Origin of the sequence: Levilactobacillus humaensis (assembly GCF_024345185.1) — a bacterium.
Classification (GTDB): Bacteria; Bacillota; Bacilli; order Lactobacillales; family Lactobacillaceae; genus Levilactobacillus; species Levilactobacillus humaensis.
The window spans coordinates 1-83,489 of the sequence record NZ_BROB01000008.1 but is presented as its reverse complement, the minus strand read 5'-3'; the positions used below and the strand labels follow the sequence as shown (position 1 = coordinate 83,489).

At 49.9% G+C, this 83,489-nt stretch carries 78 protein-coding genes; 35 read left to right on the top strand and 43 right to left on the bottom strand.

All coding sequences use genetic code 11. The features are described from left to right. Positions 1–63 precede the first annotated feature (63 nt). Genes OCU14_RS03950 through OCU14_RS03940 form a run of 3 tightly spaced genes read left to right on the top strand, consistent with a single transcriptional unit; the run spans position 64 to position 1,519 of the window. The gene (locus OCU14_RS03950) at positions 64–483 is read left to right on the top strand and encodes a hypothetical protein (protein WP_261809894.1); all 420 of its coding nucleotides are present in this window, start codon (positions 64–66) and stop codon (positions 481–483) included. Next, positions 480–890 (top strand): peptide deformylase, encoded by a 411-nt coding sequence (locus OCU14_RS03945; protein ID WP_261809893.1) that lies wholly within the window; start codon positions 480–482, stop codon positions 888–890. Before OCU14_RS03950 ends, OCU14_RS03945 begins: the two co-directional genes overlap by 4 nt. Positions 891–901: 11 nt before the next feature. Beyond that, a complete protein-coding gene (locus OCU14_RS03940; protein ID WP_261809892.1) occupies positions 902–1,519 on the top strand; it encodes a sugar O-acetyltransferase in 618 nt (205 codons plus the stop codon). 525 nt (positions 1,520–2,044) lie between these two features. On the opposite strand, the gene OCU14_RS03935 is transcribed toward OCU14_RS03940, so the two are convergent. The 3 genes from OCU14_RS03935 to OCU14_RS03925 all read right to left on the bottom strand — a co-directional run bounded on the left by OCU14_RS03935 (position 2,045) and on the right by OCU14_RS03925 (position 4,414). Beyond that, positions 2,045–2,413 carry a hypothetical protein gene (locus tag OCU14_RS03935; protein ID WP_261809891.1) on the bottom strand — a complete coding sequence of 123 codons (369 nt, stop codon included), beginning with the start codon at positions 2,411–2,413 and terminating at the stop codon, positions 2,045–2,047. Between the two features lie 127 nt (positions 2,414–2,540). Further along, positions 2,541–2,861 (bottom strand): thioredoxin family protein, encoded by a 321-nt coding sequence (locus tag OCU14_RS03930; RefSeq protein WP_261809890.1) that lies wholly within the window; start codon positions 2,859–2,861, stop codon positions 2,541–2,543. Between the two features lie 158 nt (positions 2,862–3,019). After that, positions 3,020–4,414, bottom strand: a complete 1,395-nt coding sequence (locus OCU14_RS03925; RefSeq protein WP_261809889.1) for a subtype B tannase — start codon at positions 4,412–4,414, stop codon at positions 3,020–3,022. Positions 4,415–4,655: 241 nt separating this feature from the next. Here OCU14_RS03925 and OCU14_RS03920 point away from each other — a divergent pair, with 241 nt between their 5' ends. After that, entirely contained in the window at positions 4,656–6,101 is a 1,446-nt protein-coding gene (locus tag OCU14_RS03920; protein WP_261809888.1) for an APC family permease, read from the top strand. Between the two features lie 335 nt (positions 6,102–6,436). On the opposite strand, the gene OCU14_RS03915 is transcribed toward OCU14_RS03920, so the two are convergent. Then, positions 6,437–7,714, bottom strand: coding sequence for a type II restriction enzyme (locus tag OCU14_RS03915; protein WP_261809887.1), 1,278 nt, complete (start codon positions 7,712–7,714; stop codon positions 6,437–6,439). 154 nt (positions 7,715–7,868) lie between these two features. Here OCU14_RS03915 and OCU14_RS03910 point away from each other — a divergent pair, with 154 nt between their 5' ends. Then, positions 7,869–8,816, top strand: coding sequence for a DNA adenine methylase (locus OCU14_RS03910; protein WP_261809886.1), 948 nt, complete (start codon positions 7,869–7,871; stop codon positions 8,814–8,816). A 16-nt stretch (positions 8,817–8,832) separates the two neighbouring features. Beyond that, positions 8,833–9,174: an iron chaperone gene (locus tag OCU14_RS03905; RefSeq protein WP_261809885.1), complete on the top strand. Its 342-nt coding sequence runs from the start codon at positions 8,833–8,835 to the stop codon at positions 9,172–9,174. 585 nt (positions 9,175–9,759) lie between these two features. On the opposite strand, the gene OCU14_RS03900 is transcribed toward OCU14_RS03905, so the two are convergent. Together OCU14_RS03900 and pcp are read right to left on the bottom strand one after the other, a co-directional pair. Further along, a complete protein-coding gene (locus OCU14_RS03900; protein WP_125544561.1) occupies positions 9,760–10,410 on the bottom strand; it encodes an MIP/aquaporin family protein in 651 nt (216 codons plus the stop codon). 193 nt (positions 10,411–10,603) lie between these two features. Further along, on the bottom strand, positions 10,604–11,221 hold the full coding sequence (gene pcp / locus OCU14_RS03895; RefSeq protein WP_261809884.1) for a pyroglutamyl-peptidase I: 618 nt from the start codon (positions 11,219–11,221) through the stop codon (positions 10,604–10,606). 226 nt (positions 11,222–11,447) lie between these two features. Here pcp and OCU14_RS03890 point away from each other — a divergent pair, with 226 nt between their 5' ends. Continuing rightward, a complete protein-coding gene (locus OCU14_RS03890; protein ID WP_261809883.1) occupies positions 11,448–11,762 on the top strand; it encodes a winged helix-turn-helix transcriptional regulator in 315 nt (104 codons plus the stop codon). A 229-nt stretch (positions 11,763–11,991) separates the two neighbouring features. Further along, complete coding sequence (locus OCU14_RS03885; RefSeq protein WP_261809882.1) at positions 11,992–13,749, top strand: phosphatase PAP2 family protein; 1,758 nt, start codon at positions 11,992–11,994, stop codon at positions 13,747–13,749. A gap of 373 nt (positions 13,750–14,122) precedes the next feature. Here the strand turns inward: OCU14_RS03885 and OCU14_RS03880 are convergent, their stop codons facing one another. The 7 genes from OCU14_RS03880 to OCU14_RS03850 form a co-directional block, all read right to left on the bottom strand. Then, a complete protein-coding gene (locus OCU14_RS03880; RefSeq protein ID WP_261809881.1) occupies positions 14,123–15,892 on the bottom strand; it encodes an ABC transporter ATP-binding protein in 1,770 nt (589 codons plus the stop codon). A gap of 25 nt (positions 15,893–15,917) precedes the next feature. Further along, positions 15,918–16,436 carry a MarR family winged helix-turn-helix transcriptional regulator gene (locus tag OCU14_RS03875; protein WP_261809880.1) on the bottom strand — a complete coding sequence of 173 codons (519 nt, stop codon included), beginning with the start codon at positions 16,434–16,436 and terminating at the stop codon, positions 15,918–15,920. Between the two features lie 401 nt (positions 16,437–16,837). After that, positions 16,838–17,089 carry a hypothetical protein gene (locus tag OCU14_RS03870; protein WP_261809879.1) on the bottom strand — a complete coding sequence of 84 codons (252 nt, stop codon included), beginning with the start codon at positions 17,087–17,089 and terminating at the stop codon, positions 16,838–16,840. 112 nt (positions 17,090–17,201) lie between these two features. Then, positions 17,202–17,558, bottom strand: a complete 357-nt coding sequence (locus OCU14_RS03865; protein ID WP_261809878.1) for a VOC family protein — start codon at positions 17,556–17,558, stop codon at positions 17,202–17,204. A gap of 268 nt (positions 17,559–17,826) precedes the next feature. Further along, entirely contained in the window at positions 17,827–18,612 is a 786-nt protein-coding gene (locus OCU14_RS03860) for a hypothetical protein (protein WP_261809877.1), read from the bottom strand. Next, entirely contained in the window at positions 18,605–19,315 is a 711-nt protein-coding gene (locus OCU14_RS03855; RefSeq protein ID WP_261809876.1) for an ATP-binding cassette domain-containing protein, read from the bottom strand. Before OCU14_RS03855 ends, OCU14_RS03860 begins: the two co-directional genes overlap by 8 nt. Continuing rightward, positions 19,312–19,683, bottom strand: coding sequence for a GntR family transcriptional regulator (locus tag OCU14_RS03850; protein WP_261809875.1), 372 nt, complete (start codon positions 19,681–19,683; stop codon positions 19,312–19,314). Before OCU14_RS03850 ends, OCU14_RS03855 begins: the two co-directional genes overlap by 4 nt. Before the next feature lie 137 nt (positions 19,684–19,820). Here OCU14_RS03850 and OCU14_RS03845 point away from each other — a divergent pair, with 137 nt between their 5' ends. Continuing rightward, the gene (locus tag OCU14_RS03845; RefSeq protein WP_261809874.1) at positions 19,821–20,537 is read left to right on the top strand and encodes a sulfite exporter TauE/SafE family protein; all 717 of its coding nucleotides are present in this window, start codon (positions 19,821–19,823) and stop codon (positions 20,535–20,537) included. A gap of 189 nt (positions 20,538–20,726) precedes the next feature. Here the strand turns inward: OCU14_RS03845 and OCU14_RS03840 are convergent, their stop codons facing one another. Together OCU14_RS03840 and OCU14_RS03835 are read right to left on the bottom strand one after the other, a co-directional pair. Then, entirely contained in the window at positions 20,727–21,395 is a 669-nt protein-coding gene (locus tag OCU14_RS03840) for a hypothetical protein (RefSeq protein WP_261809873.1), read from the bottom strand. Between the two features lie 149 nt (positions 21,396–21,544). Continuing rightward, on the bottom strand, positions 21,545–22,027 hold the full coding sequence (locus OCU14_RS03835; RefSeq protein ID WP_261809872.1) for a glutathione peroxidase: 483 nt from the start codon (positions 22,025–22,027) through the stop codon (positions 21,545–21,547). 295 nt (positions 22,028–22,322) lie between these two features. Here OCU14_RS03835 and OCU14_RS03830 point away from each other — a divergent pair, with 295 nt between their 5' ends. Next, on the top strand, positions 22,323–24,743 hold the full coding sequence (locus OCU14_RS03830; protein WP_261809871.1) for an immunoglobulin-like domain-containing protein: 2,421 nt from the start codon (positions 22,323–22,325) through the stop codon (positions 24,741–24,743). Positions 24,744–24,826: 83 nt separating this feature from the next. Here the strand turns inward: OCU14_RS03830 and OCU14_RS03825 are convergent, their stop codons facing one another. Together OCU14_RS03825 and OCU14_RS03820 are read right to left on the bottom strand one after the other, a co-directional pair. Further along, positions 24,827–25,033 carry a hypothetical protein gene (locus OCU14_RS03825; protein ID WP_261809870.1) on the bottom strand — a complete coding sequence of 69 codons (207 nt, stop codon included), beginning with the start codon at positions 25,031–25,033 and terminating at the stop codon, positions 24,827–24,829. 26 nt (positions 25,034–25,059) lie between these two features. Beyond that, entirely contained in the window at positions 25,060–26,517 is a 1,458-nt protein-coding gene (locus tag OCU14_RS03820; RefSeq protein WP_261809869.1) for an MDR family MFS transporter, read from the bottom strand. 101 nt (positions 26,518–26,618) lie between these two features. Between OCU14_RS03820 and OCU14_RS03815 the strand changes: the two genes are divergently transcribed. Further along, complete coding sequence (locus OCU14_RS03815; RefSeq protein WP_261809868.1) at positions 26,619–27,074, top strand: MarR family winged helix-turn-helix transcriptional regulator; 456 nt, start codon at positions 26,619–26,621, stop codon at positions 27,072–27,074. Positions 27,075–27,105: 31 nt separating this feature from the next. Here the strand turns inward: OCU14_RS03815 and OCU14_RS03810 are convergent, their stop codons facing one another. After that, positions 27,106–28,563 carry an NCS2 family permease gene (locus OCU14_RS03810; RefSeq protein ID WP_261809867.1) on the bottom strand — a complete coding sequence of 486 codons (1,458 nt, stop codon included), beginning with the start codon at positions 28,561–28,563 and terminating at the stop codon, positions 27,106–27,108. A 503-nt stretch (positions 28,564–29,066) separates the two neighbouring features. Here OCU14_RS03810 and OCU14_RS03805 point away from each other — a divergent pair. From OCU14_RS03805 to OCU14_RS03780, 6 genes are read left to right on the top strand one after another with little or no spacing between them, the layout of a single operon-like run. After that, positions 29,067–30,149 (top strand): ABC transporter substrate-binding protein, encoded by a 1,083-nt coding sequence (locus OCU14_RS03805; RefSeq protein ID WP_261809866.1) that lies wholly within the window; start codon positions 29,067–29,069, stop codon positions 30,147–30,149. Positions 30,150–30,154: 5 nt separating this feature from the next. After that, complete coding sequence (locus OCU14_RS03800; RefSeq protein WP_261809865.1) at positions 30,155–30,979, top strand: ABC transporter permease; 825 nt, start codon at positions 30,155–30,157, stop codon at positions 30,977–30,979. Then, positions 30,979–31,794, top strand: coding sequence for an ABC transporter permease (locus tag OCU14_RS03795; protein ID WP_261809864.1), 816 nt, complete (start codon positions 30,979–30,981; stop codon positions 31,792–31,794). Before OCU14_RS03800 ends, OCU14_RS03795 begins: the two co-directional genes overlap by 1 nt. Next, a complete protein-coding gene (locus OCU14_RS03790) occupies positions 31,794–32,831 on the top strand; it encodes an ABC transporter ATP-binding protein (protein ID WP_261809863.1) in 1,038 nt (345 codons plus the stop codon). Before OCU14_RS03795 ends, OCU14_RS03790 begins: the two co-directional genes overlap by 1 nt. Next, positions 32,821–33,693, top strand: coding sequence for a histidinol-phosphatase HisJ (gene hisJ, locus OCU14_RS03785; protein ID WP_261809862.1), 873 nt, complete (start codon positions 32,821–32,823; stop codon positions 33,691–33,693). The genes OCU14_RS03790 and hisJ overlap by 11 nt, the downstream gene beginning before the upstream one ends. A 15-nt stretch (positions 33,694–33,708) precedes the next feature. After that, on the top strand, positions 33,709–34,560 hold the full coding sequence (locus tag OCU14_RS03780) for a metallophosphoesterase (protein ID WP_261809861.1): 852 nt from the start codon (positions 33,709–33,711) through the stop codon (positions 34,558–34,560). Between the two features lie 142 nt (positions 34,561–34,702). Here OCU14_RS03780 and OCU14_RS03775 read toward each other — a convergent pair whose 3' ends face one another. Beyond that, positions 34,703–34,978, bottom strand: a complete 276-nt coding sequence (locus OCU14_RS03775; RefSeq protein WP_261809860.1) for a type II toxin-antitoxin system RelE family toxin — start codon at positions 34,976–34,978, stop codon at positions 34,703–34,705. Continuing rightward, complete coding sequence (gene relB / locus OCU14_RS03770; protein ID WP_125547506.1) at positions 34,975–35,208, bottom strand: type II toxin-antitoxin system RelB family antitoxin; 234 nt, start codon at positions 35,206–35,208, stop codon at positions 34,975–34,977. Before relB ends, OCU14_RS03775 begins: the two co-directional genes overlap by 4 nt. Positions 35,209–35,508: 300 nt before the next feature. On the opposite strand from relB, the gene OCU14_RS03765 reads away from it, so the two are divergent. Then, positions 35,509–36,273: a glucose 1-dehydrogenase gene (locus OCU14_RS03765; protein WP_261809859.1), complete on the top strand. Its 765-nt coding sequence runs from the start codon at positions 35,509–35,511 to the stop codon at positions 36,271–36,273. Positions 36,274–36,490: 217 nt separating this feature from the next. On the opposite strand, the gene OCU14_RS03760 is transcribed toward OCU14_RS03765, so the two are convergent. From OCU14_RS03760 to map, 5 genes are all read right to left on the bottom strand, one after another. Then, positions 36,491–36,973 (bottom strand): DUF2798 domain-containing protein, encoded by a 483-nt coding sequence (locus tag OCU14_RS03760; RefSeq protein ID WP_261809858.1) that lies wholly within the window; start codon positions 36,971–36,973, stop codon positions 36,491–36,493. Positions 36,974–37,119: 146 nt separating this feature from the next. Further along, the gene (locus tag OCU14_RS03755) at positions 37,120–39,300 is read right to left on the bottom strand and encodes a MucBP domain-containing protein (protein WP_261809857.1); all 2,181 of its coding nucleotides are present in this window, start codon (positions 39,298–39,300) and stop codon (positions 37,120–37,122) included. Positions 39,301–39,789: 489 nt separating this feature from the next. Next, positions 39,790–41,949, bottom strand: a complete 2,160-nt coding sequence (locus tag OCU14_RS03750; RefSeq protein ID WP_261809856.1) for a MucBP domain-containing protein — start codon at positions 41,947–41,949, stop codon at positions 39,790–39,792. Positions 41,950–42,396: 447 nt separating this feature from the next. Then, complete coding sequence (locus OCU14_RS03745) at positions 42,397–43,266, bottom strand: hypothetical protein (protein WP_261809855.1); 870 nt, start codon at positions 43,264–43,266, stop codon at positions 42,397–42,399. Between the two features lie 28 nt (positions 43,267–43,294). Beyond that, entirely contained in the window at positions 43,295–44,083 is a 789-nt protein-coding gene (gene map, locus OCU14_RS03740) for a type I methionyl aminopeptidase (RefSeq protein ID WP_261809854.1), read from the bottom strand. Between the two features lie 450 nt (positions 44,084–44,533). Between map and OCU14_RS03735 the strand changes: the two genes are divergently transcribed. From OCU14_RS03735 to asnA, 3 genes are all read left to right on the top strand, one after another. Continuing rightward, a complete protein-coding gene (locus tag OCU14_RS03735) occupies positions 44,534–44,866 on the top strand; it encodes a nuclear transport factor 2 family protein (RefSeq protein ID WP_261809853.1) in 333 nt (110 codons plus the stop codon). A 375-nt stretch (positions 44,867–45,241) separates the two neighbouring features. Next, complete coding sequence (locus OCU14_RS03730; RefSeq protein ID WP_261809852.1) at positions 45,242–47,914, top strand: KxYKxGKxW signal peptide domain-containing protein; 2,673 nt, start codon at positions 45,242–45,244, stop codon at positions 47,912–47,914. A gap of 585 nt (positions 47,915–48,499) precedes the next feature. Then, on the top strand, positions 48,500–49,507 hold the full coding sequence (asnA, locus tag OCU14_RS03725) for an aspartate--ammonia ligase (RefSeq protein ID WP_261809851.1): 1,008 nt from the start codon (positions 48,500–48,502) through the stop codon (positions 49,505–49,507). A 316-nt stretch (positions 49,508–49,823) separates the two neighbouring features. Here asnA and OCU14_RS03720 read toward each other — a convergent pair whose 3' ends face one another. Continuing rightward, positions 49,824–49,994: a hypothetical protein gene (locus OCU14_RS03720; RefSeq protein ID WP_261809850.1), complete on the bottom strand. Its 171-nt coding sequence runs from the start codon at positions 49,992–49,994 to the stop codon at positions 49,824–49,826. A gap of 231 nt (positions 49,995–50,225) precedes the next feature. Here OCU14_RS03720 and OCU14_RS03715 point away from each other — a divergent pair, with 231 nt between their 5' ends. The 3 genes from OCU14_RS03715 (at position 50,226) to OCU14_RS03705 (ending at position 52,431) form a co-directional block, all read left to right on the top strand. Further along, on the top strand, positions 50,226–51,053 hold the full coding sequence (locus OCU14_RS03715; RefSeq protein ID WP_261809849.1) for an undecaprenyl-diphosphate phosphatase: 828 nt from the start codon (positions 50,226–50,228) through the stop codon (positions 51,051–51,053). A 270-nt stretch (positions 51,054–51,323) separates the two neighbouring features. Further along, complete coding sequence (locus OCU14_RS03710) at positions 51,324–51,725, top strand: aggregation-promoting factor C-terminal-like domain-containing protein (protein WP_261809848.1); 402 nt, start codon at positions 51,324–51,326, stop codon at positions 51,723–51,725. 181 nt (positions 51,726–51,906) lie between these two features. Beyond that, positions 51,907–52,431: a hypothetical protein gene (locus OCU14_RS03705; RefSeq protein ID WP_261809847.1), complete on the top strand. Its 525-nt coding sequence runs from the start codon at positions 51,907–51,909 to the stop codon at positions 52,429–52,431. A 47-nt stretch (positions 52,432–52,478) separates the two neighbouring features. On the opposite strand, the gene OCU14_RS03700 is transcribed toward OCU14_RS03705, so the two are convergent. Together OCU14_RS03700 and OCU14_RS03695 are read right to left on the bottom strand one after the other, a co-directional pair. Continuing rightward, entirely contained in the window at positions 52,479–52,886 is a 408-nt protein-coding gene (locus tag OCU14_RS03700; RefSeq protein ID WP_261809846.1) for an SRPBCC family protein, read from the bottom strand. A gap of 74 nt (positions 52,887–52,960) precedes the next feature. Beyond that, the gene (locus OCU14_RS03695) at positions 52,961–53,776 is read right to left on the bottom strand and encodes a helix-turn-helix domain-containing protein (protein ID WP_261809845.1); all 816 of its coding nucleotides are present in this window, start codon (positions 53,774–53,776) and stop codon (positions 52,961–52,963) included. Positions 53,777–53,991: 215 nt separating this feature from the next. Here OCU14_RS03695 and OCU14_RS03690 point away from each other — a divergent pair, with 215 nt between their 5' ends. Further along, on the top strand, positions 53,992–54,801 hold the full coding sequence (locus OCU14_RS03690; RefSeq protein ID WP_261809844.1) for a chitosanase: 810 nt from the start codon (positions 53,992–53,994) through the stop codon (positions 54,799–54,801). A 72-nt stretch (positions 54,802–54,873) separates the two neighbouring features. On the opposite strand, the gene OCU14_RS03685 is transcribed toward OCU14_RS03690, so the two are convergent. From OCU14_RS03685 to OCU14_RS03670, 4 genes are all read right to left on the bottom strand, one after another. Further along, entirely contained in the window at positions 54,874–57,276 is a 2,403-nt protein-coding gene (locus OCU14_RS03685) for a BspA family leucine-rich repeat surface protein (RefSeq protein WP_261809843.1), read from the bottom strand. Between the two features lie 364 nt (positions 57,277–57,640). Continuing rightward, positions 57,641–58,813 (bottom strand): DUF998 domain-containing protein, encoded by a 1,173-nt coding sequence (locus OCU14_RS03680; protein WP_261809842.1) that lies wholly within the window; start codon positions 58,811–58,813, stop codon positions 57,641–57,643. A gap of 276 nt (positions 58,814–59,089) precedes the next feature. Then, positions 59,090–59,953 (bottom strand): aldo/keto reductase, encoded by an 864-nt coding sequence (locus OCU14_RS03675; RefSeq protein ID WP_261809841.1) that lies wholly within the window; start codon positions 59,951–59,953, stop codon positions 59,090–59,092. Beyond that, entirely contained in the window at positions 59,953–60,831 is an 879-nt protein-coding gene (locus tag OCU14_RS03670) for an aldo/keto reductase (protein WP_261809840.1), read from the bottom strand. The genes OCU14_RS03675 and OCU14_RS03670 overlap by 1 nt, the downstream gene beginning before the upstream one ends. A gap of 115 nt (positions 60,832–60,946) precedes the next feature. Here OCU14_RS03670 and OCU14_RS03665 point away from each other — a divergent pair, with 115 nt between their 5' ends. Together OCU14_RS03665 and OCU14_RS03660 are read left to right on the top strand one after the other, a co-directional pair. Beyond that, positions 60,947–61,822, top strand: a complete 876-nt coding sequence (locus tag OCU14_RS03665; protein WP_261809839.1) for a LysR family transcriptional regulator — start codon at positions 60,947–60,949, stop codon at positions 61,820–61,822. An 88-nt stretch (positions 61,823–61,910) separates the two neighbouring features. Beyond that, complete coding sequence (locus OCU14_RS03660; protein ID WP_261809838.1) at positions 61,911–62,951, top strand: zinc-binding dehydrogenase; 1,041 nt, start codon at positions 61,911–61,913, stop codon at positions 62,949–62,951. A 105-nt stretch (positions 62,952–63,056) separates the two neighbouring features. On the opposite strand, the gene OCU14_RS03655 is transcribed toward OCU14_RS03660, so the two are convergent. After that, entirely contained in the window at positions 63,057–64,235 is a 1,179-nt protein-coding gene (locus OCU14_RS03655) for an Ig-like domain-containing protein (protein WP_261809837.1), read from the bottom strand. A gap of 248 nt (positions 64,236–64,483) precedes the next feature. Then, the gene (locus OCU14_RS03650; RefSeq protein WP_261809836.1) at positions 64,484–65,059 is read right to left on the bottom strand and encodes an NADPH-dependent F420 reductase; all 576 of its coding nucleotides are present in this window, start codon (positions 65,057–65,059) and stop codon (positions 64,484–64,486) included. A gap of 358 nt (positions 65,060–65,417) precedes the next feature. Between OCU14_RS03650 and OCU14_RS03645 the strand changes: the two genes are divergently transcribed. The 5 genes from OCU14_RS03645 (at position 65,418) to OCU14_RS03625 (ending at position 70,751) form a co-directional block, all read left to right on the top strand. Next, positions 65,418–65,846, top strand: coding sequence for an Rrf2 family transcriptional regulator (locus OCU14_RS03645; RefSeq protein WP_261809835.1), 429 nt, complete (start codon positions 65,418–65,420; stop codon positions 65,844–65,846). 588 nt (positions 65,847–66,434) lie between these two features. Then, positions 66,435–67,163: a WxL domain-containing protein gene (locus OCU14_RS03640; protein WP_261809834.1), complete on the top strand. Its 729-nt coding sequence runs from the start codon at positions 66,435–66,437 to the stop codon at positions 67,161–67,163. Positions 67,164–67,200: 37 nt separating this feature from the next. Continuing rightward, positions 67,201–68,232, top strand: a complete 1,032-nt coding sequence (locus tag OCU14_RS03635) for a WxLIP family cell surface protein (RefSeq protein WP_261809833.1) — start codon at positions 67,201–67,203, stop codon at positions 68,230–68,232. 18 nt (positions 68,233–68,250) lie between these two features. Beyond that, positions 68,251–69,711 (top strand): Ig-like domain-containing protein, encoded by a 1,461-nt coding sequence (locus tag OCU14_RS03630; protein ID WP_261809832.1) that lies wholly within the window; start codon positions 68,251–68,253, stop codon positions 69,709–69,711. A 173-nt stretch (positions 69,712–69,884) separates the two neighbouring features. Continuing rightward, entirely contained in the window at positions 69,885–70,751 is an 867-nt protein-coding gene (locus OCU14_RS03625) for an alpha/beta hydrolase (RefSeq protein ID WP_261809831.1), read from the top strand. 61 nt (positions 70,752–70,812) lie between these two features. Here the strand turns inward: OCU14_RS03625 and OCU14_RS03620 are convergent, their stop codons facing one another. The 3 genes from OCU14_RS03620 to OCU14_RS03610 all read right to left on the bottom strand — a co-directional run bounded on the left by OCU14_RS03620 (position 70,813) and on the right by OCU14_RS03610 (position 73,477). Further along, complete coding sequence (locus tag OCU14_RS03620; RefSeq protein ID WP_261809830.1) at positions 70,813–71,943, bottom strand: GGDEF domain-containing protein; 1,131 nt, start codon at positions 71,941–71,943, stop codon at positions 70,813–70,815. 211 nt (positions 71,944–72,154) lie between these two features. Next, a complete protein-coding gene (locus OCU14_RS03615; protein WP_261809829.1) occupies positions 72,155–72,316 on the bottom strand; it encodes a hypothetical protein in 162 nt (53 codons plus the stop codon). Between the two features lie 153 nt (positions 72,317–72,469). Next, positions 72,470–73,477, bottom strand: a complete 1,008-nt coding sequence (locus OCU14_RS03610; RefSeq protein WP_261809828.1) for an NADP-dependent oxidoreductase — start codon at positions 73,475–73,477, stop codon at positions 72,470–72,472. Positions 73,478–73,609: 132 nt separating this feature from the next. On the opposite strand from OCU14_RS03610, the gene OCU14_RS03605 reads away from it, so the two are divergent. Then, positions 73,610–74,152 carry a TetR/AcrR family transcriptional regulator gene (locus OCU14_RS03605; RefSeq protein ID WP_261809827.1) on the top strand — a complete coding sequence of 181 codons (543 nt, stop codon included), beginning with the start codon at positions 73,610–73,612 and terminating at the stop codon, positions 74,150–74,152. A gap of 106 nt (positions 74,153–74,258) precedes the next feature. Here OCU14_RS03605 and OCU14_RS03600 read toward each other — a convergent pair whose 3' ends face one another. Together OCU14_RS03600 and OCU14_RS03595 are read right to left on the bottom strand one after the other, a co-directional pair. Then, positions 74,259–76,718, bottom strand: coding sequence for a phosphoketolase family protein (locus OCU14_RS03600; protein ID WP_261809826.1), 2,460 nt, complete (start codon positions 76,716–76,718; stop codon positions 74,259–74,261). A 615-nt stretch (positions 76,719–77,333) separates the two neighbouring features. After that, positions 77,334–77,636: a hypothetical protein gene (locus tag OCU14_RS03595; protein ID WP_261809825.1), complete on the bottom strand. Its 303-nt coding sequence runs from the start codon at positions 77,634–77,636 to the stop codon at positions 77,334–77,336. Positions 77,637–77,848: 212 nt separating this feature from the next. Between OCU14_RS03595 and OCU14_RS03590 the strand changes: the two genes are divergently transcribed. After that, positions 77,849–78,493: a glutathione binding-like protein gene (locus tag OCU14_RS03590; RefSeq protein WP_261809824.1), complete on the top strand. Its 645-nt coding sequence runs from the start codon at positions 77,849–77,851 to the stop codon at positions 78,491–78,493. A gap of 127 nt (positions 78,494–78,620) precedes the next feature. Here the strand turns inward: OCU14_RS03590 and OCU14_RS03585 are convergent, their stop codons facing one another. The 3 genes from OCU14_RS03585 to OCU14_RS03575 all read right to left on the bottom strand — a co-directional run bounded on the left by OCU14_RS03585 (position 78,621) and on the right by OCU14_RS03575 (position 80,103). Continuing rightward, the gene (locus OCU14_RS03585) at positions 78,621–78,887 is read right to left on the bottom strand and encodes a type II toxin-antitoxin system Phd/YefM family antitoxin (RefSeq protein WP_261809823.1); all 267 of its coding nucleotides are present in this window, start codon (positions 78,885–78,887) and stop codon (positions 78,621–78,623) included. A gap of 104 nt (positions 78,888–78,991) precedes the next feature. After that, positions 78,992–79,597, bottom strand: a complete 606-nt coding sequence (locus OCU14_RS03580; RefSeq protein ID WP_261809822.1) for a DJ-1/PfpI family protein — start codon at positions 79,595–79,597, stop codon at positions 78,992–78,994. Between the two features lie 41 nt (positions 79,598–79,638). Then, entirely contained in the window at positions 79,639–80,103 is a 465-nt protein-coding gene (locus OCU14_RS03575; protein WP_261809821.1) for a VOC family protein, read from the bottom strand. Positions 80,104–80,325: 222 nt separating this feature from the next. On the opposite strand from OCU14_RS03575, the gene OCU14_RS03570 reads away from it, so the two are divergent. After that, complete coding sequence (locus tag OCU14_RS03570) at positions 80,326–81,255, top strand: tyrosine-protein phosphatase (protein ID WP_261809820.1); 930 nt, start codon at positions 80,326–80,328, stop codon at positions 81,253–81,255. Positions 81,256–81,359: 104 nt separating this feature from the next. Here OCU14_RS03570 and OCU14_RS03565 read toward each other — a convergent pair. Further along, on the bottom strand, positions 81,360–83,489 hold a 2,130-nt coding region (locus tag OCU14_RS03565; RefSeq protein WP_261809819.1), incomplete at its 5' end, for an LPXTG cell wall anchor domain-containing protein.

Genomic DNA, 83,489 nt, shown 5'->3' with positions numbered 1-83,489 from the left:
GAGAAAGGTTCTAGACTACTGTACCCCTGAAGAAGTTTTATTTGATAAAGTGTTGCACTTGGTTTGACAATTCGTCCCAGTGCGGAAACCTTTGCCCAATGTGAACGGCTTGTTCAGACCTTGCTGACCACCGAATTCGATTTTCCTATCGACTTTCGCTTAATCAGCCGGCCGGAATTTCTGGCCGATCTGGCCTTGGCTCCGGACTGGTGGGGCGCTGATCCCACGCTACGTCACAATGCCTTGTTCAAGCTCAATACTTACGAACCTAGCAACGACAGCTGGCTAACCGAACACGTTACCAGCGACTACGACCGGATTCTCATTACACCGAACCTGATCTTCTGGACATCCACCCTCAAGGTTCATTTCAGCCGGTCATTTTATAGCAAGATTCTCGGGACACCTCTGTATCGCCAGACCAGTGCCCGTAACTTCAACACCACCACGAAACTTAAAAAAATTTTGGAGGAATTCTCATGATTAGAAATTTAGTTCACGATCCAGCTCTGTTACAAACGCAGTCTACCCCCGCTACCGAACTCGACGGCCCAGTGGTGACTGACCTACTCGATACCCTGAAGGCCCACAGTGTCAATGGCATTGGTATGGCTGCCAACATGATTGGTGTCAACAAGCGCATCATCGTGATTAACCTGGGGATGATTCCAATCGCCATGCTCAACCCGCAGATCGTCAAAATTTCCGGCGAATTCAAGACTGAAGAAGGTTGCCTGTCACTCAAGGGGACTCGGCCAACAACGCGGTACAAAGCCATTACCGTTCGCTTCCTGGACCAGAACTTCAAGCCTCACGAACAGGTCTTCGCCGGTCTGGTCGCCCAAGCCATTCAACATGAAGTTGACCATTGTAATGGGATTTTGATCTAGGAGACCTGGCCATGACTGAAGAAGAAAAGATGTTGGCCGGCAAGCTCTACGACCCGACTGACGCCAAACTAACCGCGCGGCTTCACTACGCGCACCACTTATCCCAGGAGTACAGCCAAACCTTTGATGACGAATCCGATAAACGGGAAGCCATTTTGGAAAAACTACTCCCTAATCGGAAACCCGGCATGTACTTGCAAGGACCCATTTTCTTTGACTACGGCTGTTACACGACTTTTGGTGAGAACTTCTATGCTAACGCCAACTTTACGGTGCTAGACTGTGGCCCCGTCACTATCGGTAATAGCTGCTGGTTCGGTCCCAACGTCACACTGGTTACCCCGATGCATCCCCTCCGCTACCAAGATCGTAACGCTCGTTACCGGGCAGACGGCAGCAAGTACAACCTTGAGTACGATCGGCCAATCACCATTGGCGACAACTGCTGGTTTGGCAGTAACGTGACCGTGATCGGCGGCGTGACCATCGGGAGTGGCTGTGTCATCGGTGCCGGCAGTGTCGTCACCAAGGACATCCCCGACAACTCACTTGCCGTGGGGAATCCGTGCCACGTCTTGCGGCCAATTACTGAGGAAGACGCAATCAATTTCCATCAGGAACTTCTCTAAGGACGACTGATCCAACAAGGGAAATCGACAACAATGTGTTGTGTTATCATAAGATCCTCGGGCAAGTAGATGAAGTAACATGACTCGTCATTCTAAAAAATGGCTGAAATGGTTTTTGCCAACGCTCGTCTTGCTTCTATTGCTTCTCACATTTACGCCATTTGTTCCCAGTAATGCCGTTAGACTGTGCATTCTGAAAAATGGTCATCCGTTTGCGGCGCTTTTGTCCGGCCCCAGTAAGCTTCCTAAATCGGAAATTAAGTATTACAGTGGGAGTAAGCGGCAACAGCACTATCAAATCAATGTGCCTTTCCCTACAGAAAGCGCGAACATTGATGTGTTAGTCGTCCGTAAGGTTGCTAAGAACCATTTCTATAATAAGTATCTTGCGACGCCTTCCTATGCGGTTGGACCATAAAACCAATTTTTTTAAAACTAAGTCATTACGTTTCATTAATTGAACCCTCAAAGTTGGATTTTCTGTCCAACCTTGAGGGTTCAATTTTTCCTATAAAGTCAGTTAGGCTAACGATGCCGCCACCAAAGCCGATAGCCACCCCAAACAATCAGTCCTAAATCTAGCATCATCAAAATCGCCCACAGCCAAAGAAAATCCGCCATCAACGGTGAACGCTGCGTCTGCCAAAGGTCGATGGCCATCCCAATCACGAGGCAGCCATTGATGACTAGGCCCCACTCCTTGGACCGACGTTGTTTAGCCAAAGCCGTGAACCCAATCACCACCAGGATGGCAGCGACAAGCCACAGGTATCGTGGTCGCCACGTCAATTCCAAATCAAGCTCTGTGGTGGTTGGTATCATCGACATCAGCCACAGAAAATACAGACTCGTGAGCGCGCTTAACATCGGCACATAGCGATAGAGCTTCTGCATGGCCCTCACCTCCCGTTTTGACTTCACCCGTACTGTAGGCTGGTTAGAACTGAAAGGTAAACAAAAGCGGCTCGATTTACCCCCAATGGTAATTCGAGCCGCTTTACTGTCTTCGTATTGATTGTATTTAAGCCAAGGCTTCCTTCAAAGCCGCCTCAAATAGTGGCTTTGGCCGGGCACCGACCAAGCGGTTGATGACCTGGCCATCCTTCTTGATTAAGAACGTTGGAATGCCTTGAACCTGGAACTGACTGGCGATTTGCTTGTCATGGTCGATGTTGATCGACGTAAACGTCACCTTGTCCTTGAAGTCTTCACTCTCGGAAAGCTTCTGTAAAATGGGATCCATCATCTTACAAGGTGGACACCAGTCGGCGCGGAAGTCGACCACGGTGACCCCGGTATTTGTTTCTTTTTCAAAGTCCTGGTCGTGAATTTCCTTAATCATGCTCATTCTCCTCTAGACTCCCCATAGGGATTATTTAGGGTCGCCACCCTCGGCTAAGAGCGAATCCAACCCTGTGTTGGATTCATAAAAAATTTCAGTGGCGGCCTTTGATGTTCTCAATATACCCCCATAGGTATAATAAAGCAACCTTTTTGCTCTTATTGGCAAATGTGATCGATCCAATCGAAGAGTTCTGGCAGGTCGTAATCGCCGTCGTGTGGTCGTCCCCAAGGGAATGCCAGGTCAACATCTCGACCATGATTCTTAAGTAACGTTGCTAAGATGAAGGGAACAGCAAATGAGGTATCTCGGTCGGAGGCCCCATGCCGAATCCGCCAATGTTGGGCAACCTGACTTCGGTTTGTCTCTAAGTAACTCGCCGGGTTGATCGCGGCAACGAGAACTGGATCGGTCTGTTGTGCCCGTACGGTAGTGTGTTTCTGAGCAAACGACGTAAAGTGTCTAGCCGCAAGTAGGCGGCTCCCAAACAGACTGGTCTCCGGACTACTGAGGTCCAAAGCGTCAAACGCCGGAACCGGTTTTTGCCGCGTAAGCCCCCTGAGGTATTGTGGCCAATCTAACTGCGTCACATGACCGGCCTGAATCGTCAGCCCTCGTTGGGCAGTCACGTCATCTCCGGTATCTAATGCCTGCTGAGCCGACCACTTAAGTTCATTGATAATCGCCTGTTGGAACGGCCCCTGTCCCTGCTCATTTAACGTCAACCGGGCCTTCTGGTCATTCTGCAAATGCAGTGAATTAACATAAGCTGGAAAGGTAGCCTTCAACTGGGCCGATAACGCCTGTTCCTTGGTGGTAAGCTTGCCAGCCACCGGCGTCACCTGCATGCGATCCCCGACTCGCGTGAACTGCTGGCTATGCCAGGTGTTCAGACCGTTGAACTGCCATTCATAAGCCGCATCAGCGTGTTCCAAATCAGAAATTGGGCAGTAGGTCGATACGGCAAAAACATCATCGGTAGCCGGGGCCGCACCTAGTTCCGCTAAGGGGGTCGCAAAGAAATCCGCATTGCCGCTGGCCCCCGCCAACGCCGAGGCAGCCCCACCGGCACTGGTTCCGTTGGTGATAATCTTTTCGGTATCACCGGGGATCCAGCCGGCATTGAATTTCACGTAACGAATGGCGGCCTTCAGATCTACGATAAAGGCCGGGGCCTTGCCAACAAATTCGCCCCCGTTCTGCGTTGTCCGCCCACGAACGCCGGCGGAAACCACGACATACCCACGTGCTAGCGCCTGGAGAATCGTTGCTCCGCGACTAAATGGCGCCGAGTTTCCTGGAAAATCTCGGGGTCCAGGCAAGTAACCCCCCACGGTATTGGGCATGAAGATGGGAGCCGTGACCCGACTGTAGCCGTTAACCCGACCTTGATTAAAGTAAGGCTCCGGCACAAAGACATTGAGTCGCTGCTCCTCCGCGACCGGCATCATCAGATAGTCCAGGTCTAAGAAAGCCCGGTACGTGACGCGTCGGCCACTCATAACCACCGTTTGGCGTTCAAATTTCTTCTCGTTAAACCGCAAAGGTGTCATTGCCACTCCTCCATTTCACAACTCTTTTCCCTAACCATAGTGGAAATACTGAGCCGGGGCAATCATTTTGATGGGGCATCTTCGCCCACTGTTGGTGATGTTGCCCCTGAATGGTTCGCTCCCTAATCGCTTGTGAACTTTCAGAGTCACTTTCGTTGTTGCAAACGCTATCATTCAGTAGAATGAGAACCATAATTTCACAAGTCTTCGAAAATCTGTTCAATGAAAGTGAGCCATCACCATGCAGAATTTAACCCGCCATATTTCATTTCCGCGGCTCCTGATTCTGGGGGCCTCAAGTGTCATTGGAAGTAGCTGGATTTATACCAATGGCATCTTCTTCTCTAAATACGGGGCTGGGGGCGAAATCTTTGGCTTCGTTCTGGCCATGACAATCACCGTCCTGGCCTCGCTAGCCTTCGCCGAGCTCTCCTCAATCTTTCCTCGAAGTGGCGGACCCGTCGTCTACAGCTACCTGGCCTTTGGTAAACGCTGGGGCTTCGCAACCGGTTGGGCCATTCTCGGGGCCTACCTGAGTGCCCTGTCATTCTACGTCACCGCTAGTAGCATGCTCCTGGCCACCATCTGGCCGCAAATCAGCCAAGGTCCAGGCTACACGATCGCCGGGGCCCATGTCTCGCTGATGGAACTCGCGATTGGCGTTGCCTTCACCCTGTTTATCTTCGCCCTCAACATCCGGGGAACCCGCCTCACCGCTGGCGTTCAGGCCGTGTTGTTTGGTGGTCTCGTCATCTTAGGTGGGGCCCTCATCGTGACCGGATTCTCTCAGGGCAGTCCGAAAAATTTCTGGCCGGCCTTCGCCACCGGAAGTGACCCCCTGTTGAACATTGTGCGGTTCGTCCTCCCCGCCATGACCTTCTTAACTGGTTGGGAAGTCGTTACCATCCTGGCGGAAGAGGCCGACATGCCACCGGCTAAGATTGGGAAGGCCGTGGTTGGCGCCATCGTCCTGGCCGCCAGCTACTACATCATCGTCCTCCTTGCCAGCGCCTGGGTTTACCCGTGGCAGAAGACAGCAACCTTCGATATGGGGTCGATTACCGCCTTTACCAAGGCCGGTTTCCCACTGCTAGGGCAAGCCGCCTTCCTCATTGCCTTTCTGGGACTCTTTACCAGCTTCATCGGCCTCTTCACCGCGGCGCCCCGGCTGATTCTGTCGTTGGCCCGGGCCGGCCTCTTACCACCGCGCTTCGCCCGATTAAGTGAGAAACACGGAACACCCCTCAATGCCACGGTTCTCGTGCTCCTCTTTGCCATCGGTTTCGGGTGGTTGGGCAAAGGGGCTATGACCTACTTTCTTGACCTTGGCGGCTTCTTCGTAGCGATGGCTTGGGCCATCACGGCGATGTCACTGTGGCGTATTCGTCGTGACTATCCGAACCTCAACGGTGGCTTTCGTCTGCGCCGCCTGTGGCCCAGCATGCTCGGCGGCTTTCTCGCGGTGGTCATTGCCATTGGTACCCTGTATCCCAAGTCCCCAGTTGCTCTGGCCTGGCCGACGGAATACATCATGTTGGCCGTCTGGATCGGTCTTGGCTTACTCTTCTATTGGCTAGGTCGATCGGAACATCAGGACAACGACACCGCCTTGCATCACCTACTGGGTGACAAGGAGTATGAGCGATTGGCTAAGGTTAAACGACAAGATGAAGAGAAAGATGCCTAAGTTTTGTCCCCATAACAAGTGATCTTAAACCTCGCGAACGAGAATTTTAGTAAGCGACACAAAAATCGGTAACCTCTATCTGATAATTAACAGATAATGGCTACCGATTTTTGTGCTGAATACTTAAAACAGATTAACCCGAGCCGGAGGAGGCCAAGGCTGGAGCCGGCCGTGGTGAGAATGTTAGACCGAGTGGTTTATCTCGGCCTTACATTCTGGGCGACTTTGAAGAGTCGCGATTTTTGCGAGGCTTCAAATCGAGCGAGAAGCCCGAGGGGCTGAAGCGTCCCCCACAGCAGGCGTAATCCTTGGCAGCCGCAGGCGAACAAGTTAATCTACTGTAAAATGCTTAGCACCCATTCCATCCAAGCCCGCACGGTACTGACTCGCCGATTGATCGTGGTGGCATTGAGATCGGGAATATTAGCTTGCATCACCCGACGAATCTCGTCCAGATCCAGCCGTTGGTCATTGGCCATCGTGACGTCAAAGATCAGTTTAAACGTACGATGCGCCAACAATTGTTTCAAAAGCAACTGGTTTCGCTGATCGCCATTGGGCAACGTCCGAACGTGCTGACCGAGCTCGGTTAACGTGAACTGATGCGTAACCTTCGTGGCCAATCCCAGGTAAACGAGGGCGTTCCCATAGTAATCCCCCTGCCGTGCATTTAATCCTAGTTCAGTGGCCAGCTCCGGGCCAGTCAGGGGCGCTTGCAGGCTCTCCAGGCTGCCTAAGACGCGACTAAAACTGTTGGCTTGCGGATAAATGCCTTGCTCGGGATCGTTGGGACTCTGTGCCGCAATCTCCCGTGCCACGGCTACCGGCGTCCCCCAGGTTGTATTCAGAACAAAGTTCACCTGGCGCACTTCGTAAATACTCGAGTAGTTCATGGGATCCGTGAATTCATAAATATGAAAGGCGTAGACCTGATCCACATAAGTGAAGTAGATCGGAACGACCGTCTTGCCTGTTTGTAAGCTCTGATAGAGCCGGTAGGGATAATATAACTGGCGAATCATGAAGTCCTGTGGCAACTTACGTTTGGCCTCAATGACCGCTAATTTATCCCGATTCTCGTAACCGGCATCAATTTCTACCTGACTGTTGGCGACCGCAAAATCGAACTGCTGGCCCTTAGTTGTCGCAATCTGGTAGGTCAAATGGCCACTTTTAACCCGTCCTGTCAGGGTGTCCACCGCCGCCGGATCACCTGGCTGACGGCCTAGAACGTCATCGATCATCCCCGATGCTTGCGCCACATTCAACGCCATACTCTCCGAGGTGATCGGAAAGTGGTCAAACGAATGAACGAAGTCCGGCAGCTGTTTCAGAATTGGCCGCAACTCCCGATGAACCAGGGGTTGGTAGGCCTTGAACGGGCCAATCTTGTAAGTTCCCCGACTGTCTGGCAGAATGGCCAGCTTATGGGCCTGAAAGATTTGAGGTAAACTACTCGACCAATCATATTTGGTGACCAACCGTGGTTCATAGAATTCCTTGATCTGATTGGCCGTAATTTCAAAGATACCATCGCGTTCGATGGCCGCTAAAATAGCGTACTTGGCAAATAATTGTTCCCAGACACGGTCGCGAATGTTTTCCTTGGCCATTGTGGTCCTTCCCCTCCGAAGTTAAGTTAATATCATTGTACCAAAGGTTCCCGGTTCTACGCTCTTTTTGGAGAAATAGTATTGGTCTTTTGGACTCGTTTTCTTTATACTTGAGACAATATGCTTCAAGACAGTTATGGAAGGACCTGACTGCATGGCCGAAAAAATCGAAAATCCAATTCAAATCACGCCAATCATCAAGTGGGCGGGCGGTAAGAAACGTCTAGCACCCACTATCGAGGCCCTCACCACCCAACAGGTCGCCTTCGAAAATATCGATACTTACGTCGAACCCTTTGCCGGGGGGGCCGCCTTCTTTCTCTACTTGGCCACGCGCTATCGTTTCAAGCATCAGGTGATCATGGACGTCAACGCGGAACTCATCAACCTCTATACGCAGGTCAGAGACCACCTGGCGGACCTCATTACCGAACTTGGAAAGCTAGAGGTTGCCTACAACGCCCTCTCCGAAGATGATGACTTCGTTGCCAAGAAGGCCTACTTCTACGACATGCGGACCACCTTCAACAACGGGATTACCCAGTCGGTAACAGACGAGACTGTCACCGAGATCCCCACGCCGGTTCGTCAAGCCGCCCTGTTCGTCTTTCTCAATAAGACCGACTTTAACGGTCTCTACCGGGTCAACGCCAAGGGAACCTTCAACGTGCCCTTCGGCCGCCGGAAAACCGTCTCCCTAGTCGACCAAACCAACCTACAAAACTTCAGCGATCTCTTACAGAATACGACAATTTTACAAGGTGACTACCATCAATCCCAGCAATTTGCCGGCAACCGCACCTTCTTCTACTTTGATCCCCCCTATCGGCCCCTCACGGATTCGGCTAGTTTCACCAGCTACACCAAATCCAGCTTCAACGATGATGCCCAGGTAGCCCTAGCCGACTACACCCACGTGTTAGCCGCAGCCGGCGCGCACTTTGCCCTCAGTAATTCGGATCCCCATCAGAGTGATCCGACCGATGACTTCTTCGATACCCTTTATCAAGATTTCACGATCAATCGTCTCACGGCGGCTCGCATGATTTCGGCGCGGAGTAAGGGCCGCGGTAATGTTTCCGAACTGCTGATCGTTCACTAAGACTGGAGGACTACGTATGACCCTCATCACAGATTATATTGACCAGGCACCAGCAGAGACCCAACCACAACTCACAGCGATGTATCACTTGTTGAAAGATCTCTTGCCAGATGCCACTGAAAAATTCAGTTATGGCATGCCGGCATTTGCGCTGGACAAGCCCGTCGTTTACTTTGCGGCCATGAAACACCACCTGGGATTCTATCCCACATCTGGCCCCATTGAAGCGTCCGAAGACGATCTGTTGGGCTACTACAAGTACTCCAAAGGCGCGGTCCAGTTTGCCTACGACCAGCCGCTTCCAGTCGACCTCATTACGAAAATGGTGAAATTCCGATTGAGTGAAATTAACGCTTAAATTTGTCGCCTACGGCTGTCAGGGATTCCGCCTGCTGTGGGGACGCTTCAGCCCTTGGGGCTTCTCGCTCGATTTGAAGCCTCGCCAAGAACGCGAGTCTTCAAAGTCGCCCAGACTGTAAGGCCGAGATAGACCACTCGGTCTAACAGTCTCACCACGGCCGGCTCCACCCCTGACCTCCTCCGGCTAAGACTGGCGGTTCAATGCAACAAAAACGCAACCATTCTCAAAACATAAAAAAGGTGTCGAACAATTATCCCTGAGGTAATTGTCCGACACTTTTGGTTTTTCACCTAAATTTCAAATTGATAATGATTGCGAAAACCAATAACTGAATGACACCAATCTAAAACTGAACGCAAATGTTAGCCGGAGGGCTGGTGAAAATGAGCCCAGCCGTGGGAGTTCCCTTAGTGACGGTCTGTGTCGCTTAGGGAACTGCTAGGTTTGAGACTCGTCAGAGGCTCGAACCTAAGCGTGGAGACCGCTCTTCGGCTCCGCGCGTGCGCCCACAGCGTTCCGGCCTCATTTTCACCAGCCCGGAGGCGCTGCTAACGCCCAATTTAATCAGCATTTCAAAGCAGTCTAATCTTCGCTACCCATTAACCGAGCCGCAAAGGCTGCCAGAATAGCCCCAACTTCAGGTGCGACAATGTAAAGCCACAGGTGTGACAAGGCACTCCCACCAGCAAAGATGGCTGGACCAAATGACCGTGCTGGGTTCAAGGAACCACCGGTCAGGTTCAAAGCCACAATAATCAGGAAGGCCAAGGTAATCCCAATCGTCAAGCCGGCAAAGTCGCCGTTACCATGACGGTCGCTGGTAACATTTAAGATGACCATCAAGAAGAGGAACGTGACCAAAGTCTCAACAACAAAGGCTAAACCAGTCGAGATCTTTGGAAAGTCCGTCTGACCTAACTGCGTCGTTGCTAAGCCCAAGCCGCCTACAAAGAGTCGAATGCAAGCCGAAGCCACCGTCGCCCCTAAGAACTGAGCGACGATGTAACCCGCGGCATCACGGCCATCAATCCGGCGATTAATCAACATGGCTGTCGTGACGGCCGGGTTGAAGTGACCACCCGAGATGCCACCGAAGGCGTAGGCCGAAATCGTAATCGCTAACCCGAAGGCTAACCCAATCGTCAGGGTATTCCCGGCGGCTACTGTCACGGCCCCGGTTCCCAAGAACACCAACATGAAGGTGCCCATAAATTCTGCTGCATATTTTTGCATCATAAGTCCTCCCATCAATTTCACTATTATACAAATCCTATTATAGAATAATCCGACACGTATGGGACTAATTATGATGAAATTTATAAACAGGCCGTGATGCCTTTTTTAGTAAGATGCCCGTCAAATCAGGATTTGTTACCCCTTGCTAATTTCGATAAAGTTCACTCACCGTCTAAGCAGGAGCGTCTGACTAGCTCTCAGTGGGCGCAGTGACAATCGCGGTAATCGCTGCCGTAATCCCTTTGACGTCGTCGGCCAAGGACAGTGACGGCTGACCAGGCTTACTTACCACCTGACTTGGTAGAAAGGGAATATGTAGAAAGCCAGCCCGCAACTCTGGAAATTCCGTCGCCCGCAGATACTGGACACGATACATGAGATCATTGCAGACGTAGGTTCCTGCCGTCGTGGAGAGCTGAGACGGAATCCCCACCGCTCGAATGGCTTGAACCATCGCCTTCACTGGCAATTGCGTGAAATAGGCCGCTACCCCCGCCGGTTCAATCGGTTCGTCTGTCGGCTGGTAACCCGCATTGTCTGCGATGCGGCCATCGGCGAGATTAATCGCCACCCGTTCCGGTGTGAGGCCGAATCGGCCGCCAGCCTGACCAATACTGAGCACCACATCGGGATGCTCGGTTTCGATAGCCGATCGTACAACCGTCGCACAACGTTCAAACTCGGTTGGCACCACCAAAGGTACGACCCGAGCACCGGCGATCGTGGCCGGTAGCCGTTTGACCGCTTCCATCGCTGGATTAGTGGTCTCCCCACCAAAGGGATCAAAGCCTGTCACTAAAATTTTCATAATCCCAGCCTCCTCGACTTTAAAATTAGGTTTATTATACGCCAATTTCAGGCTAATCTGACGTTATCATCTGCTTAGCCGCCACTCACTGGCGTTACTAAAAAAAGAACGTATCTGGACAGCGTGCCCACCACGTGATATGATAAATCTCTTTGAATGTCGACTGCACACGTCTCACTTCATAACATTTAATCACTCTAACCGATAGAAAGGCGGCAATTAACTAATGCCCTTAACGCAACTCAATCTTGGCTCCGAACTCGGCGTCGAAATTTTACATCACCGTTGGTACGCCCTGGTCCTCTACCAACTCACCGAAGACCCCACTGAATTCATGGACCTGCGCCAAGCAATCCGCGGGATCTCCACGTTTAACCTCTTCACAACCCTTCACAAACTGGAAGACTGGGGTCTCGTCGATGCCTTCGAGGACGACGATTACAGCTACCAGCTCACCGTCAATGGGGCCATGTTTCACCGTATTCTCCACGACTTCGAGTCCTGGGGAAATCATGAACTGACTAACAATTTAGCTATCTAATCATTTGGAGCCTTCTTGAGAAAGCTCTTTTTTATTACAATTATCATGAAAACGACGTCCTTATTAGCTTTTCAATGATGAATATTGAGAAATAAAACGGAACGTAATAGTTTCGTATGGTTTCCGTATCGCTTTGCCTAAGCCTGCTGACAAGGGGATCAAACTCCCTTATGATAGTCATGTAACAGCTATGAAAACGCACCTCAACTTCGAAAGGTAGGTTATTTTCATGAAAAACAGACATCGTCATTGGGCCCGTAAAGCGGCTACGGCACTTTCTTTAGTTGCTGTCACCTTACCCCTGGTTACGACCGTAACCACGGCTCACGCCAGCCACAAGGCTAAGCAACCCGACCTCGCCAAGCTCCTGGCCCCACATAAGGCTGGCTACGGCTACTTTGTCGACACGTACCAACAGAACACCGACAAGTTCACCACGCCCACGACTAACCCCGTAATCGGCCTGGTTGACGAGTTCTCTACATATTGGACCCACAATCAAGAACCACTCGACAAGCCCTTGCTCGACCTCAACATCGAGAAGTCCGCTGCGATTACCCGTAACCGGACTGCCGTTGATGCCGAACGGTCATTTCTGACCGACCAACGGGATAACCGTTACGCCGTCATCCAAGCCCTCGGACCTTACGCCCCAGCATTCATCCGCAATGCTAACGCGCAAACCGAAACGGACTCGATGCCAAGCGAGCCGCTTCCCGTTGGCTTTAAAAAGAAACATGTTGAATGGGCTTCCGCAACATCCACATTAGGTCCTGTTGTTCAATTAATGAACCTCACCAAGCAAATGCCTTACTCCGGGACCAACACCGTGAAGCACTACTACGACTTCGTCCGGCCATACCGGATCAGTCCTTCCGTCTTACCATTACCTGCTTTAAAGAACAGCATGGCAACCGCTGCTAAGGACTCCTACGACTTCCCTAGTGGCCATACCACTGGTGGCTTTGAGAGTGGCTTGTCCTTGGCCTACGCCTTCCCAGAACGGTTCCAAGAACTCGCAACGCGTTCTTCTGAAGTAGGTTACGACCGCGTTATTGCTGGCCGTCACTCACCACTCGCTGTCATGGGTGGCCGTATGGTTGGTTCAGCCATGACCGCCGCAACACTTTATGACCACAATAACCAATCTCTCATGAAGGATGCCTTAGAAGCCGCTCATTCCAGCGCCTTATTAGGGAGCAAAGACACCTCCGCTCATGACGATTACGGTGACTACGAAACCAACCGTGCCGCCTACCGTTACCGGATGACTTACGGCTTTAGCCAAACGGGTGACACCAACCAAGAAATGCGCGTTCCTAAGGGTGCTGAGACGCTCCTGGGTAGCCGTCTGCCTTACCTGAGTGCTAACCAACGTCGGGCAGTCATCTTCACGACTGGGATGCCTTCTGGCTACCCTGTGATGGACGACGCCGAAGGTGGGGGTCGGATCGACCTCTTCTCCGCAGCCAATGGTTACGGGGCCTTCCTCACCAACACCAAGGTCACCATGGATGCCAAGAAGGGTGGCTTCAACGCCAAAGACAACTGGCGTAACAAGATCACCGGTACCGGTAAATTCACCAAGGCCGGAACTGGGGCCCTCACGCTGAGTGGTGCCAACCGTTACACCGGTGGGACTGTCGTTCAAGGCGGGACGCTTCAACTCGCTAACAAGTCTGCCTTCGGAACTGGTAACGTACAACTCAAGAAGGGAACCATTACCCTTTCTGCCAAGACGGTTGCGGTCAAAGGTCTATTCGAAACTGCCAAGGCTGGTAAGCTGACGATGAGTCGTGCCGGTCATCTGACGGTTAAGAAAAACGCCAAATTCAACGGTACCCTGAAGTTAACTAAGGGTGACTTGAAGAAGGGCGCCAAATTAATCACCTACAAGAAGCACAGTGGCAAGTTCCGTCACGTTTCCGGCCTGCCTAAGGGTTGGCATGTCGTTTACACGAAGCATGCACTTAAATTAGCTAAGTAACCACAACACCCAGAAAGGGCTGGAATCAATTACTGATTCCAGCCCTTTTCGTGTTCTGATTAGCTTGTGAAAGTGGTTATTCACCATAGAGATCCCTCTTATCCACTTGTATTGTTCACTAAAGAACCACAAGAAGACAGGATCTCTCTTTCAATTTTTTGAATGACTAATATTAAGATTCTTACTCAGTGTGAGCCGTGAGGCCGACAGATATGGGCTCAGGCGCGTCGTTCACCTTAGTCGACGGGCGATTTTCTCCCGCCGGCTTAGGTGAAAACCAATCTTGTAGACTCGTGGTCTTCGAGGCTTCAAATTGTGTTCGCACCGTTCCAGCCCATATCTGTCGGCTGGTAAGGCGGCCCACCGGACCGTGTTATTCCTTGAACTGAATTTTGACGTAGTCCCGGTACAACGGCAGTTTGTCCATCAATTCTTGATGGTTCCCGTTACCACTAACGTGACCATTTTCGATGAAGTAAATGTTGTCGGCATCCACAATGGTACTCAGGCGATGCGCGATAATAAGCGTTGTCCGCCCCTTCATCAACTCGCCGAGCGCCTGTTGAACCATGGCTTCGGACTCGGATTCCAAGCTGGCCGTGGCTTCATCCAAGAGAAGGATCTTAGGGTCGCGGAGGAAGGCCCGAGCAATCGCTAAACGTTGGCGTTGACCCCCACTGACCTTGACCCCACGTTCACCAACCTGGGTGTCCAGGCCAGCTGACATGTTGTGAACAAACTCATCGGCTGACGCCAATTTCAAGACGTGCCACAGCTCCTCATCTGAATAGCTACGGTCGGCCCCATAGGTCAAGTTGTGCCGAATGGTTCCCGCCATAATTGCGGAATCCTGGCTGACATAACCAATCTGTGATCGCCAATCGCTGAGGTTAAAGTCGTTAACATCTTCGCCACCAATCGTTACCCGGCCATTTTGTGGGCGATAGTAACGTTCGATAAGGCCGAAGATCGTGGATTTACCCCCGCCGGAAGGTCCAGCAAAGGCTACTACCGTATTCGGTTCTGCGGTGAAGTTCACGTCGTGCAGGACCGGTTGCCCGTCATCCTCATAGGCAAAGTCCACGTGTTCCATGGCTAAAGCCTGATCGGTGACGGATTGAGTTGGCCCTTGTGCCAATAATTCTTCCGGTTCTGCCAACAACTCGCGAACGCGGGCCGTTGAGCCACTAGCCTTCGCCGTATCGGTAAAGAACCGAGCCAACGTCCCAGCGGGTCCAATGATTTGGAACAGATACATCAGAAATGAGAACATCATGCCTGGACTCATGGTACCAGCGGAAACCCGCACTGCGGCGTAGGCCAAGACACCCACGAAGACGGCCAACATGCTCGCAGTCATGGCTGGACCGGCAATTGAATCGTAGATGGCCTCCTTGAGCCCAATCTGATAGAGGTCCTGGATCTGAGCTGAACCCGTTTGCGTCTCGTAATGTTCGGCGTTAGACGACTTCACCAAGCGAATCTCACTCAATGTTTCGTCGGTCTGGCCGCTGAAGGTGGCCATGGCATCTTGCCGTTGCCGACCAATCTTCCGGGACTTAATCATGATTGGGAACATGACTAACATCACCAGTGGTACCGCGACAAACATGATCATCGTCATTCGCCAGTCCATCAGGAGCATGATGACCAACGCCCCCACTAACTGGAGCAGTGAGGTGACCATTTGTGGGAACGAATTCGCCAAAAGATCCTTGATCTGCATGGTGTCGTTGACCAGCCGAGAAGTCATCTCACCGGTCTTCACGTTGTCAAAATAACTCACGCGTAGCCGGATTAACTTCTGCCACAGCGTTTCTCGTAAACGGGCCACCACATTTTCACCGAAGAATCCCAGCAAGGCCCCTGATCCGGCGCTGACTAGGGCACTCACAATGAATAACGCGATAACCGTAATCAATAGCGGCTGGTTCATCGCATGTCCCAGACCGTTAATCAGGGACTGAGCTAACTTCGGCACGGCCAGTTGCGCACCAGTCGCCAGCATCCCTAGGAATAGACCTACCCACAGTTGCCAATACTTCGGCTTGGTTTGGCGAATCAACGCTAAGAAGCCCTTAAAATCAAATTTTTCTGCGCGCCGTTTCCCAGCGGTCCGCGGTGTTGCTAATCTGTGTTCCATCTCTTATGCCTCCGGTGAGTCAAAATTAGAAGCGGGGACGGCCCATCCCATGGTGGGGCCAGCCGTGTCCGCGTTGCATGAAGTCATCCCAATCCAGATCAGCGATCTGATGATTTAACTTCGTTAATAGCTCTTCAAGTTGTGTCTGTTCGGCCGCCGTTAAGCCACCAAATAATTGATCAGCGACCTCACTGCTTCGTTGGTCGTACTGGGCAAATAAATCCCGTCCGTGGTCACTCAAGCGAACGATCACGGCTCGCTTATCCGTGGCACTCGGCACCCGTTCAACAAATCCGGCGTCCACCAACCGACTGATTGTGGCACTGACTGAACTGGGACGAATGTCCAAAATTTCGGCAATCTCCGCGTTAGTCAAACCATCTGGCGATTGCGCCAAAATCTTTAACAGGCGTCCTTGCCCCCGGTGACCTCCCCGGCCACCAGGTCCACCCATCCCAGGATGTGGGCCCACCGCCATTAGGAACATGCGATTTGTCATCAATTTTCCAAAGCTCTGAAGTAAGTCACGACTCTCGTCTGTCATATCAAATTCCTCCTGTTTTCTTGATGGGATAAGATTAGCACCTTGGTTAGCTTTTGTAAACTAAAACTAACTAAAAACTAACTAATTGTTTTATTTCAGATGGCGAATACTCGTGTAAATCCCTTTGTTGACACGGCTTTTCCACGTTAAAATTATTTTTAAAAAAGAACAACTTAGATGCCTATTTAACCATTCCGAAGCTCCCAAAGCCCGTAAAGTCTCACCAACCTAAAATCCCTGATACTCTTACTAACGAAATTCGCCCGGTTTTTTTTGCATAAAATCATCAATTAGACAAAAAAATCGACTAGACCCTCTAAAAGGATCTAGCCGATACCTATTTTCAAAAATTTAATCTAAGCTGCTTGGGATACAACGCCAGTCGCCAAACTCTTAGTCAGTCAGCCATGCGTTCTGCGCCACTTGAGATTATCATGCTGTTCCGTAGCGGCGACTTGTGTCGTCGCTTGCGAAGCACTATTCGAGACCGATTGGGAACGTTTAGAGGCACCGTCCCAGCCATCCAATTGTGTCATCACACACTTTGCAGAACCATTCTTGGTAAATACGAGCGGTTGACCATCCATTAACGTATTGATCATCCGTTGAAACCGATCGTGTAGACTCATTGTGGGTCTCGAAATTCTCATCATGTTGCATCGCCACCTTTTGGGTCACTATACCACAGACCACCGCCGATGGAAAGCGAATTCAGGAATTTTTTAACACCCAATTTAGATTGGGTTACTGAGCCGCGTAACGCCGCTATTTTGCTTGACCCACCGCGAAATAATTTCCTTCGGGATCACGGAAATTAAAGGTACGCGTGCCACTGTTAGCCACGATGTCACCGGCCGTTGTCAGGCGATCATGCAACGCATCAAAGTCCGCGGCAAAAAACATGAGGGAGGGCGTACTCCCCAACACTTCTGGTGAGTATTGCCGAACGTAAGCCTTGCTGAAAAATGACAACTCCGCCCCCGGTGCAATAGTGATAACGATGTTATTGGACTCGTCAGGCAGGACATTCACTTCAATCACCGTCGCTCCGAGGTTATCTTGCCACCATTGGGCGGTCTCTTCCACGTCATCGACATACAACATTGTCCGCATCTTTTCCATTGTCGTCACCTCATTAATTAGTTGTTACCCACATCCTACCACGCCCCTTAATTAAAGCAATTCAAAATTTAGCTGGCTATTCTGTTAAATGTCGCGTATGATAGGCAATGCAGGTTTGCACCTGCCCAGTTGCTCTGTACATTCCAGATGCATCCTATGGATCAACTGGTTGCTCTCATCTCGGATTGATGAGGGCATTTTTTTGTGCCTAAATTTATCAGCAAATAAAAACGGGAGTTGACCAAGCGGCCAACTCCCGTTTTTTAATTTAATTTGGTACCGTTTCAACCCACTTTTTTAGCAGGAAGACACTGGCAGCCGATTCGATGACAATCACCAAAACCATGCCACCAATGGGCAACCAGAGATTCATCAGGCCACTGCCAATCGAAAACGAACTCGTGACCTTCGAGAACAAGACAATCAGGAAGGCTGCGACCCGAACAACGAGGAAGATAACCACGATGTAGAGGACGAAGTTAACCAACCGTTTGCTAGCACTTGGTAAAAAGTTCGAGGTTGCACTGACAACCAGGTGAACAAACGTAATTGTCGTCCACATCAGGATAAGTACAACCAACAGGAGCAAGGCAATAATCATGGCCACTTTGGCGATGTCCCAAGGGCTATTGGGTCCCAGGTCTACCGGATGGGCACTGAAGATACTACCCATGTCCTTCCGTAAGACATTCCAGCCAATGCCAATACCGGCCAGATGCAAGAGAACTTCAACCCCTACTATGTAAAAGAACATCACAAATGATGATAGTAGGTTGCCCAGGTACAAGCGGGTCTCCTCCACTGGAATCAGCCGAAAGGTATCTTGCGTGTAGGCCTGTTCCGAACGTCGGGCGATCAGGTAAAACCCAACCACGTAGGTTACGCCGGCCCAACTGCTGACGGCCTGAAGTAAGCTGGTGGTGGATAGCGTCCCCGTGATCAGAATCCACACCAGACTTACCGCAATGGCAATCAGTTGAATTAAAAGTAGTAAATTTGCCTCACGGAATTTACTCCGTGTCAGGACTTTGAAAATCCGCCCAAAGCTAGTCATAGTCGTTCCCCTTTTCGTATAAACTCTCGTAGTAGGCTTCAATCCCCACATCATACTTCTCCCGAATCGTATCCGTCGCTTCATGGGTAAAGATCGTTTGGTCCTTGACGACTACGATTTCATCCAAAATGGCCGCAACCTCCGAGACGTAGTGGTCACTGATGACCATGATGGCATCGTCCGGCTTCCACTGGAGAATACTGTTAATAATCCGCTTACGACTCATGCTGTCGATCCCACTGAAGGGTTCGTCCAACAAGTAGAGGTCCGTCCGGCGTGAGAGGGTCAACGCGATGATCAGCTTCTCCTTCATCCCCTTGGAGAGGCTCGTCAACTTCAGCGAGCCATCAATCTGTAAGAAAGTTTCCATATCTTGGTAACGCTGAAAATCAAAGTCCCCGTACACGTCACGATAGAAGTTCACGACCTGATCAACGCGGGTTTCACGAGCAAATCCCCGTAATTGTTCCGTGAAGCTCACGTGTTGTTTCCGTTCGCCAACCACTGTGGCATCATTAATAGCGATCGTGCCTTTCCCCTTGGCACTCCCCGTAATGAGCCGCATCAGAGTCGTCTTACCGGCCCCATTTTCCCCTAACAAACCAATGATCTTGCCTGGCGTGATGGTCAGGTCAACGTCGTGAAGAATTGTCTTCATGCCGTGTCGGTACTGCACGCCCTGTAAAGTTAATCCTGCAGTCATTCCACGTTCCCCCTCTGTGTCATGTAGTGCTTAAGACTGTTTAGAATCTCTTCGTCACTCAAATTCAAGGCGTGAAGCTGTTGATAAGCCCGTGCCACCTGTTCCGTAATCAATTGGGTTTTTAAATCTGTAATCTTGGTTTCATCCATCGTCACAAAATTCCCCTTACCTCGTTTAGAGTCAATTATCCCCGCTGCAATCATCTCGCTCAACGCGCGTTGAACCGTATTAACGTTGGCCGTCACGTCCAGCGCCAGCTGTCGAACTGATGGCAACTTCTCGCCCGGCTGTAACGTCCCCATGATGATCTCGTGATAAATGTGGGTCTTAATCTGATAATAGATTGGAATCTTATCGTCGAAATGCATATCGTCCCACCTCACTAGTGTTCTATTTCCCTATTACACTATTACCATAACATCATCCTGGGGTATTAGCAACCCCCGTTGACTTCTTTTTCGGAATCCGGCAAACTTAACTTAACTTGAACAAGGGAGACGTTTTGATGACCTGGTTACTGATTCTTGTTTTCGGCCTCTTGGCCGGACTCGTCCAAGGCCTGACTGGTTTTGGATCCGCGATTATTATGATGATTGTGTTACCATCGGTGATGCCCATTGCTCAGGGGGCCGGGGTCGCCACTCTGATCATGGCGGCCAGTGTGGTCACCTTGACCATTCGCTATCGTCACGACATTCATTTACGACGCGTCATCCTGCCCTTCGTGGTCTACGCCGCCATGGCCACCTGGTCGGTGCATCTGGGCCAACATCTGGACCTCCAACTCCTCCGCCACCTGTTAGGGGTGCTGCTGGTCGCGTTGGCCCTCTACTTCACCCTGGCACCCAAGGCTGGTAGCCATCCCTATCCCCTGATCATAGCGATTGGGTTCATGCTCATCTCTGGCTTCTTCAATGGTCTCTTCGGGATCGGCGGACCACTGATGGCACTGTACTTCTTAACCCTCTCCTCAACGACGGGGGAATACGTGGCCACGGTCCAGACCTTCTTCCTGATTGATATTATCTACATCACAACCCTACGTGTCAGTCAGGGAATTCTCACTGTCAGCAACGTTCCCGCCATTCTAATCGGAATGATTGGCGCATTCGTCGGCACGGTCATTGCCGCTCACTTACTCAATCGCCTAAATATGGCCGCCGTGAAACGCTTGATTTACCTGTTCATCGGGTTGAGCGGATTGTACTATCTCTTTTTATAAGGAGTGGGACACCGGGCGGTTAACTAGTGAGCATTAACGTCGTTTATTGAAAAATCTCGGGCTTGGAGTATTCAACAAACGGGGTTAAGCGGAGCTGGTTGCCTGGTGACGCACGTTTCAGCTAGATGGCCTGATACGAAAAAAAGTTTGGAACAAATTGAGCTAGCTCTCAATTTGTTCCAAACTTTTTTAACTCAACCAGCTGTCCATCCAAAACTTTTTGGCCTGAATCACCTCGCCAACTGTCGCTGCCAGTTGCTGTGTCGTCCTGAGAGCCGGACTGGCCGCTAACCGATCCGCGAAAGCTGCCTTCAAGTCAGGAAGATCATGGTCACTGATAAGCCAACGTAACGCGTCCTGCTGAGCCAAGATCAGCCAGAGGTCGACCAAACCTGAGTTGTCCCGCCGTTCCCGAATCGTCGCAACCAACTCATCGCGTACCCGTTGTCGGCTAGCCGGTTGGGGCACTGCAATCACGTGCGGCTTCAGATTATTTTGAAAGACCTGTGGGGTGACGTCACCCTGTTTCTGGAGCTGCGCCATGATGCCATCATAGAGATCATTGGCAATTGTCCAGCTCGTCACCAATTTTAGCGAATCTTCTGGTGTCTCGGCCTTGGGTAAATCCGTCAGTAGCCGATCACAGAGTGATTTCAGAAATTCGGGTTGGGTCGTCAAAACAGTCGCCTTTCCCAAAGCCAATCGGCCATCCGCAATCTGTAAGCCACCCTGTCGGATCAGGTCGAGGACTGCGCCAAAAACAAAGTAGGCCTGCGTCGTGAATCGCGTTCGCAGGACCGGCTTCTGTCCAATATGTTCGGTAACTAATAAGTAATCTTCCGCTGTGATTAATGCCATCCAATCGTCCCCCATTCAAGTGTTAATTGTGGGTCAGTATACCACCGGGGACAAAATCATAACAGGTGCGTCAGTGGCACTCAAAAAGCGATTGGCCATGACTAACTCCTGGCCAATCGCTTCATAAAAATCGGTTAATTTATCAGTTTTTAGTCTTCCGCGACATTACCCAACGCGGCAATAATCGTTGGTTCCAGACTTTCTGGCGGCGTCCCTGGTGCGAAACGACCCAAGACTTCACCGTCACGCCCCACGAGGAACTTAGTGAAGTTCCATTCGATTGGACCGTGGCCAGCTTGAGACTTCAGGTATGTGTACAAGCCATCTTCACCCTCACCGTTGACCTGAACGTGCTTGGTCATTGGGAAGGTCACGCCAAAGTGCATTTGACAGAAGTTATGGGTCGCTTCGTCGGAATCGAGTTCTTGATTGAATTGATTGGAAGGCAGACCCAAGACTTCAAATCCCTTGTCCTTGTACTGCTTGTAAAGGGCTTCCAGGCCGGTTAATTGGGGTGTGAACCCACACTTGCTGGCGGTGTTCACAATCAGAACAACCTTCCCCTTGTAATCGTTAAAATCAATGGACTGGTTACTCATTTCGGTTTCTGTGAAATCGTAAACTGTCGTCATTTTCTCCCATCCTTTCGGTAATTTCGCTGGTGTTCAGCGGTGGGGGTAGTCAAAATCGGTTAACAACTGACACTATCATACAACAGTTGCCGAAATTCCGCCTTCAATCTGCTTGCTCGAAAAGAAACAACGGGGCTAGTGATCGCGCCAGTAAGTTTGTATAGTCAACCAATATATATTTAAATCATTTTGTGTTACTATCAATAGTATAGTAAACGTGACCTTCGATTGGTAAGCATACTAGGACTAGGATACTAGGTTCCACCCAATCGATGGTCTGACAGGAGCAACTCACATGTTTAGACATGGAAACCAGCTTCACCAAACCACCCCTAAAACACACTACAAGCTTTACAAGGCTGGCAAGCTCTGGCTGACGGCCGCCATCACCACCGTTGCCATTACGGGTGGCGCCATCGTCACCGCACAAGCCGCAACAACTACGAGTGATGACACAACGCCACAGACCACAGAAACAGCGGATAAATCGCAATCCGATCAACCCGTCACAACTGACATAACCGATACCGATTTCTCAAAAACCGATACTAACTCTGAGTCGACCCCACCAGATGAAGCGACTGGTGATGACACGCAATCTAATACTGACGAAGACTCGTCTTCTCAAGACCAGCCGGCAAGCGACCCAACTGAAGATATTAATTCAAACAACTTGTTGAAAGACGACGATGAGGATGATCAGCCAGACGACCCGGTAGAGACTACCTCTGAGAGTGACGAGACGTCTGTTTCAAATGGCTCAAAAATCGACACCGATAAGATAAGTGCCTTATCGGTGACAGCGCCGCGTCAAGCACGTGAAGTTGCGGTAACCGCACCAACCGCAGTACCCCTGACCACGGTGCCCAAAGTCTCTAACTTCTATGTTGATATTACGAACGGTATGGTGACAACTTATGGCGCCTATGCGCCAATCTTACTGATGCCCTACTTTTTCGGTGGATCAAATGGATTGGCCGTCAATGATCCCCTCTATGGCTTTTACGTTGTGATGCCTGCAGGTACTTCCGCCACGCTTGATGATTTTAAAAAGGGCGCCTCAGAATATGCCACGGCAATTCAAAAATACGCTGACATCCAATCACTCGATGTCTTCCAATTGGGGAACACAACAGACGGACGACAGGCCTTCTACTTCCGGCCCAATGATGGCGCCAAAGTCACCTATGTGGACCCAGCAGCAAAGTACAAGGACCAGACTAAGATGATCTTGCCTATTAAGACAACCACAGACCGTTCCTATACGAGTGTCTCCGCTAATGCCGGAAATCTCGCCGAAGTGTCGGAAACGGGGGTCCTTTTTGCCGGTATCGGTGATTTAACCAAGTCGCTATCCGGTGGTTATGTGTCTATTCCTGTTTCTTCACTGGGAGACAACATTGGCGCACCCGATGCCAATATCGAAGGCATCGCCTTAACTTCTGGTGGAACCAGTATGAAACGGGTCGTGAACTACGTTGAGTCCAACGTCACCGACACCTACACCGTTTATGACGCATCCAACGGAAATCAACTGCTCACTTCAACACCAGTTTCAGTAACTGGAAACTCGGGAACTTCCTATAAGGTCACCCTTGCCGATCTTGGTCTGAGCACTACCGACTACTGGGAACCATCCCTTAAATTAGCGGACGGCACGCCCGTTGGCACTATCACGCGAACGGCCTCGCAGATTGAATACAAAGCCCCGGCTGCCGGTGCCACGCTAAACGCAACTGGTGGTCAGGCCTATACGGTCTATGTCACCCGCATTCAAACGGCCCTAGCGCCGAAAGACAGCACTTTGGTCGCGGGGCCCAAGGCCAAGTGGGATTCCAGCACGAACTTGGAAAGTGCGATCGGTCCCGATGGCACGCCCCTGCAGATCAGTGACCTCACCGTTAATGGTAAAGTCGACACCACACAAACTGGAAAATATACGGTCACCTTCAGCTATCTCGATGCTCAAGGAAACACAACGACTAGTGCGCCAGCCACCATTAACGTGACTACCAGTCCACTAGCGATTCAAACGGACACATCCCCCGTAACCTTACCTTCCGGGTCCTCCTGGACGACAGGAACGGGTATCACTGGCTTAACCGGTAGTGATGGACAACCCGTTTCAGTTGCCGACGCCCTCAGCAGTCAGGCGCTAACTGAAACGATTCAGGATGCCGGTGGGCAAACCGTAACCGCGATCGATTCCGCCAAAGCGGGAACCTACACCGTCACCTATACGTATACCGATGATCTTGGAAATACGGTAACCGCAACAGTTCCTGTAACCGTTTCTGCCCCAGCAACGACTGACCCCGGGGATGGGTCCGGGACCACAACGCCTGGTAATGGGACTGGAACGACAAATCCAACCGAGCCTAATCCTGGGACTGATCCGACAGATCCCACGACACCACCGACCGTTCCAACCGATCCCCAACCTGGCAAAACACCACGACCGGTCACCAAACCGACAACTGGTCAAAGACCAGGTATAGTGAGTCAAAAGCCACATTATCGTGCGGCAACTCGGGCTAAAGCGCCGCGCCATTTGGCGTCTGGTTATGTGAAGACGTCATCGTCAACACAGACTTCGACAACGACCAAATCTACAAATACTCTTCCGCAAACCAACGAACAGTCAACCTGGTGGGCAGCACTGGGGGCACTCCTCCTATCAATCACGAGTGTTCTCGGATTCCGACGTCGGTGGTAATTCCAATCTGACTAATCAAGCTTAAAACAAGTGACCCCCTAACCAGAGACGATAATTATCTTTGTTTAGGAGGCCACTTGTTTTCATTTTTTATGTAAACGATCAACTTTCTTTTGATAATCCGCCCTTAACGTCGCTAATGAAGCGTCATCCACGAAAAAGGTCACTTGCCCCGTCTCAAGATCGACGTCGGCGTTCACCGTGACCAGGTTGCCAAGGAACATATTAGATGCCTTACGGCGGATTCGGAGTGGCCCATTATAGGCCACTGTTCGATATTTCTCATGCATGGCTAGTCCTCCCCAGGATAGTCGTTTTATTTGAAATGACTGGTCAGGCCACGCACCCCTGGCGTGACCTTTTTTTCTGATGGATCAGGTGTGGCGTAGTGTTCCGTCACAATCGGCTCCGCGTAGCTTTTATGTAGCTGAAGGCCCAAGATGACACAGATGCCCACCATCAATGTCGATGACAGGTAACTGAACTTAATCCCCACCAGCTGGCTGTTCATTGACCAATGAAATTGGCCACTCGCCGTGATGCTGATGATCGCCACCAGCAGCGCCGTCCCAAAGGAAGCCGCCACCTGACGTAGCGTGTTGTACACCGCAACCCCATCCGGAATCATCGGGGTTGGCAACATGGACCAGGCATGAGTCTGAATCGGGATCAGAACCAAAACGAGTCCTAATTGTCGAATCGTCTGACCCAGAATGACAAACCCAATTGACGCCCCCGGTCCGGTCGAGCTAAGTAGCAGAGACCCCGTCATGTCGATACACAGCCCACTAATTACCATTCGCCGGAAGTTATACCGGTCATAGAACCGACCGCTTAGCGGTGAAATGATGGCCGTTAGCACGGACCCTGGCAGTAGCGTCAAGCCAGAAATCACGGCACTGCGATGAAACACATTCTGGACGAGAACCGGGATGATGACGGAATTCCCATACATCGTCACCATTAGTAGCATGTTGATAATCAGTGGCAGATTGAACTGCCGGTAACGAAAGACGTGAAGGTTCAGTAGCGGATAGTCACGCGTCCACTGGCACTTGACGAACCAGGCCAACAGCACCGCGCCAACAACCAAGGGAACAATCCCCTTCAAGGACAGAAATGCCGTCTCGCCAACGTTTGAGAAGCTATAGAGCGCCAGCGCTAATCCTAGACCAGATAGGACCAATCCCTTGCGATCCAGGGGTTGTTGATGCTGTTCGCCGACGTCCTTTAGGAAGCGCCAAGCGAGCAAGGCGTCTAATAACATCAATGGTAACGTTAACCCAAACAGGTAACGCCAACTCAACTTAACCAGGATCACGCCAGATACGGTTGGCCCCAGGACCGGCGCTAAGTTTAACGCCAGACCCACGACCCCCATGGCTGCCCCGCGTTCGGTGGGCTTGGTGGACATCATGACAACCACATTAACCAGTGGAATCACGATACCGGCGCCCAAGGCTTGAATCATCCGCCCAACAATCAGAACGGGATAGACGGTGGCGATGGCGCCAATCAGCGACCCCACGATGAAGATTAGACTCGCCGTTAGATACAATTGACGCGTCGTAAACCGCTTGATCAGGTACGCCGTAGTGGGAATCATTAGCGCATTAATCAACAGGTACCCGTTATTAAGCCACTGTCCCTGAGCGGTGGTGATGTGAAACGCCCGCATAATGCCGGGTAAGGCCGTTGACATCAACGTCTGGTTTAAAACGCTGAGGAAAGCCCCCACCATGATGAGGGCAAAGGAAAAACGATTTTTATTCATGACAGGCAAACGACCCTCAATATGTATTTTAGTTGACAAAAGCAACTGTAATTAGCATAATAGCGATAGTTGCTTTTGTCAACAATAGAAGGAGCATTCCCATGAATAGTCAAGATATCCATCAAATTAGAGCATTCGATCGTTTCTACACCCAAACCCTGCACCTCACCGATAAATATCACCTGCAAACGACATTGACCCTAGTCGAGGCTCGCCTCCTACTAGAGATTGGCGAAAACGGCCGCAATACGGCCATCCAATTAGTTCAAGAACTCCGTTTAGACAAAGGTTACCTCAGCCGGCTCATCACGCGCCTAGAAACTAACGGACTCCTGCAACGGACCCCTGACGAACGAGACAAACGGGCCAAGGTTCTCTCACTCACCGCCGCCGGTCGCGACCAATTGGCCCTCATCAACCAGCGAGCGGACGACCAGATTCGACGGCTCTTCGTCGATCTGACACCAGAAGAAACCCAACGCGTCATCACCGCCATGCAGGTCATTGAAAACCACGTAGCCATTGACCCCCAACTCAAAACACCCAACCAGCAATAATAACTGGTTGGGTGTTTTTTGTCAGAAAGTTTTAAACGAAAGCCAACACGGCGAAGTTAATCACGAACAGTAACGAGACAATCCAGATCAACGGATGAACCTCGCGACCCTTGCCCGCAACCGTCTTGACGATGCAGTAAAAGATAAACCCAGCGGCAATCCCGTAGGTAATGTTATAGGCGAAGGCCATGATAAAGGACGTCATGAATGCCGGAATGGCTTCGTCCAGATCGTGCCAGGGAATCTGACTGAAGGAACTCATCATCATAATCCCAACCAGAATCAAGGAAGGCGCAATCGCGGCCGTGGGAATAATCGACAGCAAGGGTGATGCCAAAGCGCTCAGTGCAAAGAGCACAGCCACAACCACACTGGTTAACCCGGTCCGACCACCGGCCCCGATCCCCGCAGAACTTTCCACGTAGGTGGTCAAGTTGGAGGTTCCAAAGATGGACCCCACCCCGGTTGCGATGGAATCGGCGAACAGGGCTTTATCCAATTTGGACTTGAAGCCTGGTTCCTGTTCTAAGGCCAATTCCTTTTCCCCAGCGAAAATTCCGGTTTGACGCCCAGTTCCGATGAAGGTTCCCAGTGAATCGAAGGTGTCGGAGAGACTGAAGGACAGAATCGTCATCAACACCAAGATAATCCGATTATGTTCGGAGAAGAGTGACCCCATCCCCTGCGCAGAGAAGGCCGCGAGGAAGGTCGTGCCTAACTGATGAACCGAGGATCCAATCGAGTAGTCACTGGCCAAATGTAGGTTGGTGACCCCCATAGGAATCCCAATAATCGTGGTCAGTAAGATCCCGATCAACAGGGCTCCAGGAATCTTACGAACCTTCAGGATGACCGTGACGACCAGGCCGATCAGAGCTAATACCAAGGCTGGCGAGTTGAATACGGCTAGGGCTGGTGTAATTCCCCCGCCAGTCATCACGGTGCCAATCCCGTGTTTAAAGGTTTCCTGAGTGGCGTTAAAGACCTTGCCATTCACTGACAGAATGTTGCCGGCACTACTCGTGAATTCGAGGAAGTTGGCATTCTTCAACCCGACGTAGGCAATGAAGGCCCCAATCCCCCCACTAATGGCGAGTTGCAGGTTCATTGGAATTGCAGAAATTAACATTTTACGAATCTTAGTTGCGGTAATGATGATATTAATAATGCCACAGAAGAACACGAGAGCCAGCGCCTCTTGCCAGCTAAAGCCCAGCCCCAAGACAACGGTGTACGTGAAGAAGGCGTTCAATCCCATCCCTGGTGCCAAGGCATACGGCACATTAGCGAAGAGTCCCATGACCAAAGTCCCAGCAACGGAAGCAATGATGGTGGCCAAGAAGACAGCCTGTTGGGGCATCCCCGTCTGCCCTAAAATTTGCGGGTTGACGAAGAGAATATAAGACATGGCGAAGAAGGTCGTGATGCCGGCACCGATTTCGGTACCCACGGTGGTTCCTGATTCCTTTAGCTTGAAAAATCGATCCACGGTTAAGCCCTCCTATTCAAAATACGAACATTATAAGTCGAATTATAATTAATCGTTAACTGTTTCAACATGACTATAACAGATCATCATCCGTAATGGAAGAATAAAGATAATAAACGAACATCACGCGATTATGCCTTTATATGAAGAACCCTAATTTTGGGTCAATGATAATCACAATTACCCGTCGGTTTTATCATTTTGCGGCGGTTCGTTAACTAACTGGTCGATGACCCGCCATCAATTTTTTAATAGCCAATTGGCCTTTAAGCCAAAAAATCAGTCGTCAGATGATCAACGGCTGAAATTACTTTTATCCGGTACTCGTGGCCAACAATCGATTCAACTATTAGCCCAACCCCAGTCTGGGCTTGCTTTCATCAAAACGTTTACATAATTAAATAAATCCAATCTTTACACGATCTATATACCTTTTTTGCGAGCGATTTACATGAGTCGGCTAATATACACCTCGTAACTAAAACAGAAGGAGTGTTGATTTGATGTTTAACAAACGTAATTTGGTGATTGCGGCTGCGGCCCTCACGATGGTTTCAACTTTAGCAGGATGTTCAACTAAGAAGGCGGAAGGAACTTCCGACGACTGGAAGACCATCGAAAAGCAAGCCAAGAAGGAAGGCAAGGTTGCTTCCGTGGGGATGCCTGACACCTGGGCCAACTGGATTGGTAGCTGGCAAGACATTAAGTCCAAGTATGGCATCTCACATACGGATACAGACATGTCTAGTGCCCAAGAACTCCAAAAGTTCAAGACAGCCAAAGGCGCCGACGCTCCTGACATCGGTGACGTTGGTCTGAACGTTGCCCCAACCGCCGTTCAACAGAACCTGCTGACTTCTTACAAGACCAAGTACTGGAACGAAATTCCTAGCTGGGCTAAGGATAAGAAGGGTTACTACTCTGCTGGTTACTCTGGTTCTATGGTCTTCATCACCGACACCAAGAACGTTAAAGCCGCTGACGCTCCTAAGTCTTGGGCTGACTTGGCAAAGGGTAACTACAAGATTTCCCTGGGTGACGTTGCCATTGCGGCTCAACCACAATACGCGGTTCTGAACGCTGCCTACGTTAACGGCGGAAGTGAAGACAACCTGGAACCCGGTTTGAAGTACTTTGCTAAATTACAAAAGCAAAAACGGATTTCTACGGTTGACCCATCCGTTCAAAACCTGCAAAAGGGTGAAATTCAAGTTTCAATTATGTGGGACTTCAACGCCCTCAACTATGCTCACCAAGTTGACGCCAAGCGTTTCAAGGTGACGGTTCCAACTGATGGGACGGTAACTAGTGGTTACGCCGAACTCATCAACAAGAACGCCGCTCATCCAAATGCTGCCAAATTGGCTCGTGACTTCATCCTTTCCGACCAAGGTCAAATCAACCTGGCAAAGGGTTATGCTCGTCCAATCCGTAGCAGTGTGAAGTTACCAGCAGATGTGAAGAAGAAGTTATTGCCACAAAGTGACTACAAGAAGGTCTTCCACGTGAAGAGCAATGATGTTTGGAACAAGGCAACCGTTAAGTTAGGCCAACAATGGCAAAATGAAGTTCTTGGAGCTAAGTAACAGCCATGAAAACGCGACTGAAAGTATTTTTTCCACTTGGCTTGCTAGTCGTCTTAGTCCTCTTGTTGCCAATTACGGTTATGATTATCGCGAGTTTCCAATCGGCGGATGGTAGCTTCAGTCTTGAAAATTATCATCAAGTCGTCTCGACGCGCTATTACACCGAAGCCATTCGCAACAGTTTGGCAATTTCACTGGTAGCCTCGGTTATCTCATTAATCATCGCGATTATTGGCGCCTGGGCCTTAACTCGTCTGGCTCCCAAGACCAAGAATATCCTGATCTCTCTGTTCAATATGTCCTCTAGCTTCGCTGGGGTTCCCCTGGCTTTCTCGTTAATCATCTTATTCGGAAATGCTGGTATCTGGCAGGCCCTGATGACGGCCCTGCACCTGCCCCGCACGTTTGAGATTTATTCTCTGAGCGGGACTACCCTGGCCTACACCTTCTTCGAAGTCCCACTGGGTATCATGTTTCTTTTCCCAGTCTTCGAGGAATTGAATCCGGAATGGAAGGAAATTTCTTCCGTCCTCGGGGCAAAACCCATGTTTTTCTTTAAGAAAGTCATCTTTCCGGTCGTGTTACCCAACATCGTCGAAGTCTTTACCTTACTCTTCGCCAATGCTATGGGGACCTACGAAACGACCTTTGCCTTGACGGGAAACAGTTTGGTAACCATTCCAACCCTGATTGGAACCCTGATTGATGGCGGATTAACCGCAAACGTCCCACTGGCCTGTACCTTCGCCACCCTGTTTGCCCTCTTTATGACAGCCATTGTTTGGCTGGGTAACCGGGTCACGCGTAGTAAACGGGAGGTGAAAGCCTAATGAGTCCAAAAGCTAGCACCCGCGTTGCTCGCGGTATCATTACCTTTCTCTTTATCTACCTGGCAACGCCCATCGTTGTCACTATGATTTACTCATTCTCAACTTCTTGGGTGAAGACCATTTTGCCTAACGGCCTGACCCTGAAATGGTATAGCGAATTAGTGGCTAGTCCCGAATTCATGGCGGTTCTCTTACGGTCATTTAGTCTCGGCTTGCTGACTACGTTGATTGCCATGGCTTGCTTCCTACCTGTTGTGTTCTACGCCAACGTCTACAATCCCCAAGTGAAGTCGCACCTGCGTTTCATCACGGTACTTCCCTTCACGATTCCTGGGATCATCCTGGTGACAGGTCTGATTCAGTTATACGCAGAATTGCCAATTCCTAAGATTATCATCTTAGTGCTGGCCATCTCGTTGCTAAGTCTCCCTCTCACCTACCAAGCGCTAGACAACGCGTTCATCGGTCGCGACTTCCGGGCCATGTTCGAACAAGCATTAGTTTTAGGCGACTCGCCCTTCAAGGCCTTCGTTAAGGTGATCATCCCCAACATTCGTGCCGGTGTCCTGGTCGCCATGCTCCTGACCTTCACCAGTGCCTTTGGGGAATACGTCCTGACGAACCTCCTTTTAGGGGGAAACTTCGAGACCCTCAAGATCTACATGTACCGATTGATGCGTAGTAACGGTCAGGCCAGCAGCGTGCTGACGACCATCTACTTCATCTTCCTCGCGTTCATCTCGCTGATCTTGATTCTCATCATGCAACACTACTCGGCACCACACAAATCCACCAAGGAGGGCGCAAAGAAATAATGCAGTCAGACTTCTTACAGATTCAAGGCTTAGGGATTACCCTTTCCGGCAACAACATCATCAAGGACATGTCCTTCAAGGTGCGCCGGAACACCCTGACAACCTTTCTCGGCCCTAGCGGGAGCGGGAAGACCACCGTCTTGCGAGCAATTGCCGGACTTAATACCGAAGTTAGTGGCAAGATTTTACTGGACGGCGAAGAGATTCAAAGCCGTTCCGCTAACCAACGAAACATCGGTATGGTCTTCCAGTCCTACGCGCTCTTTCCCAACATGTCCATCTTTGACAACGTGGCCTACGGGTTACGGGTTCAAAAGAAGAGTAACGACGTCATCAACAAGGAAGTCATGGCGATGCTCCAAACGGTCAGCCTGACTAACAAAAAGGACGCCTACCCAGACCAACTCTCTGGGGGTCAAAAGCAACGGGTAGCCATTGCACGAGCCATGGTACTCAAACCTAAACTCCTGTTGCTTGATGAACCACTGAGTGCCCTGGATGCCAAGATTCGAGTTAGCTTGCGCGAACAGATTCGCGAGTATCAACAAAAGCTCGGCATCACCATGCTCTTTGTCACCCATGATCAAGGCGAAGCCATGGCAATTTCCGATGACATTGTGGTCATGAATGAAGGTAAGGTACAACAACAAGGCTCACCAATGGCCATCTACGCCCAACCTGAGAACGTCTTCATGGCGCAGTTCATCGGGAATCACAACCTTCTGACAGGCACGCAACTTCAACAATTGGGACTGACCACGGCCAGTGGCCAATCCCTGGTTGCCGACACCCACTACGTCGTTCGTCCGGAGCTCTTCTCGCCAGAAGCCACGCCGGAAGCCACGGCGATTGCCGGTCAAATGACGACTTGCAGCATGTTGGGTGACCGGGTGCAATATCACTTCATGAGTGACGCCAAGTTACCCCTCAAGGTTGAGCTATTGAACCACTCGGAACCGCTGAAAATTGGCGTTCCCCTCACGCTCTACCTTGACCCCGCCGCCGTGCATCCAGTAGGTCCCGCCAATGCTGAGTAAGACGAGCCTTGGTGCCATTGACCGCCACACCTGGAGTGGCCATAACCACACGGAGTTTTGCCCCCACGGTTCCGGTGAGGACGTCGAGGCATTCATCCGTCAGGCCATCCTGAGTGGTTTCAAGACCTACTCCATCACGGAACATTTTCCCCTACCACCGGCCTTCTACGACCGGCCAGCGGGGTCACGACACGCCGTCTACACCGCCTCATTCGGCCTGATCGAATTACCAGCCTATCTGGAAAAGATGGAACGGCTCAAATACAAGTACCGTGACCAAATCCGGATCCTCGTGGGATTCGAGGTTGATTTCTTCCCGGAATACGCCGACTGGACTGCCGCTCAACTGGCTCACTACGGTGACCAAATTGACGACGCCCTCCTCTCCGTGCACTTCCTGCCGACGAAGACGGGTTTGCGAGCCATCGACGACACAGCGGCCGACTTCAAGGACGGCGTGGTGGCGGCTTATGGATCACCTTTGACGGTTGCCAACGCCTACCTTGAACGCGTCCAAGCAGCCATCGATTGGGAGACCCCCAACAAACCTGCGCGTTACGGCCACATCATGTTGTACCGCAAGTGGCGCAACACCTTCCCCGCAATTACCGCTTGGGAAGATGCCACTACCCGGACACTCTTAACCCACATTCTGGATACGGTGGCCGATCGTGGCGACCTCCTAGACTGCAACATGGCGGGACTCTTCCGCCCAACTCAAACGGAGTTCACCCCCACCTTACCGTGGATTCAGGCCGCGCAACAGCGCCAGATTCCGTTGGTCTTTGGCGCTGACGCCCACAGTGTCGCCGCCGTTGACCAAGGATACAACACGTATCTTGAAAACCACTTCGATGCCTAGAAAGGAGTCCGCGTCATGCGTCTCGAAACTACCGGCCAAAAGGCCTTTAAGATTTGCCAGTTAACGGATATTCATTTGAGTGACACACCCCTAAACGAGGCTAGTCAGAAATCCTTAACGGCTATTGATACGATGCTTCAAACCAATGACTTCGACCTCATCATGATTACCGGGGATCTTCTTTGGGGCAAACAAGCCTCAAAGCCAGCGGAAACGCTCGGTGCTCTGTACGACGTCTTGAACCGCTACCCGGTTCCAGTGGCTATCACGTATGGTAATCACGATGCCGAAGGTGCCCTCAACAGAGCCGGTTTACGTCAGTTAGAAGCTGGCTTAGCCCACCCTGCCGACAAACACCACGCAGCCGTCGTTGACGACCGTGAAAGCTACACGTTAGAGGTAACGCGAGATGGTGAACTCGCCCACGTTCTGTACGTTTGGGACAGCGGTGACTATTCTCACTGGCCAGCCGACGAACAATACGCGGCTATTGAACCAGAACAAATTGAGTGGTTTACCCGCTTGCCTTACGCCCGGACCCAGGCGCAAACTGACCTCGGATTCCTGCACATTCCCTTACCGGAATACACGCAAGCTGGTCAAGCCATTCTCACCGGTGAACAAGGTGAGGCCGTCTGCTCACCCGTCACCAACTCAGGGTTGTTCTACACCTTGTTGAAGTCGCAAAACGTCAAGGCCCTCTTTGCCGGCCACGACCACGACAATAACTTCACGGCCAACTACCGTGGTATTGGCCTGAACTACGGTAACCCGACCGGATACAACAGCTATGGGACACTCCCTCGTGGTGCCCGCGTCATTTCCCTGTTGCCCGACGGTTACGAAACAGAAATTCTCAACTTCTAGGTCACTCCTGGCCGCCACACCTTCATTACTGAAGATGTGGCGGCTTTTCTTATGCACCTAGCTGTTTAAATTATGTAAATCTTGCATGCAGAAAAATGAGCTCTAGACCTTCTACATCAGGTCTAGAGCTCATCCCTATTTTCTAGAGTCTATCCAAATAAATATCACGACGATGACCCACGGTTAACACTAGAACCAGTAACTGGTCATCCTGAATTTGACAAATCACTCTAAAGTTACCAATTCGATATCGCCAAAGTCCCCTCAAATTTGCCGACAGCGCCTTTCCTTTACTGCGCGGATCCGCTAGTCCATCGATATTAGCATACAACCAATTCACAAGTAATTGGGCCTGATGCCGGTCCATCTTTTTCAACTGTCTCCAGGCACCTTGACTGAAACGTAAATGAAAGCTCATCGGTCAGAACCGCCAAATTCTTCCAGGATCTGATCCATTGACAAGCTCTTCTGTCCGCTTTCTTGATACCGCTTATAGGCAACCTTGGCTACCAATTGGTCGTATTCATCTTCCAACTCCGTCATTGAATAATCTTTAACTAATTCTGATAAAGAAACCCCATAAAAATCGGCCATATAGGTCAACCATTCTTTTTCCGCATCGCTAACCCGAATCGAAATCATTGCCATTGGTATTGCCTCCCTTGCTGTATTACATTGTATGACATATCTTCCTATTCGGCAATCATTGTGCCTCTGATTTTCTACCATCCGATACACACGATTCGCAAATCTATGCCATGACTAGCCTGTGCTAGGTCACTCCTGGCCGCCCCACCTTCATTACTGAAGATGTGGCGGCCTTTTCTTATCCAAATACCCATTTCTGCCGAATCCGACCAGTGAATGGCAGGCATTCCAGCTGACGTTCAGGTATAATGAAAGCGGATACAGAAAGAACACAACTACCCAGAAAAGGATGTGTTTGCGATGAGTGATCGTTTACAAGGAAAGGTTGCCATTATTACGGGGGCCGGGTCTGGTATGGGGGCCGAAATGGCCAAGCTCTTTGCGGCTGAGGGGGCGCGCGTCGTGGGCGCGGATATCAACTTAGATCGTCTCCAAACAGTCGTGAGCGCCATTGTAGACGCCGGTGAGGAGGCATTGGCCGTTAAGACCGATGTTTCAAATCTAGCCGACATCGAAGCCCTCTTTGCGGCTGCCAAGGCCAAATTCGGTCAGGTCGATATTCTTGTCAATAATGCTGGAATCATGGATGACATGGCCCCAATTGGTGAACTCACAGATGAGATGTGGCAACGTAATTTCGCCATCAATACCAATAGTGTGATGTATGCCACCCGCGAAGCCGTCAAGGAATTTCTACCACGGCATACCGGCGTTATCCTAAACATCGCCTCAGTTGGTGGCACCAATGGCGGGCGCGCTGGCGTGGCATACACGGCCGCTAAGCACGCTGTAGTTGGTCTCACCAAGAACACCGCCTTCATGTATGAAAACGAAGGTTTGCGGATTAATGCCATCGCACCTGGTGGCATCAATACCAACATTACCGAATCCATGACTGGCGTCAGTCAATTTGGCATGGGCCGCCAGCAACAAGGCCAGGGTCTGATGCCGCAGATTGGGACGTCAGAAGCCATTGCGACCGCCGCCCTCTTCCTGGTTTCCGATGACGCCGCCTACGTTAACGGGGCGATCGTCCCCGTCGATGGTGGTTGGACCACTTACTAATTAATCTGATGGCAATACCAAAATGAGCTTCAGACCTTCTGTGATACGGGTCTGGGGCTCATTTCCTATTTTCTAGAACTTATCCAAATAACTATCACGACGCTGCCCCCGGCTAACACCAAAACCTCTCAGATTAGCCGACAAAGCTTTGCAATTGCGACGCAGATCTGTAAATCCGGCAACCTTGACTATTCTGCAATCATTGTCCCTATATTCTCTATCCCAACACGCGAGCGCCATGAATTCGAGCCATAACTAATCGAGCCAACGGTTGGACCACAAAGGCCTCGACGATAAAAGCGATGGTAAAGTTCCGCGGCCACTTCAGGAAGAAGTGTTGTAGTGACGCCAAGGTGACCTGTCCCGTTCCAATCCAGGTCCCCACAACCGTCAGAACCAACGACATCAGAAAAACGTTACATAGAGCCGTAATCAGCATGGTTGATCGAAAGTTAGCCGCTTCCCCCAGAAAGTAACTTGCGAGTTTTGTGGCCGGCTGTTGCGTCAGAATCACTAAGATGATGACGGCGGCCCACAGCAAAGGCATCTGGCGTAGCACCATAACCCAGTGCTCGAGCGAGAAACCAATCTCCATCCCCGTAATGACTGGTGCAATGATATTCACTGAAAGAACTGAGATGACAGTCATGAAGAGTGCGGTTTCCCGCAGATTTTGTGGTAAGCGTTGTTGAAATTCCAAATGACACACTCCTTTTAATTTTAGCCGCAAAAGAAAACAGCACGCCCCCAAAAAGAATTGGGAAGCGTGCTGATCAATTATACGCACTATTTAATTGGACTTAGTTTAGCATTTATTTTCTGGAAAAAGCAACCACAACTTTCAAATTAATTGTGACGCTTGCTCCGGAAACCAGCTAATCCTAAGGTAGCCACTAAGATCGCCATGCCTGCGGCAATCCAACTAGCAGAAGAAGCTTCATTGGTTTGTGGCAAAGTGGTCTTGGCCGTCTGTTGAGCAGCAGCCGTGTTCTCATGGCTAGCTAACATCGTGGCATGACCAGCCTGAGCTTTCGCAGCTTGACCACCCTTGTTGGCAACAGTGTTAACAACCTTATCACCGTCACCACCGTTAACAATCTCACCATGTCCCGTTTCAGGCTTTGCACCTGGTTCTTCAATCGTCGCGCCATCCCCGCCGTTAGCTAATGAGCTGTAAGTGAAGGTGACCGTTGAACCAGCCGTAGTGTAAGTCCCAGTGACGGAACTTGGACTCGTCAATTGATAGCCATCTATTTCGGGTGCGGTGACCGTGTAGCTGTCCCCGACCGTCCCAGTTTCAACGTGTTGACTGATAACATTCCCATTTTCATCGACGTTAACCACCGTAACCGTCCCGGTAGTCACACCTGGGGTTGGGTCAACTGGCGTGACAGGATCGATGGGATCCTCACCATTGACGATGTTGAAGGTCAGGTAACCAAAGTAACAGTTATCACTCGTGTTGTAGTTAGCATTTTCCAGGAAGAGGGTGTAAGACCCATCTGGCACATCGCCAACAGCTGTCATGGTAAAACCTAATGGATTGTCTGCATCGGCACTGAACTTGAAGAGTGAAGAGGCATCGGTCTGTGTCCGCGCCCAAGCATCAACAGCAGCACCTTTCATGCCAGCGGTTGGGGCCCCAGAAACGACCGTCGCGCCGGAAGAGAAGCGCAGTGGCACAATTGCATCAGTCTGGTCAAGCTTACCATCGGAACCTTGGATCCCGACCACGACATCCGTCAGAGGATCAAAACTTTGGACCTTTGGCGTCAGTTTGTAGGTCTTGCCAGTAACAGTTTCATAATAAACCGCCACATAGCTTAAGCCACTACCAAAGTGATTTTCCATTCCCCAGAACTTTCCATTGTAACCACTGAAGTCTGGCAGAATACCACTCAACTGGTTATCCTGAACATCGAGCTGAGTTAATCCAGCCCAGGTACTTGGGGCGGGTAATTCCCCAGTCAATTGGTTATCAGAGACACGTAGAACCGTTAACTTCGACAGCTTTGTCGCTGGCGTCAAATCCCCCGTCAGTTGATTGCTAATCAGGTGTAACCCAGTCAATTCCTGGTAGGCTTCAATTCCATCCAAGGTTCCAGTGAGACCGGCATGACTAACCACTAACTCTTGTAACTTAAGATTCTGTTTTAAGTACGTGTTTAAGAAAGTTGCCAGATTCATATTGAGATTCATACTCTTACCTGAACCATCAAGCTGATAATCTACCAAGTTAGGAGCAAAGCTCATATCAATTAAGCCATTGTCAGGTAAGGCATTGTCCCAGTGAAAAGAGTTCATGTTGGTGAAGTACTGAAGTCCTGTGAGATCTTGAATCTTACCGTAACCAGCCGAATCGGTACTCAGATAGGCGAAGTTAATGCCATCCGAAACATACTGATAGAGATTAGCAGGGGTCACAAAAGCATAAGCATTGTGATTAACATTTGCTTCAAACTGTTTAACCGCAGAAATTACCCAGTTCTGCGTCGCTTTGTCTGGCATCCATTCATCAGCGCTTTGACCCACAATGGATGGGGCTTCCTTAACCAAGTTTGCCCGACTCTTCATCCGTGACTGTTGTAAAGTTTGTGCTGGTTGTTCATCTTGAGTCGTTTCACCTGGTGTCTTGACGTCAGAAACAATAGTCTTTTTTCCAGATTGAACAACGTCTTGACCTGGTTCATTATCCTGCTGAACATCTTTTTCGGGAGCGGGTTCATCGGACTCAGAAGCTTCAGGCTTCTGAGTCTGGTCAGGATCACTTAACTTATCTGACTGAACGTCATTTTTATTAGCTTCTGGTTTAACGTCGTCCTTAACTTCAGGCTGTTCACTGGAGTCATCCTTAGCAACCTCAGTCGTTGCGGGATCGGCTGCTGGTGCGACATCCGCCTGTGCTGTCGTGATTCCCGTCAAGCCTAAGCCCAACGCAATAACCGTAATGCTAGCGTAAACCCAGCGCTTGCCAGCCTTGTAACTCTTGTAGTGTTCCTTGGCTTGTCCCATCATTGGCGTTCTCATGATTGCTTCCTCCTCGTGAAGTAAACCTGCCCTAGTCATTCTTTTATGTATTCGTTTTCAATTTTGCCTAAATAAAAAACAAATCTCGTTGTTGTTTCCTCACACATTTTCCAATGTGAGTAGTTTTCCTTACAAATCTATTATAGCTGAATAAGAAAGCTTTTCAAGGACTAATCGTCAATTACGTTGACTAATTTTAAGTTGAACGTTTTACTTTAAAGAATCCTTTTATCTCGGGCAATAAGTTATCATTTCTAGATACCGATAGAAGCGTGTACTATCCACATTTGTGGCGATGGGTAAGGACATCCTAAAAACGGATGTCAGCTAGTTATGACACTTTACTTTCTCTTTTAAGACACCCCTTTCACCTTTTATCCGGGTATGAGTGAGATCTAATTCTGCCAAAAAATAAAAGGGACGATGCCCAACGGTATCGTCCCTAACAACTATGTCATTTTAATTCAGCCTATCGGTGAGTTTTCTCGCCTAATTATGACGCTTGTTTCGAAAAACAGCTAACCCCAAGGTGGCAACCAAGACAGCCATCCCCGCAACAAACCAACTCGTAGAAGAAACTTCATCAGTTTGCGGTAAAGTCGTCTGGATAGACTGTTGGCTAACTGCCGAATTCTCATGGCCGGCTAAGGTTGCGACGTGCCCAGTTTGTGCCTTTGCAGTCTGACCGCCATGATTGACAACCTTATCGGCATTCCCATCGTTAGTGATCAAACCATGCCCTGTTTCGGGCTTTGCGACAGGCTCTCCAATTGCCGCACTATCCCCATCCTGGTCTGACGTTTTGTACGTAAAGGTAACGGTCGAGCCAGCTGTCGTATAAGTTCCAGTCACTGAACTTGGGCTCGTTAATTCATAACCATCCAACTCGGGTGCGGTAACCGTGTAGCTGTCCCCGACTGTCCCGGTCTCGACGTGTTGGCTAATGACATTGCCATTCTCATCAACGTTAACCACCGTCACGGTCCCAGTCGTGATACCCGGTGTTGGATCCACTGGCGTAACGGGATCGACTGGGTCTTGGCCATTAACGATGTTGAACGTCACGTAACCCAGGTAAGTGTGCCCAGCACCATACTTGGAACTGTAAACGTAAATACTGTAAGTGCCATCTGGGACATCCCCATTGGCTGTCAGCTTGAAACCTAAGGCGTTGTCTGGGTCGGCACTAACCGTGAACAATGATGAGGCATCCTGCTGGGTCTGTGCCCATGCATCGAAGGTGGAGCCCTTCACGTCAGCCGTTGGCGTTCCCGAAACAATGGTCCAGCCATTACCAAAGCGAGATAGTGCCAAGGTATTGTCCGGGTCAATCTGACCGGTGGCATCCTGAACCCCATTGACAACATCCGTGATGGGGTCAAAACTCGTCTGGGTTGGCGTCAACGTGTAAGTCTTGCCACCAACTGTCTGATAGTAAACCGATTGGGTACTGTAGGTCCCCGTACTGAAGTGATTATCATCCGCCCAGAAACTCCCGGTGAACCCGGTAAAGTCTGGCAAATCGCCACTCAGTTGATTATTTTGAACGTTGACTTGTGCTAAATTAGTCCAATTTGCTGGTGCCGGTAACTTACCCGTTAACTGATTACCATCCACAAACAATTGCGTCAAATTTGGTAATTGAGTCAGTGTAGAAAGCTCTCCCGTCAGCTGGTTGTTAGAGAGCCGCAGCTGAGTCAAATCCTGGTAAGCCGCCAAGCCGTCCACAGAACCGGTCAGTCCGGTATCGGTTAAGTCTAATTGTGTCAGTTTGGTGTTTTGACTCAGATACGTGTTCATGAAAGTCTTGGGACTCATTTGCATATTAATCTTCACGGTCCCCGAAAAATCACTCCCAATCAACATGTAAGTCTCGAGGTCTGGGGCAAAGCTCATATCGATTAGACCATTGGTGGGAACGTTGTAGGCCCACTCAAAGGCGGTCATCTTGGTAAAATACTGTAGCCCTGTCAGATCATGAATTTCACCGAAAGTTTTAACGTTGGTCTTTTGATAACTCAAGAACAGGGGTGCACTGACATATTGGTAGAGATTAGAGGCGTCAATTGTTAGAAATTGATTGTGTTCCGCCTGTTTAACCGCGGCAATCACCCAACCCTGAGTTGCCTTATCTGGCATCCACTCATCGGCATTCTTGCCTACGATGGATGGGGCTTCCTTGACCAATGTGTTGGGGCCCATCATCCGTGAACTTCTTAGCTTCTGTGATGCCGGTTGTTCGTCGTGGGTCGACTTGTCTTGTGACTCAACATCCGGAATGACATCAGACTTTTCTACAGATTGGTCGGGTGCTTGACCCGGTTGTTTATCCGGCGTGACATCCTGCACAGGATCTGGCGTCTCGGCTGGTTGCTGAAGCTTGTCAGCATCATCTAGCTTGCCTGCCTGGTCATCATCCTTTGTGGCCTCCGGTTTAACGTCATCCTTAACTTCCGGCTGATCAGGTTGGTCCTTCGCAACCTCCGTCGTGGTGGGGTCGGCAGCCGGCGTGACATCTGCTTGTGCCGTCGTGATTCCCGTTAGACCTAAGCCCAACGCAATAATGGTTATGCTGGCGTAAACCCAGCGCTTGCCAGCCTTGTAACTCTTGTAGTGTTCCTTGGCTTGTCCCATCATCGGTGTTCTCATGATTGCTTCCTCCTCATGAAGTGAAATCTGCCCTAGTCAGTTTGCTCATGTATGCGCTTTCAATTTTATTTAAATTATCGAGCAGCCTGCATTATTAATTCATTTATTCGCCACATATTTTAAAATATGGATAATTGTCTCTACAACTGTATTATAACTGAACCAGAAGGCATTTCAAGGATTAATCGTTAATTAGATTGACTAGTCTCCAGGTTAAACGTTTTATCACGAATAAGGGCTGTCATCATTGCCATCACGCGATTCCATCAATCTCAATTCAGACTGTGATTTGAGCCGATCGGACTATTTGCCGACGACGATCGGTCTGTCCTAGTTATCTCAATTTACTTTCTATCAGCCAAACTTTCGAACCGGGTATGAACGAGATCAACCTTCTATCTACAAAAAGGGCGACACCCGCAGGCATCGTCCCATACAATTCTTCAATTAAGGTCGTTGATCAACAATCTCACTGCCAGTAACCCGATAAACCAGCTGATCGTCGATGGTCCGAACTAGCGGATCAATCATCTCAGCCCACAGCGGATTGGTTGTGCCATCCGCCAAGATCCGTTCGGTCCGCCGGAAGTAGACGCGAGCCCCCTTGGCTGGCTGAAGGGCCACTAATTCTGGCAAATCCAGAACAGCGGCGCGGTTACGTTTGTTAATTTGGATATAGTTTATCAAGGCCTTGGCCAGATCACCCTGAATATCCACGATGTGCTTGTCTTCACCCAATGGCAGGAAAGAGTTCTCCGGATCCCCCACCAACGTCACGTAACTCTGCCAGTCGTTGTGCACCGGCCAATCATGCCCGGGATTCTTGCTCAACAATCGACGCGTTGGCGTGTCAATATAGGGCAGATGATTTTCAATGGCCTGCCCGTCACCCAAGTAGGCCGGGGTCGCCTGAAATTGTTGCTGGAGGGCCGCCAACGTCAATGGCGGATTATCCAACTGCCATTTCACCTGTGCCTGAACCGTCATCACGGTATCAATCTGCACATGAGTGGCATTCTTCCATGACGGCCGTCCCTTCTCTGGAGCTGGCAGTGCCAGAAAGATAATTACCGATCCCACCGGAACATCCTCCAGTAGGGATCCCTGATAGCGATTGCCATGGGCATGACAGAACGTGTAGAGAAAGTTCGGCGCCCAGACATAGGGATCTTCATTGTCGCCGCCGACAGCGTCCACCCCAATGGTCAGATCGGTCTCGGCCACGTGCACCGGGACTTCCTGGCGGACATTGTGCGGGACTAGGAACACCCGTGGGGCATCCGCCAGCAGCTCCGTTAAAGTCTTCTGTTGTTTCATCTTTCTTAACCCAACTTTCTTGACTGACCTATGGTAACAAATATTTAGCGTCGCGTTCGTGGTCAAATGACGTTAAAATCTTTGGCCCATCTTCGGTCACCACTAAGGTGTGCTCGTACTGACAGCTCAGGCTGCCATCGACCGTGTGAATCGTCCAGCCATCGTCATCCGGGCCGGAACATTCGTAGGAACCTACGTTAATCATGGGTTCAATGGTAATGGTCATCCCCGCCTTAAGGCGTTTGCCGTGACCGGCCTTGCCATAGTGTGGCACGTCAGGACGTTCGTGCATCGTCGGTCCAATACCGTGGCCGATGTAATCACGAACCACGCCGTAACCTAGCTGATTTTCCGCATAGTCTTGAATGGCAAAACCGATATCCCCGATACGGTTACCTACAACCGCCTGGTCAATTCCTAAGTAAAGCGCCTTGCGCGTCACGTCCATCAACTTTTGAACCTCGGGCGACGCCTTACCCACCACGATGGCGTGGCAAGCGTCGCTCAGGTAACCTTTGTAATCGATCACCGTGTCGAGCTTGATGAGATCGCCATTTTTAACGATGATATCCTTGCTGGGACAACCGTGACAGATGACATCGTTGACACTGATACACGTCGAGTACTTGTACCCTTCGAAGTTCAGTTCACCAGGTGTTGCCCCGTGACCCACGATGTAATTGTAAGAAAAATGGTCGATGTCCCAGGTGCTCATCCCCGGCTTAATGTAGTCCTCTAGTTCGTGAAACAGGCCCGCTAAAATGTCGCCCGCCGCCTGCATCCCCGCGATTTCGCGGTCTGATTTTAATGTAATCATGTGTCCTCCTGTGAATTAAAAATGATTACCTCTCAGTATACGCTTGCGATCGCCTGGCGCCAAAGGAAAAATGGACTGAATGACTACCGGAAAGTTTTGACAAACGCCTTACGCCACGCCGATACCACTAATAGTTTCAACACGAGCGATGATGAGTTAACAACCATACTTAGTCGAAGGGGGCCAGGGATGAAACCAGCCGTGAAGGTGTTGTTAGACCGAGTGTTGTTTCTCGGCCTTACAACACGGGCGAATTTGAAGACGCCGACCCTGGCGGCTTCAAATCGAGCGAGAAGCCCACAGGGCTGAACCGCCCCCCACAGCAGGTGGAATCCCTGGCGGCCGCAGACGACCAATTTAGGTGGCCCATAGTTAACGCCTCAATTCGTTGACTTTTCAAGGATGAGATGGTTTGATAAGACTATCTTGAACCACTAAGGAGTCTTACTGATGGATGATTTAACGTTACCCGCTGCGATTACGGCCTTCATCAACACCACGAATGCCAGCGATTCCGCCGGCTTTGTCGCCTTATTTACCGCCGATGCCGTGTTAAATGACTGGGGCACCGAGTACCATGGCACAGATGGGATTGCTTCCTGGAACCAGACCGACAATATTGGCAAACAATCGCACTTCGAACTCGCCGACTTTCGTCAAACTGATCCCCAGACTTGGATCGTCGACCTAGTGGTCACCGGAAATGGTTTCAACGGCACGAGTCCGTTCCAGTTCACGATTAGCGAAGACCACCTCCAAGAAGTTAAAATCCTACCAGATTAATCCTGAAGTTTGGGCGAGCACGCGATGCTCGTCTTTTTATTTGCTGGTAACAGCCGTAAAGACCTGTGATATGGGCTAGTTTACGAACTTTTAGTCAGTAAATAACGCCATATAGGCAAGATATTTTTAGCCCGTTCGAGCCTGTTTTCTCGCGGTATAAAAGGCCTCGTCATTAGGCTAAATTGTCGCTATGTGCCTGACAGTTTGACAATCACTACGCCTGTAAACCGTGGGATTGCTTTTACGGTTTAATCAATGTGTAAATAAATAGTTTTGTGGTAACATTACCTCTATAAGAAACCATTCGACCGCAGCGTTCTCCTCGGATTTTTCAACCGTCAGCTGCACGGCTAAAATGAGTGAGGAGAAATCACGATGAACATCCGCAAAATTGAGGACCATTCACAAACCACTAAGCTTCATTTCAAACTTTATAAAGCAGGAAAATTATGGCTGGTGGGCGCCATTGCATCCGGCGTTCTCGTTGCGGGATTAAGTGTCTCAACCACTGCCAACGCCGCTACAAATGACGACAATGACAATACCGCTGAAGTCGCTGATTCAAGGACAGTCACCCCTAAATCGGTAAAGCTAACAACATCATCCGCTGCTCCGGCTACATCTACTGCTGAGCCAGCTCATTCTGTGGCTAGTCTGGCTTCGTCTACTGCTGAACCAACCAATTCTGTCGCTAGCCAAGCTTCGTCTGCCACTGAACCAGCGCATTCTGTCGCTAGCCAGGCTTCGTCTACTGCTGAACCAGTTCATTCTGTCGCTAGTCTGGCTTCGTCTACCGCTAATCCAACGCATTCTGTCGCTAATTCAGCTCTGTCTGCTGCTGAACCAGCCTCCTATTTTCACACTAATCGAATGCTTAAGATGTTGTCTCCTGTCGCCGAAGATACCCCCGTTGTAAAAACCGGTAAGGACATCAATGGCGTACCGGTAACCGGAACCCTCGTCACGACGCAGCCCCGTTTAGGTAATTTTTATGTGAGTCTTGGTGGTAGCAAATATGTTCCCTACGATTCGATGGCCTTAGTTGGGTTAGTCCCCTATGACACGGAAAACTTTCCTCCCGCTGATTTCCCCGAAAGTGTCTATGCCTTTTACGTTATACTCCCTGTTTCGATCACAGCGACGTTAAACCATGTTCAAGATGCTGCCGACGCTTATGTCAAAAAGCTTCAAGCCGATGTCAATCCCACGACCGGCATCCCCTACGTCAACGTCTCGAGCCTCACTGTCTCTCAACTCAGTAACACCAGTGACGGACGTCAGGTCTTCTACTTCAAACCGAACGCTGGAGCCCAATTCACTGGCAAGGATGGTGTCCAAGGATTTTCTAGTCAAATTCACATGGAGACCCTAGTTTCCACGGCACCTTCAACCGATTCTCAAACATACACTTCTTTGACGGTTAATAACCCTAGCGACCCTAATGACACTGCCCATCCTAGTGGAACACCAATTGAGTCGACGACTACCGATGTGCTTTACATGGGTATTGGTGATCAAACCTATGCCGACACCAGTAGCGGCTATATGAGCCTCAACGCAATCAACCTTTTTGGACCTAATGCGGCTGACTGGCCGGATACTAATTTAGTCGGTATTTGGAAAAATAACGGTGCTGATGTCTACGCCAATTACGGAAAACTCGATTATGTCGCGATTAAAGTACAGAGTAGGTTCCAAGTTAGCTTGACCACTACCCCTACAAAAACACAATATAGCGGCGTCGTCTATCAAGGTGACCCTGGAACCCAATTTAACCCTGCCGAAATGATGAGTACGACGGTCGATAAAGCGTACACTAGTCGTTATTGGCGGCCACAATACATGGGAACCGACCCCAACAATCCCGTTGCACAGGCACGTCCAACTACTGCCCTGTTAGAGCCAACCAAGATTGACTTGAAATCCATCAGCGATACAACGCCAGTTCCCGGTCAAACTTATTATTTCTACACAAATTATATTCAAACTAAGCTAAATTCTAGTGATAAAACCTATTATGCTGGAAATACCAATACTTGGGATCCTGCTGAGACCTTGAGTGGACTTGCCCCTGATGGTAGCATTCTGACGGTAGACCAAGCCATTGCTGGTGACACACCTGATTTGGGAAAAATCATTATGACGATTAAAGATAGTGATGGGAAAGTTATCACACAAGCAGATCTGCAAAAAGATATACAGAAGCCTGGAACCTATACTGTGACCTACGAGTATGACGACGCCCAAGGCAATAACAACCATTACGCTTCAGGAAATCAAGTAATTTCGACGATCGCCACATCGACAATCACGGTCAAACCAGCAGAAAGTACCTTAACCGTAGCGGACCAAACCATCACAGCCGGAACCAAGTGGACGCCAACTGACGCCATCACTGGCCAAACAGCTGTCGACGGGACTGCCATTACGACACCATCGATGGGCAGCGCAGCCGATGGTTCCACGCTTGCGGTTACTATCACGGATAGTGATAACAACACGATCGATCCAGCCACCTTTGACGCTAGCACGCCAGGGACTTATACCCTGACCTTCACGTACACGGATGCCAACGGTAATGTCGTGACCCCTGATGCGGTTACGCTGACTGTCAATGCGCCAACCATTCCCGATAACGGTGGCAATACCACGACCGGAAACACTAATACAGGTAGCACCACAACCAATCCTGGTACGCCGGGTACTGGCACGACAACGCCAAGTAAGCCAACGACGCCTTCTAAACCAACGACACCCACAAAGCCAACCACACCAGCCAAACCAATATTGAAGACCGTTCACGCACCTCAGGTTACACCTGTACCCAAACACCCCGTTGAACACCCAATGGCCATGGGTACCGCACCCGCAAAGGGCGTTCAAACGACCGGTGGTCATGCGATGACGACCTCAACGAATGCTGGTCAATCAGCTAACAACGACACGCTGCCACAAACCAGTGAGCAGAACACACCGTGGTTAGCCGAATTGGGGCTCGTGCTCTTGGCTTTAAGTCAAACTCTCGTGGTTCGACGGAAACAAGATTAACTGAACAGAATTTCTAACGCGTTGCGGTCATCAGGCTGTGACGCGTTTTTCTTGAACTGGGATTTTCTGACAACTACTGTGACAGCTTCCCCTACAAGTACTAACGAAATCCGCCGCCAGTTTTTCGCATATTTTCAAAAACTTTTTTTAAAACTGTGAAAACTCTTAGAACAACAAGGTTTTGGTCACGATTTCATAAGAAAATTACTCATTTCTTTTTAATTTTTCTGTTTACAAATCAAAAAAAGATGCTAGTATAGGTTTCACAAGATAAAAGACGGAGGAAAGACAAGTACGATTCGTCAACCTGCCAGTGAGTTGGGAGCTAGTGAAAACCCAATCAGCGTTGACCTATCCGAATAACACTTTCTTAGTTGCTGACCGAACCAACTTAGGTTGAAGTAAGTTAAGCCGTGACCGATACGTTACCATCGGTGGAGTATGATTGTACTCCAATTGAGCTGGTCTATTTTAGATAGACAACTTGGGTGGTACCGCGAAAGTAGCCTTTCGTCCCTTGATTTTCTGAGGGGACGGAAGGCTTTTTCTTTTGTCTTAATCCAACACGTAAAGGAGAAATGGACCATGCATTTAATTATTCCAGAATCATACGAACCAAAGCTGTCGGTTAAAGAAACGCAAAAGGCTATCCGGTACATCCGTGAAACCTTCCAAGACGAATTCGGTGACCAATTAAATCTGTCACGGCTGTCCGCACCCATGTTTGTCGACAAGGCCACTGGGCTGAACGATAACTTGAACGGGGTTGAAAAGCCGGTCTCCTTTACCATGGCTGACATGGGCGATGCTCAAATTGAAATCGTCCACTCTTTAGCGAAATGGAAACGGGTCGCCTTAAAGCGTTACGGCTTTGACCTGCACGAAGGCCTCTACACCAACATGAACGCCATTCGTAAGGACGAAGACCTGGACAACTACCACTCCGCTTACGTTGACCAATGGGATTGGGAAAAGGTGATTACCAAGGAAGAACGGACGCTCGACACATTGAAACAAACCGTTCGGACCATCTTCAAAGTAATCAAGCACATGGAACACGAAGTTTGGTACAAGTTCCCTCAAGCGGTTCACCACTTGCCCGATGAAATTCACTTCATCACGACTCAAGAATTGGAAGACCGTTACCCTAAGTTCACGCCTAAAGAACGGGAAAACGCCATTACTAAAGAACTCGGCTGTGTCTTCTTAATGAAGATCGGTGGGGAATTAAAGAGTGGCAAACGTCATGATGGCCGGGCCCCTGACTACGATGACTGGGAGTTAAACGGGGACATCCTCTTCTGGTACGAACCTTTGAACCAGGCCATGGAAATCTCCAGCATGGGGATTCGGGTCGATGCCGACTCACTGCGTAAGCAACTTAAGTTAGCTGACGCCGAGGACCGTCTGACCTTGCCATATCACCAAATGGTCTTAAATGAAGAAGTCCCATTCACCATCGGTGGTGGGATTGGCCAATCCCGGCTGTGCATGTTGTTACTGGGTAAGGCTCACGTGGGCGAAGTGCAAGCTTCCCTCTGGCCACAAGAAATGATCGACAAATGCGAAGCTGCTAACATTCATTTACTGTAAACAAATAGCCATGATTCGCCTTTAATTGGCGGATCGTGGCTTTTATTTTGTGCTAAATAAATGAATGGAAGGCCGCCTGCGGCTGCCAGGGATTACGCCTGCTGTGGGGACGCTTCAGCCTGAAAACCAGGCTTCTCGCTCGATTTGAAGCCACGAAGACCACGTGTCTTCAAAGTCGCCCGTAGCGTAAGGCCGAGCAGAACACTCGGTCTAACGCTACCTCCACGGCTGGGGCCATCCCTGACCTCCTCCGGTTACATTGGCCTTTGCCAAATAAACAGCCATTACACAATTTCGTGCCTTCATCACCAATACATTATTCTTTACTCTCATTTGAATTCGTCAACTTTGATAGACTATCTTTCCAGCTTGAAAAGGACTCAAAGGTTTCTCCAGTGCCATTTTTACTTTCCTGAATTGCCTTCCTAGTTTCTTCTTTTAGTTTCCGTTTCCCTTTTTCTTCAGAAATATCTCGTTTTCTATCCACCTAATACCTCCTTAGCGGCCTAAGTTTCTTCAATATAAGTAGTATATCGCTAACACATATCGATGTATTTCAATTGGACTTACACAAATGCTTCTTTCTATCACACTGAATCGTCCCATTTACCAACATTTTACACAACCGCAATCTCACCTTTACACCAATTCGATACGATGAACCCTAACCGCTGTCACCTTGTGGCAGACTTATTCGTTCTAGAAAGAAGGACCTTGCGTGTTAGAAATCATTAAAGTGGTCATCTTGGGTATTATCGAAGGGATTACGGAATTCCTACCGATTAGTTCCACTGGCCACCTGTACTTAGCCGACGCCTTCGTGAAGCTCAACGAACCCACGGCCTTTATCAATATGTTTATGGTGGTTATCCAGCTGGGCGCCATCTTTGCGGTGGTCGTAATCTACTTCAATAAACTCAATCCCTGGGCCCCGCGGAAATCCAATCTGGAGCGGCACCAAACCTGGGTACTCTGGTTCAAGGTCATCATTGCCGTTCTGCCAGCGATCATCGTGGGCTTGCCGTTAAACGACTGGATGGATGCGCACCTCACAAGCTGGCAGGTCATTGCGGGCACCCTGATTGTCTACGGCATCCTGTTTATCGTGATCGAAGCCTACAATAAAACCAAGCGGCCCCGTTACACTGATCTCAACCAACTCCCAATCACGATGGCCGTCCTGATCGGTCTGTGCCAAGTGCTGGCCATGGTCCCCGGAACCTCACGCTCCGGTGCCACCATCTTGGGTGCCATCTTATTGGGAACCTCACGTTACGTAGCTACCGAATTTTCCTTTTTCCTGGCCATCCCCACCATGCTGGGGGCCTCCAGCCTGAAAGTCTTGAAGTACCTCATCCACGGCAACCATTTCACTGGCATGCAACTGGCAGTGCTCACGACTGGAACCGTGGTGTCCTTTCTCGTAGCCTATCTGGCCATCAAGTTCCTTCTCAGCTACATTCGTAACAATGACTTCAAGGTCTTCGGGTGGTATCGAATCGCCCTTGGAACCTTGGTAATTGCTTATTTTGGGTTGCTCAACTAATTATCTGACCCCAATATTGCCAGTTTGTTACAAGTTATGTGACAGCCGTTTGTAATATTTGAACGGCTGTTTTTTGATTTCTTAAGAACTTCTTAAGCCCGGTATCATAGGATCCTCAAGGAATTGAAGGCCCCACACCAATCAGGGCCAACCCTAACTCCCCAGATGTTGTGAAGTCCTTTTAACTGCCTGGTAACCGGCTGTTAACATGTTTGCAACATTTCTCCGGTATACTGCAATTAGCAATTAAGGGATGAGGAAGTTATCGAAATGTCAAAATTTAAAATTAAAATCGCAACATTATTATTACTATTTGGCTTCTCCTTCGGGACTCTTACCGATGTGACGGCCAACCTCATGCCTGAAACCACGACTACGGCTCAGGCATCGAGCAAGGTCTCCAAGAGCCAGGCAAAGAAAATCGCCGAAATCAATAAGAATCTTTCGAAAAAACAAAGATCTGCTAAGAATTGGATCGCTAAACGCGAATCCGGCTACAACTACTCCGCTCGTAATGGTCGTTGTTACGGTCGTTACCAATTATTGAAGTCTTACCTGCACGGTGATTACTCACCTGCTAACCAAGAACGTGTTGCCAACAACTACGTCAGTGGTCGTTACGGCACTTGGACGAAGGCTAAGCGTTTCTGGCAGAGTCATCACTGGTACTAAAATAGCGTCGGCTGTTCGTACCTTATCGCTACATAGCACAAATCATCAGGGTTCTTGTTTGGACATAGAATTGACTGAGTAACTGACCGACTAGCTGGGGCTAGCCGGTTTTTTATTTTTGCGCTTTTAGTCCTTAACGACTAAACTAGAAAACATAATTATTCTGAGAAAGGACCAGCCAATGTCTAAGAAAATCTGGGCCACGAGTCTAATGATCATCCTGGCCAGCCTTACGTTGACGGCCTGTGGAGCTAAGACAACCCCCACACCTCATCAACCCCAGCCAACGACCACCAAGCCAAAAGTAAAACCGCTGACCGTCTCGGAACTGCAACACGATAAGTCATTGACCTATGCCGCCATCATCTACTTTGCCATCCACCACACCAAGCTCCCTCGTTGGCAAGAGGTGGCTGACATGCAGGCCGGCTGGCAGGTCGAGATCTATCCCCACAAGGACAGTCGCAAGTATTTGGTCTGGCCGGATCAACACATGACCAGCGCACAGAAAAATTTGGCCCCCAACTGGTTTACCATTAAGAACCAACAAGTTCTTTACGACAGCTTCATCGTCCACTCCTTTCGAAAGGATCAGACGGCCACGACGACCCTATCCAAGATCGTCAAACAGCTCAACCACGACCACGTCGAGAAAAAAGTTCGGCACATGCCACACAATCTGGCAGTCGTTAATCATTCAAAATAACCAAAACAGGCACACCGAGAAATTCTGCGGTGTGCCTGTTTTAACCCCTAGCTCGCGACGATCTGGGCGAGTCGAGTCAGATTCTGGTGAAAGGCGCGCTTCGCAATCGGCGCCATCAATTTGATTGGCAAACCGGTATGATCCGGCACGTACAAGGCCTCTTGAATCAGCGTACCGGCTTCCTTCGCGGTCAGGGTAAAAACCAATCGGTAAGCCAATCGTCCCTGAGTACTCTCATAGGTCACTTGGCCATCCCCTGCCGTCACGGTGATCCGCTCGTGTTGATTCAGCGCCGCACCTTGCCGGGTAACCTCGAAGGCATTTGCCCCCGCTGTCACCGTCGTAATGTCTGGGACCCACTTCAATAGTGACTGCGGGTCGGCCAGAACCTTCTGGCTATCTGCGACCGTCGCCTGGGCTAAGACCTCATTGGTAAAGACTGCTGTGTTTGTCATGTTAAGAACCTCCTCTAGATGATGACCTCATTCTAGCGGGTTCCTCCAAAGGGATAAAATCAGTATCCTGATATTTAGAAACGGTCGTATATTTTTTCGTGAAAGAGTTTGGCGAGTAGCTTCTCGGATCGGCGATAGTCTTCGTCTGCCAAACGTTCACTGCGTTCCGCAATCACGGCCAACAGATGGTAATCGTTAGCCAATAGATAATGGGAGTTATGGTCGGTCGCAAATTGAATCCCCATCACGATCCGTTGCATGGCCGCGTTGTCCCGTTGGGCTTCAAAATCAAAGAGCGCCGCTAAGTAGAACAAAATGTTTAGATTTTCCTCATAGGGACTGTTGGCCAGATCGGCCAACGCCGTAATCACCAGCTTCTGAGCGTCTGCCTGCCGATGCTGGCGCCCTCGCACCAAAGCCAATGACATCTGAGCGATTCGGGTCAGTGTCGTGGGGCGACCACTCACCGCACTCGCTAGACTCAACTGGAAGCTCTGTTCTGCGGCAACGAGGTCGGGGCCCAGCTGAATATCCGTGACCCCCAGATAATAGTAATAGGCCTGGGTCTGTTCATCGGAATCAATCGCCGCCATCACGTCATCTTGTTTTAGAAAGGCCTGAAGTTCTGCATAGCGATGCTGGTTACAGAGCACCTCAACGCGCTGGTTAAACGCCATCTGCGGCCCCACATCGAAGTTCTGAGCCAGACTAATCTCACTTAAACTGATTGTCAGTCGTTCGCATAACCGCATTAAAAGCGTCGCATTGGGCGTATAACGGTCGTTCTCGATTGCCGACAACATCGACTGGGCACAGATGTCCTGAGCCACCTCCCGTTGGGTGAGATGCCGTTGTTGGCGAACCTGTTTGAGTGTCGTGCCTAAACTCATCGTGGTAACCTCCCTTACTTGTTGTTTTGATTATACCGAACTGAACCCTTTTGCCAATGATTAACCACCATCTGCTGAAAATCAATTCAACGTGGGACAAACGATTAAACATCGATTAAGACCACCAACTAATCATTTTAGACCTGAAGGTATCTTGTTAAACTAGAGTAAAGTCTACACACAACCTATCCGTACCGAGAAAGAAGTCTGTCCGCATGAAGCACCAACCAGTCAAAATAATCACAGCAATCGGTCTACTGGCCCTCGCCCTAGCCGGTTGCCAGTCACCATCCGCCACCTCAGGCTATCAACCTGGGCAGACCATCAAGACCGGCCAACGCCGCGACACCACTTTCTCCTTGGTTGCGAGTGCCGAGAATTCAACCACAAATTATCATCGCCAGTACGGTTATATCGAAGATATTGGCGATGGGCGTGGTTATACCGCTGGGATCATTGGGTTCACGACGGCCAACGGCGATCTCCGTCAAGTCATCCAACGTTACGTTCACTTGAAGCCCCAGCACAATGGACTCAAGCCTTACCTGCCCGCTCTCAAGGCCGCCGTTGGGTCCGCAACCCACCATGGCCTGGGTCACCCCTTCATCCACGCTTGGCAACAGGCCGCCAAGGATTCACAACTCGTGCAGGCCGAAAACCATATTCTAGATACCGAGTACCTGAATCCGGTGCTACGCGCGGCTAAACAAGATAATCTGAGCCCGTTGGGACAATACATCTATTACGACGCCATGGTGGTTCACGGTCCTGGTAACGACAAGAGTAGCTTCGGCGGTATTCGTCGTCAAGCCAAACGGCTGGCTAAAACACCGCGTCAGGGCGGTAATGAGGCCCACTATCTCAATGCCTTTCTCAAAGCTCGCACCCCCATCATGCGCCAAGAGGCGGCCCACCACGACCTCTCTCGGCTGACTGCTCAGCGTCAATTCATCCGCGATAAAAATTTTCAACTCAAGCGTCCCCTGAAATGGCAAATGTATGGCGACCATTACCATCTCAACTGATCACAAAGGACCGTTTCCCTCAATCGGGAACGGTCCTTTCATTTTGTTCACATTCAAAAATTTCTTCACAGTCTAAGACACACTGTTGGTCAACGTCCAGGTAATCGTCCCCGAATAACTGTCGGCAACCACACTACCGGAAGCCTTCAGAATCAGGCCGTTACTGGTCCTCCACCCACTCGAGATATCCACGGGTAAATGATCCCCGGTGGTATGGGTCAACACGGGCGTGACCGTATTCCCAATCGTTGTCGCAATCCCGTTATTCTGGTAAGCCACGGTGGCGGCCAGTTGTTTCCCAGTATTAGTACCGGTGAAACCAGAATCACCGAGTTGGGCCATCAAGGTCCATTTGGACCCTAGACTCCGATTATCCTGAACTGCCAAGCTTGGACTAGCAGTCGCCGAATACGTCGTGGCAATTCCCGTCAAGACGTGGGTCCCAAAGTCAACGCTACCTGGGGTATTGCTGAAGAACAGCTCGCCCTGATAAACGTAGGTAACCGTGGTGGCCGTAGTGCTGAATTTACCTGTCGCATTAGCTGGCGTCTGACTCAGCGTATAACCACTGAAGGTCTGCGGCGCGGTCGTGTAAGTCGTCCCAGTATCACCGGTTAAGACCTCATCACTAGCTAGACTAGTGCCATCAGTATCGACATACCGGACGGTCACATGACCTTCCTGGCCCCAGTTATACTGACCAGCCATCGTGCTGCCGTCATAGGTCGTCATCAAGTCTGCGACACTGTAAGACGGTCCATCGGTACCCAATTGCCATTTACCACTATACGGGCTCACCGAAGACGCCGCTGGTAACCCCCAAGCCGTACTACCGTGGAAATCAAAGGCCTTGCCTAACGTCAGGTGCTGTAATTTGTAATCCTGCTGAAAGACCCCAGCGTAACTCGTGACGTTACTCGTATCCCAATTGCTGAGGTCCAATGAGGTTACCTTGCTACAGCCCAAGAACGCGCAGGTCAACATGGTGACCTGACTGGTATCCCAGCTGCTTACCGGCAAAGCTGTCAGCCCAGTATCACCGTTAAAGATATAGTCCATTCTGGTTACAGCACTCGTATCCCACTTGGAAACATCCAGAGTGGTCAACGATGAACAGCTAGCAAAAGTGTTACTTAGCGTCGTCACCTTACTCGTATCCCAGTTGGCAACGTCTAGGCTAGCCAGTTTTGAACAATTAAAGAAAAGGTAGTCCATCGACTGGACCTGACTGGTATTCCACTTGGCAACATCCACGCTAGTCAGCCCCCGACAGTTTCCAAAGAGAGCAGACATCACACTAACTGCCTTCGTATCCCAGTTACCCACTGACAAGCCATTAATCACCGTACAATTATAGAAAAGGTACCCGATATTTGTCGCCTGGCTAGTATTCCAATTAGCAACATCCACCGTGGCTAACTTACTGTCACCTAGAAACAAACTATTGAAGTTCTTGACGGATGCCGTATTCCACTGACCAGTTTCTAGGGTCGTCAGCGAACTGCAGGCGGCAAAGGATCGTGCCAACGTCGTCACATTTCCCAGTTGCCAATCGGCCGTCGTGACAGTGGTTAACGCCTTATCACCATCGAACATTTGGGTCATGTCGGTCACCTGACCATCTTGCCAACCCGTGGTGGTCACGGTCGTCAACGCTGAACACTGATAAAACATCTGTAACGTGGTCGTCACTTGACTGACATTCCAGTTGGACATATCCAAACTGGTTAGCGCTGTACAGCCAGAAAACATTTGTTGGAACGACTTGTCGGCACCAAAGTCAGCATTGGGCATCTGAACCGAAGTCAAACTGGTGTCTCCCTGAAACATACTTCTGGAACCGGTGATACTGGAGAAATCATTATTGCCAAAGTCAAGACTAGTTAGGCTAGTATCGTTTTGGAACATGGCCATCGACTTCGTCGCACCTGCCATATTCAACTTGTCCAATCCGGTAATCGTAGTCACGTTGGGCAAACCAGCGAAGAGAAAACTGTACTGGGTAGTCTTTGCCGTCGTGGTAATCTCACCTTCGATACTGATCGCAGTGATATCTGCGGCATAGTTACCGCCAACGTTAGCCGTCATCGTATCATTCGCCCAAGGCGAAAACGCGGCTGGTAAATACTCGAAAGACCCACCGCTCAGATGCAACACCCCGGCACTGTCAATCCGCCAGGTAACGGAACCATTGGTGCCACGGGCAATATCCGTGGTGGTCGTCGCTCTAGCCAGTGAGGCCTTCGTTACCGATGGGACAGCGCTAGTCTTGCTGTCAGAGCTACTCGTCTCGTTAGACGTACTCGAGACTGCGGAAACATTGCTGGCAACTAATTGGTCCAAAGCCGAACTGTCCGTGGTTGCCGCAGCAGCCGGGACCGGCGTTGACATCAGAAGAACGCCAATGACTGGTGTCAAGCCAATCACTAATGCTGTTAAGACACCTAGCCATTTAAACTGCCATTTGTGCAACATTCTCAACCCTTCTATCATAGCCAACCATTTTTATACTTATTGTTTTCTCATATCGACCATTTGTTATTAAAAAAGTTTTCTGCCATTACTTCTTTATCCTATCATTTTTTGGAAGCGATGACACGTTTTGAATACAACTTTTACCGACTGATATCTCGCCTTTTCCAGTGTTATTTTGAACACTAACTTTCCATTTAACTTCTCATTCTATCAAAGGAAGACGATCTCTCAGCCGCCATCATTTAACAAATTTTCAAATTGCTCCAAATGAAGTAACTGTGGCAGTGATTAGTTAAGACCCTCTCTCTTGCCAAAATGGTATTCAAAAAACCAGCCGCAAATTTTGCGACTGGCTCACTTGGATCTAATTGTTTTCTCTATTTTGAACAATTTCCCCGGCTGTCCCGGTATTGATCAGATTTTCAATCCGATCCAGCAACATCAGCAACCACCCAAAGGCCAAGACAAATGCCATCATCTCAAACGCCGTCAGGGAGAAGTAGCCGACCCAGCGGAAAAGAATTTCCGCCACGAACAAGGCCACCCCGACACCATAGGAGAGATACAGGAATTCCCGAGTTACCTGTGGCAGGAGCCAACGCACCCCGACGATCAGGGCCATGATGAGGTAAACGAGAAAGGTCGCCACTTGGTCATGCAATGCGTGGGAGGACACATTGTTGGGGAAAACCCCAACCAGTCCCAAGTCCACCGCCGTCAGCGTTAATAAGATTCGTAGCACCAACAGCCGACGCGACTTCGGGAAGAACTCCTGGAGACTGACGAAGAGGTAATCGATGAGGGCAATCATCAGCAAGGCCGCAAAGATCAACGTCGCGTTGAATTGCCACCCACTGGAGGCATTGTTCGTCCCCAGGAAACTCAGGTTGTGTTGCCACCAATATCGCTGGTTGTTCACGGCCATCGCAATGACGACGCCGCTAATAATCACCAGGGTTAGTACAGTGGTCAGCACGCCCGCATCCACCATCAAGGCAAAATACACCATAACCAGGTTCACAACGGCACTGAAGACCATAAAAATCACACTAGCCGTGAAGATATCGAAGATGGCTCCCTTGAAGAGTGTTCCCAGTAACCACATACTGCCACTCAACATGAGCACTTCGATCAAGGCAAAGGATAACACGATCACCGGGAAGTTTCGCCAATAAATATTCTGGGTGAAGTGGTTGCGGGGATTATTGCGGTCGCGGATGAAGAACCCCGCAAACAACAGGGTACCTACCACCGTCCCAATCACAATAATCCCGGTCGCCAGTGAGTTGTCCCCCACCAACCGAACCGAATGCAGCCCCTGACTGACACAGTAGATAAAGTAGCCGATAGCTGACAGCAAAGCTAATGCTAGCGGCCATACCAATACCCGACCCTGAAAAATCTGAAGCCGGGGCTCGGCGAACTGGACCACGAGGCGGTCCCGCTTCACCACCAATTTCACCGGTGTGTCCTGATCCAACTTGAGTTGTTCACTCACATCAGCTGGTAACTTCAATTGATACTCGTCTTTCTTCATGCTTTCCCCCATTAATATCGTTATACAATGATCCTTATTATAACAAAGACCACCGCCTGTGAACCGGACGATTTGCAAGGTATCGCAATGACGCAAAAAAAGACCTGCGATAAATCCCAGGTCCTTTGCATCTCAAATTTTATATGGTGGAAACATGCGCACAAAGGCAGCTGGTTCCGCTTAAACCTGATGACCAAACAATCCAAGCCCAGGATTATTCGGTTATCAGCCTCGATGCTTGCCAGCTAATCGCCTTTTGTCACACTCCCACATAACTTAATCGTTGGCGTGAACGTCAAAAGCCTTCAACAACATCTCCTGAACGCCAGGGGCATCAGGATCGTGCATGCCATGCCCCTTATCCAACGCCACCAGACTGGCCATTTCGTCATCAGTCAACGTGAAGTCAAAAATATCCAAGTTACTCTTAATCCGCGCCGCGTGAACCGACTTCGGAAAGACAATGATCCCCAGCTGATTTTCAAAGCGAAGGATAACCTGACCGACATCCTTGCCATACTTCTTGGCCAATGCCGTGATCACCGGATCGGTTAACAGGGATTGATTACCTTGACCCAGGGGTGCCCAGGCTTCTACCTTGACGTCAGCGGGGTCTAACAACCCGCGTAAGGCCTTCTGCTGGGTATATGGGTTCCATTCTACCTGATTGACGGCCGGCATCGTGGTGAAGCTGGGAACGAACTTCTGCCAGATCTTCGGCGTCATGTTAGAAACCCCGATGGACCGAATCTTGCCAGCCTTTTGGCCTTCTTCCATGGCTCGCCAAGCACCCGGAACATCGCCATAAGGCTGGTGAATCAGGTAAAGATCCAGATAGTTCATCCCCAATTTCTTTAGGGAAACATCGATAGCTTTCTTGGCTGGTTCATAGCCGAAGTCTTGGAGCCAGAGCTTGCTGGTTACCCAGATATCTTCGCGGGCCACATCACTGTCGGCGATGGCTTGGCCAACTTCACTTTCATTAAAGTAGGCCACGGCTGTATCAATGTGCCGGTAACCGGCCTTTAAGGCCTCAGTGACGGCCTTGTAGGTCGACCCATCAGCGGGGATTTGAAAGGTCCCAAAGCCGATTGCGGGAATTTTGTTGCCATCATTTAATTTAATCGTTGGTGTTGTCATTAGTCGTTGCTTCCTTTCTTTAATTGGGCCAGGCTAGAGCCAAAAATCTGTTCGATCGTGACAGGATCACGATGGTCGAAGAACTGGCTCTCGTTGCGGTCCAGACTCGTCATCAGTTTCATTTCAGCTGGTGTCAATTCAAAGTCAAACACATCCATATTCTCAATCATCCGTTCACGATGGACGGACTTGGGAATCACGGTAATCCCGCGTTGAAGCAACCACCGTAAGATAACCTGCCCCGTTGCCTTGCCATGTGCTTGGGCAATTTTAGCAATGGTGTCATTGGTAAAGATGTCATGCTTTCCCTCGGCAAATGGGGCCCAAGCTTCAACGCGAACATCTTCGCCTTGGTTAAAGGTCACTTCAGTGGGCTGTTGATACCATGGGTTCACTTCGATCTGATTAATGACGGGTTGCACATCCATGGTTAACTCCAAATTCTTCAATTGGTCGGCATAGAAGTTTGACACGCCGATCGCCCGAATCTTACCGGCGTGGTAGGCTTCTTCCAAAGCGCGCCAAGCCCCCATGGTATCCCCATAGGGTTGGTGCAACAGGTAGAGATCCAAGTAATCCAGACCCAAGCGTTCCAATGAAGCGTCGATACCGGCCTTGGCCCGTTCATAAGTGAACTCAGACACCCACAACTTAGAGGTAATGAATAACGCTTTCCGGTCAATGCCACTCTTCTTAATGGCCCGGCCCACGGCCTCTTCGTTTTGGTAGGCAGTGGCCGTGTCAATCAGCCGATAGCCAACTTCTAAGGCATTGGTGACAGCCTCCTCACAGTCTTTCAAATCAGGGACCTGGAACACCCCAAAACCGAGCTGAGGCATCTTCACGCCATTTTTCAAGGTAATCATTGGTACAGTCATTGTAAACAATCCCTTCCGTTTATCTGATAGTCTTACTATAGGCCCAAGCCAACCGGTTGAAAATTACCAGTTAAGCATGCTAGTATACGAGTAACGTATACTAGGAGCTGAACACATGCTAGATAACTACTTATTAGAAGAATTAGCAACCTTTGCGGCCACTGGCACCCTAGCGGAGACCGCCGCTAAACTGAATGTGACCCAACCCACGGTGACCCGGGGGATGCAGAAACTGGAAGATGATCTCGGCGTCCAGCTCTTCATCCGCCAACCCAACCGGATCACACTGACGGCCACGGGTGAGCTGGCCGCCAAGGAAGCCCAACAGTTAATTACCGCCAACCACGCGGCCGTCGAGCGCATCCGCCACTTTGATCAGAGTCAACGGTCGCTGCGACTGGCCGCCACAATTCCGGGGCCCTTAATCTTCTTAAACACCCTCACTGAGAAATTGCCGACCACCGTCACTTTGGAACACAACCTCCTGCCGACCGCCGCCCCCGAACTCATCTTAAATAACGATTACGACCTCGTCTTCACCACGAGTCCCCTCAAGAATCCAGCGATCACGACCCAACTTATTGGCGTCGAGAAACTAGCCGTCGCCCTCAATCGTTTCATGATTCAGGCCAACCAACCCACGGTCAGTTTCGACGATTTGGCCGGACTGAGCTTCGTGGTCGCCAGTGATATTGGCATATGGCGCGACATCATTCAAGATAGAATTCCCCACGCCAAATTCTTCTATCAAGAACAACGAGCCGCGTTGACCGAAATCACCAAATATTCTGACTTCCCTTACTTCACCTCGAACCTAGGTGGCACTGATGGCCAACTCCCGGTTCCCGCTAGCGACGATGACAACCGGGTCCTCCGCCCAATCTCGGATACCAGCGCCCAACAGCCGATCTACGCGGCCTATCTCCGGGTTAATGCATCCCGCGTGCGGCCTATTCTGACAACATTGAAGGCCCACTGGCCAGCCGAATAGACGCCATAGTGTGGGGTGAACATGCTTTACTTGGTGCACGAAAAACCTTAATATTTAGACTGGAAACACTTAAGGAGGAATTTTATCTATGAAATCTACTGTCTTTATGGAACCAGGTAAAGTCGCCATTGAAAACGTCGACAAACCAACGCTCCAAGCCGACGATGATGTTATCATTCACGTCGTTCGGACCTGTGTCTGTGGCTCCGATCTGTGGGCCTACCGTGGACTAGAAGATAAGGCTAAGCACTCCGAAAATACCGGGCACGAAGCCATCGGGATTGTCGAAGAAGTTGGCTCTGCCATCACCACGGTGGTTCCCGGCGACTTCGTCATCGCTCCATTTACCCACGGTTGTGGCCACTGTGCCGCTTGTCGTGCCGGCTTTGATGGCGATTGCCAGAACCACACCGATAACTTTAGTGTCGGTATTCAAGCCGAATACATTCGCTACCAACACGGCGAGTGGGCCCTCATCAAGATCCCAGGCCAACCAGCCGATTACTCCGAGGGCATGCTGGATTCCCTGTTAGCCTTGGCCGATGTCATGGCAACTGGTTACCACGCCGCTCGTGTTGCCAACGTTAAGACGGGTGACACGGTGGTCGTTGTCGGTGACGGTGCCGTTGGTCTGTGTGGGGTTATTGCCGCCCAGATGCGTGGTGCCAAGCGGATCATTGCCATGAGTCGTCACGAAGACCGGCAAAAGCTGGCTATCGAATTTGGTGCAACGGATATCGTGGCTGAACGTGGCGATGACGCTGTTGCCAAGGTGATGGCTATGACCAACAACGCCGGTGCCGACGCCGTCCTCGAATGTGTTGGGACGGAACAGTCTAACGACACGGCGATGAAGGTTGCTCGTCCCGGTGCCATTGTTGGCCGGGTCGGTCTCCCTCACGAACCTAAGATGGACATGACCAACTCCTTCTACAGCAACACGATCATCGCCGGTGGTCCCGCTTCTGTGACAACCTACGACAAGCAAGTTCTGTTGAAGGCTGTCTTGGATGGCGACATTCACCCTGGCAAGGTCTTCACCCAATCCTTTAGCCTCGATGATATCGACGACGGTTACCAAGCTATGACTGACCGTAAGGCAATCAAGGCTTTAATCAAGATCGACTAGGACCCTAGAATCTTAAAATGCGCAAACAAAGACACCGCATCAGTCTCGTAAGTGAGATTGATGCGGTGTCTTTTGATCAAGCTCTAGCAGTTAAAACCAAGAAAATTAGTGTTTGCGAACACGTAGCCCTACAATACCCGCAACCAAGCTGGCGGCAAATAAAGCTAATCCGACCAGACGGAACTCAGTAGCCGTGTGGCGTTCACCCGTCTGTGGCAAGGTGGTCGCAGACTTCGTCATGAGGTTTGGACGCGTTGTGCTAGCGTTCCCAGATTGACTCGTCGCAGAACTAGTTGCCGGTGTCGCCGATTGCCCACCGTTGTGAACCGGTGTGGTAACACTTGGGTGGCTAGGTGTCGTGACACTAGGATGCTGTGGCGTTTCCGGAATTTGAGTCCCGGGCTCCTCAACCCCAGGAACTTCGGGGTGCCCAGGTTCTTCGACACCGGGTGCTTCAGGATAAGGTTCTTCGCCAGGATATTCTGGGTGTGGTTCCTCGACGCCAGGAACTTCTGGATAAGGTTCTTCGCCGGGTTCTTCAACTCCAGGTTCCTCAGTTCCGGGCTCTTCAGTTCCAGGTTCTTCAGTTCCGGGTTCCTCAACTCCAGGTTCCTCAACTCCAGGTTCCTCGACTCCGGGTTCTTCAACCCCAGGTTCTTCAGTTCCGGGTTCTTCAGTTCCAGGCTCCTCAGTTCCAGGTTCTTCAGTCCCAGGTTCTTCAGGATAAGGTTCCTCAACCCCAGGTTCCTCCGGATATGGCTCCTCGGTCCCAGGTTCTTCTGGTCCAGGTTCAGTAACAGGAGGCTGCGTTTCCTCTTGCTCATCGTGCGCGCCATAGGCTTCAACGTTGATAAACCCTTTTTTACTAATGCCTTGAGAAGAAAAGTAGTTGTTGAAGACAACTCGTCCGGTGAGCGAGTTTTTGGTGACAAAGATTTCTCCTACTGTGCCGATCCCAATATTCGACCCCATTGCAAACGAGCGCGTGCGAGTTATCCGAACATTAGCTGGAAAATAAAAGTACATATAGTCGCCACTATTAATCCGAATATCATTGCTGACTGACCACTTGTATTCTACTCGGTAGCCTTCGTCCAGCGGTAATTCCGCCGTGTGTGAATACACCGTCTTATCCGGATAATGGACAATTTTGGCATCGGCAGCCGAAACGCCACTAGCCTTAATCTCTTTAGCCTTGGCCTGAGCTGTTGCTCCCCCTAAGAAAGCAAATGCGGCTAGTCCAGAGGCAATCAACAACCCAATTCTCTTTAAATTACCTCTCATTTTTCAAACCTCCCCTTTCGACTACTCACTGACCTTGCCGAACACCTCAAAGTTAGCACCTTTATACTCGAGGGGTTATTCATATGGCCGATTAGTAAGTCCCCCTAGCATACAATTTAAAGATACGTGACTTTAGTTCATCCGCTAACCCACCAATTTGGCGCAAAAAAAGTGTGGGGCCACAAGGCCTCACACTTCCGTTACTATCTATTCAGTTCTCAGTCGTGTTGCCCTAGTCAAGTCCACGGCTACTTTAAAACGGCGAAACCACCGGTCCAGCCAATTTGTTCGCTGGCTGCCAAAGTCATTTGTAAGAAACCAAAGCTTTCGAGTTCGCGAGCCCGCTTCAGTGAACCAGCGTTGATGAAGGCCACGCCACTGTCGGTCAAAGCGTCTGCCAATTGTTGCTTAGCAGCGTCGTCATCCCCGGCAGCCATCACCGTCGTTTGTTCCTTGTCGCTAACCTTGCGACTCATTAAGGTGCCGGCGAAGGTCGTGTTGAAGGCCTTGATGACCTTAGAGTCTGGTAACAAAGCAGCAACTTGAGCTGCGGCTGAACTATCAGCAGGAACTTCTAAGCTGTCCCAAGTTTCAAAATTCAGAGGGTTGGAAATGTCGACAACGACCTTACCAGCTAAGGCATCTTTGTTAGCCTTCGCAATGCTCAATGCAGCGTTGTAAGGAACGGCCAAGACCACGATGTCACCTAAGTTCTCAACAGGATCCTTGGAGTCGATGAAAGCGACCTGATTGCCACCTTGTTTGAAAACGTCACCGATTGCTGAACCCATGTTACCTTTACCAAAAATCGTAATTGCTGCCATAATGCATACCCCCTGATTGTTTTTATATTTTTGTATTATTTTTAAGTACACTTTAGAGAATAAGGCATTTCTGATTGAAAGTCAATTCTTTTGTATTTGCTTTGGTGATCTTTTTGAAAATCTACTGGTAAATGCCCTATCCTCAGCATTTAGGTCTTGATAGTCGCCCACGAACACTATTTAGAAAATATTAGTCATTTAAAGATTAATCCAAAGAAATAAAAATAAATCATCTTTTTACCTGACATTTGGCCAAAGCTGTTATAGAATATGATACAGAAATGAATAATTAGCGCACATCCAACGTGTCCGCTAGTTACTTGACACGATTTAACTCACTAAAAAAAGGAGGTCGCTCATGGCGAACACCCAGTTCAGCGATACCATTCATGTCTTGGTCTACGTCGCCTACTTTGAAGGGAAGAAGATGACCAGCCAAGAGATTGCCAGCAGTCTCGAGACATCCCCGAGCCTCATTCGGAAAATCATGGCTAACCTGAAGCACCACGGCTTGTTGGCCCCAACTCACGGTCCCACCCAACTGGCACTGGCCCGTGACCCAGCGACCATCACCCTTCGCGACATTTATGCCACGCTTCCCAACCAAGCGCCACTCCTAAATGTCGATTCCCATACCTCAAAGAATTGTCCCGTGGGGCAGACCGTTCCACCGGTTCTCACCCACTATTATCAAGAAATCCAGGCGGCCGCCGAAGCCAAGATGGCCAAGATTTCTCTTCAGGACGTCCTCAACGACGTCACCCTCATGCAACGCCTAGCAGAATAGAACGTCCCACCGGAAGCCCCGACAATTGTCAGAGCTTCTTTTTTTCACTATTAACAACGACTAGTAACGATGCAAGAGGCTCGAACTAGCCTCAAAACCCGAGCTAACAAGAACAGATAATTCCATGCTATAACGTCCATCGGGAAAACTTGATGTACACCGCTTTCCACTAATATGATGGTCACCAGCAGTCTTAGCCGGAGGAGGCCAGGGATGGAGCCGGCCGTGGTGAGAATGTTAGACCGAGCGGTTTATCTCGGCCTTACATTCTGGGCGACTTTGAAGACACGTGGTCTTCGTGGCTTCAAATCGAGCGAGAAGCCTGGTCCCCAGGCTGAAGCGTCCCCACAGCAGGCGGAATCCCTGGCAGCCGCAGGCGGCCAATCCTAGAACACCTCCCATCAATTACCCACTGAACAATCCAACTTTTACCAGTTAGTATACGCAATTTCTTAAGCATACCCTTTTGATACTTGCTTAGCCTGACCCCTGCTAGGATAAGGTTGCCGCCAAGAGAAAGGGTCCGAATCCAGACCTAAAGAAGTTGTCACTGCAGTTATTTTTTCGTATAGATTGGAGGTAAATACCATGCGTGTCATGAAATTAGTGAGTGGTGTCGGGAGTAGTGTTGCGATTACAATGCTGGCCTTAGCCCTCACCCCTTTGGTTGCGCTCGCCGCAGGTCCTGGGACTTCTACCAGTAACCTGACGACCATTTCCAGTGGCTATGTGGCAGACAGCACGGGAGGTGCCGAGGCCACGTCCAACGCCGAATTTACCGTTACGCCTGGGCCCCTGAGTTTGAATCAGGTGCCTAACATTGTCTTCGGTAGCGTCGGCGTCAAGGACGTTGCATCAGCCGATACCAGCGTGCCAATCTCAACCGGTACCCCAACTGGCGGAGCCGGCTATGATGGCAATAACACTGGTGCGTTGAACGTTTCCGACTACCGTGGTGACCATGACGGCTGGTCTCTGACCGTCGGCATGAGTCCCTTCACGTCAGGAAGCAACAGCATCACCAATGCGCAACTGACCCTCGACGAAACGGCGGGAACGTTGGACAACACCGCCACCGCCGCACCATTGAGCTTGACGCTGCCACAATCCAACGTCACTAACGGTTGGATCAGCAGCCCTAAGACTCTATGGACCGCTGCCGCAAACTCTGGCGAAGGTAGCAACAGTGCTACCACCGCGGCTTCTAGCAAATTAACGATTACAAAACAACCAGACGTTTCCGCTGGGACTTACAACGCGACGCTGTACTGGGCATTACAGAATGCCCCAACACCAGCCACCACGCCAGCTCAATAGGATAAACGCCTAGCTGTCGATGAAGGTGGGGCTGACTATGAAATTAAAATGGTTTAACTGGTGCCTCCTGGTCTTAGCTGTGGTGGCTGGGATCTTCGTGGGTGTCCCTGCGTTGGGTAAAGCCGCGCAGACACCACCCACGAACTTCTTTGCGACCCCACTGCTACCCAAGAACCAACTCACCACAAAAGCAGGATATTTTGATTTAAAGGTGCTACCTGGAACGACTCAAAATTTGAAATTGGCCGTTACTAATCCTGGGAATACGCAAAAGACGTTGCAGGTCATCCCCGTCAACGCCACGACTGCTGACTCGGGCAACGCCGTCTACGTCCCTTCCAATCGAACCGACCCGTCGGCACAAACGACCTTTACCAAGATGACTTCAGGCGCCGTGACGGTCACGCTCGCCCCTCATCAGGGGAAGACCGTGACCTTCAAAACCACCATTCCTACCGGCGGATTTCAAGGTGAGGTCTTGGGTGGTCTCTTTGTGACGGACCCGCAAGCGAGTGCCGCCGCAATCAAGAACGGTGGTTCCTCCAGCTTCCGCCTGCATAACCGCTATGCTTTGGTTACCGCAGTTGCACTGTGGTGTCACCCGAATCAACGCCTAACCACGATGTTAAAGCTCGCCAAGGTCACAATCGCCAATTCAGACACGAATCCCGTCGTCCAAGCCAAGATTCGTAACTTGACTCCCGCTCTCTTCGGAGATCTACAGGGAACGGCACGAATCACTAGCGCCAAGACGGGAAAGCAGGTTGCCCGTCAGGACCTGAAGAATGGGTCCATGGCGCCCAACAGTTGGTTTAACTATGGTGTTCCATTGGGAAACAAACCCCTTGCGGCCGGTCAGTACACACTCAATCTTCACCTGACCAGTGGCAAGCGAGTTTGGAATTTCAGTCATTCCTTCTCACTAACTAAGAAGGAAGCTCGCGAACACAACACCATCGTTCGACCAGAACGTGGCGTGGATTGGTGGTTCTGGTTACTTTTGGCCCTCCTGTTAGCATTGCTCATCTTCGGTGCTTACTGGTTAGGCAAACGGCGTTCACGTTCGTAACTTCGGGAGGTGTGAACGATGCGTAATTGGAAACGATTACTAAAAATGGGGCTAGTGGGACTGATGGTTGTCATCGGTTCCTTAAGTCTCTGGGTTCCCGCCCAAGCGGCATCTTCCGCCCCACAAACACCAACGTCATCTCCCGTGTCAATTATGGGTATCAACCTAGCCGGGGGCTTTACGCAAGAACCGTTGGATTCTAACCAAGTTTCTGGACACACTGTCACGCTGGCTGCAAAAGGAACGCGGAACATTTTGGAAGCCGCAACCAACCCCTTTGGGAGTCGGAAGTACGTTTGGTGGGAATCAACCGATGGTGGCAACACGTACAGTACGGTCGGGTCAAATAGCACAACCTATACCTTTACCGCACCTAACGTCACGCAGCCAACCGAACTTCTCTTCCAAGCTGAGTATGATTTCACCGGAATTGGGCTCTTCTACAACGAGTGGTCACGGATTGCAGCCGTCGAAGTCGAACCCAGCCGGGTACCCGCGACAGCCATCAAGGTCACAGCTGATAAGACTTACCTGAATAACAGCGATACGACCTTGGTTCATGCGGACCTCACGCCAAGTAACTCCACCGATCAGGTGACCTGGACCAGTAGTGATCCTAGTCTCGCCACGGTCGATGAATACGGTGACGTCACAGCAACCGATGTTTCCAGCAAGACCGATGGCACCGCGCATGACCACGGAACCGTCACCATTACCGGGAAAGCCAACGGCCATAGCGACGACGTTAAGATTACCATTGGGGCCCTCCAAGACGTCAATACAGTTGAGGGCAAGGCAGCGACATTTAGTCTCAAAGACTTACCGGATGGGGTTACGGTTAACAACTGGTATCGTGTTCAGGACGGCGAAAGTACCGCGCTGAATTCCACCGATACCAGCTACACGATTAATAAGCCGACCCAGGCCGGGGATGATGGCACGTCCTACTACGCCGTGCTCAACTACACGGTCAGTGGTAGCACCAAAACCATCACCACCAACTCCGCGAAACTGAATGTCGAGAAGAGTGGCTTGATCTCTTTAACCGCCGTGCCCGACTTCAACTTTGGCGATGTGGACCTGCTTGATCTGAGTCAAGGACTCACCTTAGACAACCTCGATGCTATCGCTGACGGCCAAGCCTATGATGGTAACAGCAACGGTTCCCTATCGGTCATGGATAGTCGCGATACCGGCGGATCTTGGACACTTACCGCCGCCCTACAGCCATTTGGCTTTGTTGGGAGCAATGGTGGCCAACTGGGATCCACTAGCCTGGACCTCTATGATCCGAACAACCGGTTAGATATCACGATTCCGGACAACGACCAGGCCACGTCAATCTACACCTCCAGCGACTACGATGGTCAAGACTGGGATGTCAGCAACAGTCAACTCGACATGGGTGCCAGCCCACTAGCTAGCGCTGGTAGCTACGAGAGTACCGTCACGTGGACACTCACCGTAGCTCCAAGCTAAGTAGTCACCTAAAAAACCAGAATTGCTCCTGTAAGGGGAGTGATCCTGGTTTTCGTTTGGCCAATTTTGCTAAATAAATCCCGTTTTCCGGTCCAACAGTGCTATTCTAATCTCTGTAAACACGATTCTAGAAAACTGAGGGTACCCATTTTCCCTCCAAAGAAGGTTATCACATGAACGAAGCTGAACAGGAACGGACTGACCACGCCAAGAAGACCCGGGTGATCAGTTCCGAGCACTGGCAATCCGAACGAATCCGGAAAGAAATCTTTACGGATAGCCATCAGAACGAATCGACCGTCGTCATTCACGAACCCAATTACGTCCCCGCCAAGGGCCTTATTATTGACTTTCACGGGAGTGGCTTCGTCCACCTCCACAACGACAACGATACCTTTTTCTGCAAACGCATCGGCAATGCCACCGACTACACTGTCCTCGACTTTGACTACCCGTTAGCGCCAGAGCATCCCTTCCCGGCAGCCTTAGATGCCTGTGACCAATTCGTGCAGCACGTCCAGGCCAACTACCAGGATTATTGTGTCGATCCCCAGCAGCGACTGGTTTTAATTGGCCACAGTGCTGGTGGTAACCTGGTGATTGGCACCCAGATGCGGGCCTTGACGCGGCAACAACCCGTTGCCACACTAGCCATTCTCGACTATCCGGCATTGGATTTGGACACCGATCCCGACGACAAATCCTACCCTGAGGGGGCAGTCATTCCCGCCGAAGTTGCCAAGCGCTTTAACCGTTTCTATCGGGCCAATGTGCCGCTCGGCAATCCTTACGTATCACCGGTTCTGGCGAAGCACGACGCCTTAGTTGGCTTTCCACCAACGGTCATTCACACCGCCGATCACGATACCTTAGCCGATGAAGCTGAAAGCTTTGGCCAACACCTCATCGCGGCTAACGTCACCGTCACCATACACCGCTATCTGAACTCCCTACATGGGTTTACGGTTGGTGAAACCGGAGAGGGTCACGCCTCTTTTCTGGCAATGGTTCGTCACATTCGTCAACTTAGTTTAGGTTAATTAAAAGGCGTCAATTCCGTTCATTGGAATTGACGCCTTCTGTCTAATCTCGTTTATTCTGCTAGGCCACGGTAATCTGCATCCGTCCGTGTCGCTTGGAGTGATACAAGTTGCGGTCCACGCGATTGTAGAAGTCCATTGGTGACTGGTCATCTCTAACGACAGCCGAGACGCCGACTGAGATCGTGACGTTAAACTTGTGCACGCCGGACTGGATCTCAAGATGATTGATGGCTTCGAAGATTTCGTCGACCACCGGCTTCACATCGCCGACCTCGGTCCCGGGAAAGAGTACGTTAAACTCCTCGCCCCCGGTACGGTAGAAGGTCGCTGGCAATGGATTGGCATCGAGCACCGTTTGCACGGTCGACGCCACCTCACGCAACACCAGATCACCAACAGAATGGCCATAGGTATCGTTGAATTGCTTGAAGTGATCGATATCAAACATCATCATCGACAACGGCTGATTGTCTGATCGGCTCCGGTGGAAGTACTCATCCATGGCATCGGTATACGCCGCAAAGTTCTCTGTCTGAGTTAAGGCATCGTGGCTGGCAAAACGCGCCAACCGGACCTTGAGCTCACTATCATGCGCCAGCATCGTGACGTAGAGATACAGGAGTACCTCAAAAATCAGGAGGTAAAGCCATTCTTGGGCAAAGAGCGTCCAGGAGAAGTTAAACTTCAACTTCATCCAGAACCACAGCAACCCCCCAAAGGGGATAGTGACCAGCAAGTACAATAGAATCGAATCTCGCTTCGTGTGGCACTTGATTCGCGTCTCATTGAGAACCCAGAAGAATGTCATTAGGGTGACCGCGTGGGCCCAGGACTGCCAATAACCAAGTGAACCATTAAAGAACATGTAAATTAAGCTAATCGGGATAAAATAGTAATAGGGAACACGAATGTTTAGGAAGTAAGCACAGAACACGACGGCAATTAGCTGAAAATTCATGAATTGCCAGGACGTGCTGGTGCCAGCCACGAGTGACTGAATACTGAAAACAAAGACTAGCATATAGATAACACCATACCAGGTGTTCACGACGTCATCGGCTACCTTGAGGCGTCGCTGATGGACCCAGGAGACTAGCCAGTTGTATGTGACCCAGTAAAGCGTCAACACGCCGAGAATAAAGAATACGCCCGTGACGAAAGGTGGAACCTGCCAGTGGGACCATGTCATTGCTAAAACCCTTCTTCTTTTAGAATAATCCAATTATTTCAGTCAGATTGTCCGCCAATAAGGCGCACTTATATAGTAATATAAGCGCTCTGCAAGAAGAAAACCATAACCAGAATGGGGTAAGTGTTGTGACGTGTGAATATTCTGATAGGAATATTGGGTTAGTAGGTTAACCATACGAAATTTTGAAGTACGCGACCGTTTTTTCCCCTTACTTGGGCTGTACGCCACCCAGGTTCTGGCTAAAGACCACCAGACAGAACCCTGCTAAGGCCGTTAACGAGGCGGTCGTATCAGATAAAAAGAACCCACCAACCATCGTCACGATCCCTAATCCAATAAATACTGTTCCCACTAGCTTGTGTCGTTGCATGCTTCTCGTCCTCCCGCAATCTGTCTTTTAATCGTTGGTCCAACTTTAACAGATGGGACGGACGGAGGAAAATAAAACGGCTTACAAATGCTGTTATATCAACGTTTACCTAACATTTACACGATTCATATCAAAGCACAACATGACTTTGAGCTAATCCGCAAATCGGATCAAGACCTTTCCTTTGGCGTGCCCATGTAAAACCAAATCCAGAGCTTGGTTAATCTCCGCTAAAGTAAATTCAGTGGGGTCAATGGCTGGGGCCAGTTGCTTGTCGGCAACGACCTTGGAAACTTCCTTAAGTTGTTCCCCAGAACTTTGAACGAAGATAAAGCGGTAAGATGCCCCAACCTTCTTGGCTTGGCGGTCTAACCGGAGTCCAGCGAAGGTGAACAACAACCGTTTGAAGGCAGACAACTGATGGTCAACCGCGAATTGCCGGTTAGGCCCCATGACCAGTGAAAGTAACCGACCACCGGGCTTGAGAATAGCCAACTCGTGCTCCAGTTCCTTAGGCCCGATAGTATCGATCACGTAATCCACTTTACCTAAGGTTTCCCAGTAGTTATCCTTCCGATAATCGAAGTACTGGTCCGCCCCCAAAGCGAGAGCGGCTTCTCGGCCCCGGGCATTTCCGCTGACGGCAACGGTTAATCCCATCGCCTTAGCCAATGGAATCGCCATCTGGCCAAATGAACCCGATCCCCCGGGAATCATGACGGATTCCCCAGCATGGGCGTCTAAGACGTCGTGAAGCCCCTGATAAGCAGTGAGCCCCGTCAGAGGAACCGCCGCGCCATGTTCGAAGTCCAGATCATCTGGCATCACAGCCAAGGCATCTTGATCAATGGCGATGTATTCAGCAAAGGCCCCAATCTTGGCCAATGGCATCCGGGCGTAAACCCGCTGCCCTTCCGTAAAGGCGGTCACAGCAGACCCAACGGCGGAAACGACCCCGGAGAATTCATTTCCCATCGTGATTGGCTTGGCATAATCCTGAATCAATTTGACACTACCAGTTCCGATCAAGCCATCAACCGGGTTGACGGCGGCGACTTTAACCTTGACGAGAACGTCATTTGCACCAACTGTTGGTGTTGGGACATCTTGTAGGTCGAGTTTAAAACCTTTATTGTAGGCACGTAATTGGGCTGCTTGCATGGGACACCATCCTCTTTGATTTTTCAGTAATCATATTTTGAGTTCATTCTACCGCCTCAAGTTACAAAAGTCAAAAAAAGTAACCTAATGTGGTACACTAGACTTAAATCTAACGAAGGAGGGACCCCACCTATGATCCAAACGACCCGCGAAAAAATTCTAATGACCGCCGAAAGCCTTATCATGCAGACCGGGAACGCCGAAGTGACGCTATCCGAGATCGCCCAACAATTGGGGATGACCCACGCTGCCCTCTATAAACACTTCAAGAATAAACAAGACCTCTGGGCCGCCGTCGCGACCGCCTGGTTCAACCGCGATATCCTCAGTCAGACCCAGATTGACCCTAACCAATCACAAAAAGACCAGCTTCACGACTGGCTGTGGGCCTTCGTCTCTGCCAAGAAGCAGGCAGCCACGTCCAACCCCCAGATGTTTGCCCTTAACACCCGCTACGTCGACAACCACCCGCAGGTCTTGCGTCAGGTTCTCACCAACGCCTACCGCGATATTGACCGAATCATGGGCTATCATGACGCCCACTACGAGCGTGCTGAAGCGATCCTGTCAACCCTGACCGTTTTCACGTTGCCCACCTTCAAAGACACCTGGGAGACTCCCGATTATCAGCACCGATTCGAACTGAACTGGTCCCTCATTAAAAATGGCCTTTAGGGCCACTTAGACGAGCCAAAGTGCAAAGCTTTGGAATTTTTCACAAAAAAGGCCCCACTCATTTCTGAGCGGGGCCTTCTTGTGATTACATTTTAATTAAAGAGAATTACTTCTTTAATGGCGTCCATTGCCACTTCGTAAATTCTTCAATATCGCGACCTTCGTCACGGGTAACCTTGAAATGCTTAGCTAAGATGTCATCCATCTTCTTGTCGAAGGCCTTACCGGCAGCTTCGTCAATAACACCCTTGGCGATCAAGGTGTTAACAGCATCCTTGGCTTGGTGGAAACGGTCTAATTCGGAGTATACACGCATGTCGTAGGCAGTCGTGATATCCCCATCTTCACGGTAACCGTGAACATGTAAGCCTAAGTGTTGACGTTCGTAGAATACGGATTCGATTAAGTCTTCGTACCCATGGAACCCAAAGACAACTGGGGTGCCGGATTCGCCGAACAGTGAAGTGAACTTGTCATCAGACAAGGCACGTTCTGCGTTCAGAGGGCCGTTCTTCTTTTGCAGACGTTGTAATTCAACAACGTTGACGTAACGCATCTTAACAGCTGGGAAGGCTTCGTTGATCAAGTCAACAGTAGCCAAGGTTTCGATGGTTGGTTCAACACCAGCGGAAGCAAAGACGATATCTGCATCTTCACCTTCAGCAACAGTGGAAGCCCAGTCGATTGCCTTGATACCTTCAGTAGCTAATTCTTCTGCTTCGTCTACTGAGAACCATTGTTGACGAGGTTGCTTAGAAGCCACGATGTGGTTAAGCTTTTGACGGTCAGTAAATGCCCGGTCAAAGACAGCCAATAACGTGTTCCCATCGGCTGGAAGGTACTGACGGATAAAGTCAGACTTCTTTTCAGCCAAGTGGGTCAACATACCAGGGTCTTGGTGGGTGTAACCGTTGTGGTCTTGTTGGAACACAGTTGAAGTAGAGATTAAGTTCAATGATGGGTAGTCATTCCGCCATGGTTCTGCGGCGGCTTGACGAATCCACTTGAAGTGTTGCGTGGTCATTGAATCAACAACTCGTAAGAAGGATTCGTATGACGTGAACACACCGGTACGACCAGTTAAGGTGTAACCTTCAAGCCAGCCTTCAGCTTGGTGTTCTGATAATTGAGCATCCAAGATACGGCCTTCTGGGGCTTCGTATTGGTCATTTGGTTCTTCGACCTTACTCATCCATTGACGGTTCGTAATCTTGAACATTTCCCAAAGACGGTTAGACATGGTTTCATCAGGTCCGAAGATCCGGAATGATGAAGGGTTCTTCGTGGCAACACCAGCGAAGAAGGTTGACAGAACGTTCATATCCATGTTCTTGTTGCCATCTGGCAAGTTCGTTCCACGGTTAGAAGCGTTGATGTCGTTAGCGTAGTCTTTCCAGTTAGGTAAGTCTAACGTTTCTGGCTTTTCGCCACGAGCGCGACCACCATTAGCAACTGGGTTAGCAGCCATCCGCTTGTCACCCTTAGGGGCAAAGTCAGCGACTTCTGCCTTCAAAGTACCGTCAGTGTTGAATAATTCGGCTGGCTTGTATGAGTTCATCCAGTCTTCAAATTCTGGCAGTTCATCGAAGTTGTTTTGGCTCAAGCCAAGTGGAACTTGGTGAGCACGGAAAGAGTTTTCGATTGGTTCGCCGGCTGGGTTGTGCGTAGGACCGCCCCAACCCTTAGGTAAGCGAGCGATAACAACTGGCCAAGCTGGGATAGTCCCATCTTCGTACTTGCCGTTTTCGCGGGCGTCTTTTTGGATTTGTTGGATATCAGCAATTGCCTTATCGAATAAAGCAGCAGCTTTTTCATGGTAAGTCATGTAGTCATGGATGTCGTCGTTTTCGAGGAAACGAGGTGACCAGCCCAAGCCTTCGAAGAACTTGGCAATCTTGTCATCGCTCATCCGTGAGAAGATGGTTGGGTTAGAAATCTTGAATCCGTTAACGTCCAAGATAGGTAATACGGCACCATCGTTCTTAGGGTTCAAGAACTTGATTGAGTTCCATGCAGTCATTGCAGGGCCAGTTTCAACTTCCCCATCACCAACAACAGTGAAGGCAATTTCGTCTGGGTTGTCTAAGACAGCACCAGTTGCGTGGGAAAGTGAGTAACCGAGTTCTCCACCTTCGTGAAGGGAACCTGGCGTTTGGGCCGTCATGTGGGAACCAATCCCACCAGGGAATGAGAACCGCTTGTAAAGACGAGCCATACCTTCGAGGTCCTGAGTAATTTCAGGGTAAGCATCCGTGTAGGTGCCATCCAAGTATGAGTTCGTAACCATAACTTGGCCACCATGACCGGGACCACCGATATAGAACATGTTCAAGCCGTACTTGTTGATTAAACGGTTGGCGTGGGCATACAGGAAGGTTTGTCCTGAAATGGTACCCCAGTGCCCGATAGGCTTAACTTTAACGTCTTCTTTTTTGATAGGTGTATTGGTAACTGAGAACAGTGGGTTGTCCTTCAGAAAAATCATTCCACCGGAGAGGTACGTTGTAGCACGCCACCAGGCGTCAACTTTTTCCAAGTATGACTTGGAATCGTAATCTACTGTCATGAATTTTACACTCCTTCGTCTTGGTCACAAACTTCTACTAGAATTAACCCGAGTTATTAGAGGTCAATTTATGTTCTTAATGATACTAATATTTTTCAAAAAGTCAACCTTTTTGAAAATTGATACGATCCAATTATGAAAAAGTTGGATTTCAGCCGGTTTTAACCGCCGTCTGGTGCGTCTTTCATCCCCATCGAAATCGATGTAATCGGCATGGAAGAATCGCGTAGGACTTCAATTGCCCTCAACCTGACTCGGAAGCTAACCCGTCAGTTGGCCACCAAATCCCCGGTTTTACAGCCCGGAACCTCATGATCGAGGGTCCGCGCCACTCACCGATTATTGACAACCAACTTGTGCACAGTATACCAGAAGCGAGCTGGTTCTCGCAGTAGTTTGCCTTGCCACAAGCAACCTTTCATAAATTAGGGTCAGGTGCGGAAGCGAGGACTTCGGGTGGTGCTCGGTGATACGAGCTGCGTGTGTTAGACGCAAAAGCCACGACAGTCGTCTTGGACTATCGTGGCCCTATCCTTTTAAAAGTCGTTTACCTGAAAATTTCTGTTCAAGGAAGACTAAATGTGCTTCTCAGTTATTATTTCAGCTTGTCTGACCTCAATGGAGCCACCGAAGTCGTAAACCTTGAATGTCGTCTACCATTTCACTATTGTCTTCTAACAATCCCAGTTCTTCAGCGCGAGCAATTAATAAGGCTTTCTCTACTTCAATGGGCAAGTGCGATACCCCTTTAGAAACTTTCTTTGTAATTACGGGATAGCCAAATCCCTGGTCATAATTAAACTTGGTAATGAAAACTTTAATGGCCGCCGCAGCCGTCAACCCAATATTTTTAGCATTCTGTTCGAACTCAACCTTTTCCTTTTTACTTAAACGAATTTCAATTGTTTTATCAGTCATCCCGAACGCCCCCGTTTTTATCATCACCATAGCATGCATTGACTTATTATGATGTCGCGACGTCTTAGGACTTTAGGTCATTTCTAATTTTTGGGTAGTACCGAGCCACTTTCATTTTGGCGTGTCATCGTCCTAACCAAGATGATTTGTTTAGGAAAATCCGGGAACCCCCGCTATACTTGACCTACGACAGTAAAGGAGTGTGTTCACTCATGAAAATAACTTTATTTTATGCCCCTGGTGCGAGTCCGCTGGCGCCTCATATCTTATTAGAGGAACTCGGATTGCCGTACCACCTGGAAAAGGTGGATTTAGACGAAAAGACTTGGTCGCAAGGCAACTACAATCAGTTGAATCCCAAATCCTACGTGCCTGCTCTACAGATCGATGACCGTCCCCTGCTGACAGAGTGTGCCGTTATCTTAGAAGTCATTGGCACGTTGGCCACGCCGTCCCCCCTCCCACCATACAATACGGCGGAATACTGGGAACAACGGGTCTGGCTCAACTACATTGCCACCGAGCTCCACAAGAATTTCATCTCCCCTGCACGCTATGGCAACTGGCTGCCCAACACGCCTGAAACCAAAGACCAGGTCTGGACACGAGTAAAGCCGCGGCTGGCCTATGTTGAAAAAGTGCTGGCGGACCGCGGTCCCTACCTGCTCGGCTGGGAATTTTCCATTGCCGACCCTTACCTATTCGTGATGACCAATTGGATGCAACGCCTGAACTATTCCTTCGATGATTTTCCTTGGCTGAAGGCCTTCGATGCCACCATGCGCGAACGGCCAGCCGTCCAGCGGGTCCTGCAACAGGAAGGCCGACCACACTCGCTGGAAGCTAAAAAAGACTAATCGCAGTGTTTGCGATCAGTCCTCTAAATATAACAATCAGTTAAATGACTCTATTCATAGTGACTCCATGCCGAATATATTTTAACAGTCTTATTCATTTCATCTAGCCGATGAATGTCTGGAAAAATTATAGAGAATCCCAATCAATGTGATCGGCATCCGCGTAGCCATGATCCTCTTTAGCCTCTCGCTCACGAACCTTATCCATTACGCCAAAATTTCCTAGGTGGATTGTCTCTTGAATAGAGTCCCAATCACTTTTGCTAACAAGTACGACCGCTTCGGTTTTATCTTCATTCGCCGATTGAATCGTAATCGGCCCTTTTTGACGATTAACATCCCTGAGTAACCTGTAAAGATTCTTGCGAGCCTTGGCGGGTGTGTATGTATCCATAGCGTCTCTCCTCTCAGCTAGCCCCCACTATCGTACAGCGACCGTCATACTTTGCAATAATAAAGTCCTGGCCAAGAAATTTGGTCAGGACTTTTAAGCACTATTCATTTCGGCAAATGATACGTCAGCTCTTCCGCCGTATAAGGCCGGTCTGTTCGGGCTGGTTCAAATGCACCATCTGGGACCTTGATGCCACAAGCTCGTGCCGCAGTAATCGCAAACTCCCGGAAGAATTGGAAACTGGAAGTGATGATCCCGTTGTCAGAAACTACCGGTTCGCGAACCAAATTCCCCTTAGGAATGAATGGGTTCAGCTCATAGGTCTCTTCAAACAGGCCACCAGTGAACTTCGTGTGATCCAACACCCCCGCCTTAGCCAAGAGAACTGGCGAAGACGACATGGCCGCAATGATCGGCCGTTTGGTCGACACATTCAGCCGGGCCAGAAAGGCCGCGTTACGTGGATCTTCTAGGGGAATATGGTAGTTGTCGATGCCTGGCAGGATCAGTAGATCGTAGTCCAACGGGTTCACCTCGGTGAAATCCTTTTGGGCCATAACCTGCAGATGATCCTCCCCTTCATACAACTGACGATCGGCACCAACGGTCGTCAGTGACCAGTCGCCCTCTTGAAAAGCCAGAATTTCGGTTAACGCCGAGATCTCAAAGTTACAGAAACCTGGGTACAACATGACTAGGGAACGCTTCATTGTCATGACCTCCATTTTCATCTGACACACCTGTCAACCACTTACTTAGCAGCCACTAGCGCCGCAATATTAATCTTCTTCATCTGCATCATTGCCTGAACCTGCGCGGGGGTCTGTGTCAATTCCGCCATGTTAGCTGGCACAATCTGCCAAGAAATCCCGAATTTATCTTTGGCCCAGCCACACCGTTCGGCTTCAGGGACGTGTGATAGTTTCTCCCAATAGTAGTCGATCTCGGACTGATCGGCACATTCAATCGTGAAGGAAATGGCTTCATTAATTCGAAAGGCTGGCCCGCCGTCGAGCGCCAGAAACTTCTGCCCATTCAGATGGAATGACGCATTGAGAATCTTACCCGCCATCCCCTCAAAGTGCTTGTCTAGCTTGGCTTCAGGATAGTAAGTGATCTCGTCGATTGTCGAATTAGGAAAGACCTTCAGATAGTAATGAATCGCTTCATTACAGTTATTATCAGCAAACCATAGACTTGGGACAATTTTATTCATAATAGCCTCCTAGATAGCCTTATTAGGCTCAAGTTTACCCGACAGTGAAAGCGAATTCAAGCACCAGTTAAAGTAGTTCCCCAACCAACATTCCGGACTGTTTTATGAACATCATAATAGCTAAATTAAGCGGTGCCCTCACTTTTACACAATCAACATGTAGTCTTTACATCCGCCGCGTATTCTGGAAGCTGTACCAAAGAAAGAGGAGGAGTTAGCAAGATGAAAAAACGAATGAGTACCTTAGTGACTGCCCTGTTGTTGACCACCACGCTGGGTTGGCAACAACCCCTGATGTCGATCACGGCCGCCGCTAAAACCAAGACGACCCAAACGACGAAACGGACCAAGGCCAAGACGGCGAAGTCCCAATCAACCCACATTAAGCTCCAAGGCGCCTCAAACGCCCGTGACTTAGGGGGCTACATCAACAGCAAGGGACAGAAGATCAAGGTTCACCGCTTAATTCGTTCCAACAGTCTCTCGACTTTATCCAAGTCCGACCAAAAGAAATTGGTCAAGACTTACCACGTCGCAACCGACGTTGACTTGCGGACCGTCATCGAACAAGAAAAGAGTCCTGATGTGAAGATGAAGGGCGTTAAGCTGGTTAAGGCTAACGTCTTCAAATCCTTCGGTGCCTTCCCCGACTTCTCTAAGAAGAACGCCGGCGACAAGATGATGAAGAAGTCTTACCACGACGCCATCACCACGGCTCAAGGACGTAAGGCTTACAAGTCTCTGTTCCACCAACTCCTGAAGAACCCGAAGAACAAAGCCGTTCTATGGCACTGTTCAGCTGGTAAGGACCGTGCCGGCATGGGAACTGTATTGGTGCTCTCAGCCCTCAACTTCAACAAGAAGGCTATTGCAAAAGATTACTTGAAGTCCAATACATACCTGGTCAACACCAACAAAGAAAACTTGAAGCGTCAAGAAGCCGGCTGGAAGGCCCAAGGCAAGGAACTGACCCCAACGGTCATCGCCAACTTCAAGGCCCAAAACGGCGTTAAGATGGCCTACCTGAACACCATGTACAAGGCCATCAACACGAAGTACGGCAACATGGATAACTTCCTACACAAGGGTCTGGGGTTATCCAACACCCAACTGAAGCACTTGCGGTCAAGCTACTTAACACCCGCTAAGTAATCACCTAATCCATTTTCCATAATCATCCTACACAAAAGGCTCCTAGTTTCGAGGTAAGAAACTAGGAGCCTTTTGATCAATCCGTGTTCCAAAATCTGTTGCGGTTAGTGCCGCTTACGCCGGAATGGCACTAACAAGGTTGAGGATAACAGTAAACCTAATGCTACCAAGAACCCTTCATTCTTTTCATCCGTTTGTGGCAACTCTGTCTGTTGTTGAGAATCCACACGTCCAGTGACAACAGTGTCACCTGCAAGTGCTTCATTAACGTCATGAAGATTCGTTTCACTCTGAGCCAGTGGCTTCACAGCGGCCGATTGATTACCCAAGCTCTTGCCGTTGGTTGTGCCGGCCTTCTTCTGCGCTTTCTTCTGCGCTTTCTTCCGTGACGTTACCTTGTGGACATTTACTTTATCCGCAAGCTGACGGGTAAACGTTGGTGCGGTTCCAGTCTTATCAAACTTAATGGTAGTAGAACCACCCTTGCCATCAGGAAGAGTTGCAGATAAGGCACCAGATTTGATCGTACGCTGCTCAATGAGGTTGCCATCTTTCAGCTCACGAATGATCCGCTTACCACTTACTGGATCATACGTATAAACTACCTGAAGACCATCAGGCCATTTCTTGGTAATCTTCACAGTCTTGTCGGCGTCCTTCGTTGGCACAGTGACGACTGCTGGCGTATGCGTAAACGTCGGCACTGGATCTGAATCACTGAATTTGACAGTTGCGGTACCACCAGCACCATCTGACACGGTCACTTCCGGAGCATCGGGGTCAACTGGCTTCTGCTCAACAGTCTTCCCATTTCTTAGCTCCGTCACCATCCGCTGGTCAGTTGTCGGATCATAGGTAAAGGCTGTCTCGCTACCATCTCGCCACTTCTTAGCAACTTTGACGATAACGCCATCAGCGTTGGTCGTCGTGGCAGTAACATCACCCGTAGACTTATCAGTCTCTGTCTTCGTCGTTTCATGCTTAAACGTTGGCTCTGCACCTGATTGCCCGGTATCAACAATTGTTTCGATACCATCCCCAGTTGCCAATGTTGCCTCTGAGGAATCAGGGTCGATTGTCTGCTTGTCGACTAACTTCCCGTCCTTTTGTTCCGTTACATTCCGATTTCCTGTACTTGGATCGTAGGTGTAGTCCGTTTGACTGCCATCGTTCCAGGTCTTGACAACTTTAACAACATTGCCGTTCTCGTCTTTGGTCGTGGCGGTAACGTTATTAGACTTATCAGTCGCCGTCTGCGTCACCTCATGATCAAATGTTGGTTCATTGGTTGTTGGGTCAATGCGAACGGTAGTGTTCGTATTGTCATCATCAGCAAATGTTGCCTTATCAGAATCAGAGATCAGCTGCTGTTTGTCGCCAACTGGTTTCCCATCTTTTTGTTCACTTACAAAACGTTCTTTTGTAGAGGGATCATAGGTGTAAGTTGTTTGGGTGCCATCAGGCCACTGCTTAACGACCTTGATGACGTTGTTTTTGTCATCTGTCGTCGTGGCAGTAATCACATTGTTGGACTTATCAGTTGCCGTCACCGTCGTGTCATGTTCAAACGTTGGCTGCGACCCTGCTGGTTGCACAGTATTAACGATGGTATCCACACCATCACCGTTGGATACCGTTGCCGTCGTATCACCAGACTTGAGTGACTTCTGATCAAGTGTCTTCCCGTCTTTTTGATCCGTTACCGACCAATCTCCCGTAGCTGGATCATACTTGTACGTCGTTTGGCTCTTATCTGGCCACGTCTTGACGACCTTAGTGACGTTTCCGTTGGCATCAGTCGTCGTGGTCGTGTCACCATCCGTCTTCGTTGTCTCATGGTCAAACGTTGGCAGCGTCCCTGCTGGTTGCCCAGCATTAATAGTCGTTTCAACACCGTTGCCGTCCGATACCGTTGCCGTCGTATCACCAGGCTTGAGTGTCTTTTGGTCAAGCGTCTTCCCGTCTTTTTGATCCGTTACCGTTGCAGTCTTAGTCGTTGGATCATACGTGTACGTCGTTTGACTATCATCAGGCCACGTCTTGACGACCTTAGTGACGTTCCCGTTGGCATCGGTCGTCGTGGTCGTATCACCATCCGTCTTCGTTGTCTCATGGTCAAACGTTGGCAGCGTCCCTGCTGGTTGCCCAGCATTAATGGTCGTTTCAACACCGTTGCCGTCCGATACCGTTGCCGTCGTATCACCAGGCTTGAGTGTCTTTTGGTCAAGCGTCTT

Excerpts from the sequence above, each read along its gene's own strand:
- relB (WP_125547506.1), bottom strand. The coding sequence starts at position 35,208 with ATGGCAATGATTTCGATTCGGGTTAGCGATGCGGAAAAAGAATGGTTG.
- OCU14_RS03910 (WP_261809886.1), top strand. The coding sequence starts at position 7,869 with ATGGCCGAAAAAATCGAAAATCCAATTCAAATCACGCCAATCATCAAG.
- OCU14_RS03880 (WP_261809881.1), bottom strand. The coding sequence starts at position 15,892 with ATGGAACACAGATTAGCAACACCGCGGACCGCTGGGAAACGGCGCGCA.
- OCU14_RS03590 (WP_261809824.1), top strand. The coding sequence starts at position 77,849 with ATGAAAATAACTTTATTTTATGCCCCTGGTGCGAGTCCGCTGGCGCCT.
- OCU14_RS03585 (WP_261809823.1), bottom strand. The coding sequence starts at position 78,887 with ATGGATACATACACACCCGCCAAGGCTCGCAAGAATCTTTACAGGTTA.
- OCU14_RS03675 (WP_261809841.1), bottom strand. The coding sequence starts at position 59,953 with ATGACAACACCAACGATTAAATTAAATGATGGCAACAAAATTCCCGCA.
- OCU14_RS03825 (WP_261809870.1), bottom strand. The coding sequence starts at position 25,033 with ATGCATGAGAAATATCGAACAGTGGCCTATAATGGGCCACTCCGAATC.
- OCU14_RS03845 (WP_261809874.1), top strand. The coding sequence starts at position 19,821 with ATGACCTGGTTACTGATTCTTGTTTTCGGCCTCTTGGCCGGACTCGTC.
- OCU14_RS03780 (WP_261809861.1), top strand. The coding sequence starts at position 33,709 with ATGCGTCTCGAAACTACCGGCCAAAAGGCCTTTAAGATTTGCCAGTTA.
- OCU14_RS03805 (WP_261809866.1), top strand. The coding sequence starts at position 29,067 with ATGTTTAACAAACGTAATTTGGTGATTGCGGCTGCGGCCCTCACGATG.
- OCU14_RS03745 (WP_261809855.1), bottom strand. The coding sequence starts at position 43,266 with ATGAAACAACAGAAGACTTTAACGGAGCTGCTGGCGGATGCCCCACGG.
- OCU14_RS03600 (WP_261809826.1), bottom strand. The coding sequence starts at position 76,718 with ATGACAGTAGATTACGATTCCAAGTCATACTTGGAAAAAGTTGACGCC.
- OCU14_RS03885 (WP_261809882.1), top strand. The coding sequence starts at position 11,992 with ATGAAAAACAGACATCGTCATTGGGCCCGTAAAGCGGCTACGGCACTT.
- OCU14_RS03595 (WP_261809825.1), bottom strand. The coding sequence starts at position 77,636 with ATGACTGATAAAACAATTGAAATTCGTTTAAGTAAAAAGGAAAAGGTT.
- OCU14_RS03580 (WP_261809822.1), bottom strand. The coding sequence starts at position 79,597 with ATGAAGCGTTCCCTAGTCATGTTGTACCCAGGTTTCTGTAACTTTGAG.
- pcp (WP_261809884.1), bottom strand. The coding sequence starts at position 11,221 with ATGAAAATTTTAGTGACAGGCTTTGATCCCTTTGGTGGGGAGACCACT.
- map (WP_261809854.1), bottom strand. The coding sequence starts at position 44,083 with ATGATTACATTAAAATCAGACCGCGAAATCGCGGGGATGCAGGCGGCG.
- OCU14_RS03890 (WP_261809883.1), top strand. The coding sequence starts at position 11,448 with ATGCCCTTAACGCAACTCAATCTTGGCTCCGAACTCGGCGTCGAAATT.
- OCU14_RS03620 (WP_261809830.1), bottom strand. The coding sequence starts at position 71,943 with ATGACATGGTCCCACTGGCAGGTTCCACCTTTCGTCACGGGCGTATTC.
- OCU14_RS03775 (WP_261809860.1), bottom strand. The coding sequence starts at position 34,978 with ATGAGCTTTCATTTACGTTTCAGTCAAGGTGCCTGGAGACAGTTGAAA.
- OCU14_RS03865 (WP_261809878.1), bottom strand. The coding sequence starts at position 17,558 with ATGGAAAAGATGCGGACAATGTTGTATGTCGATGACGTGGAAGAGACC.
- OCU14_RS03695 (WP_261809845.1), bottom strand. The coding sequence starts at position 53,776 with ATGAGTTTAGGCACGACACTCAAACAGGTTCGCCAACAACGGCATCTC.
- OCU14_RS03655 (WP_261809837.1), bottom strand. The coding sequence starts at position 64,235 with ATGAGAGGTAATTTAAAGAGAATTGGGTTGTTGATTGCCTCTGGACTA.
- OCU14_RS03815 (WP_261809868.1), top strand. The coding sequence starts at position 26,619 with ATGAATAGTCAAGATATCCATCAAATTAGAGCATTCGATCGTTTCTAC.
- OCU14_RS03575 (WP_261809821.1), bottom strand. The coding sequence starts at position 80,103 with ATGAATAAAATTGTCCCAAGTCTATGGTTTGCTGATAATAACTGTAAT.
- OCU14_RS03905 (WP_261809885.1), top strand. The coding sequence starts at position 8,833 with ATGACCCTCATCACAGATTATATTGACCAGGCACCAGCAGAGACCCAA.
- OCU14_RS03690 (WP_261809844.1), top strand. The coding sequence starts at position 53,992 with ATGAAGCACCAACCAGTCAAAATAATCACAGCAATCGGTCTACTGGCC.
- OCU14_RS03850 (WP_261809875.1), bottom strand. The coding sequence starts at position 19,683 with ATGCATTTCGACGATAAGATTCCAATCTATTATCAGATTAAGACCCAC.
- OCU14_RS03645 (WP_261809835.1), top strand. The coding sequence starts at position 65,418 with ATGGCGAACACCCAGTTCAGCGATACCATTCATGTCTTGGTCTACGTC.
- OCU14_RS03730 (WP_261809852.1), top strand. The coding sequence starts at position 45,242 with ATGAACATCCGCAAAATTGAGGACCATTCACAAACCACTAAGCTTCAT.
- OCU14_RS03795 (WP_261809864.1), top strand. The coding sequence starts at position 30,979 with ATGAGTCCAAAAGCTAGCACCCGCGTTGCTCGCGGTATCATTACCTTT.
- OCU14_RS03630 (WP_261809832.1), top strand. The coding sequence starts at position 68,251 with ATGCGTAATTGGAAACGATTACTAAAAATGGGGCTAGTGGGACTGATG.
- OCU14_RS03830 (WP_261809871.1), top strand. The coding sequence starts at position 22,323 with ATGTTTAGACATGGAAACCAGCTTCACCAAACCACCCCTAAAACACAC.
- OCU14_RS03925 (WP_261809889.1), bottom strand. The coding sequence starts at position 4,414 with ATGACACCTTTGCGGTTTAACGAGAAGAAATTTGAACGCCAAACGGTG.
- OCU14_RS03840 (WP_261809873.1), bottom strand. The coding sequence starts at position 21,395 with ATGGCATTAATCACAGCGGAAGATTACTTATTAGTTACCGAACATATT.
- OCU14_RS03635 (WP_261809833.1), top strand. The coding sequence starts at position 67,201 with ATGAAATTAAAATGGTTTAACTGGTGCCTCCTGGTCTTAGCTGTGGTG.
- OCU14_RS03710 (WP_261809848.1), top strand. The coding sequence starts at position 51,324 with ATGTCAAAATTTAAAATTAAAATCGCAACATTATTATTACTATTTGGC.
- OCU14_RS03855 (WP_261809876.1), bottom strand. The coding sequence starts at position 19,315 with ATGACTGCAGGATTAACTTTACAGGGCGTGCAGTACCGACACGGCATG.
- OCU14_RS03835 (WP_261809872.1), bottom strand. The coding sequence starts at position 22,027 with ATGACGACAGTTTACGATTTCACAGAAACCGAAATGAGTAACCAGTCC.
- OCU14_RS03750 (WP_261809856.1), bottom strand. The coding sequence starts at position 41,949 with ATGAGAACACCGATGATGGGACAAGCCAAGGAACACTACAAGAGTTAC.
- OCU14_RS03820 (WP_261809869.1), bottom strand. The coding sequence starts at position 26,517 with ATGAATAAAAATCGTTTTTCCTTTGCCCTCATCATGGTGGGGGCTTTC.
- OCU14_RS03935 (WP_261809891.1), bottom strand. The coding sequence starts at position 2,413 with ATGCAGAAGCTCTATCGCTATGTGCCGATGTTAAGCGCGCTCACGAGT.
- OCU14_RS03765 (WP_261809859.1), top strand. The coding sequence starts at position 35,509 with ATGAGTGATCGTTTACAAGGAAAGGTTGCCATTATTACGGGGGCCGGG.
- OCU14_RS03615 (WP_261809829.1), bottom strand. The coding sequence starts at position 72,316 with ATGCAACGACACAAGCTAGTGGGAACAGTATTTATTGGATTAGGGATC.
- OCU14_RS03700 (WP_261809846.1), bottom strand. The coding sequence starts at position 52,886 with ATGACAAACACAGCAGTCTTTACCAATGAGGTCTTAGCCCAGGCGACG.
- OCU14_RS03705 (WP_261809847.1), top strand. The coding sequence starts at position 51,907 with ATGTCTAAGAAAATCTGGGCCACGAGTCTAATGATCATCCTGGCCAGC.
- OCU14_RS03570 (WP_261809820.1), top strand. The coding sequence starts at position 80,326 with ATGAAAAAACGAATGAGTACCTTAGTGACTGCCCTGTTGTTGACCACC.
- OCU14_RS03685 (WP_261809843.1), bottom strand. The coding sequence starts at position 57,276 with ATGTTGCACAAATGGCAGTTTAAATGGCTAGGTGTCTTAACAGCATTA.
- OCU14_RS03625 (WP_261809831.1), top strand. The coding sequence starts at position 69,885 with ATGAACGAAGCTGAACAGGAACGGACTGACCACGCCAAGAAGACCCGG.
- OCU14_RS03930 (WP_261809890.1), bottom strand. The coding sequence starts at position 2,861 with ATGATTAAGGAAATTCACGACCAGGACTTTGAAAAAGAAACAAATACC.
- hisJ (WP_261809862.1), top strand. The coding sequence starts at position 32,821 with ATGCTGAGTAAGACGAGCCTTGGTGCCATTGACCGCCACACCTGGAGT.
- OCU14_RS03790 (WP_261809863.1), top strand. The coding sequence starts at position 31,794 with ATGCAGTCAGACTTCTTACAGATTCAAGGCTTAGGGATTACCCTTTCC.
- OCU14_RS03940 (WP_261809892.1), top strand. The coding sequence starts at position 902 with ATGACTGAAGAAGAAAAGATGTTGGCCGGCAAGCTCTACGACCCGACT.
- OCU14_RS03735 (WP_261809853.1), top strand. The coding sequence starts at position 44,534 with ATGGATGATTTAACGTTACCCGCTGCGATTACGGCCTTCATCAACACC.
- OCU14_RS03610 (WP_261809828.1), bottom strand. The coding sequence starts at position 73,477 with ATGCAAGCAGCCCAATTACGTGCCTACAATAAAGGTTTTAAACTCGAC.
- OCU14_RS03650 (WP_261809836.1), bottom strand. The coding sequence starts at position 65,059 with ATGGCAGCAATTACGATTTTTGGTAAAGGTAACATGGGTTCAGCAATC.
- OCU14_RS03605 (WP_261809827.1), top strand. The coding sequence starts at position 73,610 with ATGATCCAAACGACCCGCGAAAAAATTCTAATGACCGCCGAAAGCCTT.
- OCU14_RS03755 (WP_261809857.1), bottom strand. The coding sequence starts at position 39,300 with ATGAGAACGCCAATGATGGGACAAGCCAAGGAACACTACAAGAGTTAC.
- OCU14_RS03920 (WP_261809888.1), top strand. The coding sequence starts at position 4,656 with ATGCAGAATTTAACCCGCCATATTTCATTTCCGCGGCTCCTGATTCTG.
- OCU14_RS03665 (WP_261809839.1), top strand. The coding sequence starts at position 60,947 with ATGCTAGATAACTACTTATTAGAAGAATTAGCAACCTTTGCGGCCACT.
- OCU14_RS03660 (WP_261809838.1), top strand. The coding sequence starts at position 61,911 with ATGAAATCTACTGTCTTTATGGAACCAGGTAAAGTCGCCATTGAAAAC.
- OCU14_RS03680 (WP_261809842.1), bottom strand. The coding sequence starts at position 58,813 with ATGAAGAAAGACGAGTATCAATTGAAGTTACCAGCTGATGTGAGTGAA.
- OCU14_RS03860 (WP_261809877.1), bottom strand. The coding sequence starts at position 18,612 with ATGACTAGCTTTGGGCGGATTTTCAAAGTCCTGACACGGAGTAAATTC.
- OCU14_RS03900 (WP_125544561.1), bottom strand. The coding sequence starts at position 10,410 with ATGCAAAAATATGCAGCAGAATTTATGGGCACCTTCATGTTGGTGTTC.
- OCU14_RS03945 (WP_261809893.1), top strand. The coding sequence starts at position 480 with ATGATTAGAAATTTAGTTCACGATCCAGCTCTGTTACAAACGCAGTCT.
- OCU14_RS03640 (WP_261809834.1), top strand. The coding sequence starts at position 66,435 with ATGCGTGTCATGAAATTAGTGAGTGGTGTCGGGAGTAGTGTTGCGATT.
- OCU14_RS03670 (WP_261809840.1), bottom strand. The coding sequence starts at position 60,831 with ATGACTGTACCAATGATTACCTTGAAAAATGGCGTGAAGATGCCTCAG.
- OCU14_RS03800 (WP_261809865.1), top strand. The coding sequence starts at position 30,155 with ATGAAAACGCGACTGAAAGTATTTTTTCCACTTGGCTTGCTAGTCGTC.
- asnA (WP_261809851.1), top strand. The coding sequence starts at position 48,500 with ATGCATTTAATTATTCCAGAATCATACGAACCAAAGCTGTCGGTTAAA.
- OCU14_RS03870 (WP_261809879.1), bottom strand. The coding sequence starts at position 17,089 with ATGATGAGAATTTCGAGACCCACAATGAGTCTACACGATCGGTTTCAA.
- OCU14_RS03875 (WP_261809880.1), bottom strand. The coding sequence starts at position 16,436 with ATGACAGACGAGAGTCGTGACTTACTTCAGAGCTTTGGAAAATTGATG.
- OCU14_RS03915 (WP_261809887.1), bottom strand. The coding sequence starts at position 7,714 with ATGGCCAAGGAAAACATTCGCGACCGTGTCTGGGAACAATTATTTGCC.